At 69.6% G+C, this 114854-nt stretch carries 102 protein-coding genes, 1 tRNA gene, 3 pseudogenes and 1 riboswitch (2 of these 107 running past the window's edge); of the genes and pseudogenes, 68 read left to right on the forward strand and 38 right to left on the reverse strand.

Going from position 1 to position 114854, the window contains the following annotated elements; genetic code table 11:
- Positions 1-735: the 5' portion of a LuxR C-terminal-related transcriptional regulator gene (locus tag FOJ82_RS13860; protein WP_143939087.1), read on the reverse strand. The gene continues 1977 nt to the left of window position 1, outside the view; 735 of the gene's 2712 nt are visible here — the first part of the coding sequence; it begins with the start codon at positions 733-735; its stop codon lies beyond the left edge, outside the window.
- Positions 736-913: 178 nt separating this feature from the next.
- On the opposite strand from FOJ82_RS13860, the gene FOJ82_RS13865 reads away from it, so the two are divergent.
- Entirely contained in the window at positions 914-1363 is a 450-nt protein-coding gene (locus FOJ82_RS13865) for an Hsp20/alpha crystallin family protein (protein ID WP_143939088.1), read from the forward strand.
- Between the two features lie 66 nt (positions 1364-1429).
- Here the strand turns inward: FOJ82_RS13865 and FOJ82_RS13870 are convergent, their stop codons facing one another.
- Positions 1430-2881 carry a TIGR01777 family oxidoreductase gene (locus tag FOJ82_RS13870; protein ID WP_143939089.1) on the reverse strand — a complete coding sequence of 484 codons (1452 nt, stop codon included), beginning with the start codon at positions 2879-2881 and terminating at the stop codon, positions 1430-1432.
- A gap of 23 nt (positions 2882-2904) precedes the next feature.
- The gene (locus FOJ82_RS13875) at positions 2905-4632 is read right to left on the reverse strand and encodes a glycerol-3-phosphate dehydrogenase/oxidase (protein ID WP_143939090.1); all 1728 of its coding nucleotides are present in this window, start codon (positions 4630-4632) and stop codon (positions 2905-2907) included.
- Positions 4633-4758: 126 nt separating this feature from the next.
- Between FOJ82_RS13875 and FOJ82_RS13880 the strand changes: the two genes are divergently transcribed.
- The 13 genes from FOJ82_RS13880 to FOJ82_RS13940 all read left to right on the forward strand — a co-directional run bounded on the left by FOJ82_RS13880 (position 4759) and on the right by FOJ82_RS13940 (position 17183).
- Positions 4759-5730 carry a sugar-binding transcriptional regulator gene (locus FOJ82_RS13880; RefSeq protein ID WP_143939091.1) on the forward strand — a complete coding sequence of 324 codons (972 nt, stop codon included), beginning with the start codon at positions 4759-4761 and terminating at the stop codon, positions 5728-5730.
- Between the two features lie 68 nt (positions 5731-5798).
- Entirely contained in the window at positions 5799-6749 is a 951-nt protein-coding gene (locus FOJ82_RS13885) for an enoyl-CoA hydratase/isomerase family protein (protein ID WP_143939092.1), read from the forward strand.
- 119 nt (positions 6750-6868) lie between these two features.
- On the forward strand, positions 6869-7807 hold the full coding sequence (gene trxB, locus FOJ82_RS13890; RefSeq protein ID WP_143939093.1) for a thioredoxin-disulfide reductase: 939 nt from the start codon (positions 6869-6871) through the stop codon (positions 7805-7807).
- Positions 7808-7876: 69 nt separating this feature from the next.
- Positions 7877-8197 carry a thioredoxin gene (trxA, locus tag FOJ82_RS13895; RefSeq protein ID WP_143939094.1) on the forward strand — a complete coding sequence of 107 codons (321 nt, stop codon included), beginning with the start codon at positions 7877-7879 and terminating at the stop codon, positions 8195-8197.
- Positions 8198-8199: 2 nt separating this feature from the next.
- Positions 8200-8970: a hypothetical protein gene (locus tag FOJ82_RS13900; protein ID WP_143939095.1), complete on the forward strand. Its 771-nt coding sequence runs from the start codon at positions 8200-8202 to the stop codon at positions 8968-8970.
- A gap of 60 nt (positions 8971-9030) precedes the next feature.
- Complete coding sequence (locus tag FOJ82_RS13905) at positions 9031-10338, forward strand: aminotransferase-like domain-containing protein (protein WP_143939096.1); 1308 nt, start codon at positions 9031-9033, stop codon at positions 10336-10338.
- Positions 10339-10355: 17 nt separating this feature from the next.
- On the forward strand, positions 10356-11291 hold the full coding sequence (locus FOJ82_RS13910; protein ID WP_143939097.1) for a D-alanine--D-alanine ligase family protein: 936 nt from the start codon (positions 10356-10358) through the stop codon (positions 11289-11291).
- A gap of 1 nt (position 11292) precedes the next feature.
- Positions 11293-12075, forward strand: a complete 783-nt coding sequence (locus FOJ82_RS13915) for an SURF1 family cytochrome oxidase biogenesis protein (protein ID WP_143939098.1) — start codon at positions 11293-11295, stop codon at positions 12073-12075.
- 41 nt (positions 12076-12116) lie between these two features.
- Positions 12117-12641: a UDP-N-acetylmuramate dehydrogenase gene (locus FOJ82_RS13920; RefSeq protein WP_143939099.1), complete on the forward strand. Its 525-nt coding sequence runs from the start codon at positions 12117-12119 to the stop codon at positions 12639-12641.
- Positions 12642-12705: 64 nt separating this feature from the next.
- Positions 12706-12804: riboswitch (TPP riboswitch) on the forward strand.
- Complete coding sequence (locus FOJ82_RS13925; RefSeq protein ID WP_221933173.1) at positions 12795-14429, forward strand: bifunctional hydroxymethylpyrimidine kinase/phosphomethylpyrimidine kinase; 1635 nt, start codon at positions 12795-12797, stop codon at positions 14427-14429. It overlaps the preceding riboswitch by 10 nt.
- Positions 14426-15781: an MFS transporter gene (locus FOJ82_RS13930; protein WP_246099897.1), complete on the forward strand. Its 1356-nt coding sequence runs from the start codon at positions 14426-14428 to the stop codon at positions 15779-15781. Before FOJ82_RS13925 ends, FOJ82_RS13930 begins: the two co-directional genes overlap by 4 nt.
- Positions 15781-16545 carry a hydroxyethylthiazole kinase gene (gene thiM, locus FOJ82_RS13935; RefSeq protein ID WP_143939100.1) on the forward strand — a complete coding sequence of 255 codons (765 nt, stop codon included), beginning with the start codon at positions 15781-15783 and terminating at the stop codon, positions 16543-16545. The genes FOJ82_RS13930 and thiM overlap by 1 nt, the downstream gene beginning before the upstream one ends.
- Positions 16542-17183: a thiamine phosphate synthase gene (locus FOJ82_RS13940; protein WP_185975809.1), complete on the forward strand. Its 642-nt coding sequence runs from the start codon at positions 16542-16544 to the stop codon at positions 17181-17183. The genes thiM and FOJ82_RS13940 overlap by 4 nt, the downstream gene beginning before the upstream one ends.
- On the opposite strand, the pseudogene FOJ82_RS13945 reads toward FOJ82_RS13940, so the two are convergent.
- The 10 genes and pseudogenes from FOJ82_RS13945 to rpmH all read right to left on the reverse strand — a co-directional run.
- A pseudogene (locus tag FOJ82_RS13945) lies at positions 17180-17560 on the reverse strand (DUF3817 domain-containing protein); the annotation flags it as partial. The gene FOJ82_RS13940 and the pseudogene FOJ82_RS13945 sit on opposite strands and share 4 nt — an antisense overlap.
- Positions 17561-17646: 86 nt before the next feature.
- Positions 17647-18549 (reverse strand): ParB/RepB/Spo0J family partition protein, encoded by a 903-nt coding sequence (locus tag FOJ82_RS13950; protein ID WP_425472506.1) that lies wholly within the window; start codon positions 18547-18549, stop codon positions 17647-17649.
- Positions 18546-19553, reverse strand: a complete 1008-nt coding sequence (locus tag FOJ82_RS13955) for a ParA family protein (protein WP_143939103.1) — start codon at positions 19551-19553, stop codon at positions 18546-18548. The genes FOJ82_RS13950 and FOJ82_RS13955 overlap by 4 nt, the downstream gene beginning before the upstream one ends.
- A 360-nt stretch (positions 19554-19913) precedes the next feature.
- Complete coding sequence (locus FOJ82_RS13960; RefSeq protein ID WP_143939104.1) at positions 19914-21941, reverse strand: glycoside hydrolase family 3 protein; 2028 nt, start codon at positions 21939-21941, stop codon at positions 19914-19916.
- Positions 21942-22141: 200 nt separating this feature from the next.
- Entirely contained in the window at positions 22142-22795 is a 654-nt protein-coding gene (rsmG, locus tag FOJ82_RS13965; RefSeq protein ID WP_143939105.1) for a 16S rRNA (guanine(527)-N(7))-methyltransferase RsmG, read from the reverse strand.
- On the reverse strand, positions 22792-23283 hold the full coding sequence (locus FOJ82_RS13970; RefSeq protein WP_143939106.1) for a Jag family protein: 492 nt from the start codon (positions 23281-23283) through the stop codon (positions 22792-22794). Before FOJ82_RS13970 ends, rsmG begins: the two co-directional genes overlap by 4 nt.
- Positions 23284-23321: 38 nt before the next feature.
- Positions 23322-24464 (reverse strand): membrane protein insertase YidC, encoded by a 1143-nt coding sequence (yidC, locus tag FOJ82_RS13975; protein WP_143939107.1) that lies wholly within the window; start codon positions 24462-24464, stop codon positions 23322-23324.
- Complete coding sequence (gene yidD / locus FOJ82_RS13980) at positions 24461-24760, reverse strand: membrane protein insertion efficiency factor YidD (RefSeq protein ID WP_143939108.1); 300 nt, start codon at positions 24758-24760, stop codon at positions 24461-24463. The genes yidC and yidD overlap by 4 nt, the downstream gene beginning before the upstream one ends.
- Positions 24761-25102 carry a ribonuclease P protein component gene (gene rnpA, locus FOJ82_RS13985; RefSeq protein ID WP_143939109.1) on the reverse strand — a complete coding sequence of 114 codons (342 nt, stop codon included), beginning with the start codon at positions 25100-25102 and terminating at the stop codon, positions 24761-24763. It abuts the gene before it with no gap.
- A gap of 9 nt (positions 25103-25111) precedes the next feature.
- Entirely contained in the window at positions 25112-25249 is a 138-nt protein-coding gene (rpmH, locus tag FOJ82_RS13990; RefSeq protein ID WP_143939110.1) for a 50S ribosomal protein L34, read from the reverse strand.
- A 427-nt stretch (positions 25250-25676) separates the two neighbouring features.
- Between rpmH and dnaA the strand changes: the two genes are divergently transcribed.
- From dnaA to FOJ82_RS14030, 8 genes and pseudogenes are all read left to right on the forward strand, one after another.
- Positions 25677-26990 (forward strand): chromosomal replication initiator protein DnaA, encoded by a 1314-nt coding sequence (gene dnaA, locus FOJ82_RS13995; RefSeq protein ID WP_143939282.1) that lies wholly within the window; start codon positions 25677-25679, stop codon positions 26988-26990.
- Positions 26991-27463: 473 nt separating this feature from the next.
- A pseudogene (locus FOJ82_RS14000) lies at positions 27464-28198 on the forward strand (ABC transporter ATP-binding protein); the annotation flags it as partial.
- Between the two features lie 282 nt (positions 28199-28480).
- Positions 28481-31009 carry an ABC transporter permease gene (locus FOJ82_RS14005; RefSeq protein ID WP_143939112.1) on the forward strand — a complete coding sequence of 843 codons (2529 nt, stop codon included), beginning with the start codon at positions 28481-28483 and terminating at the stop codon, positions 31007-31009.
- Between the two features lie 110 nt (positions 31010-31119).
- Positions 31120-32280, forward strand: a complete 1161-nt coding sequence (gene dnaN / locus FOJ82_RS14010; protein ID WP_143939113.1) for a DNA polymerase III subunit beta — start codon at positions 31120-31122, stop codon at positions 32278-32280.
- Positions 32281-32323: 43 nt separating this feature from the next.
- Complete coding sequence (locus tag FOJ82_RS14015; protein ID WP_143939114.1) at positions 32324-35488, forward strand: DEAD/DEAH box helicase; 3165 nt, start codon at positions 32324-32326, stop codon at positions 35486-35488.
- A gap of 234 nt (positions 35489-35722) precedes the next feature.
- Positions 35723-36871, forward strand: a pseudogene (gene recF / locus FOJ82_RS14020) (DNA replication/repair protein RecF); the annotation flags it as partial.
- 175 nt (positions 36872-37046) lie between these two features.
- Entirely contained in the window at positions 37047-37595 is a 549-nt protein-coding gene (locus FOJ82_RS14025; protein WP_143939116.1) for a DciA family protein, read from the forward strand.
- Between the two features lie 106 nt (positions 37596-37701).
- Complete coding sequence (locus FOJ82_RS14030; protein ID WP_143939117.1) at positions 37702-40173, forward strand: phosphoketolase family protein; 2472 nt, start codon at positions 37702-37704, stop codon at positions 40171-40173.
- A gap of 70 nt (positions 40174-40243) precedes the next feature.
- Here FOJ82_RS14030 and FOJ82_RS14035 read toward each other — a convergent pair whose 3' ends face one another.
- The 3 genes from FOJ82_RS14035 to FOJ82_RS14045 all read right to left on the reverse strand — a co-directional run bounded on the left by FOJ82_RS14035 (position 40244) and on the right by FOJ82_RS14045 (position 41931).
- The gene (locus FOJ82_RS14035) at positions 40244-40951 is read right to left on the reverse strand and encodes an SDR family NAD(P)-dependent oxidoreductase (RefSeq protein WP_221933174.1); all 708 of its coding nucleotides are present in this window, start codon (positions 40949-40951) and stop codon (positions 40244-40246) included.
- Positions 40952-41038: 87 nt separating this feature from the next.
- Positions 41039-41440, reverse strand: coding sequence for a VOC family protein (locus tag FOJ82_RS14040; RefSeq protein ID WP_143939118.1), 402 nt, complete (start codon positions 41438-41440; stop codon positions 41039-41041).
- Positions 41441-41520: 80 nt separating this feature from the next.
- Positions 41521-41931, reverse strand: a complete 411-nt coding sequence (locus FOJ82_RS14045) for a helix-turn-helix transcriptional regulator (protein ID WP_342780594.1) — start codon at positions 41929-41931, stop codon at positions 41521-41523.
- 67 nt (positions 41932-41998) lie between these two features.
- Here FOJ82_RS14045 and FOJ82_RS14050 point away from each other — a divergent pair, with 67 nt between their 5' ends.
- Positions 41999-43330: a serine hydrolase domain-containing protein gene (locus FOJ82_RS14050; RefSeq protein WP_143939119.1), complete on the forward strand. Its 1332-nt coding sequence runs from the start codon at positions 41999-42001 to the stop codon at positions 43328-43330.
- 17 nt (positions 43331-43347) lie between these two features.
- Here FOJ82_RS14050 and FOJ82_RS14055 read toward each other — a convergent pair whose 3' ends face one another.
- From FOJ82_RS14055 to FOJ82_RS14070, 4 genes are read right to left on the reverse strand one after another with little or no spacing between them, the layout of a single operon-like run.
- On the reverse strand, positions 43348-44058 hold the full coding sequence (locus tag FOJ82_RS14055; protein ID WP_143939120.1) for an anti-sigma factor: 711 nt from the start codon (positions 44056-44058) through the stop codon (positions 43348-43350).
- Entirely contained in the window at positions 44042-44605 is a 564-nt protein-coding gene (locus tag FOJ82_RS14060; protein ID WP_143939121.1) for an RNA polymerase sigma factor, read from the reverse strand. The genes FOJ82_RS14055 and FOJ82_RS14060 overlap by 17 nt, the downstream gene beginning before the upstream one ends.
- A 15-nt stretch (positions 44606-44620) precedes the next feature.
- Positions 44621-45346, reverse strand: coding sequence for a class F sortase (locus FOJ82_RS14065; RefSeq protein WP_143939122.1), 726 nt, complete (start codon positions 45344-45346; stop codon positions 44621-44623).
- 5 nt (positions 45347-45351) lie between these two features.
- Entirely contained in the window at positions 45352-46170 is an 819-nt protein-coding gene (locus FOJ82_RS14070; protein WP_143939123.1) for a DUF4397 domain-containing protein, read from the reverse strand.
- 478 nt (positions 46171-46648) lie between these two features.
- Here FOJ82_RS14070 and gyrB point away from each other — a divergent pair, with 478 nt between their 5' ends.
- From gyrB to FOJ82_RS16920, 6 genes are all read left to right on the forward strand, one after another.
- Entirely contained in the window at positions 46649-48655 is a 2007-nt protein-coding gene (gene gyrB, locus FOJ82_RS14075; RefSeq protein ID WP_185975832.1) for a DNA topoisomerase (ATP-hydrolyzing) subunit B, read from the forward strand.
- Between the two features lie 58 nt (positions 48656-48713).
- A complete protein-coding gene (gene gyrA / locus FOJ82_RS14080; RefSeq protein WP_143939125.1) occupies positions 48714-51356 on the forward strand; it encodes a DNA gyrase subunit A in 2643 nt (880 codons plus the stop codon).
- The gene (locus FOJ82_RS16915; protein WP_143939126.1) at positions 51349-52461 is read left to right on the forward strand and encodes a DUF3566 domain-containing protein; all 1113 of its coding nucleotides are present in this window, start codon (positions 51349-51351) and stop codon (positions 52459-52461) included. Before gyrA ends, FOJ82_RS16915 begins: the two co-directional genes overlap by 8 nt.
- Before the next feature lie 215 nt (positions 52462-52676).
- Positions 52677-53591: a hypothetical protein gene (locus tag FOJ82_RS14090; protein WP_143939127.1), complete on the forward strand. Its 915-nt coding sequence runs from the start codon at positions 52677-52679 to the stop codon at positions 53589-53591.
- On the forward strand, positions 53588-55240 hold the full coding sequence (locus FOJ82_RS16315; RefSeq protein ID WP_185975810.1) for a hypothetical protein: 1653 nt from the start codon (positions 53588-53590) through the stop codon (positions 55238-55240). The genes FOJ82_RS14090 and FOJ82_RS16315 overlap by 4 nt, the downstream gene beginning before the upstream one ends.
- A gap of 293 nt (positions 55241-55533) precedes the next feature.
- On the forward strand, positions 55534-58848 hold the full coding sequence (locus FOJ82_RS16920; protein WP_143939128.1) for a family 43 glycosylhydrolase: 3315 nt from the start codon (positions 55534-55536) through the stop codon (positions 58846-58848).
- Positions 58849-58944: 96 nt separating this feature from the next.
- Here FOJ82_RS16920 and FOJ82_RS14105 read toward each other — a convergent pair whose 3' ends face one another.
- The 3 genes from FOJ82_RS14105 to FOJ82_RS14115 all read right to left on the reverse strand — a co-directional run bounded on the left by FOJ82_RS14105 (position 58945) and on the right by FOJ82_RS14115 (position 62041).
- Complete coding sequence (locus FOJ82_RS14105) at positions 58945-59967, reverse strand: LacI family DNA-binding transcriptional regulator (RefSeq protein ID WP_246099899.1); 1023 nt, start codon at positions 59965-59967, stop codon at positions 58945-58947.
- 50 nt (positions 59968-60017) lie between these two features.
- Positions 60018-61037, reverse strand: a complete 1020-nt coding sequence (locus FOJ82_RS14110; protein WP_143939130.1) for a LacI family DNA-binding transcriptional regulator — start codon at positions 61035-61037, stop codon at positions 60018-60020.
- A gap of 116 nt (positions 61038-61153) precedes the next feature.
- Positions 61154-62041: an alpha/beta hydrolase family protein gene (locus tag FOJ82_RS14115; RefSeq protein ID WP_143939131.1), complete on the reverse strand. Its 888-nt coding sequence runs from the start codon at positions 62039-62041 to the stop codon at positions 61154-61156.
- 106 nt (positions 62042-62147) lie between these two features.
- On the opposite strand from FOJ82_RS14115, the gene FOJ82_RS14120 reads away from it, so the two are divergent.
- The 5 genes from FOJ82_RS14120 to FOJ82_RS14140 all read left to right on the forward strand — a co-directional run bounded on the left by FOJ82_RS14120 (position 62148) and on the right by FOJ82_RS14140 (position 65084).
- Complete coding sequence (locus FOJ82_RS14120; RefSeq protein ID WP_143939132.1) at positions 62148-62747, forward strand: TetR/AcrR family transcriptional regulator; 600 nt, start codon at positions 62148-62150, stop codon at positions 62745-62747.
- A 20-nt stretch (positions 62748-62767) separates the two neighbouring features.
- A tRNA-Ile gene (locus tag FOJ82_RS14125) sits at positions 62768-62841 on the forward strand.
- 116 nt (positions 62842-62957) lie between these two features.
- On the forward strand, positions 62958-63299 hold the full coding sequence (locus tag FOJ82_RS14130; RefSeq protein WP_143939133.1) for a hypothetical protein: 342 nt from the start codon (positions 62958-62960) through the stop codon (positions 63297-63299).
- Complete coding sequence (locus FOJ82_RS14135; protein ID WP_143939134.1) at positions 63296-63685, forward strand: MerR family transcriptional regulator; 390 nt, start codon at positions 63296-63298, stop codon at positions 63683-63685. The genes FOJ82_RS14130 and FOJ82_RS14135 overlap by 4 nt, the downstream gene beginning before the upstream one ends.
- An 82-nt stretch (positions 63686-63767) precedes the next feature.
- Positions 63768-65084 (forward strand): CAP domain-containing protein, encoded by a 1317-nt coding sequence (locus FOJ82_RS14140; RefSeq protein ID WP_185975811.1) that lies wholly within the window; start codon positions 63768-63770, stop codon positions 65082-65084.
- 159 nt (positions 65085-65243) lie between these two features.
- Here FOJ82_RS14140 and FOJ82_RS14145 read toward each other — a convergent pair whose 3' ends face one another.
- Positions 65244-66011, reverse strand: coding sequence for a GNAT family N-acetyltransferase (locus FOJ82_RS14145; protein WP_143939136.1), 768 nt, complete (start codon positions 66009-66011; stop codon positions 65244-65246).
- Between the two features lie 81 nt (positions 66012-66092).
- Here FOJ82_RS14145 and FOJ82_RS14150 point away from each other — a divergent pair, with 81 nt between their 5' ends.
- Positions 66093-66623, forward strand: a complete 531-nt coding sequence (locus tag FOJ82_RS14150) for a GNAT family N-acetyltransferase (protein ID WP_143939137.1) — start codon at positions 66093-66095, stop codon at positions 66621-66623.
- 191 nt (positions 66624-66814) lie between these two features.
- Here the strand turns inward: FOJ82_RS14150 and FOJ82_RS14155 are convergent, their stop codons facing one another.
- Positions 66815-67414 carry a hypothetical protein gene (locus tag FOJ82_RS14155; RefSeq protein WP_143939138.1) on the reverse strand — a complete coding sequence of 200 codons (600 nt, stop codon included), beginning with the start codon at positions 67412-67414 and terminating at the stop codon, positions 66815-66817.
- Positions 67415-67641: 227 nt separating this feature from the next.
- On the opposite strand from FOJ82_RS14155, the gene FOJ82_RS14160 reads away from it, so the two are divergent.
- The 10 genes from FOJ82_RS14160 to FOJ82_RS14205 all read left to right on the forward strand — a co-directional run bounded on the left by FOJ82_RS14160 (position 67642) and on the right by FOJ82_RS14205 (position 79344).
- Complete coding sequence (locus FOJ82_RS14160; protein ID WP_143939139.1) at positions 67642-69009, forward strand: ABC transporter substrate-binding protein; 1368 nt, start codon at positions 67642-67644, stop codon at positions 69007-69009.
- Positions 68984-69913: a carbohydrate ABC transporter permease gene (locus tag FOJ82_RS14165; protein ID WP_143939140.1), complete on the forward strand. Its 930-nt coding sequence runs from the start codon at positions 68984-68986 to the stop codon at positions 69911-69913. Before FOJ82_RS14160 ends, FOJ82_RS14165 begins: the two co-directional genes overlap by 26 nt.
- Positions 69910-70719 carry a carbohydrate ABC transporter permease gene (locus FOJ82_RS14170; RefSeq protein ID WP_143939141.1) on the forward strand — a complete coding sequence of 270 codons (810 nt, stop codon included), beginning with the start codon at positions 69910-69912 and terminating at the stop codon, positions 70717-70719. Before FOJ82_RS14165 ends, FOJ82_RS14170 begins: the two co-directional genes overlap by 4 nt.
- A 76-nt stretch (positions 70720-70795) precedes the next feature.
- On the forward strand, positions 70796-71722 hold the full coding sequence (locus tag FOJ82_RS14175) for a CAP domain-containing protein (RefSeq protein WP_143939142.1): 927 nt from the start codon (positions 70796-70798) through the stop codon (positions 71720-71722).
- Between the two features lie 29 nt (positions 71723-71751).
- Complete coding sequence (locus FOJ82_RS14180; protein WP_143939143.1) at positions 71752-72510, forward strand: metallophosphoesterase family protein; 759 nt, start codon at positions 71752-71754, stop codon at positions 72508-72510.
- Positions 72511-72636: 126 nt separating this feature from the next.
- Positions 72637-74010, forward strand: coding sequence for a hypothetical protein (locus FOJ82_RS16320; protein ID WP_185975812.1), 1374 nt, complete (start codon positions 72637-72639; stop codon positions 74008-74010).
- Between the two features lie 329 nt (positions 74011-74339).
- Positions 74340-75641: an ABC transporter substrate-binding protein gene (locus FOJ82_RS14190; RefSeq protein ID WP_143939144.1), complete on the forward strand. Its 1302-nt coding sequence runs from the start codon at positions 74340-74342 to the stop codon at positions 75639-75641.
- A 76-nt stretch (positions 75642-75717) separates the two neighbouring features.
- Positions 75718-76644, forward strand: coding sequence for a carbohydrate ABC transporter permease (locus FOJ82_RS14195; protein ID WP_143939145.1), 927 nt, complete (start codon positions 75718-75720; stop codon positions 76642-76644).
- Positions 76641-77459, forward strand: a complete 819-nt coding sequence (locus FOJ82_RS14200) for a carbohydrate ABC transporter permease (RefSeq protein WP_143939146.1) — start codon at positions 76641-76643, stop codon at positions 77457-77459. The genes FOJ82_RS14195 and FOJ82_RS14200 overlap by 4 nt, the downstream gene beginning before the upstream one ends.
- 25 nt (positions 77460-77484) lie before the next feature.
- Positions 77485-79344, forward strand: a complete 1860-nt coding sequence (locus tag FOJ82_RS14205; RefSeq protein WP_143939147.1) for a glycoside hydrolase family 127 protein — start codon at positions 77485-77487, stop codon at positions 79342-79344.
- 156 nt (positions 79345-79500) lie between these two features.
- Here the strand turns inward: FOJ82_RS14205 and FOJ82_RS14210 are convergent, their stop codons facing one another.
- A complete protein-coding gene (locus FOJ82_RS14210; RefSeq protein ID WP_143939148.1) occupies positions 79501-79872 on the reverse strand; it encodes a DUF5997 family protein in 372 nt (123 codons plus the stop codon).
- A 35-nt stretch (positions 79873-79907) separates the two neighbouring features.
- Between FOJ82_RS14210 and FOJ82_RS14215 the strand changes: the two genes are divergently transcribed.
- On the forward strand, positions 79908-80567 hold the full coding sequence (locus tag FOJ82_RS14215; RefSeq protein ID WP_246099900.1) for a LysR substrate-binding domain-containing protein: 660 nt from the start codon (positions 79908-79910) through the stop codon (positions 80565-80567).
- Between the two features lie 6 nt (positions 80568-80573).
- Here FOJ82_RS14215 and FOJ82_RS14220 read toward each other — a convergent pair whose 3' ends face one another.
- Both FOJ82_RS14220 and FOJ82_RS14225 read right to left on the reverse strand, forming a co-directional pair.
- The gene (locus FOJ82_RS14220; RefSeq protein ID WP_143939149.1) at positions 80574-80801 is read right to left on the reverse strand and encodes a hypothetical protein; all 228 of its coding nucleotides are present in this window, start codon (positions 80799-80801) and stop codon (positions 80574-80576) included.
- 162 nt (positions 80802-80963) lie between these two features.
- On the reverse strand, positions 80964-81869 hold the full coding sequence (locus tag FOJ82_RS14225; RefSeq protein ID WP_143939150.1) for a LysR family transcriptional regulator: 906 nt from the start codon (positions 81867-81869) through the stop codon (positions 80964-80966).
- 110 nt (positions 81870-81979) lie between these two features.
- Here FOJ82_RS14225 and FOJ82_RS16325 point away from each other — a divergent pair, with 110 nt between their 5' ends.
- A complete protein-coding gene (locus tag FOJ82_RS16325) occupies positions 81980-82126 on the forward strand; it encodes a hypothetical protein (protein WP_185975813.1) in 147 nt (48 codons plus the stop codon).
- Between the two features lie 169 nt (positions 82127-82295).
- Here FOJ82_RS16325 and FOJ82_RS14230 read toward each other — a convergent pair whose 3' ends face one another.
- The 4 genes from FOJ82_RS14230 to FOJ82_RS16780 form a co-directional block, all read right to left on the reverse strand.
- The gene (locus FOJ82_RS14230; RefSeq protein WP_143939151.1) at positions 82296-82652 is read right to left on the reverse strand and encodes a hypothetical protein; all 357 of its coding nucleotides are present in this window, start codon (positions 82650-82652) and stop codon (positions 82296-82298) included.
- Complete coding sequence (locus FOJ82_RS14235; protein ID WP_143939152.1) at positions 82595-84511, reverse strand: ADP-ribosylglycohydrolase family protein; 1917 nt, start codon at positions 84509-84511, stop codon at positions 82595-82597. Before FOJ82_RS14235 ends, FOJ82_RS14230 begins: the two co-directional genes overlap by 58 nt.
- Positions 84512-84580: 69 nt before the next feature.
- Positions 84581-85201: a GTP cyclohydrolase I FolE gene (gene folE / locus FOJ82_RS14240; RefSeq protein ID WP_221933176.1), complete on the reverse strand. Its 621-nt coding sequence runs from the start codon at positions 85199-85201 to the stop codon at positions 84581-84583.
- Positions 85198-85416, reverse strand: a complete 219-nt coding sequence (locus FOJ82_RS16780) for a hypothetical protein (RefSeq protein WP_246099901.1) — start codon at positions 85414-85416, stop codon at positions 85198-85200. The genes folE and FOJ82_RS16780 overlap by 4 nt, the downstream gene beginning before the upstream one ends.
- Before the next feature lie 278 nt (positions 85417-85694).
- On the opposite strand from FOJ82_RS16780, the gene FOJ82_RS14250 reads away from it, so the two are divergent.
- The 5 genes from FOJ82_RS14250 (at position 85695) to FOJ82_RS14270 (ending at position 90953) form a co-directional block, all read left to right on the forward strand.
- Entirely contained in the window at positions 85695-86378 is a 684-nt protein-coding gene (locus FOJ82_RS14250; RefSeq protein ID WP_143939153.1) for a helix-turn-helix transcriptional regulator, read from the forward strand.
- 28 nt (positions 86379-86406) lie between these two features.
- Positions 86407-87120 carry an NUDIX hydrolase gene (locus FOJ82_RS14255; RefSeq protein WP_143939154.1) on the forward strand — a complete coding sequence of 238 codons (714 nt, stop codon included), beginning with the start codon at positions 86407-86409 and terminating at the stop codon, positions 87118-87120.
- Positions 87121-87232: 112 nt separating this feature from the next.
- Positions 87233-89455, forward strand: coding sequence for a catalase (locus FOJ82_RS14260; RefSeq protein WP_143939155.1), 2223 nt, complete (start codon positions 87233-87235; stop codon positions 89453-89455).
- 78 nt (positions 89456-89533) lie between these two features.
- The gene (locus FOJ82_RS14265) at positions 89534-90391 is read left to right on the forward strand and encodes an SDR family oxidoreductase (RefSeq protein ID WP_143939156.1); all 858 of its coding nucleotides are present in this window, start codon (positions 89534-89536) and stop codon (positions 90389-90391) included.
- 52 nt (positions 90392-90443) lie between these two features.
- The gene (locus FOJ82_RS14270; protein WP_143939157.1) at positions 90444-90953 is read left to right on the forward strand and encodes a flavin reductase family protein; all 510 of its coding nucleotides are present in this window, start codon (positions 90444-90446) and stop codon (positions 90951-90953) included.
- Between the two features lie 40 nt (positions 90954-90993).
- On the opposite strand, the gene FOJ82_RS14275 is transcribed toward FOJ82_RS14270, so the two are convergent.
- Together FOJ82_RS14275 and FOJ82_RS14280 are read right to left on the reverse strand one after the other, a co-directional pair.
- Positions 90994-92688 (reverse strand): alpha-amylase family protein, encoded by a 1695-nt coding sequence (locus FOJ82_RS14275; protein ID WP_143939158.1) that lies wholly within the window; start codon positions 92686-92688, stop codon positions 90994-90996.
- Positions 92689-92705: 17 nt separating this feature from the next.
- Positions 92706-93662, reverse strand: coding sequence for a TIGR03885 family FMN-dependent LLM class oxidoreductase (locus FOJ82_RS14280; protein WP_143939159.1), 957 nt, complete (start codon positions 93660-93662; stop codon positions 92706-92708).
- Between the two features lie 98 nt (positions 93663-93760).
- Between FOJ82_RS14280 and FOJ82_RS14285 the strand changes: the two genes are divergently transcribed.
- Positions 93761-94918, forward strand: coding sequence for an NAD(P)/FAD-dependent oxidoreductase (locus FOJ82_RS14285; protein WP_143939160.1), 1158 nt, complete (start codon positions 93761-93763; stop codon positions 94916-94918).
- A gap of 2 nt (positions 94919-94920) precedes the next feature.
- Here FOJ82_RS14285 and FOJ82_RS14290 read toward each other — a convergent pair whose 3' ends face one another.
- Together FOJ82_RS14290 and FOJ82_RS14295 are read right to left on the reverse strand one after the other, a co-directional pair.
- A complete protein-coding gene (locus FOJ82_RS14290; RefSeq protein WP_221933177.1) occupies positions 94921-95313 on the reverse strand; it encodes a four-helix bundle copper-binding protein in 393 nt (130 codons plus the stop codon).
- Positions 95314-95432: 119 nt separating this feature from the next.
- The gene (locus tag FOJ82_RS14295) at positions 95433-97100 is read right to left on the reverse strand and encodes an NERD domain-containing protein (RefSeq protein WP_143939161.1); all 1668 of its coding nucleotides are present in this window, start codon (positions 97098-97100) and stop codon (positions 95433-95435) included.
- A 131-nt stretch (positions 97101-97231) separates the two neighbouring features.
- Here FOJ82_RS14295 and FOJ82_RS14300 point away from each other — a divergent pair, with 131 nt between their 5' ends.
- The 4 genes from FOJ82_RS14300 to panB all read left to right on the forward strand — a co-directional run bounded on the left by FOJ82_RS14300 (position 97232) and on the right by panB (position 100357).
- A complete protein-coding gene (locus FOJ82_RS14300; RefSeq protein ID WP_143939162.1) occupies positions 97232-98140 on the forward strand; it encodes a DUF4349 domain-containing protein in 909 nt (302 codons plus the stop codon).
- An 89-nt stretch (positions 98141-98229) separates the two neighbouring features.
- Positions 98230-99078: a pantoate--beta-alanine ligase gene (gene panC / locus FOJ82_RS14305; RefSeq protein ID WP_143939163.1), complete on the forward strand. Its 849-nt coding sequence runs from the start codon at positions 98230-98232 to the stop codon at positions 99076-99078.
- Entirely contained in the window at positions 99078-99467 is a 390-nt protein-coding gene (gene panD / locus FOJ82_RS14310; protein WP_143939164.1) for an aspartate 1-decarboxylase, read from the forward strand. Before panC ends, panD begins: the two co-directional genes overlap by 1 nt.
- A gap of 5 nt (positions 99468-99472) precedes the next feature.
- The gene (panB, locus tag FOJ82_RS14315; protein ID WP_143939165.1) at positions 99473-100357 is read left to right on the forward strand and encodes a 3-methyl-2-oxobutanoate hydroxymethyltransferase; all 885 of its coding nucleotides are present in this window, start codon (positions 99473-99475) and stop codon (positions 100355-100357) included.
- A 139-nt stretch (positions 100358-100496) separates the two neighbouring features.
- On the opposite strand, the gene FOJ82_RS14320 is transcribed toward panB, so the two are convergent.
- Positions 100497-101417 carry a C40 family peptidase gene (locus tag FOJ82_RS14320; protein ID WP_221933178.1) on the reverse strand — a complete coding sequence of 307 codons (921 nt, stop codon included), beginning with the start codon at positions 101415-101417 and terminating at the stop codon, positions 100497-100499.
- Between the two features lie 242 nt (positions 101418-101659).
- Here FOJ82_RS14320 and FOJ82_RS14325 point away from each other — a divergent pair, with 242 nt between their 5' ends.
- The 5 genes from FOJ82_RS14325 (at position 101660) to FOJ82_RS14345 (ending at position 104753) form a co-directional block, all read left to right on the forward strand.
- Positions 101660-101926, forward strand: a complete 267-nt coding sequence (locus FOJ82_RS14325) for a PqqD family protein (RefSeq protein ID WP_143939166.1) — start codon at positions 101660-101662, stop codon at positions 101924-101926.
- 66 nt (positions 101927-101992) lie between these two features.
- Complete coding sequence (locus FOJ82_RS14330) at positions 101993-102118, forward strand: lasso RiPP family leader peptide-containing protein (protein ID WP_143939167.1); 126 nt, start codon at positions 101993-101995, stop codon at positions 102116-102118.
- Positions 102119-102199: 81 nt separating this feature from the next.
- A complete protein-coding gene (locus tag FOJ82_RS14335) occupies positions 102200-103369 on the forward strand; it encodes an asparagine synthase-related protein (RefSeq protein ID WP_185975814.1) in 1170 nt (389 codons plus the stop codon).
- A complete protein-coding gene (locus FOJ82_RS14340; protein ID WP_143939169.1) occupies positions 103366-103818 on the forward strand; it encodes a lasso peptide biosynthesis B2 protein in 453 nt (150 codons plus the stop codon). Before FOJ82_RS14335 ends, FOJ82_RS14340 begins: the two co-directional genes overlap by 4 nt.
- Positions 103815-104753, forward strand: a complete 939-nt coding sequence (locus tag FOJ82_RS14345) for a phosphoenolpyruvate carboxykinase (ATP) (RefSeq protein WP_143939170.1) — start codon at positions 103815-103817, stop codon at positions 104751-104753. The genes FOJ82_RS14340 and FOJ82_RS14345 overlap by 4 nt, the downstream gene beginning before the upstream one ends.
- A 13-nt stretch (positions 104754-104766) precedes the next feature.
- On the opposite strand, the gene FOJ82_RS14350 is transcribed toward FOJ82_RS14345, so the two are convergent.
- Positions 104767-105882, reverse strand: coding sequence for a nucleotidyltransferase family protein (locus FOJ82_RS14350; RefSeq protein ID WP_143939171.1), 1116 nt, complete (start codon positions 105880-105882; stop codon positions 104767-104769).
- A gap of 151 nt (positions 105883-106033) precedes the next feature.
- Here FOJ82_RS14350 and FOJ82_RS14355 point away from each other — a divergent pair, with 151 nt between their 5' ends.
- From FOJ82_RS14355 to FOJ82_RS14380, 6 genes are all read left to right on the forward strand, one after another.
- A complete protein-coding gene (locus FOJ82_RS14355; protein WP_143939172.1) occupies positions 106034-107896 on the forward strand; it encodes an ABC transporter ATP-binding protein in 1863 nt (620 codons plus the stop codon).
- Between the two features lie 423 nt (positions 107897-108319).
- The gene (locus tag FOJ82_RS14360) at positions 108320-109321 is read left to right on the forward strand and encodes an ABC transporter permease (protein WP_143939173.1); all 1002 of its coding nucleotides are present in this window, start codon (positions 108320-108322) and stop codon (positions 109319-109321) included.
- Entirely contained in the window at positions 109318-110259 is a 942-nt protein-coding gene (locus FOJ82_RS14365) for a carbohydrate ABC transporter permease (protein ID WP_221933179.1), read from the forward strand. Before FOJ82_RS14360 ends, FOJ82_RS14365 begins: the two co-directional genes overlap by 4 nt.
- Before the next feature lie 32 nt (positions 110260-110291).
- Positions 110292-111995, forward strand: a complete 1704-nt coding sequence (locus tag FOJ82_RS14370; RefSeq protein WP_143939174.1) for an ABC transporter substrate-binding protein — start codon at positions 110292-110294, stop codon at positions 111993-111995.
- A gap of 121 nt (positions 111996-112116) precedes the next feature.
- Positions 112117-113712, forward strand: a complete 1596-nt coding sequence (locus tag FOJ82_RS14375; RefSeq protein ID WP_143939175.1) for a GH39 family glycosyl hydrolase — start codon at positions 112117-112119, stop codon at positions 113710-113712.
- Positions 113709-114854, forward strand: the 5' portion of a protein-coding gene (locus FOJ82_RS14380; RefSeq protein ID WP_143939176.1) for a beta-galactosidase. Its footprint extends 903 nt past the window's final position; the window shows 1146 of its 2049 coding nt (coding positions 1-1146); its start codon is at positions 113709-113711; its stop codon lies off the right edge, out of view. The genes FOJ82_RS14375 and FOJ82_RS14380 overlap by 4 nt, the downstream gene beginning before the upstream one ends.

Raw genomic sequence — 114854 nt, forward strand, 5'->3', positions numbered from 1 at the left:
CACCCCGTCACGATTGGTGAGCGAGCCGGACTCGACGGCGGCCAGGATGAACTCCCTGATGTGCAGCGGGCTCCCGCCGGTCACGTCGTAGAGCCGGTGCAGCAGTGGTTCGGAGATCATGCCGCCGAGTGCGGAGCGCACCATGGCGGCGGCGTCGCTGTGGCCGAGGGGTTTCATGTCCAGGCGGTGGGTGAGTCCGTCGCGCCAGAGCGCGGAGATCGGATCCGGGACCGGCTCGCCGGCTCGCACGGTGGCCACCACCACGGCTGCCCGCGTGAGTGCGATCCGCAGCAGCAGGGACGCACTGCCGGCATCCAGGTGCTGGGCGTCGTCCACGACGAGCAGCGGCAGCGAACGGTCCTCGGGGGCGAGGGAGGTGATGAAGGCGGAGTGGAACGAGACGGCGTCGGCATAGTTGCTGGGGGACACCCGCGGCGCGAGGTGGGCCAGGGCACCGTACGGGATCAACGAGGCGGAACTGGTGCCGACGGCCCAGTGGGTGGTCAGCCCGAACCCCCCGGCCACCTTGCTGGCCTCGCGTGCCAGCCGGGTCTTGCCCGTCCCTGCAGGCGCAACCACCACGGCGCCCAGGGGACCCTCGCCCGCGGGCGCCGACGGCGTGATCGCCTCCGTCAGCATGGCCAACTCCCGCTCCCGACCGACCAACGGCCAGGAGGAGAGCAGGCGCGCCGGCAGGCGACCCTCCCTGCGGGACCCGCGGTCGACCAGCGACATATCGAGATCCTATGAGCTTGCGGACCTTTCGAGGGAGGAACCGGAGAACCAGCCACTTTCGCCCACAGCGAACTTGAGCGACATCGACTCAACTCCGACTTGAGATTGACGAGGACCCTTCCTAGACTTGAGTCAAGCAAGCTCAACCACTGCTACAGCTACCAGAGAGGAATCAGAAATGGCACGCAGCTTCGATCCGTTCCGCGACATGGAGCGCCTCTTCGGTGAGGCCACCCGCACCAGCCAGCCGGGCCTGGCAATGGACCTGTACCGCACCGGCGACCACTTCGTCGCCGCGTTCGACCTGCCCGGCGTGGACCCGCAGTCGATCGACATCGACATCGACGACCGCACGCTCACCGTCCGCGCCGAGCGCAAGAACGGAAGCCTCGGTGAGGACGGCAAGTGGCTCGTCCGCGAGCGCCCCTCCGGCACCGTCGCTCGCCAGCTCTCGCTGGGCCGAGGGATCGACTCCGCCGGCATCAGCGCGGACTACCGCGACGGCGTCCTTGAGCTCACCATTCCGGTGGCCGAGGAGTCCAAGCCGCGCAAGATCGCGGTCCAGCACTCCGGGGGCAACCGGGAGATCGCTCCCGAGGTGATCGAGGGCGAGTCCGAGGAGGGCTGACCCCGCACCCGTGTCGCAGACCGAGGCCCCGACTCAGCACGAGTCGGGGCCGCGGTGCGTCCGGGATCAATCCTCCCGTCCCAGCACGTGGCGCAACTGGTCCTCCAGGCGGGCGTGGCGGAACCGGTACCCGCCCTGCTGCAACGCCGTCGGCGCCACCCGCTGGTCCGCCTCGGCCAGCTCCTTGGCCCCCTGGGAGCCGAGCAGCAGCCGCGGCCCGAATCCGGGCACGGCCAGGAGCGAGGGCCGGTGCAGCACGCGGCCCAGCACGGAGGCGTACTCGCGCGCGGTGACCGGTTCCGGGGCGACGGCGTTGACCGCGCCCTCGTAGCTCGCGTCGAGCACCGCGGTGGCATGGATGCCGGCCATGTCGTCGATGCCGACCCAGCTCTGCCACGCCTCGCCGCCCAGCGGTCCGCCGACACCCATGAGGTAGAGCGGTAGGAACCTCGCCAGCACGCCAGAGTCAGGGGTTTGCACCAGTCCGGTGCGCACGTTGACCACCCGCACCCCCGCCTCGCGGGCAGGGCGGCAGGCAGCCTCCCAGGCAGTGCAGACGTCGGCGAGGAAGTCGTCGCCGGGAGGTGCGTCCTCGGACAGCGGCCGCGGCTCCTCCCCCCGCGCACGCTCGCCGGAGTGCGGCTGGGCCCCGTAGAACCCGATCGCCGATGCGGAAACCAGCGTCCGGGCCACACCGTCGCCTGCGAGCTGCGCTAGCGCCCTGGCGATGGTCCCGGTGCCGGAGGTGCGGCTGGCCAGGATCCGCCTCCTGTTCGCGGCGGTGAACCGGCCGCCGATCGGGTGGCCCGCGAGGTGCACGACTGCGTCGCAGCCAGCCAGCCGGTCCAGGTCCACCAGACCTGCGGGGTCCCACGAAATCTCGTCGTCGCCCCTTGCCGGTCGGCGGACCAGGGTCAGCACGCGGTGTCCACCGCCCTCGAGCAGCGCGGTCACCTGGCGGCCGATGGTGCCGTTGGCCCCGCTGAGCGCCACCGTGCTGGGCGGGGCGCCGAGGGACTGGTGGAACGAGAGGTCAGCCAGCAGTTGGCGCTCGCGGTAGGCGAAGATGCGGTGCAGCTCGGCCAGGATGCGTCGCTCGGTGAACTCGTTGGCGAGCAGGCGCGGGAGCTCGAACGAGACGTGGTCGGTCATGGTGGTGCCGGCGCCGTCGTCGTCGAAGGTGCGTTCGTGCACCCATGACCGCATCGGGCCGGACTCCATCACGTCGGCGAACGCCCGGCCCGGGATGTTCTCGACGTGACGGGCCACCCACCGCAGTTCGGCGCGGGGCAGTCGGCTCGACAGCGACGCCAGCGCGGCCGCCATCAGCCCGAGCGAGCCCGGCGCTCCGATCCCCAGTTCGGCCGTGGCGCCCGGTTGGATGCCGTTCGACGACTCCCGCCGCACGCTGCCGCCGAACGGCGGTGACAACCGGACGAGCGCGCCCGGGCGGGTGAACCACTCGAAGACGCGCTCGCGGTCGAAGGGCAGGGGCGTCCGGTACTCGAAATCAGCCATGCCCCATCCTCACAGAGGATGGCTCAGTACAGGGCGCCCCCCTCGAGGATCTCCGGTGCGGCCAGCCGCGCGGCGGCGGCGTCGGCGTCGGTGGACTTCTCCTCCGCGGCCAGCTCGGCGTCGATCCGCGCGAGGTACTTGGCCTTCTCGTCGGCGAGGGTGGCCTCGTCCCAGCCCAGTACGTCGGCGGCGATCGCGGCCACCTCGTCGACGGCGGAGCGGCCCCTGTCCCGGGACTCGGAGTTGAGGCGGACGCGCGCCACCAGGATGTCCTCGAGGTGCATGGCACCCTCGACGGCGCAGGCCCGGTGGACCTCGGCCCGCAGGAAGCGGGGCGCGGCCGCAAGGGGCTCGCCCAGGGACGGGTCGGCGTCGATGTCGGCCAGCAGGTCGGTCACCTCGGAGCCGTAGCGGGACAAGAGGTGCTGCATCCGGTCGGAGTCGAAACCGTACCTGGCCCCGAGGTGCTCGGACTGGTTCCGCACGGCGTCGAGACCGGCGGCACCGAGCAGCGGGAGGCTCTTGGTGATGGAGGGCTGCCGCTTTGCTGCGTTCTTGCCGAGGGCGAAGTCGACGGCGTCCTCGGCCATCACGCGGTAGGTGGTGAGCTTGCCCCCGGCGATGGCGACCATGCCGGGCGCCACCTCGGTCACGGTGTGCTCGCGCGAGACCTTCGTGGACTTCGACTCGTCCAGGACGGCGGGCTGCAGCAGCGGCCGCAGGCCGGCGTAGGTGCCGATGATGTCGTCGCGGGTGATGGGTTCGGCCAACACCTCGTTGGCGTGGTCCAGGAGGTAGTCGATGTCCGCGCTGGTGGGTACGGGGTGCTGGAGTTCCTCGTGCCAGGCCGTGTCGGTGGTGCCGATCACCCAGTAGTACTGCCACGGGATGATGAACAGGACGGACTTCTCGGTGCGCAGGAACATTCCGGAGCTGGCCTTGATCCGCTCGCGCGGCAGGACGATGTGGATGCCCTTCGAGGCCAGCACGCGCAGGCCGCCCGAACCGCCGGCGAGCGCCTGCGTCTTCTCGGTCCACACCCCGGTGGCGTTGATGACGTGCTTGGCGCGGATCTCGACCTCGCGGCCCGTCTCGAGGTCGGTCACCTTGGCGCCGGTGACGCGACCGTCGGCGTCGCGCGGGACGGCGGTGACGCGGGTGCGGCTGGCCGCGACGGCGCCGAGCGACACGGCGGTGCGGATGAGGGTGATCACCAGGCGGGCGTCGTCGACGCGCGCGTCGTAGAACTCGATGGCGCCGATGAGGGCCTTCGGGCTGATGTCGGGGAACCGCTTGAGCGCTCCGGCCTTGCTGAGGTGGCGCTGGAACGGCACCGTCTTCTTGCCGGCGCCGAGCACGGCCAGGGCGTCGTAGAGGCCGACGCCGAGGGCGGAGTAGGCGCGCTCGATGACGCGCTGTTTCAGCGGCCACAGGAACGGCTGGGCCTCCACCAGGTGGGGGGCGATGGTGGTGAGCAGGGCACCCCGCTCGGTGAGCGCCTCGGCGACGAGCTTGAAGTCGAGGTTGTAGAGGTAGCGCAGGCCGCCGTGCACCAGCCGGGAGGATCGCGATGACGTGCCGGAGGCCCAGTCCTGGGCCTCGACGACGGCGGTGCGCAGCCCTCGGGCGGCCGCGTCTAGTGCAATTCCGGCGCCGGTGACTCCGCCTCCGATCACGAGGACGTCGAACTCCTCGTTACCGAGGGCTTCGACGGCCTCGGCGCGTTGCTGGGGGGACAACTGCTGGGACATGGTTCTCCTTCGAATCGGCCTGTCCCCACATTCCCCTGTGCTGCACGTAGTTGCAAGGTGGCTGCACGTTCGTGCAGTTGACCGCTAGACTGGCGCAACAAACCGGCGTCGCCAACGGAGGCTCCCTTGCGTCGAAACAATGACACGCTGCTCAAGGTGGCGCGGATGTACCACGTCCAGGCGGAGACGATGGAGGCCATCGCCAACCAGCTCGGTGTCTCCCGCTCCACCGTTTCCCGCCTGCTCAAGGATGCCCGCGACCGGGGCCTGGTGCGCGTCAGCATCGTCGACCCGGACCGCCCTGCGACCCGCATCTCCGAGCTGTTCGAACGGTTCTTCCACGTCCAGGCGCACCTGGTGAACGTGCGCAACGGCGCCAGCAGCGTGTTCCGGCTCGAGCAGGTGGCCCGCGTGGCGGCCCGGCTGCTGGACGAGATCGTCCGCAACGACGACACCGTCGGCATCGCCTGGGGCACGACGACGGCGGCGATGGCGGCACAGCTGCGCCCGCGGGACCTCAGCGGGGTGACCATCGTCGGCCTCAACGGCGGGGCCAACCAGAGCACCACCGGCCTGCCCTACGTCGGCAGCATCCTGCAGCGGTTCGCCACCGCCTTCAACGCCGACGAGCAGCTGTTCCCGCTGCCGGCGTTCTTCGACGACCCGTCCACCCGACAGGCGATGTGGGCCGAGCGCAGCACCCAGCACATGCTCGCGGTCCGGGCCCGCACCCGCGTGGCGGTGTTCGGGGTCGGCGGCCTCGGTTCGGAACTGCAGTCCCACGTCTACGCGGCCAACTACCTGAGCGCAGGGGACCTGGGCGAGCTGAAGTCCAGCAACGTCGTCGGTGACGTCTGCACCGTGATGCTGCGCGAGGACGGCTCCTGGCGCGACGTCGCCTTCAACGAGCGCGCCACCGGGATGACCCCCGACGAACTGCGACGCATCCCGAAGCGGATCTGCGTGGTCAGCGGTGCCAGCAAGGCACCTGCAGTCCTCGGCGCCCTGCGCGCCGGTGTGGCGACGGACCTGGTGATCGACGACGAGACCGCGCGAGTGGTCCTGCGCCGGATGCGGCCGGGGCTGCGTCTGGAGTGAGGCGCCGGAAGAACCTTCTGACTGGGACAGCAACCGTTTGCAGCCGCCGCGGGCCTAGGCTGTGCCCCATGTCTGAACTGATCCGGACGTCCGTCACCGACGGGCTGGCCCGCCTCACGCTGAATCGGCCGCGCGCCATCAACGCCCTCAACCTCGAGATGCTGCAGTCCATGGTGGCCGCGCTCACGGGCTGGACCCAGCGCCAGCACCACGTCGGCGAGGCCGAACCCCCCGAGGTGTCGGCCGTCGAGTTCACCGGCGAGGGCGAACGCGGCTTCAGCGCCGGCGCCGACGTCCGGGAACTGCTGTCCCTCCTCCAGTCCGACGGCGGCTGGCTCCAGTTCCTTGAACTCGAGTACGCACTGGACGGACTGGTGCACAGCTACCCCAAGCCCACCCGGTCCGTGATGACCGGGATCACGATGGGCGGCGGACTGGGCTTCGCCTCCAAGGCCACCACCCGCGTCGTCGACAACAGCACGCTGATGGCCATGCCGGAGACCAAGATCGGCTTCTACCCCGACGCCGGGGTGATGTACCACCTGTCCCGCGCGGGCGGCGTCGGCACCCACGTGGCCCTGACGTCGGCACAGTTCAACGGCGGCGACGCCATCCGGCTCGGGCTGGCCGACGAGTCCCTCGACCCCGACCTGCCCACTCCACTGTTCGACGCGGCCGGCGAGTGGATCGACGAGTGCTACGCCGGCGACGACGTGGTGGCCATCGCCGAGCGTCTGGAGAACCACGAGCACCCCGACGCGAGGCAGGCGGCCCGCGACCTGCGGGCGCGCAGTCCCTTCGCGGTCACCGTCGCGCTGCGGGCACTGCGCCGCGCCCAGACGCTGGACATCCCCGAGGTGCTGACCCAGGACCTTCGGCTCGCCGAGGGCGTCCTGCCCGTCGACTTCGCCGAGGGCGTGGAGTCCGTGATCGTCCGCAAGGACAACGCACCGAAGTGGCGGCACGCCAGCCTCGAGGACGTCCCCGCCGGACTGGTGGACGAGGTCTTCTCCTACTGATCCCCAGACAGGTCCGGCCACGACTACGCCCTGCGCGAAGCCACCGGGCCAGTGTCGGAGCACGTGGGACTGGCGCATAGGATGGGTGCCATCCGACCTCTACCCCATCAGGAGCATGCATGTCCGACGAGATCCACGACCTCATCATCATCGGATCCGGACCGGCCGGCTACACCGCAGCCATCTATGCAGCCCGCGCCGCGCTGAAGCCCGTCGTCTTCGAGGGCTCCTTCGACGCCGGCGGTGCCCTGATGAACACCACCGAGGTCGAGAACTTCCCCGGTTTCGCCGAGGGCATCATGGGTCCGGCGCTGATGGATGAGATGCGCAAGCAGGCGCTCCGCTTCGGCGCCGAGATCATCACCGACGACGCCACCGCGCTGGACCTCACCGGTGACGTGAAGCTCGTCACGGACTCCGACGACAAGGTCTGGCGGGCCCACGCAGTCATCCTGGCAATGGGGTCGGGCTACCGGAAGCTGGGCATCCCCGACGAGGATCGCCTCTCCGGTCGGGGCGTGTCCTGGTGCGCCACCTGCGACGGCGCGTTCTTCCGCGACAAGCCGATCGCTGTCGTCGGGGGCGGTGACTCCGCGATGGAGGAGGCCACCTTCCTCAGCCGCTTCGGGTCCAGCGTCGCGGTGATCCACCGTCGTGACGAACTGCGCGCCTCCGCAATCATGGCCGCGCGCGCGGAGAAGGATCCCAAGATCAGCTTCGAGTGGAACTCGGCCGTCTCCGCCATCAACGGCGAGAAGTCGGTGGAGTCGCTCACCCTGACCGACACCATCACCGGCGAGGAGCGGGAGTTTCCCGTGAACGGCCTGTTCATCGCCATCGGACACGAGCCGCGCTCCGAGCTGGTCGCCGGACAGGTGGACCTCGACGGCGAGGGCTACGTCCTCACCAAGCAGGGCTCCACCGCGACCAACCTGCGCGGCGTGTTCGCCTGCGGCGACCTCGTGGACCACACCTACCGGCAGGCCATCACGGCCGCCGGCAGCGGCTGTTCCGCGGCGCTGGACGCCGAGAAGTTCCTCGCGGCGCTGGGCGACTGATTCCAACCACCGGACTAGAATGGTCCCTCACGCCCCCTTGCGGGGGATGACCCAAGGAAGGCCGAAAACATGGCAGTGACCGACGTGACCACCTCCACGTTCCCCGCCGAGGTACTCGAAGCGGACAAGCTCGTGGTCGTCGACTACTGGGCGGACTGGTGCGGGCCGTGCAAGCAGCTGTCGCCCATCGTCGAGGAACTCTCCAACACCTACGCCGGCCAGGTGAAGTTCGTGAAGGTCGACACCTCGGCCGAGACCACACTGGCGGCCGACCGCGGCATCCTCAGCCTGCCCACCCTCGAGTTCATCAAGGGCGGCGAGATCGTCCAGTCGATCTCCGGCGGCAAGTCGAAGAATGCGCTCAAGAAGGTCATCGAAGAGCACCTCTGATCGTGTCCACTCCCCGCGACCCCTTCGGGAGCGACCACTACGAACCCCAGCCGGTTCCGCGTCGCTCGGCGGAATCGGCCCCTTCGGCCGCCTCCACCAGTTCCGCGCCCACGGCGACCTCGGCAGCCTCCGCCGTCGAGCCCATCGAGGTGAGTGGCACGCCCGAGGGGACCCCTGAGCCCAGCGGCTCCTGGCGCAAGGTGACGAAGGCCCCGGCGGCCGTCAGCGACACCGCCCCCGTCGAGGACGCCGGCCTGCCCGACGCACCGCCCCCGATCCCCACCTGGGTGAAGTGGACCGGCCTCGGAGCCGTGGCAATCCTGCTCCTGCTCGCGCTCTGGCTCGGGCTCTCTCTCGGGGGGACGCCGCCGTCGGTGTCCGAGTCCCCCTCACCGACCGTCTCCGAGGCCGGGTGGCCCGTGGAGGCACCCCAGGTGGTGGGAGATCTGGTGCGCGGGGAGGACAACCGCTCCGAGGACCCCGCCATCCCGGAGCGCGTCATCGCCACGGCCGATTACTCGGACGGGACCAACCGGGTGGCCCTGGTGCTCTCCAGGCCCGAGGACGACCTGCGAACCTACCTGGCGGACGCCGGGATCTCGGGCGTCAGTGAGGTCGGCTCCTCGAGTTGCGGGACCTCGTCGGACACGGACTCCCCCGTGTGCGTGCGCATCGTGGACCGCACGGCGATCATGGTGGTGGGCCTGACCGAACAGTCGATCGAACAGCTCGCGGCAACCGTCGAGGAGTTCCGCGAGGTGCTCACTTCCTGACACGTTCCCGGCGGCCGCGGCGTCTGCGACGGCTAGCCCCCATGCGGCAGAGTGGAAACCATGACATCCGACGGACCAAGATTCGACACCCGGCTCGACCGGTTCGTCGACAACTACGCGAACCGGACCCGCGGCATGCGGGTGTCCGCCGTCAGGGCCCTGTTCGCCGTCGCGAACCGTCCGGAGATCGTCTCCCTCGCCGGCGGAATGCCAAACATCAAGGACCTCCCCCTCCCCGACATCGCCGACGACCTGGCGCAACTGGTCCGCGACAACGGGACGCAGATCATGCAGTACGGCTCGGGTCAGGGCGAGCCACGGATCCGGGAACAGATCCTTGACGTGATGGCCCTCGAGGGCATCGAGGCCAACGCGGACGACGTGCTGATCACGGCCGGCTCCCAGCAGGCACTCGACCTGGTCTCGCGCATCTTCCTGGATCCCGGCGACGTGGTGCTGGCCGAATCCCCCTCCTACGTGGGGGCGCTGGGCACGTTCCTCAGCTACGAGGCCGACGTCGTCCATGTCCCGAGCGACGAGTCCGGCCTGGACCCGCAGGCGCTGCACGAGACCGCGACCCGGCTGGAGGCCGACGACCGCCGCATCAAGTTCCTGTACACGATCCCCAACTACAACAACCCCTCCGGGCTCACCCAGCCGTGGGAGCGTCGGATCGAGGTGCTACGGGTGTGCGAGCAGCACGGGATCCTGGTGGTCGAGGACAACCCGTACGGCCTGCTCAGCCTCGACGCCGAGCCGATCCCCGCGATGCGCTCGGCAGGCGCCGACGTCATCTACCTCGGGTCGTTCTCGAAGACCTTCGCCCCCGGGTTCCGGGTGGGCTGGGCGCTCGCCCCCCACGCCATCCGCGAGAAGCTCGTGCTGGCGCAGGAGTCGGCCACGCTGTGCCCACCGGTGTTCAGCCAGTTCGCGATCAGCAACTACCTGGACAAGCAGGACTGGAAGGGCCAGATCGGCGTCTACCGCGACATGTACCGGGAGCGGCGCGACGCCATGCTGGCGGCCCTCGAGGACTTCATGCCACCCGGCTCCACCTGGACCCACCCCAAGGGCGGTTTCTTCGTGTGGGTGAGCATGCCAGAGGGTGTGGACTCGCAGTCGATGATGGCCCGCGGCGTCGACGCCCGGGTGGCGTTCGTCCCGGGCGGCGCCTTCTACGCCGACGGCCAGGGCGCGCGCAACGTCCGGCTCTCCTACTGCTTCCCCACCGTCGAGAACATCCGGATCGGGGTCGAGCGCTTCGCCGACGTCCTCGAGGGTGAACTCGACGTCCTGCGGACCTTCGGGGTCCACTCCCCCACCCCCCACCCGGGCCGCGTCGCCGGCCCCGGCCCGGATCTCTCCTGACAAGGACTGGTGCAACCATGACCATCATCGTGATCTCCGGCGGGCTGAGCCACGAGCGGGACGTCTCCATCCGGTCGGGTCGGCGCGTCTCGCAGGCGCTGCGGGACAAGGGCCACGACGTCGTAGAGAGCGACGTGAACGCGGACCTGGTGGCGCTGCTCGGATCCGTCGAGGATCCCGTCGTCATCCCCATGCTGCACGGCGGCCTCGGCGAGGACGGTGCGTTCAGCGAGGTCCTGGGGGTCCTCGGGGTGCCCTTCGTCGGCTCCCGTTCGGGGCCTGCACGCGCCACCTTCGACAAGTCGATCGCCACCACCGCCGTGCACGCCGCCGGCCTCGCCGCGCCCCGGCAGTTGGCGCTCCCCCACGACATCTTCCGGGAGCTCGGTGCGCAGTCGATCATGACCGCCATCGGCGAGCAGCTCGGCTACCCGCTGATGGTGAAGCCGTCGCGCTCCGGGTCCGCGCTGGGCGCGACCAAGGTCTCGTCGGCCGACGAACTTCCCGGCGCCCTCGTCGGCGCCTACGCCTACGGCCCGATGGCCGTCATCGAGCAGTTCATCACCGGCACCGAGGTGGCCGTCACCGTGCTGGAGGACGCCGACGGCCTGCGCGCGCTCCCCCCCGTGGAGATCCGCCCCAGTTCCGGCGTCTACGACTACGAGGCCCGCTACACCGCCGGTGCCACCCGGTTCGTCACCCCCGCGGAGCTCCCGACCGCTCAGCTGGAGGCGGCGAAGAACCTCGCTCTGGCCGCACACCGGGTCCTCGGGCTGCGCCACCTCTCCCGGACAGACATCATCGTCGACGGCGACGGCACGCCCTGGTTCATCGAGGGGAACGTGGCCCCGGGCATGACCGAGACCTCGCTGGCGCCCCTGGCGTTCGAGGCTGCAGGGCTGGACCTCGGCGACGTCTTCGCCGGGCTCGTCGCGCTCGCCGGGCGGGGTTGACGTGGGACTTCGCACGAAGCAGGCGATCGCCATCGTCGTCGGGGTGGTGGTTGCCATCGGCATGCTGCTCCTCGGCCTGTGGCAGATGTCCCGCTTCCAGTTGTCGATGGAGGATGTCGCCGCCGAGCGCGGGGCGATGCCGCCGGTCTCACTGTCCGAGAATGTCGCCGAGGACGGCACCATCGCCGACATCTACGGCCGGATCGTCACCCTCGAGGGCGGGTTCCGTCCCGACCACAACTTGCTGGTCGGTACCGAGTGGCCGATGCGATCGGTCGTGGCCTTCGAGATGACCGACGGCAGGACCGTCGCGGTCGTGGTGGGCACTGCCGACCGCGGTGCCACGCTGCCGGAGGAGTTGCTGGAGGTGTCGAGGCTCGAGGGCGTTTTCCTGGGGGGTGACGCCTCCGGGGACGGCGAGACGGTCCCGTCGGACGCCCCCGAGGGCTCGCTGCCCACGCTCCGGTTGCAGTCGATGGTCCAGACCTGGCCCCAGCCGATGATCCAGGGCTACGTCACCGTCGCCGAGTCCTTCTCCGCCGAGTACGGCCTCGGCCGGGCCGACGCGCTCCTGCCGGAGGGCCAGGGGACGGCCATGCACCAGGGCTATGCGATGCAGTGGTGGGTGTTCGCAGGCGCGGCCATCGCGTTCAGCATCTTCGTCGCCCGCGGCTTCGCGAAGGACGAGGAGAAGAAGAGGGCCCGTGCCGAGCGGCGCCTCGCCGCGCAGGCCGCTGCCACCGACGTCGATGCCGAGAGCGCAAGCGAGTTCACCGGTCAGTGAAACGGCTTGACTCCACGCACGCCCGGGCGTGGAATGGCGGCATGGCCATCCCCCAGTTCAAGAACGTGATCACCGGAATCGACGTGGACTTCACCGGATGCTCGGTGGACGACCTGGCCGTGACCTGCGGCGTCGGCATCACCGCCGCCGGCCAGGAGGCCTGGGACGACGTCGTTGCCCGGGCCGTGGCGGAGGACCTCGTAGGGATCGAGGCCCTCTCCGGCATCCCGGGAACCGTCGCGGACGCCACACGGGACAACGCCTCGGCCCACGGCCAGTCGGTTTCCGACTCCGTCGCCTCCGTGCGCACCTGGGACCACCTCGGCGACCAGCAGAAGACCTTCCCCGCCGTCGACTGCGAGTTCGGGGACGGCACCTCCCGCTTCCAGGAGAGGCTGCCGGACGGGCGGCCGCGCTACGAGGTCCTGGAGGTGAAGCTGCTGGTCAGGCAGGGTGACCTGACGCAGCCACTCATCGACGGTGCACTGGCAGAGGGCCTGGGGGCGCAGCCGGGTGCCCGGGTTCCCCTGGCACGGGTCCGGGAGCACCTGCTCGACCCGTCCTGACCCACCGGTCCTGGCCCACATGTTGGGCAGTCACCCCAGCACGGTTGGCCCTGGGCAATACTGGCACCTGGACACGGGGTGCGTCGCTTCTCATGACGCTGAGATCAAACCCGTGGAACCTGATCTAGCTCGTACTAGCGAAGGGATGTCCCAGTGGCTTCGCCCTACCCTGCCCTCCTGCCCCGTGTGCTCTCGATCGCCGGCACCGACCCCTCCGGGGGCGCCGGCACCGCGGCAGACATGAAATCGATCATCGCCGCCGGCGGCTACGCCATGACAGCCGTCACGGCGATCGTCGCCCAGAACACCCACGGCGTGCGCGAGATCCACAGCCCGCCGGCGTCGTTCCTCGCCGCCCAGCTGCGCGCCGTCAGCGACGACGTGGAGGTGGACGCCGTCAAGACGGGGATGCTCGGCACCCTGCCCGCCATCGAGGCGGTCAGCGCCTGGCTCGACGCGAACCCGCCGTCGATCCTGGTGGTGGACCCCGTCATGGTCTCGACCAGCGGCCACCGCCTCCTCGCCCCCGAGGCCGAGGCGGCCATGGTGGAGTTCTGCCGCCGCGCGACCGTCGTCACCCCGAACATCCCGGAGCTGGCACGCCTGTGTGACCGGCCCCCCGCGACCACGCGGAGACAGGCGGTCGAGCAGGCCACCGTCTGGGCCCGGCAGTCGGGCGTCGCCGTGGTGGTCAAGACCGGTCACCTCACCGGATCCAGCGTCACCAACACCTGGGTGGGCCCAGACGGCCCCCTGTTCTCCACCGCCGGCAGCCGCGTTGAGACCACCAACACCCATGGCACCGGCTGCTCCCTCGCGGCCGCGCTGGCGACCCGGCTCGCTCGCGGCGACTCGCCGGCGGCAGCGCTGGTCTGGACGACGACGTGGCTGCACGAGGCCGTCGCGCATGGGCACCGCCTGGCCGTCGGTTCCGGCAACGGACCAGTCGACCACTCGCGCCGCTCACGCCGCCTCCAGGCGGCCGGAGCCGCCGACCCCTGGCTAGATGCCGAGTCCGCGGTACCGGCGCTCGAATCAGCGGAGGAGCTCCTGCGGATGGTGCCCGCCGAGGACCCCGCCGCCGCGACGCCGGGCGCCGCCGTGCCGCCCGCCGGACCCTGGACCCGAGCGCTGTGGCGGGCCGGGCGGGCCAGCACGGCCGCCATCGCGGACTGCGACTTCGTCCGGGCGCTGCACGCCGGGAGCCTGCCGAGGGAGGCGTTCGAGTTCTACCTCGCACAGGACGCGCGCTACCTCGGCCGCTACTCCCGGGCACTGGCCGCGCTCGACACCGACTCGGCGCCCGCAGGTGCTCGCACGTTCTGGGCGGGGAGCGCGCGTCGCGCGCTCGCCGTCGAGGCCGAGATGCACCGCACCCTGCTCGGGGGCCGGGTGGCGGCATCGATGAGCCCGGTCACGCGCAGCTACACCGACTTCCTACTGGCGGCGAGCTTCGCGGAGCCCTACGCAGTGGGCGCCGCCGCGGTGCTGCCGTGTTTCTGGCTGTACGCGCAGACCGGCTCCGGGGCGCCGGAGGTCGCCACCGACCACCCATACGCAGAATGGTTGGCCACCTACCGGGACCCGGCCTTCCGGGGATCGGTCCGCGAAGCGGTCGGCCACGTCGAGGACGCGATGGCCGCGGCCACGCCGTCGGTACGGGCAGAGGCCGCCCGCGCCTACCTGCTCGCGTGCAGGCACGAGCTGGAGTTCTTCGAGCAGGCGCTGCGGCTGGAACAGGTCGGACCCGCACCGGAGCTGACCACGGCGATCGCGGTGGCATCGTGAGCGCCCCGGTCACGGAGGTCACCCCGGCCGGCACCATTCCACCTGAGGGACGCTCTGCCCTGAGGGCGGGGGTGGTGGGCAACTGGATCGACAACATCCACGTCTTCCTGCCCCTGACTGCGCTCGCCCCCGCGATGTTCGTGCTCGCCGGACCAGCGGCCGCAGCGTCGACGGGCGCACTCATCGTGGTCGCCATGCTGCTCGGGCGCCCCATCGGAGGCATCGTCTTCGGGCGGATCTCCGATCGCCTCGGGCGCACCAGGACCACCCGGATCGCGATCGCCGGAACCGCCGCGTGCGCACTCCTGATCGCGGCCGTCCCCACCCACGACGTGTTGGGTCCCGCGAGCATCGGCCTCATCCTCGCACTGCGCTTCCTCGGCGGGATCTTCGTCGCCGGCGAGTACTCGGCCGCCATCCCGCTGGCGATGGAGTGGTCCGAGCCGCGGCGTCGGGGCCTGATGAGCGGGCTCATCCTCTCGATGGCACCGTGGGCGCAGGCGACCATCGCGTTCGGTGTGGCGGTGCTGCTGCTGGCCCTCGGGCCCGACGCCTACGCGGCCTGGGGCTGGCGCCTGCTGTTCGTCGTCGGCGCTCTGCTGTCGCTGGGCATGCTGGTCTACTACCGGCGGCAGGTGGCCGACGCCCCGGTTTTCCACCGCCGCGCCCGCCACGTCGCGGCCGGGCCACGCGAAGGCCTGCGGGCCCTCATGGCCGGCCGGTGGAGCGGCGCCTTCTGGCAGGTGTTCCTGTTGATGACGGGACTGTGGCTGCTGACCAACAGCACCGTGCTGTTGCTCACGGCCAGGCTGGCCACCGATGCAGGCCTGCCTGCAACGGAGGTCTCGCTCGTGATGGGGGCCGCCTCCGTCGCGCAGGCCGTGGTGATGGCGGTGGCGGGGCACCTCTCCTCGCTGATCGGTCGCCGTCGGGTGTTCGTGATCTGGGGCCTGGCCGCCGCGCTGCTGGGTCCCGTCGTCTGCTGGCAGGCGATCTCGTCGACCACCCTGCTGCGGGCAGCGGTGCTGGCGGCCCTGCTGCAGGTGATCACGGTGTGCGCCTACGGCCCCGTCTCCGCGTACCTCTCGGAGCGGTTCCCGACGGAGGTCCGCTCCACCGGATACGGCACCGCCTACTCCCTGTCCCTCGTGCTGCCTGCCCTCTACCCCTTCTACCTGCCGTGGGTCGAGACGCTGGTTGGGCGGACCTGGGACGTGATGCTGATGGTTGCCGTCGGGGGAATCCTCCTCACCCTGGGTGCGGCGATCGGCCCGCGCCTGTCCCGCGACGAGGTCGACGCTGACATCGACGAGGTGGCCGAGGCCGTCTCGGGCTCGCGCAGGGAGGGCTGATGACCAACACCGACGTGCTGGCCGTGGTGTCAGCGGTGCGCAGTCGGCAACCACTGGTGCACTGCATCACGGCAACGGTTTCCATGGGAATCGTCGCTGACGGGCTGCTCGCCGCCGGGGCCCGGCCGATGATGACGGAGACGGTGCACGAGGCGCCCGCCGTCACCGGGTTGGCCGACGCGCTCCTGGTGAACCTGGGCACGTTGAGCACGGATGCCATGGAGGGGATCCCCGCCACCGTGGCCGCGGCGGTGCGCGATGCCAGGCCGTGGGTGCTGGACCCGACGGCCATCGGAACCGCCCCGGTTCGCACTCCACTGGCGCGCAGCCTGCTGAGGTCCCGCCCGAGCGTCGTGAGGGGCAACGCCTCCGAGGTCCTCGCCCTGGCCGGCACCGGCACCGGGGGTCGCGGCGCGGACTCCACCGCCGGGTCGTTGGCCGCGGAGGATGCCGCAATTCAGGTGGCACAGGAGACCGGCGGCGTCGTCGCGGTCTCCGGGGAGGTCGACCTCGTGGTGGACACCGAGGGCCGCGCCATGGTTTCGCACGGCACTCCCCTGCTCACACGGGTGACGGGCACCGGATGCCTGCTCGGGGCCCTGACCGCAGCGTGCGCGTCAGTGGTGATCGGACGGCCCCGGCTGGCGGCCGTGGCGGCGTCGACATGGCTCGGCGTCGCCGGAGAGTTGGCCGCGGCCCGAGCCCACGGACCGGGGACGTTCCGGGTGCAACTGCTCGACGCCCTGGACGAGGTGCTCCGGTGAGACCGGACCTGCGCTGCTACCTGGTCACCTCAGGCACCGACCGAGCCACCGTCGAAACCGCTGCAGCGGCGGCTCGGGCGGGCGCAGGGATCGTCCAGGTGCGCGCCAAGGACGCAACGACCGCCCAGCTCCTGGAACTGGTGGTGGCCATCGCCGACGCGGTGCGGGCGGCGGCACCGTCGGCGCGGGTCGTGGTGAACGACCGGGCCGACGTGGCATTCGCGGCGAGGTCGCTCGGGGCCGCCGTGCACGGGGTGCACCTCGGCCAGGACGACCTCCCGGTGCCGCAGGCGCGGGCACTGCTGGGTCCGGACGCGCTGATCGGCCTCACCACCGGCACGCTCGACCTGGTTGTCTCAGCCCAACGATGGGCGCCGATGGTCGACTACCTGGGAGCCGGCCCGTTCAGGCCGACGCCGACCAAGGACTCGGGCCGGGCTCCACTGGGCGTGGCCGGCTACCGGGTACTCACCGCCGCCAGCGCGCTACCGGTGGTGGCCATCGGGGGGATCACTCCCCCGGACGTGGAGGCGCTGGCCGGCACCGGCGTGGCCGGGGTTGCGGTGGTCCGGGCGATCATGGACTCGGGCGATCCCGGCCAGGTGGTGCGCGGCGTGCTGCGCGCGTTCGCCCGCTAGTCCTGCGGCAACTCCGCCAGTCTGCGGCGCACGTCCTTGGTGGCGTGGTGCTCGGCGACGAACGACAGGAACGGGACGGTCCCGGCCGCCATGATGGCGAGCACCCACTTGATGGACCAGCCCACGCGTCGGCTCAGGTCGTAGGCGGTGATCAGCAGGATCATGTAGAGCCAACCGTGAGGGACACCCGTCCAGGTGACCACCGCGCCGTTGTCCCAGATGTACTTCAGCGGCAGCCCGACGCACACCAGCACAACGAGCAGCACTCCTACGACGTAGGCCATCACCCGATAGCGCAGCAGCGCTCCCTTGATGCCCGGGACGTCCTCGGGCTCGATTCCAGGGTCGAGGTCCATGGGTTCGGTATCCGCGTCAGCCACGTAACCATCCTATCTGCGCGCAACGGGCGCTGCCGTTTTACCTCTTTGTCGACATACCGCTACAGCGCTATATCGTTTGGCCGTTAGATCGTTCGATTGTCGATCACGGCGAGGATCCTGTCCAGGTCCTCGCCTGAGGCGAACTCGATGGTGATCTTCCCCTTGTTGCGGCCGATGTTGACCTTGACGCGGGTGTCGAAGTGGTCGGAGAGATTCCGCGAGATGTTGGCCTCCCGCTCAGAGGGTTGCCTGAGTCCACGACGAACGGGGGTCTTCGGCCCCTGTCCCCCACCCATGGCCACGATCTCCTCGGTGCTGCGCACCGACAGCCCTTCGGCGATGATCCTATCGGCGAGGAGCTCCTGGGAGCGTGCGTCCCCCAGCCCGAGCAGTGCTCTGGCGTGTCCGGCGGACAGCACTCCTGCCGCCACCTTGGACTGGACCTTCGCAGGCAGGTTCAGCAGGCGCAGGGTGTTGGACACCTGCGGACGACTGCGATGGATGCGCCTGGCGAGCTCCTCCTTGGTGCAGTCGAAGTCCTCGAGCAGCTGCTTGTAGGCGTGGGCCTCTTCCAGTGGGTTCAGGTTGGCCCGGTGGAGATTCTCCAGCAGCGCGTCGCGCAGGAGGTCTTGGTCGTCGGTTCCACGCACGATTGCAGGGATCCTATCCCGCTCCGCCAGTTGGCTGGCCCTGAAGCGACGCTCCCCCATCACCAGTTCGAAGGCGTTACGGCCGACTTCACGTAGAACGACGGGTTGTAGCACGCCGAACTCGCGCACGGAGGCCGCCAGTTCTGCGAGGTCGTCCTCGTCGAAGTTGGTTCGTGGCTGCCGCGGGTTCGGGACGATCTGTCCGAGCGGTACCTCTGCGAAGTACGACCCGTCCTCCAACGGCTTGGACGGCTTGCCTGTCGCCACCTCCTCGTCAGTGCGAGCGAAGAGGTCTCCCAGACCCTTGCCCAGTCCTGAGTGCTTGGCTGCCATCATCGCGCTCCTTCGGTTCGTGCTGCATTTGCGATCTCCTGCGCGGCCAGGGTGTACGCGACGGAGCCGGGGGACTTGGGCTGGTACGTCAGTACAGTCTGTCCGAAGCTCGGTGCCTCCGCGACTCGGACCGAACGGGGGATTGGCGCGTCCAGGGTTTGCTCGGGGAAGTGGTTACGGACTTCACGTGCAACCTCCTGCGACAAGTTGTTGCGACCGTCATACATGGTGAGGATGACGGTGGAGAGCTCAAGTTCGTCGTTCAGGTTTCCCTTGACCTTGTTGATGGTTCGCATCAGTTGGGACACCCCTTCGAGGGCGTAGTACTCGCACTGGATCGGGATCAGGATCTCCGTGGCCGCGACCAGCGCGTTGAGGGTCAGCAGGCCGAGGGAGGGCGGGCAGTCGAAGAAGACATAGTCCACGTCCGAGGCCTCGATGTACTTGGCGAGCGCGCGCTTCATGCGGGACTCGCGCCCATGTTCGGTCACCAGCTCCAACTCAGCAGAGGCGAGGTCGATGGTCGCCGGGAGCACGTGCAGGTTTGGTGTGTGGGGGGAGCGCTGCACGAGATCGATGATGCTCGCCCCGTCGAGGAGGACTTCGTAGGTTCCCTCGACCCCTTGCGAATGCTCGACGCCGAGCGCGGTGGCCGCGTTTCCCTGTGGGTCGGTGTCCACCACGAGCACATTGAGTCCGCCGAAGGCCAAGGCTGTCGCGATGTTCACCGTGGTAGTCGTCTTGCCGACCCCGCCCTTTTGATTGGCCACCACGAAGACCCGAGGCTCGGCCGGGCGGGGGAGGGTGAGTTCCGGCGCCTCCGGCTCGTACTCCATGCCGTACTCGTCGTCGGTGTCCCAGTCGTCGTCCGCCCTGTCGAAGGCGGCGCGCTTGGGTCCCTGGGGGAGTTTGATCGCCGTTCCACGTGAAACGTTCTCGTGCTTCTTCCAGATCTCAGCAGGTTGGGTCTTTGGCGTCTTCGCCTTCTTGCGGAAGAACAGGGCCATAGGGGAGTCTCCTCTCGAGCGCTGCGCCAACTCTAGTGTGAGGCAATGAGACACACCCAATCGGAGGACGATTTAGGGGCTTCTGCCCGCCAACGAATACAAGGACCGACCAGGGCGACGCGTTTCACGTGAAACGCGGTCATCGACCACGGCCAGCACAGACCAAGGACAGCACCCTTGGGCAGGCGTGCGGGCCACCGACCTGCGGAAGCGCCGGCCGGCCACCCACCCGTGGCAGCAGCTTGTGCGGAACACCCCGCACGCGAGGGCAAGAAACTGGGGCCGCCCCGAAGGAGCGGCCCCAGCAGCCAATTGTCGATATAGCTCTTAGTAGCTAGATCGCTCTACGGTTTTGTGTCTTCATCGTCGTCCCGGCTTCTCAAAGGTATGGTTCCATTCTGTCTCGGACCCATCGACCACGTAGTAGCCGTCCGCCGCGGTGGCGGTGATGGTGACGGTTCCCTTCGCCGGGTACCGCTTCGCCTTGGCCAGCTTGCCGTCGACCCAGTACTCGACACCCGTCACGGACGGAATCGTGTAGAAATCGTTGGAACGGTTCAGCTGGTCGTCGAACACCGGTTCCTCGGGGACCACCGGGGTCTCGTACGAGAGCCCGAAGCCCAGCTCGAGCAGCGTGCCCGACCCATCGGCAGTGGGCACGTCCACAGGCAGGCGACCACTCGGGTTCACGAGGCCAGCAATAGCGCGCGCGCCTGCCAGGTGGTTCGGAACTCCCCACCCGTAGATGTTGAGCACCGCGTCGGCGTCGGGCATCACGTTGATGTCGTACGGGTTCCTGGTTGCCACCACGATGACGGGGGTGCCCGTCGCCGCCAGTTCCGCCACCATCTGCTGCTGCGCCGCGTTGCCCGACGCATTGTAAGACGCGAATACAACGGCATCGTGGGAGTACGCCTTGCCCACGGCACGGGTCCGGTACGCGGCGCTCGGGGAACCACCGTTCTCGTAGTCCTCGGTGACGCTGAATCCGAGGTTGGCGAGCATCGGGCCCATCCGCTCGGGCCAGGCACTGCCTGCACCGACCATGAGGACGCTGTCCTCGGCCGGGTCCAGTGGGAGAACCCGACCCTCGTTGCGAAGCAGGGTCACCGAACGGTCGGCGATCTCTGCCGCAGTGGCGAGGTGCTCATCGTTGCCGACCACGTCCAGCACGGAGTCCACGGGAACGGACGGGTCGTCCTCCGCCACTCCACGCTCGAGCTTCCACTCGAGAATTCTGGTGACCGACTCCTCGAGCCGATCCCGCGTGATGTCGCCGTCGGCCACGGCGTCGAGGACACCGTCCAGTGACGCCTGCACGTTCGGCGAGTTCAGCAGGATGTCGGAGCCGGCCTGGATGGCGAGGACCGCGATCTGGCCGTCATCGAGCGGATTGTCGGGCAGCTGCTTCAGGGCCGCCATGTCAAGCGCGTCGGTGGTGATCACCCCGTCGAAGCCCAATTCCTCCCGAAGGAGGTCGGTGAGCACGGCGTGGGAGAGCGTTCCGGGCATTTCCGGATCGATGGCCTCCACGATCACGTGCGCGGTCATGACCATGTCCACGCCCGCGTCGATCGCGTCCTGGAACGGCGCGAGGTGCCGGTCCAGCGTCTCGCGCGGGTAGGTGACGATCGGGAGCCCTGTGTGCGAGTCCGTGACCGTGTCACCGTGCCCGGGGAAGTGCTTGGCCGCGGCGCCGACGTTCTGGCTCTGCAGTCCCAGTATCTGTGCCACACCGAGCTCTCCGACAGCGTCAGGGTCGGAACCCATGGACCGCACGCCGATCACGGGATTGGCAGGATTGGTGTTGATGTCAACCACGGGAGCGAAGTCGACGTTGACGCCCACGGCGGCCAGCTCGGATCCGAGCACCTCGCCCTGGGCGCGGGCCAGGTCAGCGTCGAAGGTGGCCCCGAGCGCCATGTTCCCCGGCAGGACCGTTGCCGGCGCGCCCATCCGCGCGACGATGCCACCCTCCTGGTCGATGGTCACGGCCAACGGGATGCCGGAGCCGTCGTCACCGGTCGAGGCTGCCTGCAGCCCGTTCGAGAGCGCTGCCGTCCCCTCCGGGTTGCTGGTCACCACGGGATTCGACCAGGCGAAGTACAGCACGCCGCCGAGGTCGAACTTCTCCACCACCTGCGCGGGGGTGTCGACGCCGTAGCGTGCCTGGTTGCTGGCGGCCATGGACGTGTCGTCCGCCGAGTTGCCGTAGACGTGGGTCCAGGTCATCTGACCCACCAACTGCTCCACGGACATCGCGTCGACCACTTCCGCGATCCCGTCCGGGGACGAGGGGGGCGGAGTGTCCGCGACGGCGGGCGAGATCCCCGCGAACACGAGTCCTGCTGCCAATACGTGTGCGGCGCCCAGTCTGGCGCCCGTCATCTTCCGGAGCAAAGTCTTCCTCCTAGTTCGGGGGCGCAGCCCTGCGCCCCGCCTTGACGTTCCGGTGGCACGGAAGCGGACCCTGTGGGCCCCGGACCGGCCACCTCGCTCACACTACGTCGTGGAGAGGGCTTGCGCAGGAGGGTGGAGCAACGAGAGTTGTTTCACTCCGAAACGGTCCGACGCCGGCTTGTCGGGACTCAGGCGCGGGTGACGCGGATGGCCCTGGTGCCCTCCACGTCGGCCGCCGCGCGTATCTCGAGGACCTCGGCGCGCAGCTTCGCGTGCTTCATCCAGTTGGCCGCCTCCGAAACCTCGCGCTCCGCGCTCTGGCCCTTCAGCGCGAGCAGTTCGCCGTTGGGGAGGAACAGGGGAGTGGTCCAGCGCAGCAGCTTGTCCAGCGAGGCCACGGCGCGGCAGACCACCACGTCGAACACGTCGTCGGAGTCCTCGGCGCGGATCCGGTCGACCCGGACGCGGTCCTCGAGGCCGAGCTCCTCGATGGTCTCGTTCAGGAAGGTCGCTCGGCGCAGCAACGGTTCCACGAGTGTGAACCTGAGGTCAGGCCGGGTGATCGCGAGCGGGATGCCGGGCAGACCGGCGCCGGAGCCGACGTCCGCGACGTCGGACCCGAGCGGCAGCACGTCCACCAGCGCCAGGGAGTTCGAGACGTGGCGGCTCCACAACTTGTCGCCCTCGCGGGGACCGAGCAGGCCCCACTCGATACCCTTCGTGGCCAGGACGGCCACGTAGGCGTCGAGTTGGTCCGCCGCCTCCGGGAACCGCTCGACGAGGGCGCTGCGGGCAGCGGCCTCGTCGGGGTTCTGTTCGGTGACGGGTACGGAATCGTTCACTTGGAGACGATGACGCGACGGGCCGGGGGCTCGCCCTCGGACTCACTGACGAGCCCGGCGGCGGCGACCTCGTCGTGGACGATCTTGCGCTCATAGGCGTTCAGCGGGGCCATCCGGACCGGCTCGCCCGACTCCAGGACCTCCGCGATGGCGTCCTTGGCGATGGCGACCAGCTCGACGCGGCGCTTCTCGCGGTACCCGGCGACGTCGAGGGTCAGCCGCGAACGGTTGCCGGTCTCGGTCATGACGACGAGGCGGCTCAGTTCCTGCAGCGCCTCGAGCACCTCGCCGTTGGCGCCGACGAGGCGGTCGTCGTCGGTGTCGATGGCCACGTGGGCGCGGCCGCCGGCGACGGAGTTCTCGATGTCACCGTCGAGATCGGCGATGTCCAGCAGTTCCTCGAGGTAGTCGGCGACGAGGTCACCCTCGCTCAACAGCACGTCCTGCGCGGACGGCTTCTTCTCCTCGGTGGAGGTGTTCTCAGTCATCGGTTCCCAGTTCTCTAGATTCCGCGTGGTTCGCGGGTTCACTTCTTCTTGCGGGTGGAGCGCGCCTGCGCCTTGGGCTGGCGCCGGACGACGGCCTTGCCGTCCTCCCCGGTGCGCACAGTCTGCCGCGTAACCTGCTGGCGAACCACCTTGGGGGTGGCTCCAGCGGTGTCGGTCTCCGTGGGGGAGTCCGCCGACGTGGCGGAGGTGGCCGACGTCGCCGACGCGGCGGACGCGCCACCGACGACCCGACCCGTGGGTGCGGACTTGGTGCGACGACGCTTCGCGGCACGCTCCTCGAGGATGGCGGCCGGGTCCTTGCCCTTGGCCTTCATCCGCTCCTCCCAGTCGATGAACGCAGGCGTGTTCGGGGCGGGGTTGTTGCGGATCAGGATGCCCTGCTGGCCCATGGTCCAGATGTTGGAGGTCAGCCAGTAGATCAGCACGCCGATCGGGATGACGGCCGAAGACACCGCGTAGATCACGGGGAAGAGGTAGAGCATCATCTTCTGCTGCTGGGCCATCGGGCCGTTGAGGGCCTCGGGCGGCATGTTCTTGCGCATCAGCTGCAGCTGGGTGAAGAACAGGCTGGCAACCATCAGGATGACCAGGAAGACACCCAGGATCTGGGTGGACCCGAACGGGGTCAGCGGGAAGATGCGGTCCGAGAGGCCGGCGCCGAACAGGGTGGCGTTCTGCAGCGACTCCACCACGTCCGGGTTGTCCTTGAAGAACTGGCCGCGGATGGTGTTGTCGGCGACGCCCTGGAGCACGCGGAACAGCGACAGGAAGATCGGCATCTGCAGCAGCAGCGGCAGGCAGGAGGCCATCGGGGAGATGCCCTCCTCCTTGTACAGCTTCATCGTCTCCTCGCCGAGACGCTGCCGGTCGGAGCCGTACTTCTTCTGCAGGGCCTGGACCTTGGGCTGCACCAGCTGCATGTTGCGTGCGCTGTTGATCTGCTTGACGAACAGCGGGATCAGCAGGGTCCGGATGAAGACCGTCAGTGTCACGATGGACAGCACCCAGGTGGCGCCCGAGTCCGGGTCGAGGATCTGGGACCAGAGCCAGTGGAACAACACGAGCAGTCCGGACACCGCCCAGTAGATGGGCTGGATCATCGTCGACATCGCGCCGTAGATGGAGTCCCAGATGCTCAGGGGGATCAACAGTTCAATCACTTGGCCACCTCAGTCGTGGTCTTGTCGGGCTCGCCCGAACTTCTTGGATTCTCTTGCGCGGCCCAATCCCGCGCCTCGGGGGTGCCCGGTACGTAGTCGACCCCGCCGTCGGACCACGGGTGGCACCGGACGACCCGGGCGATCGTCAGGCCACTGCCCTTGATCGCTCCGTGGAACTCCAGTGCACGCAGGCCGTAGGCCGAGCACGTCGGGTGGAACTTGCACACGTCGCCGTAGAGGGGGGAGACGAACTTTCGCCACCCCTTCACGAACCAGATGAGCGGGTACTTCAACATCTAGTGTGCCTTGCTCTGTGCGCGGTGCCAGGCCGACTCGAAGTCAGCGGCGAGCCGCTCCGGCTCGGAGGCTGCCGGTGGCAGCGCCCGGACCACGACGTCGGCCGGGAAGGGAGTGGTCATGGCGGCCGCCATGTGGCGCAAACGCCGCTTCACCCTGTTCCGGACGACTGCGTTGCCGACCTTCTTGGACACAACAAAACCCACCCGAGTCAGCTCGGGTGGATCGTTGTCGAGTCTGTGCATGTGCACGACGACACTGGGTGTCCCCGCGCGGGATGCGGACTTGAACGCGCCGGTGAATTCACCGGGTCTGGTCAGTCTGCGATCCCTGGGAAGCACTTGGCCGGGTCAGCCGGCCAGTTCGGTGCGACCCTTGCGACGCCGTGCGCTCAGGATGGCGCGGCCGGCGCGGGTGCGCATGCGGAGACGGAAGCCGTGGGTGCGGCTGCGACGACGGTTGCTCGGCTGGAACGTGCGCTTGCTCATGGGGCAAACTCCCTGGTCTGTCTGTGTCGGAAATACTGCCCTCGCGGGCAGGGGAAGTGGCCACCGCGCGAAGACGGCGACTGGTCAACGATACGCTCAGAGTCCCTGTTTCCACAAACCAGAGGGGCAGGGTCGGAAAGCTAAGCAAATCACACGCATGTAAGTCCAATCGACACGCTGTGAAATCTCCGGAATTGTTGCGGAGTAGCGCCGAGACGGCTAGTTTCGTGAGCCTATGCACTGACTTATCCACAACGGGAGGGTCCCCGGCATCGCGAACGGGTGAGTTGTACCCTACTGTGGACAAGTGTGTGGAAAGAGTCGTCATTGGGTCCATGACCCCAAGTCAGAGAGGGGTTAGGTGAGTCAACCCACGCCGGCCCCGGACCTGACGGATCTGTGGAACGAAGTAGTCACCGCCGCGGACATGCCCACACGGGCCTGGCTGCGCCGCACGAAACCACTGGCCATGCACGGCAGCACACTGATGCTCGCAGTCGCCGACGAAACCACCCGCGAGCGCGTCGAGACGAAACTCCGTACCGAGATCGAGCACAAGCTCAGCGACCACGCGGGCCAGGTCACTCACCTGGCGGTGATGATCGACCCGTCGCTGGTGATCGAGACCGAACCCGCCGTGGAGGAGCAGCCCGCGGAGGCAGCCCCGGCCGCACCCTCGCCGATCGCCAACGGCGGCACCCGCACGGCCAAGGGCGACGACAAGCTGAACCCGCGCTACACGTTCGAGTCCTTCGTCGCCGGATCGTCCAACCGGTTCGCCCACGCCGCCGCGGCCGCCGTCGCCGAACAGCCCGGCAAGTCGTACAACCCGCTGATGATCTACGGACCCTCCGGGCTGGGCAAGACCCACCTGCTGCACGCCATCGGGCACTACGTCCGCAGCTACTACGAGAACCTCCGGGTGCGCTACGTCTCCACCGAGGAACTCACCAACGACTTCATCAACGCAATCTCCGACAACCGGACCGCCGAGTTCCGCCGCGCCTACCGCGACGTCGACATCCTGCTCGTCGACGACATCCAGTTCCTGGAGTCGAAGATCCAGACGCAGGAGGAGTTCTTCCACACGTTCAACACGCTTCACAACTCGCAGAAGCAGATCGTGATGACCTCTGACCGGCCACCGAAGCTCCTCGAGGCGCTGGAGCCGAGGCTGCGCTCGCGCTTCGAGTGGGGTCTGATGACCGACATCCAGCCACCCGACCTCGAGACCCGCATCGCCATCCTGCGCAAGAAGGCGGCCTCGCAGCGACTGACCGCCGGCACGCAGGTGTTGGAATTCATCGCGTCGAAGATCACCACCAACATCCGCGAGCTCGAGGGTGCACTCACCCGGGTCGCCGCCCTGGCGAGCCTGAACCAGCAGGAGATCGACCTCACCCTTACCGAGGACGTGCTGCGCGACCTCATGCCGGACGGGGGAGAGGTCCGGGTGGACGCGGAGACGATCATGAACATGACCTCGCGCTACTTCAGCATCTCCATGGACGACCTCACCGGCGCCAGCCGCGTCGCCACCATCGCCTCGGCCCGCCAGATCGCGATGTACCTGTGCCGCGAGCTGACGGACCTGTCCCTGCCGAAGATCGGCGCCAAGTTCGGCGGCCGCGACCACACCACGGTGCTCCACTCCGTCCGGAAGATCGACGGCAAGATGGGCGAGGACCGGGACCTGTTCAACCAGGTCACCGAACTCACCAACCGCATCAAGCACGCCTGACGGGCCCCAGCAGCCCGCTGGTCGAGTAGCGCGCGACGAAGGAGCCGGCGCGTGTCGAGACCAACCCCAGACGCACGGGGTCTCGACACGGTCGCTTCGCTCCCCACTCGACCAACGGTGTTCCCGCAGGTCGCGTGTCGAGACCAAAGCGCAGCAACCAGGGGGTCGGACTTGTGCACAACTGCTGGGGACAGCTGGGTACATCCATGTGGACGGATCCGGGGCCGAAGTTGTCCCCACAAATCCTCCCCGTGTAGTTCTGGGTTGTCCAGAGCCCGCTCCACACCCCAAAACTTGCAACTACAAGGGCTTATGGCGGTTGTCCACAGATTCCACAGCTGTTATGACTACAGCTGGAAATTACAAGTCTTCATCCCTTAAAAGTCAGACTCGCTCGAAACTGTGGATTCGGCGTTCCGCACCTCGCAGCACAAGCATCCCAGCAGCCTGGACGCACAGCGGCCGCTGGTACCGTGACTGTCGTGACGATTGCTGCCCGGGCGACGGGGCTCACGAAGACCTACGGACAGGGGACCGCGAAGGTGGTCGCCCTGGATGCCGTCGACTTCGAGGTGGTCCAGGGCGAGTTCACCGCCATCATGGGTCCGTCCGGTTCGGGCAAGTCCACGCTCATGCACCTGCTCGCAGCACTGGACACACCGACGGGCGGCACGGTCCACATCGGCGACACCGACGTCGCATCGCTCAAGGACACGCCGCTCACCGAGCTGCGCCGAGACCGCATCGGATTCATCTTCCAGGCTTTCAACCTCGTCCCCACGCTGACCGCCCGCGAGAACATCGTCCTTCCGCTGGCCATCGCCGGCAGGAAGGTGGACCAGGACTGGTTCGACCGCATCGTCGACGTCCTGGGCCTCGCCGACCGGCTGACCCACAAGCCGTCGGAGCTCTCCGGCGGCCAGCAGCAGCGCGTCGCCTGCGCCAGGGCGCTGATGAACCGGCCGGACATCGTCTTCGGCGACGAGCCCACCGGAAACCTCGACTCCACGTCGGCCTCCGAGGTCTTGTCATTCCTGCGCCGCAGCGTCGACGAGTTCGGCCAGACCGTGGTGATGGTCACCCATGACGCCCACGCCGCCAGCTACGCGGACCGTGCGGTCTTCCTCTCCGACGGTCGCATCGTCGACGAGATGCGCGGGGCCTCCCAGGAGGACCTGCTGCTGGCAATGTCGCGCATCTACCCGCGCCACGACGCCCAGGCGAGCAATGTCCAGGAGCCCCCAGAGGCACCGACTGCGACGGCGCAACCCGGGGAAACCGCCACGACCGCCGCGTCGGAAGCGGGGGAGACCGGTGGCGACGTGGACGAGCAGCCGGAACCCCGCGGCCGGTTCGCCGCGGAGCTCTACCGCGAGGGTGGCCCCGACCCGGAGTCCGACCCGGACCTTGAAGAGCCCACGATCGAGCAGAGCATGCCGCGTCGTGCCCTGATGGACTGACACGTGTTCACGGCCGCCTGGAAGTCCCTCATGGGACGCAAGATCCGACTGCTGATGAGTGCGTTCTCCATCGTGCTCGGGATCGCCTTCGTGTCCGGGTCCCTGATCTTCACCAACCTGCTGGGCAACAGCTTCGACCAGATCTTCAGCGGCTCGATCGCCGACGTGAACGTGTCCGCCAGCAGCGACGACGAGGCCGGCGGACCGGCGCAACCCGCGACGCCGACGACGGTGGACCCGGCGCTGGTCGAGGAGGTCTCCGGCGTCGACGGGGTGGCCGAGGCCACAGGAACCATCTCTTCGTACGCGGTGTATGCGCTGGACCGGGACGGCAAGGTACTCGCGTTCGGGGGCGCACCGGGCATCGGCCAGAACTTCTTCACCACCCCGGCGGCCGGCGGAGAGCCCGGGATGACGGTGCTCGAGGGGGAGGCGCCGCAGGCCGACGACGAGCTCGCGATCGACCCGACCACCCTCGGCCGCGGCGGCTACGCCGTCGGTGACGAGCTCGATGTCGCAACCCCGTTCGACGGTGTGCGCACGTACACGATCTCGGGTACCGCCACCTTCGGCGGCGGGGGCAGCGCGGGTGCCAGCTACCTGTTCTTCACCACCGCCGAGTCCCAGGAACTGTTCACCGACGGCGCCGACGTCTTCACCGGAGTCTGGGTGGCCGCGGAGCCGGGCGCCGACGTCGATGCGGTCAACGCGGAGATCGCCGAGCTGCTGCCCAGCGGACTGCAGGCGGTCACCGGCGAGGACATGGCCGCGGACCTGGAGGAGCAGCTCGGCGTCGGCCTGTCGTTCGTCAACACGTTCCTGCTCGTGTTCGCCGCCATCGCGCTGCTGGTGGCCTCGCTGCTGATCCTCAACACGTTCTCGATCCTCGTGGCCCAGCGCAGCCGGGAGCTCGCACTCTTCCGGGCACTCGGCGCGAGGCGCACGCAGGTGCGCAACTCAGTGCTGTTCGAGGCCGGGGTGATCGGCCTGATCGGCGCCACGCTGGGGATCCTCGCCGGATGGCTGCTGTGCTGGGGGATCGCCGCCGGCATGGGCGCCATCGGCATCGACCTGGGATCCGGCCCCCCGGAACTCACCCTCACCGCCGTCGTCGCGTCGTACTCCGTCGCACTCGTCATCACCCTGGTAGCCGCATGGATGCCGGCGCGGAAGGCTTCGGCCACCCGCCCGGTGGAGGCCATGACTGCCGCCGCCTCCAGCGGTCCCGAGACCATCGGCGTCTCGATCATGGCCGGCTTCGGCGCGCTCCAGCTGGGCGTGGCCGCCATCGTCTGCGGCGTCTGGCTGGCGGTGCCGCAGCCGCTGGTCTGGGTCGGCATCGGCTGCGCCCTGGTCCTGATCGGGCTGGTGCTGGCCGCCGCCGTGGTCGGGCGTCCCGCGATCTGGCTGTTCGGCAGGCTCTACCGCGCCGTGTTCGGTGAGGTCGGCAAGATGGCCGAGCTCAACTCCCTGCGCCAGCCGCGCCGCACCGCGGCCACTGCAGCCACCCTGATGATCGGGCTGGCGCTGGTCAGCACCGTCGCCATCCTCGCCAGCTCCACCACCAGTTCACTGCGCGCCGGCCTGACCGAGCAACAACGCGGCGACTTCCTGGTCAACCCGGTGAACTTCATGCCGTTCGACGCCGCGGTCGCCGACGACGCCGCCGAGATCGACGGCGTCGCCGCGGTCTGGAGCTTCTCCCGGACCGCCTCGCAGCTCGACGGCGAGCGGATCCTCGTCGTCGGCACCAGCCCCGAGGGCCTCACCGACGGCACCGCCACCGAGGTCCTCGCCGGACACCTCAATGCCGAAGACAACTCGGTGCTGCTGAGCCACGAGGCCTCCCAGGAGTTCGACCTCCCGATGGGCAAGACCTTTACCCTGCCCACGATCACCGGCGACACGGTGGAGCTGCTGGTCGCCGGCATCTACGACGGCGACACCACCGGCGCCCTGTTCTCCCACCTGATCGTCAACCCGGACACCTACGCACAGCTCGGCGACGCCCGCACCGTGGACCAGATCAAGGTCGCCCTCGAGGACGACGCCGACGCCGAGGCCGTGCGTCGGGCGCTCGAGGACGCCACGTCGGAGCTGCCCACCGTCGTGGTCACCGACAACGAGGAGTACGCCGACACCCTGGTCGGCCAGTTCGACCAGGCCATCGGCGTCATCTACGCCCTCCTCGCCCTGGCCATCGTCATCTCCGTGCTGGGGATCGTGAACACCCTGGGCCTGTCCATCCACGAGCGGACCCGGGAGATCGGGTTGTTGCGCGCGGTCGGCATGACCCGGCCGCAGCTGCGTCGCCTGGTCACGCTGGAGAGCGTCATCGTCGCGGTCCTCGGCTCGGTCCTGGGACTGGTGCTGGGGATCATCTTCGGTGCCGTGCTCGTGGAGCTCCTGAAGGACTCGGGCATCACCCGACTCGTCATCCCGTGGGGCCAGTTGGCGGTGTTCCTCGTACTGTCGGGCGTGTTCGGCGTCATCGCCGCCATCGGTCCGGCCCGCCGCGCCACCCGGATGAACGTGCTCGAGGCGATCGCCGAGGAGTGAGCTTCCACCCGGACAGCGGGCACGACCGGTCAGCCGGTATGCTGGCCGCGAACCGGCCCGACACAGGTGTCGGCAGACCGACCCAGATCGAGACCAACTAGGGGTTTGACGTGAAGATCCGAGTGGAGCGCGACGCGCTGGCAGATGCAGTTGCATGGGTGGCCCGGAGCCTCCCCAACCGCCCCACCGCACCGATCCTCGCGGGACTCCTGATCGAGGCCGAGGGTGACAACGTCACCCTTTCCAGCTTCGACTCCACCACCTCGGCCAAGGTCACCATGCCCGGTGACGTCAGTGACGAGGGTACTTCCCTGGTCTCCGGCCGACTGCTCGCCGAGATCGCCCGCTCGCTTCCGAACAAGCCCGTCGAGATGGTTGCCGACCACTCCAAGGTGGAACTGACCTGCGGCTCCGCCCGCTTCACCCTCCAGACACTCCCCGTCGAGGAGTACCCGAGCCTGCCCGAGATGCCCACGCAGACCGGCGTGGTCGACGCCGGCGTCTTCGAGAAGGCCGTCTCCCAGGTGGTCGTCGCCGCCGGCCGCGACGAGCTGCTGAACGTCTTCACCGGCGTCCGCGTCGAGATCGACGGGGACCAGCTGTCGCTGCTGGCCACCGACCGCTACCGGATGGCGCTCAAGGAGCTGACCTGGAAGCCGTCGTCGCCCTCGGTCGAGGGTGCCGTCCTGGTGCCCGGCCGCGTGCTCGCCGACACCGCCAAGTCCCTCACCTCCGGCGAGACCGTCACCGTCTCGCTGTCCACCACCGAGTCCGAGGGCGAGGGCCTGGCCGGGTTCATCGGAGAGGGCGCCAAGGGCAGCCGCGAGGCAACCACCCGACTGCTGAACCAGGCCTTCCCGAAGGTCCGCCACCTGATGGACGTCGACGCCACCGTCACCGTCCGCATCTCCACCGCAGACCTGCTGTCCGCGGTCAAGCGCGTCTCCCTGGTTGCCGAGCGCAACACCCCGCTGCGGATGATCATCAACGAGGACAACGTCGCGCTCGAGGCCGCCACCGGAGACCAGGCGCAGGCCTCCGAGGCGATCAGCGCCGAGGTCGAGGTCACCACCGACGAGCAGAGCATCACCGCCGCCGGCTTCAACCCCCAGTACCTGCTGGACGCCCTGAACTCGATCGACGCACCGTTCGCGCACTTCTCGTTCACCGCGCCCGGCAAGCCGTGCCTGATCACCGGACTGGCGAGCATCGACGGCGACCAGCTGCTCGACTACCGCCACGTCATCATGCTGATGCGACTGCCCAACTGATCCCGGTCCAGCACTTGCGCCCCCCACTACGATCGTGGGGAGGATGACCAACTTTCCGGACTGGGTGCTCACACCCACTGAGGCTGAACTCACCCGATACTTCGGGGGGCCCACGCTCGCGCGTGGTGAGGCGTATGCGCGCGAGTCCCGCGTCGGCAGCGTCCAGGCGTCCGCGAAGATGGTCACGGCGCAGGTCAGGGGATCCGGCTACCACGTCTACCGCACGACGCTGGTGACCAGCGGCCCTCGCATCACGACCGTGTGCAGCTGCCCGGTGAAGCAGGCCTGCAAGCACGGCGCAGCTCTGGTCACCCACGCCCGCAACACCCTCAGGGCCGGCCAGACCCCGTTCTGGCAGCGCGCCTTCGACCTGGTGCTCACCGGCACCGGCGCCCTGGGGGGCGGCGTGAAACTCGCGCTGCAGATCGACGACGACGCCCACGGCCCGGGACTGACGCCGCTGCGCTGGGGCAAGACCGAACGCTGGGTCAAGAGCGGAGCGGGCTGGTACGAGATCCGCCACGCGCCCGAGTTCGACCCGGCGCAGGCCGAGGTCTTCAACAACCTCGCGGCCGCGCACCCCCGAGAGTGGTTCACCGGCAACCGCCTCCGCCTCCACGACTTCAACTCCGACGTCTGGCGAGTGCTGCGCAGCGCCGTCGCCGCCGGCATCCCACTGCTGCCCTCGCAGGAGCGCAACGAACCGGGCCCCACCCCACGCATCCTGGAGGAGGCCGCCCACGCCGCGATGACCATCGGGAAGGGACCGGAGGGACTGGTGGCCTCGCCGACGGTGCTGGTGGAGGGCGAGAAGGTCCCGGTCACCGCACGCGAACTGGTCGGCATGCCCACCCACGGCATCTGTCTGCGCACCGGCGACGAACTCGTCCTCGGCCCGCTCAGCCGGCCGCTGTCCGACGTCGAGCAGAGCCTCTTCATGGCCGGCCGCGTCACCATCCCCGCCAAAGACACCGCGCTGTTCGCCGGCGGCTACCTGCCGCGGCTCAGGAACCGGTTCGACGTCGACGTCGAACCCGGGGTGGTGCTGCCCGAGGTGGAGCCGCCGGTCCTCGTCCTCGTGGTCACCTTCGACGGCCACCGAGCCCAGCTCGAGTGGGGCTTCCGCTACCGCTTCGGGGACCAGGTCCACGACGTCGCCGTCCAGCCCGCCCCGGCGGACCCACCCGTGCGCAACCCCGAGGCGGAGCGCGCGCTCGTCGAGTCCCTGCCCGCCGGACCGTGGCGACGCACCCACCACACCGGCCGCTCGATCCTCACCGACGCCCACCTGCACGGCATCTGGATGATCCGCTTCACCACCGACGTGCTCCCCGAGCTCCAGGCCCGCGACGACGTCGAGGTGGTGCTCAACGAGGAGGCACCCGAGTTCCGGCGCGCCGACGAGGCACCCACCATCCAGCTCGACGTGGAGGAGTCCCGCCAGGGCGACTGGTTCGACCTCGAGGTGGAGATCACCGTCGGTGAGGAGAAGGTCCCGTTCGCGCCCCTGCTCAGCGCCCTCGCCGCCGGTCAGGACCACATCATCCTCGACAGCGGCACCTGGTTCCCGCTCGACGTGCCGGAGCTGGAGCAGCTCCGCAGGCTGGTGGAGGAGGCCCGGGTCCTCGTCGACCACGACGGCAACACCTTCCACCTGCGTCCCGAGCACGCCGGCCTCTGGCAGGAGCTGGTGGAGCTCGGGGTGGTGCGGCAGCAGTCCGACGCGTGGCGCGACGTCGTCGGCACCCTCCTGGACCACACCGACCTTGCCGATGAGGAACCACCTGCTGGCCTGCGTGCGACGCTGCGGCCCTACCAGCAGGAGGGCTACGCGTGGCTGCGGTTCCTGTGGCGCACCCGGTTGGGTGGCATCCTCGCCGACGAGATGGGTCTCGGCAAGACCATCCAGTCCCTGGCCATGGCGCAGGCGGCGCACGAGGCCGGTGAGTTGGAGCGGCCGATGTTGGTGGTGGCTCCGACGTCGGTGATCGGAACCTGGCAGTCGGAGGCGGCGAAGTTCGCGCCCGACCTGCGGGTGGTGGCCATCTCCGAGACCGGGAAGCGCCGCGGCCACGGTCTGGCCGACGCCGTGGCGCAGGCCGACATCGTGCTCACCTCCTACACGCTGCTGCGGCTGGAGGCCGACGAGTACACCGACATCGCCTGGTCCGCCGTCCTCCTCGACGAGGCCCAGTTCGTCAAGAATCCTTCGGCGAAGGTCTACCAGGCCGTCCGCAAGCTGAAGGCGCGGGTGAAGGTGGCGCTGACGGGCACACCGCTGGAGAACAACCTGATGGACCTGTGGTCGCTGCTGTCCATCACCGCCCCCGGACTCTTCCCGGACCCCAAGGCGTTCACCGAGCTCTACCGCAAGCCCATCGAGGCGGGCGACGCCGACGCCCTGGCCGCGCTGCACCGTCGCATCCGACCCCTGATCCTGCGTCGCACGAAGGCCGCCGTGGCCAAGGAGCTGCCGGAGAAGCAGGAGCAGGTGGTCTCGGTGCCCCTGTCCCCGGCACACCGCAAGCTCTACGACCGACACCTCACCCGCGAGCGGCAGAAGGTCCTCGGCCTGGTGGGCGACCTGAACAAGAACCGCATCACCATCCTGCGGTCGCTGACGCTCCTGCGGCAGCTGAGCCTCGCGCCGTCGCTGGTGGACGACACCTACCCGGACTCCTCGGCCAAGATCGACGCGCTCCTCGAGCACCTCGAGGAGCTGACCGCAGCCGGGCACCGCGCGCTGGTGTTCAGCCAGTTCACCGGCTTCCTCGCGATCGTCAAGGACCGACTCACCGCCGCCGGGATCCGGTTCGAGTACCTGGACGGCCGCACCCGGGACCGCGCCCAGCGGATCGAGGACTTCCGCACCGGCGACGCACCCGTGTTCCTCATCAGTCTGAAGGCCGGCGGCTTCGGGCTGACCCTCACGGAGGCCGACTACGTGTTCATTCTCGATCCCTGGTGGAACCCCGCCGCCGAGAGCCAGGCCATCGACCGCACGCACCGCATCGGCCAGGACAAGCACGTCAACGTCTACCGGCTCGTCAGCGCCGACACCATCGAGGAGAAGGTCGTCGCGCTGCAGGAGCAGAAGCGGGACCTGTTCGACGCCGTGGTGGCCCGCACGCAGGACCTGACCGCGCCGTTGTCGGCCGACGACATCCGTGGCCTGCTCGAGGTGGACGCGGAACCCGCCTCGGCCTGAGCGACCCTGTGGCGGGTTTGTCTCGACACGTGCTGCTCGTTGCTCGCAGCACGACTCGACCAGCGGGTCCGCCCATCCCCCGTCGATCGAGTAGTTGCTCGCGAGGGACGAGCGCGCGACGTGTCGAGATCACTACGCCGGCGGACCCCCCCGTCGATCGAGTAGTTGCTCGCGAGGGACGAGCGCGCGACGTGTCGAGATCACTACGCCCGCTCGCCTAGGATCGAAGTCACCATGTTCGTGACTGAGCTGTCCCTGACGGACTTCCGCAACTACACCGAGGCCAAGCTTGAGCTCTCGGCGGGAGTCAACGTCTTCGTCGGCTCGAACGGACAGGGCAAGACCAACCTGGTGGAGGCCGTCGAGTACCTCTCGACGATGACCTCGCACCGGGTCGCGGCCACTGCGCCGCTGATCCGGGCGGGCTGCGACTCGGCGATCGCCCGCGCCCGGGTGCAGCGCGGCCTGGACGACGACCGGGTGATCTCGATCGAACTGGAAATCGCCAGCGGCAAGTCCAACGTCGCCCGCCTGAACCGGGCACCGGTGCCACGCAGCCGGGACATCGTGGGGGCCCTGCGGACCGTCGTGTTCTCCCCGATGGACCTGGTCATCGTCCGCGGAGACCCGTCGGACCGTCGCGCCTGGCTCGATTCCCTCGTGGTGACCCGCTGGCCGCGGATGGCGGGGGTGAAACAGGACCACGACAAGGTCCTCAAGCAGCGCAACGCCCTGCTGAAGTCCATGTCCGGGCGCTCCATGCGGCCCGCGCGAGGCGACGAGGAGTCCACGCTGGAGGTGTGGAACGAGCAGCTCGCGATGATCGGCGCCGAACTGCTGCACGCCCGCCTCGACACCCTGGCCGACGTCCTGCCGCACGCCCGCGCCGCCTACGAGGGCATCGCGCCCGTCAACAACCGCATCGACGCCCGCTACAAGGCGTCGCTGGACCTCGACGGCGTCGCCTCCGAGCCAGACGTCCGGACCGCCCTCACCGAACGCCTGATCACTGCCTTCCAGGAGCGCCGCCACGAGGAGATCCAGCGCGGCGTGACGCTCGTGGGGCCACACCGCGACGACGTCGAACTGTTCATCGGCGACCTCCCCGCCAAGGGCTACGCCTCACACGGGGAGTCCTGGTCGCTGGCACTGGCGCTTCGCCTCGGCGGTTTCCAGCTGGTGCGGGAGGAGGGCACCGAGCCGGTGCTGGTGCTCGACGACGTGTTCGCCGAACTCGACACCCTGCGCCGCGACCGCCTGGCCGGTGCCGTGGCGGACGCCGAACAGGTGCTGATCACTGCGGCCGTGGGCGCCGACGTCCCCGACTTCCCGTCGCAGCGCCGCTTCCGCGTAGCCGCCGGCACCGTCTCGCTGGAGGACGGCCGCGCCCTTCGAGACGGTCGCGGGGCGACCTCCTCAGGGCAACTGGATACTGGTTTCCCTGAAGGGGAGGAAGGCGCCTCTCCCAGTTCCCCTGAAGGCGAGGCAGGCGCCTCTCCCAGTTTCCCTGAGGTGCGAGCGGCAGCGAGCCTCGAAGGGCCCCCGCAAGGCATGAGCGATGACTGAGACACCGTCAGAGTTCGAGGAACCCATCGAGCACGACCCCACCGGCCTGGACCTCGCCGCTCAGATCGCACGGCAGACCGCCGAGACGGAGGCGCTGCCGCCGGTCCCGGTGAAGAGGCGACCGCCGCGCAGGATCAGGTCCCGCATGTTCGAGGAGCAGCGCTCCGGGGCCCGACCCGACGACCGCGACCCGCAGGCACTCGGCGACGTCCTCGGGCAGGTCAGCACCAGGCGGGGCTGGCAGAAGCGGATCTCGCTGTCGACCGTGCTGCAGGGCTGGGCCAACCTGGTGGGCGAGGACAATGCCCAGCACAGCAAGCCGGTGCTCTTCGAGGACGGCGTCCTCACCGTCGTGTGCGACTCCACCGCTTGGGCCACCGGCATGCGCTACGCGGCTTCCAAGCTCGTGGCGAGACTCAACGCCGAGCTCGGCGACCAGACGGTCAAGCGGGTCGACGTCCGTGGCCCTAACGCGCCCAGCTGGAAGCGCGGTCCGCGCTCTGTCCGCGACGGCCGCGGCCCGCGCGACACGTACGGCTGACCGACCCGACCGCTCCTCACCCGAGCCCGCGGGCCTCGGCGTACCTGCCTCGCGAACCGCTGCGCGGTGCTTGGATGGAGGTGTCCGGGACTCGGAAGGAGCCGCAATGACCAACACCTGGCAGAACCGCGCCCAGTGTGGCGCACCCGAACTCACCGATGACCACCTGCGTGGCATCCATGCATGGTGGCGGGCGGCGAACTACCTCTCGGTCGGGCAGATCTACCTGCTCGACAACCCGCTGCTGCGCCGACCCCTCGAACGCGACGACGTCAAACCCCGACTCCTCGGACACTGGGGCACCACGCCGGGTCTGAACTTTCTGTACGCGCACCTGAACCGGATCATCTCCGAGCGCCGGCAACCGGCGCTCTACGTCACCGGCCCCGGCCACGGCGGCCCCGGGCTGGTTGCCAACACCTACCTCGAGGGCACCTACACCGACTTCTACCCGGAGGTCTCGCGTGACGAGAGCGGCCTGCAGCGCCTCTTCAAGCGGTTCTCGTTCCCGGGCGGCATCCCGTCCCACGTCGCGCCCGAGACCCCGGGGTCCATCCATGAGGGCGGCGAGCTGGGCTACTCCCTGTCCCACGCCTACGGGGCCGCCTTCGACAACCCGGACCTGCTGGTGTTCGCGGTGGTCGGCGACGGCGAGGCGGAGACCGGACCCCTGGCCACCTCGTGGCACTCCAACAAGTTCCTCAACCCGGTCACCGACGGCGTGGTGCTGCCGGTGCTCCACCTCAACGGGTTCAAGATCGCCAACCCGACGGTGCTGGCGCGGATCCCGGAGCCCGAACTGGTGGACCTGATGAGCGGCTACGGACACAAGGCGCACCTGTTCACCGCCGGCTTCGACGACGAGGAGCCCGTCAGCTACCACCGTCGCTTCGCCGAGCTCATGGACACGGTGATGGACGAGGTCGCGGCCATCCGAAGCACCGCCGCCGAGCAGGGCGCCGGCGCCGCCGAGCGCCCCAGCTGGCCCATGATCGTGTTCCGCACTCCCAAGGGCTGGACGGGACCCGAGCAGATCGACGGGAACAAGACTGAGGGCAGTTGGCGCTCCCACCAGGTCCCGCTCGCCAGCGCGCGCGACACCGACGAGCACCTCCGCGACCTGGACGCCTGGCTGCGGTCCTACCGTGCCGAGGAACTCTTCGACGAGCACGGCGCGCTCGTCGCCGACGTCGCCTCCCTCACCCCGCCCGTCGGACTGCGGATGGGGGAGCGTCCCGAGGCCAACGGCGGCCTGCTCCGCGAGAGCCTCCGCCTGCCCGACTTCCGCGAGTACGGCGTCGAGGTGCCCGAACCGGGTGGCTCCGACTCGGAGGCGACGAAGGTGCTTGGCGGCTGGCTGCGCGACGTCGTGGCCGCCAACCGGCGCAACTTCCGCATCTTCGGGCCTGACGAGACCGCCTCCAACCGGTTGCAGGCGGTCTACGAGGAGACGGCCAAGCAATGGGTCGCCGACTACGATTCACCCGAGGTGGACCAGCACCTCGAGCGCGTCGGCCAGGTGGTCGAGATGCTCAGCGAGCACCAGTGCCAGGGCTGGCTCGAGGGCTACCTGCTCACCGGTCGCCACGGGCTGATGTCCTCCTACGAGGCGTTCATCCACATCGTCGACTCGATGGTCAACCAGCACGCCAAGTGGCTGAAGGTGACCAACCAGCTGGAGTGGCGCCGTCCCATCGCGAGCCTCAACTACCTGCTGAGCTCGCACGTGTGGCGCCAGGACCACAATGGCTTCTCCCACCAGGACCCGGGCTTCATCGACCACATGGTCAACAAGAAGGCCGACATCGTGCGGGTCTACCTGCCGCCGGACGCCAACACGCTGCTGTCCACCTTCGACCACTGCCTGCGCAGCACCCAGTACGTGAACGTCGTCGTGGCCGGCAAGCAGCCGAACCCGAACTGGCTGACGATGGACGAGGCGATCAAGCACTGCACCCGCGGGCTGGGGATCTGGGACTGGGCAGGGACGGAGGAGGCCGGGACCGAACCCGACGTCGTCCTCGCGTGCGCCGGCGACATCCCCACGATCGAGGTGCTCGCCGCCGCACACATCCTGCGCGAGCGCGTCCCGGAGCTGAAGGTGCGAGTGGTCAACGTCGTGGACCTGATGCGCCTCCAGGACGAGGACGAGCACCCGCACGGTCTCTCGCACCGGGCATTCGACACCTACTTCACCGCCACCCGACCGATCATCTTCGCCTACCACGGCTACCCGTGGCTGATCCACCGGCTCACCTACCGCCGCAACGGCCACGACAACCTGCACGTGCGCGGCTACAAGGAGGAGGGCACCACGACGACGCCGTTCGACATGGTGATGCTCAACGACCTCGACCGCTTCCACCTGGTGATGGACGTCATCGACCGGGTCGAGGGCCTCGGCACCCGCTACGCAGGGCTCAGGCAGGAGATGGAGGACCGCCGCTTCGACGCCCGCGCCCATGCGCGTGCCAGCGGCGAGGACCTGCCCGAGGTGAGCCAGTGGGTGTGGCCGGACTCCGGCAACACGGCCAGCGAGCGCCAGGCGGCGGCCGCCACGGGCGGCGACAACGAGTAGCACCCGCCTCCATCACCGCAGGTCGAGTAGCACCCGCGAGGTACGAGCGGGTGCGTGTCGAGACCTCCGTTCAGCCCCGCTCCACCAGTGGGACGCGGGACAACAGCACGTCGGCGACGTCCCACATCCGACGGGCGGCGACGGGGTCGGTGATGCTCCGCGGTGGCCGCACCAGCCTCGGTGGGCCACCGAACTGCAGCGCACCGGCGGGGGCGAAGTACGAGCCCGCGGGGACGTCGGCGGTCAGCGCCGCCAGCGCTGTGCGGGCCGCCTGCGCGGGCGAGTTCCCGAGCCGACGCGCCAGGCTGCCGCGGCCGGTGTCCGAGGCCCGTTCCCGCACGGCGGCGGCGATCCCGGTGTCGGGCACCACACCCGGATGGCACTGGACCACCCGCAGCCGTCGCCCGCGGCCGGCGCTGCGGCGCGCCAGTTCGGTGCCGAACAGCCCGAGTGCCACCTTCGACCTGGCGTAGGCGGTCAACGGCCGGTAGCGGCGCTCGAGCTGCAGGTCGCCCCATGCCGGACGTGCCATCCGGGTGGCCAGGTCGCGCAGGCTCAACTGCGCTCCCGGCACCGCTTCCCGGATCCGCGCTGCGGCCCGCTCGCCCTTGTCACGGTTGCGCACGGGCATCAAGACGTGCGCGCCAGCCCCGGCCAGGGCCAGCGCGACGTGCAGGCCGACGCCGTCGCTGGCACCCGTGACCAAGGCGGTGCGGCCGCTGAGGTCGGGTAACGCTTCGTTGCAGGTTTCCATGTCTCCGCCGGGGGTCGAGTCCATCGTCCACACCCACAGGAGTCAACGGGGCAAACCCTGATACATCGGGTCGTCCGCAGACCCACGGGGGGATGACATGAGATGCAGTGGTCAGGCCTGGTTGATGCGCACCATGTTCCCGGAGGGGTCGCGGAAGGCCGCGTCGCGGGGCCCCCACGGCTGGTCCATCGGCTCCTGCAGCACCTCCGCGCCGGCCGCGCTCAGGGTCTCGAAGGTGGCCTGGAGGTCGCCCACCTCGAGGATCAGTCCCCCCATGGCGCCCTTTGCGACGAGCCGCTCAAGGGCGGCCGCGTCCTCCTCGGAGCGCCCGGCTCCGGGCGCGGAGAGGACCAGGCTCAGGCCCTGGCCGGGCACCGCGAGCGAGACCCAGCGGAAGCCGGCGTTCGAGACGTCCTGCACCACCTCGAGGCCTAGTGCGTCGCGGTAGAACTCGAGGGCTTCGTCGATGTCGAGGACGGTCACGGGTACGTACTTCACTGTGGTTCGTGTCATGCCACGAACGCTACGCAGGCCGACCGGGCACGCGCTTCTCCGAAACTGCTCTGTCGCCGTCGATGGGAACTGCCGGAGCGTCAGCCGAACCGCGGCGGCCGCATCAGGATCTTGGCCATGCACGCCGGGATCGGTTCCGTCTCGCTGTGCTCGCGGGCGGCGTAGGCGGTGGGGGTCTCGCCGACCACCTCGGTGAACCGGGAGCTGAACGAGCCGAGGGAGGTCCAACCCACCTCCATGCAGGCGTCGGTCACGGACCAGCCGGCACGCAGCAGTTGCATCGCCCGCTCGATGCGGCGCGTCAGCAGGTAGGAGTGGGGCGTCTCACCGTAGGCCCGCTTGAACTCCCGCGAGAAGTGCGCCGGCGACATCAGTGCGCGCTGGGCCATGGTGGGCACGTCGAGGGGGCTCGCGTAGTCCCTGTCCATCAGGTCGCGCGCCCGTCGCAGGTGTGCCAGCACCTCCGGCTGCTGGGGTTCCGAGGTGGCCACGAACCAGAGGCTACAACGCGCGCGGGGCGCGATGTTCGTCACGGACAATCACCGCTATCGTCGGCGCATGGTCGAACGACGTCGTGGTCATCTCTGGTGGAAAGTCCTGCTGGCACTGCTGCTCGTGGTGGTGATGGCGGCGGTGGCGGGCTACTGGTACATGCGGCCCCTGTTGCTCACCGGCACCGGGTACGCGGCCCACAACGCCTGCGCCGTGGCGAACATCTCCGAGCGCACGGACCCGGCCGAGGACCTGCCGCCCAACCCGCTCGTGCCGTACCTGCGAACCAGCACTGGTGATGGATCCGTCACCGCCTCGGTGCTGGGGTTCCTCGCCGGACAGACCGCCTGGTACACCGAAGGATTCGGTTGCACCCTTTCCGAAGAGCGCCCTGACCTGCCGGCAGCTGCGGCCGTCACGGACACCAACCCGCTGGTGGTCGCCTCCGAGCCGACCGACCCGCCCGCCGGGGTGGAGGACGCCGTGGACGCGGCGTTCGCCGATGGCCTGGGGACGCGCGGCGTCGTCGTCGTGGCCGACGGCGAACTCGTCGCCGAGCGCTACGCCGACGGTTTCTCCGCCGCGACGCCGCAGCTGGGCTGGTCCATGTCCAAGAGCGTCACAAACCTCCTGGTGGGACGCCTGGTGCAGATCGCCGGCTTCGACATCCACGCCACGGACCTCCGACCCGAGTGGGCGGGGGACGAACGCTCGCAGATCACCGCCGACCACCTGATGCGCATGACCAGCGGGTTGGCGTGGGACGAGACCTATGACCTCGGGACGCCGATCACCGAGATGCTCTACATCGCCGACGACATGGGAGAGTTCGTGGCCGCCCAGGAACTCGAGTTCCCCGTGGGCGAGGTGTTGGAGTACTCAACCGGCTCGACGAACCTGCTGTGCAGCGTCGCACTGGACGCGGTGGACGGCGACGCGGACCTGCCCCGCGAGCTCGTCCTCGAGCCGCTCGGGTTGCCCCACGCGCAGTGGGAGCCGGATGCTGCGGGGGTTCCGGTGTGCGGCTCGTACCTGTGGGCCACCCCACGCGAGTGGGCCGCGCTCGGCCAGTTCGCGCTGGCCGACGGCGTCGTCGACGGCGAGCGGCTGCTGCCGGAGGGCTGGATGGCAGAGGCCACCACCGCTACCGGGGAGTTCCCCGACGTCGATCCCTACGGCGCAAGTTGGTGGCTGAACGAGGGCACCGACGGCAGCCTCCGGTTCCCGGACCTGCCAGCTGACGCCTACTGGATGTCCGGGCACGACGGGCAGTGGGTGTTCGTCATCCCGTCCCAGGAGACCGTCGTCGTGCGGATGGGATTCAGCCCCAACCGTGGCATCGACGAACTCGGCGTGCCCGACCTGGTGGCCGGGGTGCTGGAGGCCCTCCAGGACTGACGGCCGGGCGGCCGGGATCAGGTCGCCAGCTCGCCGCGCACCAGGGAGTCGCCGGAGTGGGTCGAGTCGTCGTCGAACTGTTCGCGTGAGATGTCGACGATCCGGTACCCCTCGTCGAGCATCCGCTGGGTGATCGGGAACTGCTGGCTACCGTCGGTGTCGAGCACCCCCACGGAGACCATGCGCTCCAGGTCCTCGTTGATGAGCCAGACCTCGAGGTAGTCGGAGGGCACCTGGAAGCGCGGTGCCTCGACCACCAGGGCCAGCCCCGCGCCGCTCTCTACGATACGTGCGCTGCTGGACTCGGCGTCCTCGGCCAGTGGCTCCAGCGCTGCCTGCGCCACGACGGTCTCCGAGGGTGCCCTGGTGCCCTGGTTGATCAGCAGGCCCGAGACCAGCCCCACCAGGACCAGGACAGCGGCCAGGCCGTAGAACCACGGGGTCAGGTACGCGGGACGTCTTGCCCCGGAGCCCTGCTCGAGCGTCGCGTCAGTGGCGTCGGTCTCGTCGAGGGAGGCCTGGACGGCCTCCCAGACGCGGGGTGGCGGGGCGACGGCGCCGGAGGGCATGCCCTTCGCGGCGCGCAGCAGCTGGCTGCCCAGACGCAGGTCGTCGTAGGTGGAGGTGCACTTCGGGCAGGAGGCCAGGTGGGCGGCAGCGTCGCCGACGGGATCGGTTTCGGCGAGCGCGAGGTCCAGGAGTTGGTCCTCGTCAAGATGGCTGCTCATCGCCGGCCTCCTTCCATGCGTCCTTGACGGTCTGGAGCCCTCTTCGGATGTGGCTCTTCACGGTTCCCAGCGGCAGGCCAAGGCGCTCGGCGATCTGGGTGTGCGTCAGGTCCTCGTAGAAGGCCATCCGCAGGATCCGGGCCCTCGGATCGCTCATGGCCTCCAGCACCGCCGAGACCAGCAGGCGATCCTCCTGGCTCGTGTCGCCCGACGGCTCGACCGACTCGGTGGGACTGGTCCTTCGGACCTCCCGCATCCGGCGGTCGTGGCGCTGCCTCGTCGCGAAGTGGTCGGCCACTCGTCGCCTTGCGATCAGCAACAGCCACGCCGGCAGGGCGGTCGGCCCCGGCACGAGTGTGTTGCGGCTCGCCCACGCAGAGACGAACACCTGCTGCGTGACGTCCTCCGCGTCCGCGTCCGGCGGGGCCACCTTCCGGCGGACGAAGCCGTGCACCAAGGGGGACCAGCGGTCGTACATCTGGGCGAAGGCGTCACGCGACCCGGAGGAGACCTCCTCGCTGATCAGAACCACCTCGTCCACGCTCACAGGGGGAACTCTAGATCAGGTGATGGGGACTGCGACGACAACGACGTTCTCCTGGTAGCCACCGAGTTCCGGGAGGTAGGGGCCGCCGCAGGTGACCACGTGCAGGCGGTGGGGGCCCGTCCGGTCGAACAGGGAGGGCAGGTCCAGGTCCTCCAGGGGGATGCTGGTGACGGACTCGATGCCGTAGCGGTGCTCGCCGCCCGCGTCGTCGGTGATCGTCACCACGGTCCCGGGCCGGGCCCCGGACAGGGCGGCGAAGGGTCCGATGCCCAGTTCGGCGGAGTCCACGTGGGCGGCCACCACGCTGGCGCCGGAGTCAGCCCCCGGCACGGGTCCGTACCGGTACCACGCGGCCACCGCAGGGTCCGGGTGGAGGGCCATCATTCCGCCCTCGTCCACGCCGAGGGGGACCAACGGCATGTCGATCCCGAGGTCGGCGACCACCAGCCGGTTCGGCTGCACCGACGTCGGTTCCGCCTCGCCCAGCACGGCCGGCCTGGCCGGGACGGGGCTCGACGTGCGGGTGGGGGTCGGGGCCGACGAAACGGGTGCCGCCGACCCCGACGGCTCGCCGGCCGCGGGTGGGGTGGCCCGCGGCGGCGGTGGAGTCTCCACCGCCACCGGGGCCGGCTGGTCTCCCTGGTCGGGCCTGGGTGTTGCCTCCCCGCAGCCGGTCAGCGCTGTTGCGGCGAAGACGGCCGAGGCGAGGACACAACGGCCCAACCAGTGGAGACGCTTCATCTGGATCACTCAGCCAGTTCAGCCCTGCGGCGGCTGGCAACGACGACCAGTCCGGCCGCGAGGAGGCCTGCTGCGACGACGGCGAGCGCAGTGCTCGTGTTGCCTGCCACGGCAGCCTGTCCACCGGTGCCGCCGGGGACGCCGTGCGGGGCGCTGTGGAGACCGTCGATGACCTGCACGGCGAGCGCCAGGTTCCCGTCGGCGGCGCTGCCCCACGCGTAGACGATCGTGTTGGCGCCCTCCGCGACGTTCACGTCGGCGGGGCCGATCGCCACGTCGCTGGTACCGGTGAGCACCACGTCAGCGGACACGGTGCCTGCCGCAAGGTCGGCCTTGGCCTCGTTCGGGTTGCTGAGGTTGCTGAACGCGACGGTTTCGTTGGCACGGACGTCGACGGCGGGTGCAGCGGCGGTGTGACGGACGGTGAGTCGGCCCTGCCCGGCCGCGGTTGCGGCGACGTCGTTGACGAAGGGCGTCAGGGTTGGGTTGCCGTCGGCGTCGAGGTGGGCCACGACCGTGATGTTGGCGCCGCCGGGGACGGTGACGTCGTTGGCTTCGATGGCGGCGTCGCCATCAGGCCCTGCGTCGACCGCGGTCACCTTCAGGTCGTAGCTTCCGGCCGGGAGCATCACCGGGTCGGTGAGGGTCCCCGGAGCGAAGTCGGTGAGGAGCTCTTCACCGTTGGCGTAGACGTCGACCGTGAGACCCGGGACCGCGTGCAGGACCTGGACGGTCGCTTCGTGCTCGTCGGCCATGGCGGCCTGAGGTGCCACCGCACCGACCAGCGCCAGCGGCAGCAGTGCCGCGATGATTCTTGCCTTCATGGTTGGTCCTTCCATCTCGGCCTTTTGGGGCCGGTGCAGCGCGCGGATCGCGCTGCTGACCTGTGAGTCCGACTGGGGTGGCCATTCGGATGCAGTCGGACGCGAACTTTTTTCGGCGACCCCCGACCCGCCCAGGAGTTCGCGCCCGTCCTGTCCGTTCGCGCCCGCGCTACAGGACGGGCGAGAACGAATGGGACAGGCGCGAACTGACGACGTGGTTGCGACCGTTTCCGGTCCCGGCCGGAATCAGCGATTCTGCCGCCTCCGGGGGCCGGGGGGTGTATCGGGAGTAGGCCCGACCCCCCGAAACCGCTACGAACCGGCCTCCCCGCCCTTTGGCGGGCAACGGCACGCCGCGCACGGGCTCCGATTTGGGACCGTTTCGCGGTAGAGTGGAGCCGAAGTCCCGGCCGTCGGTTTCCGACGGCTGTTTCGTGAACAAGGAGATTCGGTGTCGGAAGAGTACGCAGAGGAACTCGTGACCGAGCGGTTGGAGGGCCTCACAGACAAGGGTGACACCTCCTCGATCGGCGACTACGACGCAGACCAGATCTCCGTGCTCGAGGGTCTGGAGGCGGTCCGCAAGCGCCCGGGCATGTACATCGGGTCCACCGGCGAGCGCGGCCTGCACCACCTGGTCTCCGAGATCGTCGACAACTCCGTGGACGAGGCACTCGCCGGCCACTGCGACCTGATCGAGGTCACCCTCCTGGACGACGGTGGTGTGCGCGTCGCCGACAACGGCCGTGGCATCCCGGTCAAGGAGCACCCGATCGAGAAGATCCCCACGGTCACGCTCGTGCTGACCGTGCTGCACGCCGGCGGCAAGTTCGGCGACGGCGGCTACAAGGTCTCCGGCGGCCTGCACGGCGTCGGCTCATCGGTGGTCAACGCGCTCAGCGAGCGGTTCACCGTCGAGGTCAGGCGCGACGGCCACCGCTACGAGCAGTCGTTCGAGCTCGGCGTACCCACCGGTGAACTGCAGGAGCTGGAGGAGACCGACGAGACCGGTACCACCATCACCTTCTACGCCTCGAAGGACATCTTCGAGACCACCGAGTTCAACTACGAGACGCTGTCCAACCGCTTCCGCGAGATGGCGTTCCTGAACAAGGGCCTGCGCATCAGCATCGCCGACGAGCGCACCGTCCCCAACGCGGGTGAGGACGACGTGGAGGAGGAGCAGCGCTCCGACTCCTTCATGTTCTCCGACGGCCTCATCGACTACGTGAAGTACCTCTCCGGCAGCAAGGAGCCGATCCACCCGAGCGTCATCGACGTCGAGGCCCACTCCGCCGAGCTGCAGCTCGGCCTCGAGATCGCCATGCAGTGGAACACGAGCTACACCAGCAACGTCCACACCTTCGCAAACACCATCAACACCCACGAGGGCGGCACCCACGAAGAGGGCTTCCGCACCGCGCTCACCACCAACGTGAACAAGTGGGGTGAGACCTGGGGCCTGATCAAGAAGAAGGAGGACAGGGTCTCCGGCGACGACTGCCGCGAGGGCCTGACCGCCATCGTCTCCATCAAGCTCGGCGAGCCGCAGTTCGAGGGCCAGACGAAGACGAAGCTCGGAAACACCGAGGCCAAGACCTTCGTGCAGCGCGTCATGAACGACCGCCTGGGCGACTGGTTCGAGCGCAACCCCGCCGAGGGCAGGGACATCGTCCGCAAGGCCCAGGCCGCTGCCGCCGCCCGCATCGCCGCCCGCAAGGCGCGCGACATGGCCCGCAACCGCAAGGGCCTGCTCGGCTCCGGCGGCCTGCCCGGCAAGCTGGTCGACTGCCAGTCCACCAACCCCGCCGAGTGCGAGGTCTTCATCGTCGAGGGTGACTCGGCCGGCGGCTCCGCCCGCGGTGGCCGCGACCCCCGCACCCAGGCCATCCTGCCCATCCGCGGCAAGATCCTGAACGTCGAGAAGGCCCGCATGGACCGGATCCTGGCCAACAAGGAGGTCGAGGCCATCATCAATGCCCTCGGCACCGGCATCCAGGAGGACTTCGACGTCGACAAGCTGCGCTACCACAAGATCGTCCTGATGGCCGACGCCGACGTCGACGGCGCCCACATCCGCACCCTCCTGCTGACGCTGCTGTTCCGCTTCATGAAGCCCCTGATCGACGGTGGCTTCGTCTACCTGGCGCAGCCGCCGCTGTTCCGCCTCCGGTGGACCAACGCGCCACACGAGCTGGCCTACAACGACGCCGAGCGCGACGGCCTGCGCAACAAGGGGCTGGCCGAGGGCAAGAAGCTGCCGAACGTCAACCCGATCCAGCGCTACAAGGGCCTGGGTGAGATGAACGCCGACGACCTCTGGGACACCACGATGGACCCGGACAAGCGCATCCTGCTGCAGGTCACCCTCGAGGACGCCGCCCTCGCGGACCAGATGTTCAACATCCTCATGGGCGAAGAGGTCGAGCCCCGCCGCAACTTCATCCAGCACAACGCACGCGACGTGCGCTTCCTGGACATCTGATCCCACCTCTCCACCTGATCCAGCCCTGAACGGCACAGGAAAGCCAAGAAGGTAACCGATGACTGACACCCCCCAAGGCCCCGAGGACAACCAGGACGGAACCGTCGACACGGGCATCGTCCCGCCGCAGCTCGGAACCGTCACGCCCGTGGACCTGCAGGACGAGATCCAGAAGTCCTACCTCGACTACGCGATGAGCGTCATCGTCGGGCGTGCGCTGCCCGACGTGCGCGACGGCCTCAAGCCCGTGCACCGTCGCGTCCTGTACGCGATGTGGGACGGCGGCTACCGGCCGGACCGCGGTTGGAACAAGTGCTCGCGCATCGTGGGTGAGGTGATGGGCCTGTACCACCCGCACGGCGACTCGGCCATCTACGACACCCTCGTGCGCCTGGCGCAGCCGTGGGCGATGCGGCTGCCGATGATCACCGGCCAGGGCAACTTCGGCTCGCAGGGCGACGACAAGGCCGCCGCCATGCGTTACACGGAGTGCAAGCTGGCTCCGCCGGCCGCCGAGATGGTGCGCGACATCGAGCAGAACACCGTCGACTTCAAGCCGAACTACGACAACCGCGAGCACGAGCCGGTCGTGCTGCCCGCCCGGTTCCCGAACCTGCTCGTCAACGGCTCCACCGGCATCGCCGTCGGCATGGCCACGAACATCCCGAGCCACAACCTGCGCGAGGTGGGCGCCGCCGTCAACTGGGCGCTCGAGCACCCGGACGCGACGCAGGAGGAGATCCTCGAGGCGGCCATGGAGCACATCCAGGGCCCCGACTTCCCGGGCGGCGGCCTCATCGTCGGCCGCCAGGGCATCGAGGACGCCTACCGAACCGGCCGCGGCTCCGTGGTCATGCGCGCCGTGATGGACCTCGAGGAGGACCGCAACGGTCGGCAGATGATCGTCATCACCGAGCTGCCCTACATGTGCAACCCGGACTCGCTGGCCGCCCGCATCGCGGAGCTCGTCAACAGCGGCAAGCTCACCGGCATCGCCGACGTCCGCGACGACACCTCCGCCCGTACCGGCCTGCGCCTGGTGATCGTGCTCAAGCGCGACGCCCAGCCGCGCGTGGTGATGAACAACCTCTACAAGCACACCTCACTGCAGGACACCTTCGGCTGCAACATGCTGGCGCTCGTCGACGACGTGCCCCGCACGCTGCGCCTGGACCAGTTCATCTCGCAGTGGATCAAGCACCAGCTCGACGTCATCCGTCGCCGCACCCAGTTCCAGCTGGACGAGGCGGAGAAGCAGGCGCACATCTACCGCGGCCTGGTGAAGGCCCTCGACATGCTCGACGAGGTCATCGCGCTGATCCGCCGCTCGCCCAGCACCGAGGAGGCGCGCGAGGGGCTGATGCAGTTGCTCGGCATCGACCAGGTGCAGGCCACCGCCATCCTGGACATGCAGCTGCGCCGCCTGGCCGCCCTCGAGCGCCAGAAGATCATCGACCACCTCGAGGCCCTCGAGGTCAAGATCGAGGACCTCAAGGACATCATCGCCCGCGAGGAGCGCCAGCGCCAGATCGTCACCGACGAGCTCGCCGAGATCGTGGAGCGCTATGGCGACGAGCGCCGCACCCGCATCGTCGCCGCCGACGGCGACTTCTCCGACGAGGACTTCATCCCTGACGAGGAGATGGTGGTCACGATCACCCACGGCGGCTACGTCAAGCGCACCCGGGGCGACCAGTACCGCGTCCAGAAGCGCGGCGGCAAGGGCGTCCGCGGCGCCACCCTGCGCGCGGAGGACGAGGTCCAGCACCTGTTCACCGCCAGCAACCACGAGTGGATCCTGTTCTTCACCAACATGGGCCGCGTCTACCGCGAGAAGGTCTGGCACCTGCCGGAGTCCGGCCGCGACGCCAAGGGCGGCCACATCGCGGGCATCATGAGCTTCCTCCCGGACGAGACCATCGCCCAGGTGCTCACGCTGCGCACCTACGAGGACTCCGAGTACCTGCTGCTGGCCACGAAGAACGGGCTGGTGAAGAAGACCGCGCTGTCGGCCTACGACTCGGCCCGCACGGCCGGCGTCATCGCAATCAACTTCCGCGAGGACGACGACCGCCTGATCGGGGCCGCGCTCTGCTCGTCGGAGGACGACGTGCTGCTGATCTCCCGCAAGGGCCAGGCCATCAGGTTCCAGGCCAGCGACGAGCAGCTGCGACCCATGGGCCGGGCCACCTCCGGCGTGACCGGCATGAAGTTCCGCGACGGCGACGAGCTGCTGTCGATGGCAGTGCTCGGCGGCGACGTCGACCACTCGGACCGGTTCGTGTTCACCGTCACCGACGGCGGGTTCGCCAAGCGCTCCCTCGTCGACGACTACCGCCAGCAGGGCCGCGGCGGCCTGGGCATCAAGGCCATGAAGCTCGCAGAGGGCCGCGGCCAACTCGTCGGCGGCCTGATCGTCGGTGAGAACGACGAGGTCATCGCCATCAAGGACTCCGGCCAGATCACCCGCAGCGCGGTGGCCGACGTGCCCGTCAAGGGACGCGACACCATGGGCGTGAAGTTCGTCGGGGTCAAGGGCAAGGACGCGGTGGCAGCCATCGCCCTCTACCCGGAGAGTGAAGTCGCGGAGGAGGGTGAGCCGACCGACGTCGAGGGTGAAACCGAACCCGGAGCGGGTACCGTAGACGAACACGTGGCCGAAGAAGCGGCCGCGGTGATCGAGGAGGATGGCGATGAGTGATAGTTCGCCACGCTGGCCGGGGTCCAACGGATCCCCCGGTCTGGACTTCTCCCCGCGACGTCCCGAATCGCGCGGGGGAGCGGGGTCTGACGGCCTCGCCGCCCGCCTGAACGGCACGCAGGGTGGGACTCAGGGCGACTCGGCCGATTCCCGACCATCAGACCCCGGTGCCTCCGCCCGTCCCAGCGGCAGCAGGCCCACCCCACCGCCGGCCGGGAACGTGTCGCAGCCCGCCCCGTCGCAGGCCGACGCGGCGTCGGTCCAGACCCCACCCCACACCGGCGACGCCGAGCCCACCCGGGAGCCCGCGTCAGGACCCGCCGCCACCGAGCCGAAGGCCGACTCGCCCGCCGCCGGTTCCGCTGACTCCAAGCCGTCGGCCCCCGAGGCTGCCGCACCTGCCGCGTCCACGCCCAAGGGGACCGGCCAGGACCCGAAGCTGCAGGAGTCCGCCGCGTCCTGGGCATGGCAGCCGCTCGGCGCCGAACCCGACGCCGCGCCGTCGGCCCGTTCCGCGTCGTCGGCCGCATCGTCTGCGTCCGCCGCCGACGGTGCCACCACCATCCGTCCCGCCGGTGGCGCCCCCGTGGTGTCCGCCGCCGCGGCCGGGGGAGCCATCTCCGGCGCCGCCGCGAGGGCCGCCGACCAGGGCAAGCAGGCCGCCAGCACCCGCCGCACCACCCCGTCGCCCGCCACCTCGACGCCCAGCACCGCGGCCACCCGCCGCACCGGCACGCGTCGCACGCGCAAGGCCCGGCTGCGCCTGGCGCGTCTGGACCCGTGGTCCGTGATGAAGACGACGTTCCTGTTCTCCATCGCCTTCGGCATCATCCTGATGGTGGTGGCCTGGGTGCTGTGGACCGTGCTCGCCGGCTCCGGTGCGCTGGAGTCCCTGAACCAGTTCATGACCACGCTGATCGGGCAGGAGGGTGAGCAGTTCAACGTGGAGAACTACGTGAACGGCCCCCGTGTGCTCGGTGCCGCGGCGGTGCTCGCCGCAATCGACATCGTGATCCTGACCGCCGTCGCCACGTTGTTCGCGTTCCTGTACAACCTCGCCGCCACCGTCATCGGTGGCCTCGAGGTCACCCTCGCCGAGGACTGAGCCGCCTCCCGGTCTGCCGGAACACCGCCCGGGCCGCCCGCGACCCGACACGCCGACGAAAATCGCCGGAAGGGTGGCGGGCAACCTCGCGGCTGAATTCTGTCGGCGAGTCGGGTCGGTGGGGTCCCGGCCGACGTCGCACGCCCCACCCCCGCTGACCCCGCGCCCAAGTATCTTCGGAACTGGACTGCAATCCTTCCAAGGGGGCTATTCGGGTGGACGTTTATGGCGAGAGCGGCAGGCGGGCGCACCGCACCGGCGTCGTCGGCGTGGACGCCGAGACCGAGGACACCGTCGACAACCTGGAGGTCTACGAAGCGCTCGTGAACCCCAAGGAGGCCGGCTCCGGAGGCAACAAGGGCAGGGGCGGCATGATGCCGCCGATGATGATGGGCGGCGTGGGTGCAGGCGGCGGTTCGTCCGCGGCGGCCTCGGCCGGCGCGTCCCAGGCAGCAGCAGCCTCGACGGCGGGCGCCACGGCCCGCGCGGTCCCCGGCCCGATGGCCGCGGGCACGACGACCGCCGCCCCCGTCGCCTCACCCGGGGTGGGCGCGGGCACTGCCGGAGCCGCCACCACGCCGTCGTTCGGTGGAGCCGGCCTCCCCAGTGGCGGTGGTGGAGGAATCCCCACGGCCGGACTGGGGGCAGGAGTGGTGGCCGCGCAGTCCGACGACGCGGCCGCGGCCGACGCTGACCCGGGGGCCGGTACGGACGCCCCCCAGACGGACCCCGACCCGGCCACCGACGACGAGTCCGGCGACGGGGGACCGGTGGACGGCATCGGCAGAATCAACCCCGTCCCACCCAACAACACCGACCTCCCCGAGAACGACGTGGTGGAGGTGAACCCCGCGGAGATCGAGCGGCTCGCGAAGCAGTGGTCCTCCCTGTCCGACTCGATGACGGGGCTGAGCACCAACATCAGCAACCTGCAGGCCGACGCCGGGGCCTTCGGCATGGTTCGGGATCCGGAACCCGTCTACGGGAAGATGACCGACGGCCTGAGCCGCAGGTCGGGCGGCGCGGCGGCGGAGTTCGAGCAGATCTCGGCGGGTCTGGCCGCCAGCGCGGCGGCGTTCCGCGACACCGAGGACGATGCCACGGCGAGCCTGGGAGGCCTGAGTCAATGAGCACCGAGCGGATGGACGAACTGCTCACCATCGCGGACCGCGAACAGGTCGAGTCGGTGGTGCGCGCCCACGCGATGCTGCGGGACCGCGCCAACACGGCCATCATGCTGGACACCCGTGAGCAGCAGATCCTGTTCCAGCACCTCGGCGGCACCATCGAGCCCGCCGTAGCGGCGGTCGAGCTGGAGGCGCGGGGCTGGATCGACAGGGCGCAGAAGATGCTGATGGAGGTGGACACCCAGCTCGAGCACCTGATGCGCGTCATCTCCACGCCGCCGCGGACCGCCCACCTCGGACGCTCCTGGATCCAGGAGATCTCGCACATCGACGAGATGATCGAGACCGCCCAGACGCTGCTCGAGGCGCCCGAGTGGAAGGGGACCGCAGCCGAGGCACACCTCAGCGCCATCCCCGCCCAGATCGAGGCCCTGCGCAGCCTCCGCAGCCAAGCCGTCACCGCAGGGGAGTCGGTGATCGCGGTCGGCGCGCTGCAGAACACCATCTTCGAAGCGTCTGCACTGTTGATGGTGGCCGCGGCCGTGCAGGTGGACGTGCGCCCTCCCGGCGACGTCGTGCCCGCCGTCCTCTACCGCCGCACCGTCGCCCTCGTCAGCATCCTGGACGCCCTCCTGAAGGCCCTTGACCAGCAGTTCTCGGGCGAGGGCACCTGGAAGCAGTCGGCGCAGGACCTCAGCGAGGGCCTCGAGGAGGCCACCTCCGGAATCGGGTTCGAGTGGCCGAAGGCCACGCGCGAGGAGGACCCCGGCGAGCGGAAGAAGCGCGGCGAGGACGAACACGACGGCGAGGGCGGCCCCGGTTGGCCTGGCGGCCCCGGCGGCGGCCCCGGCGGTCCGCGTCCCGGCGACGACGACAACGGCACCGGCGACGAACCGGACGAGGGCGATGACAGCGCCGACGACGATGCTGGCGATGATGAGGACAGCACCGGCGACGGCGAGGACTCGGCCGACGACACCGAACCCGGCGAGGAGTCCGAGCAGGGAGACGCCGAGGGATCCGACGCCGAGGGATCCGACGCGGAGGGGGCCGACGCCGAAGGTGGCGCGAATGTAGAGGGCACCGACGGCGAGGAGACCCCGGGGGAAGAGGACTCCGGACCTGAGGGGGAGTCCGATCCCGAGGGGGAGGGTTCACCGGATCCGGACGAGGCACCCGCTGAGCCCGACCCGACCGACGCCGAACCGGAGCCCGACCCCGCACCCGACACCGAGCAGGAGCCCGATCCCGCCTCCGAGCCCGAGCCCGCACCGGAACCCGAGCCGGTGCCCGAGCCCGAGCCCGAGCCGGACCCTGCGCCCGAGCCCGAGCCGCAGCCGGATCCCGCACCGGAACCAGACCCGGCACCCGAGCCGCTGCCAGATCCCGCACCCGCACCCGATCCTGTGCCGGAGCCGCAGCCCGAGCCCGCGCAGTCGCAGCCGGTGCCCGAACCCGAGCCCGTCCCCATGACTCCGGCACAGCCGGGTGGGGGGACCGTGGACCCGGTACCGCCGCCCGAGCCAGTGGACCCGCAGCAGGCCGCCTGGGAGGAAGAGCAGATCATCGCCAACGGTGAGGCTTGGGAGCGGATCTACAAGGACCGCGAGTTGGCCAAGGAGTCGCTCGGGGAGCGCACGCTGATGCCCTGATCCCCACCAGCAACGACGCCCGCCCGGTGGTTTCCGGGCGGGCGTCGTCGCGTCGCGAGCGCCAACACCTGCGTTATGCACGAACACCTCCCTCCCGCACCGTCACCTGCCTTGCAACGCAGGTGACGGGGTAGGAGGCAGGTGACAAGGACAGGCACCGTTCCCGAAAGGTTTCGAAAAGGGTTGCGAAGCGAGGGTCTCCCTGTCTAGTCTCGCTGTCGAGGGCGCTGCAGGCGCCGGGCCGGGACCGTCGCAGTCACCCGGCCAGGACTGGACACGAGGGAGTGGCTCGCATGACAATTCCAACCCGCCGACGCGCCTGGGCGGCGCCCGCACTGGCGGTGGCCATGGTGGCCGCGTTCGCGGCGCCGTCGTTACCGGCAGCCGCGGCAGACCCGGTGCCGTTCCACTCCGACGGCAACCCGATCATCGCCGACGGCTCGTACTACACCGCCGACGCGGCCCCGCTGGTGGCCGACGGCAAGCTGTACATCTACGCCGGTCATGACGAGGCGGACCCGCAGCAGGGCACCTTCAACATGCACGACTACAGCGTCCTCGAGACCGCCGACGTGGCCTCGGGTGACTGGGTGCACCACCCGCAGAACCTCGTCCCCGGCGACGTCTTCGCCTGGGCCACCGGCGACGGCGCCTACGCCGGCCACACCGTCCAGGGCGACGACGGCCGCTTCTACTGGTACGCCCCGGTCCAGACGGTCGACGCGTCGCAGCCCAATCGCATGGCCATCGGCGTCGCGGTCTCCGACACCCCTGTGGGCCCCTGGACCGACGCCCTGGGTGAGCCGCTGCTGGACTGGGCCGACGTGTTCGGCACCTCCACCAACGGCCAGGAGATCATCGACCCGCACGTCTTTCGGGACGACGACGGCACCTGGTACCTCTACTGGGGCTCCTGGTACGTCGCCCGCGCCGTCGAACTGGCGCCCAGCATGACCGAGCTCGTCGGCGAGATCCACACCCTCGACGGCCTCGACAGCTTCTTCGAGGCGCCGTGGGTGTTCAAGCGCGGCGACCTCTACTACCTGGCCTACGACTGGAAGGACGCCGGAAGCGACTGCACGCCGTCGAACTACCAGGCCTGTATCGCCTACGCCACCGCTGACAACCCGCTCGGCCCGTGGGACTACCAGGGCATCATCCTGGGCGGCACCTCGTCGACGACGGTGCACCCCTCGATCATCGAGTTCGACGGCTCCTGGTACGTGACCTACCACACCAAGGACGCCGACGGCGGCGGCCACTTCCGCCGCTCCGTCGCCATCGACGAGGTGTTCTGGGACGGCGAGACCATCCTCCCGGTCACCCAGACCTGGGCCGATGACCCGGCGCTGGAGCTGACCGAGAACGTCGCCCTCGAAGCCACCCCCGTCGCCTCCTTCACCGAGACCCCGCCGATGCGCATCGGCGCCCTCAACGACGGCCGCCAGCTCACCGCGCTGCTGCCGCCGGACCAGTGGGGCAACTACCGCGGCACGGACAACACCCGCGAGTCGGACTGGGTGGCCTACACATGGGAGGCACCCGTCCGGGTCGACGGCGCCGGCATCCAGTTCCACCGCGACAGCAACTGGATCCAACCGCCCGCCAGCTGGGCGCTGGAGTACCTCGACGCCGACGGCGCCTGGCAGCCGGTTGAGGCCGACACCTACCCGACGGCCGTGAACACCTGGAACGAGGTCAACTTCACCCCCGTCACCACCACCGCCCTGCGCGCCACGTTCAACGGCGCCCCCGAGGGCCCCTACTTCCACTCGGTCTCCGTCTCCGAGCTGGAGGTCTACGGGGTGGCGGCCGACGCCGTCGCGCCGGTCGAGGTGACCACCCGCCCGGGCGTCGCTCCCGAGCTGCCCGAGGCCGTCCGCCTGGACTTCGGCGACGCCGGCGCCACCTGGGCGCCCGTGACCTGGTTCCCGGTCGACGAGGCCGACTACGCCACCGAGGGCAGCTTCACCGTCCAGGGCCGAGCGCTCGGACACGCCGTCGAGTACGTCACGGCCACCGTCGTCGTCGACGACGAGGCCGGGCCCACGCCGTCGAGCGACGAGCAGGCCCCCGTGGTGGGGATCGCGCTGCTGGGCGACGAGGGTGCCGAGGGCTGGTTCTCCTCCGAGGTCACCGCCCGCGTCACGGCCGACGACGCCGTCGACTACCGCACCGACATCGAGGTCCGCCTGGACGAGGGGGCCTGGGAGGCCAACGCCGACGCCCGCTTCGTCGAGGTGGTGCTCGACGCCTCCGGCACCATCAGCGCCCGCGCCACGGACGCCGCCGGGAACACCTCCGAAGAGGTGACGCGCGAGGTCCTCATCGACACCGACGCCCCCGAGGTCACGGCCGTCGTGGACCCCGAGACCCGGGCCACCACCGTCACCGCCACCGATGCGCTCTCCGGCCTGGCGTCGCTGCGCTACAGCCTCGACGGCGGCGAGTGGAGCGACGTCGCATCCGGCGACGAGATCCCGGCACCCGACGCACTCCCGCACGAGCTCGCCTACCGGGCCACCGACGTCGCAGGGAACGTGACCGCCGGCAGCGTCTCCATCCCGATCGCGGACGCCTCGCAGCTGAGCGGCAACATCGCGCCCTACGCCGCGGCGACCGCCACCTACACGGCGCCGTGGAACACCGTCGACGGCGTCAACGACGGCACCGCCGCACCGCTGGAGGACGCCCCCGGCAAGCTCGGCGTCCCGTGGGGCACCTGGCCCGAGGTGGGCGAGCAGGTTGCCACCCTCGAGTGGGGCTACGAGGTCACCGTCGATGGTTCCGCCATCTGGTGGTTCCAGGACTCCGACGACGCCGCCAACGCCGGCATGATCGCCCCGGCAAGCTGGGTGCTGCAGTACCTCGGCGAGGACTCCGAGTGGCACGACGTCGTCCTCACCGACGACGCCACCTACGACCGGGCCCGCGACCAGTGGAACCCCGTCACGTTCGAGCCCGTCACCACCACCTCGCTGCGTGCCGTCATGCAGAGCTGGGGCGAGGAGGAGGGCGGCGGCTCCGCCGGCATCACCGAGTGGCAGGTCTTCGCCGCAGACACCGACCCGGGCGAGGAGCCGTCCGAGGAGCCGAGCGAGGAGCCGAGCGAGGAGCCGAGCGAGGAACCGTCCGAGGAGCCTTCCCAGGAGCCGAGCCAGGAGCCCAGTGAGGAGCCCACGGCTCCCGCGCAGGTGGACGTGTACTCGGTGCCCGGGTTCCACAACGTGAACGGCCGCTGGTGGTTCACCGAGTGCGAGGCCTACTCCCAGACGGCCCGCTGCGAGACCCAGATCTGGGCCAGCACCGTGGGCGAGCGGAACGGCGAGTTCGTCCAGACCAACGGCTGGACGTTCAACAACCTCACCTACCTGCCCTGGATGACCCGCGCGCAGTGGGGCGAGAACCCACTTGCCAACGCCGGGGAGTTCACCAGCGACGGCCGCCAGTGGCGCACCGAGTGCGACACCGCCCTGACGGGGACCAACGGTTGCCGCACCTGGGTGATGGCCGACTACGTCGCCGGCACGCGTGCCGCCGACGGCACCTGGACCTACGGCTGGACCAAGGACTGGGTGTTCAACAACATGGTGCGCTTCGGCAACTGACCCCGGTGACAGATGTGAACGACACGCCGTGGACAGGTCCTTCAGGGCCTGACTGCGGCGTGTCGCTCACGCTGGTCACCAGCGCGGCCGGGGGCGTCAGCTCTCGCGGATGGTGGAGCCGCGGATGACCAGCCGCACGGGCAGGTGGTGGGTGCCGGGGTTGGTGAGTTCGTCGTCGCCCATGGCCTGGAACAGGCAGCGGGCCGCCTCGCGTCCGAGTTGCTGCAGGTTGGCGTCGACGCTGGTGAGTTCGGGCCGGGAGTTGGTGGCGAGGATCTCCCAGTTGTCGTAGCCGATGACGGCGACGTCGTCGGGCACCTTGCGGCCGAGGCCGCGCAGGGTGTCCAGCACTCCGCGGGCGATCTGGTCGGAGCCGGCGACGATGCCGTCGATCTCGGGGTGGCGCTCCAGCAACACGTGGGTGGCGTCGCGGCCCCAGCGCTCGGACCACTGGGAGAACATCGTCTTGCCCTGCAGTTCCAGCCCGTGCTCCTCGAGTGCCTGCCGGATCCCGAGCGTGCGGTCCTGGGCGGCGGCGTAGGTGGGATCTCCGCTGATGTGGGCGATGCGCGTGCGGCCGCAGCTGATGAGGTGTTCGGCCGCCAACTTGCCGCCGGCGACGTTGTCCGGGGTGAGGGAGATGTCCGAGGGGTCGTCGGAGGGGCCGTAGGCGTAGACGACGGGGACGGGCAGGTTGCCGATGGAGGGGCGCTGGTCCGTGGAGGCGCCGACGACGATGATGCCGTCCACGCGCCGGTTGAGGAGGGCCTTGAGGTGGTACTGCTCGCGAATGGCGTCGCCGCGGGCGTCGCACAGGAACACGCTGACCTTGCCGGCACCGAACGCATCCTCCGCGCCCATCACGATGGGCAGCACGAAGCGGCCCTCCAAGTCGCTGGTGAGCACCCCGACCGTGCCGGTGCTGCCGTTCAGGAGGGAGCGGGCCACCTCGTTGGGTGTGAACCCGATGTTCTCGGCCGCCTCGAGGACGCGGGCGCGCGTGGCCTCGGCCACGTCGTCGCGTCCGTTTATGGCCTTGGACGCCGTCGCGATCGACACCCCGGCGAGCTCGGCCACCTGGCTGAGCGTCGGGGCGCTGCTGCGCTTGTTCTTGTTCACTTCACTCCCCACGTGCATCTTCCCGAGTATCAAAGCACACGGGGGAGCGGTCAGCGCTGGGGAATGGTGGAGCCGCGGATCACCAGGCTGACGGGGAGCTGGTGGACACCCGGTTCAAGCTTGCGCTCGCCCATGGCGGTGAGCAGGTAGCGGGCCGCGGTCTTGCCGAGGTTCTCGAGGTTGAAGTCGACGGTGGTGAGCTCGGGGCGTGCGTTGGTGGCCAGCACCTGCCAGTTGTCGAAGCTGATGACGGCGACGTCGTCGGGGACGGTGCGGCCGGCGTCGCGCAGGGTGTCGATGACGCCGCGGGCGATCTGGTCCGAGCCGCAGATGACTGCGTCGACGTCCGGGTGCTGCTGCAGCAGGACGGCGGTGGCGTTGCGGCCCCAGCGTTCGGTCCACTCGGAGTACATCGACGGCCCGACGAGGCCGAGGCCCGCCTCGGACAGGGCGTCCTCGATCCCCACCACGCGGTCCCTGGCGGCGGCGTAGGAGCGGTCGCCGGTGATGTGGGCGATGCGGGAGCGGCCGCACGCCAGCAGGTGTTCGACGACGATGCGGCCGCCGGCCTCGTTGTCAGGGGTGAGCGAGGTGTCGGCGGGGTTCACCGACGGGGCGTAGGCGTAGACCACGGGGATGGGAAAGTCGCGCCCGATCGAGGGGCGGGGGTCCGTCTGGCGGCCGACCACGATGATGCCGTCCACCCGTCGGCTCAGCAGCGCCTTGAGGTGGTGCTGCTCGCGGATGGCGTCGCCGCGGGCGTCACACAGGAAGACGCTGACCTTGCCGGCGCCGAACGCGTCCTCGGCGCCCATCAGGATGGGCAGCACGAAGCGGCCCTCCAGGTCGCTGGTGAGGATGCCGACGGTGCTGGTGCGGTTGGTCAGGAGCCCGCGGGCCATGGGGTTGGGGGTGAAGTTGAGCTCCTCCGCCACCTCGAGGATGCGACGGCGGGTGCGTTCGGCCACATCGGCCCGGCCGTTGATGGCCTTGGACGCCGTCGCCAGCGAGACGCCGGCCACGCGCGCGACCTCGCTGAGGGTGGTGGCACGGTCATTGCCTGCGGCCATCGCAACTCCTTTCGATCCCCGAAACTTTTCAGCTCGCGCCGTCCGGAGCGGCGTCGCCACCAGCACTCTAGCGGATCTCGAAAGGGTTTTCGAGTCATTTCGTCTGTTGGCGGAAATCAGGCCTCGTCGATCCGGGAGCCGACGGGCGGGGCGGCCACCGCGGCGGCCCACGCGTCGGCGTCCTGTCCGAGGGTGGTGCGGAGGAACGCCGTCGAGGTGAGCCGGACCGCCTCCACGCGCTGGGGGCTCTCGTCGGTGGTGTCGGTGCGGTTGTAGCCGTGGATGCCGCCGAGGTAGTGCTCTCCGCCCAGCACCGTGACCAAGGCCCGGGACCCGGGGCTGAGGCGGTGGGCGTCGGTGAACCAGTCGGGACCACGGGTGGACAGTGGCGAGTCGTCGCTCTCGCCGGCGACCACCAATGTGGGGGTGGTGAGCTGTCCGAAGTCGGGGCTCATGAAAGGGAAGTGCTCGCGCGCGAAGGGCGCCAGGTCCTCGCCGCCGGTCCCGGTGGTTGCAAGTAGCACGCCGGCTCGCACGCGGGGATCCGTGTGGCTTGCCCCGACCGTCCGGTCGTCAGCGATCACCCGCGCGCCCAGCAGCATGCCGACAGTTTGGCCGCCCCAGGAGTGGCCGACGACGGCGAGGTTGCGCACATCGACCCGCTCGGGAAGTCCGGGGATGGCGGCCAGGAGTCGGTCGAGCGAGTCGATCACCTGCGTCACGTCGCGCACCCGGAAGCGCCAGATCTCGCCGTGGCGCGGGTCGTCTGGGGTGATGGCCAGGGTGGCGGAGTCGAGGAACGTGGGCTGGACGACGACGAAGCCGGCTGCGGCCCAGTGGTCGACGAGGGGGTCGTAGGAGGTCATCGACCCGCCGAAGCCGTGGGCCATGAGGATCACGGGCAGGCCGGAGCCGGTGGCGGGTGCGGTGACGCGGACCTCGAGGTCGGTGCCGCGCTCGGGTGCGGGGAGGCGGACGGGCTTGACGGAGATGGTCTGGGGCATGATGTTTCCTCTCGAAACGGAACGGAGTTCCACTCACGATACGGAACGCCGTTCCGGTTGACAAGTGGAATCGGAACGATGGTCCGTTTCGGGTAGGGTCAACTGCATGACAGCCAGTGGTGAGGCGCCGAGGGCCAGGCGGGCCGACGTCGAGCGCAACGAGCGCGCCATCGTCGACGCAGCGGCTCGGGTGTTCGGGACCTCCGGGGTGGACGCGCCCGTCCGGGAGGTCGCGGCGGCTGCGGGTGTGGGCACCGGCACGCTGTACCGACACTTCCCCACGCGCTCGGACCTGGTGGTGGCCGTCTACCGGCAACAGGTCGAGGACTGTGCTGAGGCCGGACCGGAGCTGCTGGCGTCCGAGTCCTCGCCGTTCCGGGCGGTGGTGGCGTGGGTGCACGGCTTCGTCGCCTTCCTCGGCACCAAGCACGGCCTCAACCACGTCTGGCGGGGCGACGCCGCCGGCATCTCGGCGCTGCACCAACTCTTCATCGACAGACTCGTGCCGGTCCTCGGTGTCCTGCTCGCCGCCGCCAGGGAATCCGGCGAGGTGGTGGCCGACGTCGAGGCCTACGAGCTGCTGCGCGCCGTCGGTGACCTGGTGGCCTGGGCGGGACCCGATCCGGACTACGACGCACACCGGATGGTGGACCTCCTGCTGGGTGGCCTGCGCTCCGTTTTGCCCCGAACCGAGGCGGTGCGTTAGAGTTTGTCGTCGGTTGACTCGGGCCTATAGCTCAGACGGTTAGAGCGCTGCCCTGATAAGGCAGAGGTCACTGGTTCAAGTCCAGTTAGGCCCACCGAAGAACCCGCACCCGCCCCGGCCGGTGCGGGTTTCGTCAATCCGGGACCCCACCGACGGGGTTCCGGACGCACGCTTGACCTGGAGCGCACTCCAGCACCTGGACTGGGGTGCATGTTCACACTCGCGTTGGTCCTCACCGGCCTTGCCGCCCTGCTCAACCTCGTCGCCGTCATCGGGGCGCCCTCCCAGGCCGCGGCGGATGGCCACGGCGAACACTCCCTCGTCTTTCCACAGCTCCTCTATGCGACGGCGGCCCTGACCTTCGCCGCCGCGGCCGTCCTGCGCACCTTCGAAGTCACGGATTGGGGACGCACCGCCGTCATCGTGGCGGGGGTCCCCACAGTGGTGGCACCGCTGGTCTACGGAAGGTTGGTGGGGGAGTTCACGCCCTCCCACCATGTGATCCGGCTCGCCATCGTGGCCGCGGTCGTTGTGGTTTTCTGGCTGTCGTGAAGAGGCTCATGATCGGCGACGTGGCACGCGCGGCGGGCGTCTCAGTGGACACCGTGCGCTACTACGAACGCGAGTCCCTGATCCCGCCGGCGGAGCGGGATTCCGGCGGACGCAGGATCTACGACGAGTCGGTGCTGGACGCGTTCGTGCTCATCAACGCGCTGCGCGGGGCCGGGTTCGGCATCAGTGAGGTGCGGCGGCTTACCTCGCTCAAGCAGACCCCCGACGTCGGGGAGCGCCTGCGCGGCGTCCTGGCGAACTGCGACGAACTGGAAGCCGGACTGGACGTCGCCGAGCAGCGCATCGTGGCCGCCCGCGCCGTCGTGACCCAACTGCGCTCGGAGGCGACGGCCGGCCTGGCCGACGCCGTCGCCGGATGTGACTGAGCCCGGATCACACCGTCGGCCGGAATCCGTGCTTTCATCTTCCATGGGGGAAAAACTTGGGGGAATTGCGCGCACGCTCCTGGTGAGTCTTGCGCTCGTGCTGGGCTCGTCGGTGCTGGTGCCGATCGACGCCCACGCGGCACCCACCGTCGACGCCACGAAGGCCGACGCGGTGCGGGCCGCCTACCGTGAATACACGAAACTGGCGCAGACACCTGTGGGATGGACCGGCTCGGTGGCGAGCTGTACCACCGGGACCGTGTCGGCCGCCTACCAGTCCGCGATCCTGCGGCGCGTGAACCTGGTGCGCGGACTGGCGGGTCTGGAACCGGTCCAGTTCTCGACGTCGTACAGCGCCTCCGCGCAGGCCGCGGCCCTGATCATGGCCGCCAACGACAGGCTGGACCACTATCCACAGGCTGAAGCGCGCTGCTACTCGGAGGAAGGTGCGACTGCCGCCGGCAAGTCGAACCTCGCCATCAGCTGGGGCCTCGAGGCGCTGGACGTGGTGCCGGACCCGATCTGGCTCTACATGGACGACTACGGCTACAACAACACCGCCGTCGGGCACCGCTGGTGGATCCTGCGTCCGGAGACCACCACCATGGGCTCCGGCAGCACCAACAACACCAACGCGTTGTGGGTCATCGACGAGTCGCCGCGCGCCACGGCACCGCAGCTCACCACGTGGCCGGTTGCGGGCTACTTCCCGAGCGAGTGGGTGCCCACCAGCAGGCGCTGGTCCATCCACGCCACTGGCAGCGCCCGGCTCAGCGCGGCCACCGTGAAGGTGACGGGTCCGACGGGGGAGTTGGCGACGCGGGTGATCTACGGCGCCGCCGACCGGCTCGTGTGGGAGATGCCGGACCTGCCGGAGGTGGAGGGGCAGGGCTCGGTTCGCTACTCCGTCACCGTCAGCGGCATCACGGGCGAGGGCGCGCCGTCGACGCACGCGTACAGCGTCGACGTCATCGACGGCAGCTGGGTGGACGTGTACACCACGCCCGGCGAGCACCGCGTCAACGGCCGCGACTGGCGCACCACCTGCGAGCCCTACTCCAGCACGCAGCGCTGCCGCACCGAGATCCTGGCCACGCAGATCGCGCTGGTGAACGGCCGCTACGTGCAGCAGACCGGGTGGGTGTTCAACAACCTCACCTACCTGCCCAGCCCGCGCTCCATCTGGAAGGACAACCCGCTGGGCGGCTACGCGCAGGCGGGCTACGACAAGCAGTGGACCAGCGACGGACGCGCCTGGCGCACCGAGTGCGACACCGCGACGTCGGGCCGCAACGGCTGCCGCGCCTACATCCGCGCCACCGTGATCGAGGTGAACCCGGCCGGCGGCTACCGCAGCGTCACCAAGTGGCTGTTCAACAACATCGTGCGCTTCGGCTGAGCCTGTTCACGCTCACTGCGGCACGGATGCCATCCGGGGTGGCGTCCGTGCCGCAGTTAGCGGTTACAGCCGGGGGCGACGGCGCACTCGGGCTGAGGCAGGCCCAGGGAGACCCTTCGAGGCTCGCTGGCGCTCGCACCTCAGGGCGACTGGCGGATGTCAGGCCGGAGGCAGCGGGTAGTGCACCTCGTTGCCGTACACCTCGAACCCGGCGCGGCGCAGGATGGGGCTTGAGGTGCCCTTGCGGGCCTTCACCAGCGCGTAGCGGGCACCGCGCTCGAAGGCCTCGGTGAAGCGGGCGGCCATCACGGCCCGGTAGGCGCCGCGGTGCCGGTACTGCTCCACCACGCCACCGGCCCAGAGCTTGGCGACGCCGTCGTCGAGCGTGAGTCCGGCGTGGGCCGCGGGGACGCCATCGACGAGGCCGAGGTAGCGGAAGATGGTGCGATCCTTCCCTGCGGCCACCTGACGGGCGACGTCGGCGACGTCCCCCTCGCGGAACGCGGCGTTCGCGAGGGGCGTGCCGAACGCGGCGGCGGTGACGGGGTAGATCAGGTCCAGCACCTCGGGCCCGTCCGCCCGGCGCACCTCGACGTCGTCGGGAACGGCCAGGTCTGGGACGCCGTCGGTGAGGTCGAGCGCCAGGACGTCGAAGTCCTCCTTCACGCTTGCGCCCAGCCTGAGGAGGGTCTCTGCCAGGTCCGCGGGTACTGACAGGTCGTGGACCGCCCACAGCGTCGGCACCGACGGCGTGAGCCCGCGCACGTGCGCCACCAGTTCCGGCCCCGGCAGGCCCTCGGCGCGGTGGACAGAGCCCTTGCCGTCCTTGACCACCACCTTGGCGTGCTCGGTCTCGTGGACCTCGGCGTCGTAGGGGATCCACAGCCAGGCGGCTGCGGTGTTGAGGACGTCTTCGCGGGTGGGCACGGGGGAACTCTAGGGCGCAGGACAAGCGCGACGCCAAGCGTGCGGTTGCGGTCCGGAGCGGGGATCTGGTTCGCTCACCCGATGACCATCCGACTCACCCCTCCCACCGTCGCGCTGTTCCCCAGCTGGGCCGAGGCCGTGGCGGAGTTCGCAGGCGTCCACATCGACGGTTCGGGGCTGAGGGCGCCGGTGGCGGGGGAGCCGTCGGTGCTGGACCTGCTCGTGGAGAAGGCCCGCACCATGGCCGACACCTCCGTCGCGCCGCCCGAGGGGCTGGTCCACAACGACCTGTTCTGGATCACCGACGCCGACGAGGTGGTGGGGTTCGTCTCCATCCGGCACGAACTGAACGACTGGCTGCGGCGCTTCGGCGGCCACATCGGGTACTCGGTCCGCCCCTCACGGCGACGGCGCGGTTACGCCCGTGCGGGCCTGGCGCTCGCACTGGATCGCTGCCGCGAGTTGGGGCTGGAGCGTGTCCTGGTGACCTGCGACGACGACAACGTCGCCTCCTACCGCACCATCGAGGGAGCCGGCGGGGTGCTGGAGGACGTGGTCGACGGCGAGGAGCCGGGGGAGACGCCCAAGCGGCGCTACTGGATCGAGCTGTAGCCAAAGTCCCGGCTGGGCCCAGGGACCGGGTCGCGCCCAGGGGTGCCCAGAGGCAGTGGTGACCAGAGCCGGTGACACGCCGAGGGATTGGCCTCCAGAGCAGACCCCGTGGCGTGTCGGCGGAGCTGGTCACCAAGGGCTTCCGGTCTCCTTCACTTCCCACCCCGGAACTGGCGAACCGCGTCCCTGTCCTATTCCGCCGCCTTGGCGAAGACGACGGCGCCCGCCGTCATCACGGCGAACCCCAGGGCGGCCACCACGGCCCACAGGAGCGTCCTGCCGGGCTCGACGGGGGAGTGGAACAGCACGAACCCCTGCCAGAGTCCGAGGCCGAGCACCACCAGGAACAGCACGCCGGAGAGCAACCCCAGCACCATCCTCCCGCTCGCGAAACAGAACATGGGAGTCATCGACCAGGCCATCGTGCCCAGCAGGAACAGCGCCACCTGGACGACTGCAATGGGCTCGGAGTGCAGTTGCGTGACCAGGCTCCCATAGGGCCCGTCGATCACGAAGGGCCACAGCATCACGCCGGCGAGCTGGATGACTGCGGAGACGGGCACGCCCAGGGCGAGCAAGCTCGGCAGCCCGTCGGTGCGCAGCCCGCCGCCGGGGCGCTGGAGGTCCACCTGCAGGAACCCCCAGATCCCCGCCATCAGGCCACCGACGATGCCGGCCCACACGGCGGTGGGCTCGATGACGTCCCCGTTGGGTTGGCGCAGGAGTCCGGTGGCGGAGATGAACACCGCGCCGGTCCAGAACACTGCTCCCAGCACGGACTTGAGGAGCATGCTGCGGAGGTCCTCCCCCCAACTCCGGGTGCGTCGCTGCTTGCGACGGCGGGCGGTTCGGGGGTCTGTTCCGGTTCCACTCATACTCATCGATTGTGCCGGGCAACCCGGTCACTACGACGGGGCATCGCCGTGCACCACCTCCCCGCCCTCGGCGAACAAGTGGATCTCCCACGGCGCCACTCTGGCACGATGGACCCACCGGTTCTGTACCCAGGAGGATCCCGATGAAGTCTCGACCAACCAGCTCGCTGCGCGCACTCGGCGGCGCACTGCTAGTCAGTGCCCTGGCCCTCACGGCCTGCGCGCCGGGCAGCGGCACCCCGTCGGAGGAACCCACCAGCGGGGAGACCATCACCGACGTCACCACCGATATCGAATCGCTCGGCGACGTCGAACTCGTGGTCTGGGACCAGGAGGTCCGCGGCTCCCAGAACGACGCCCTCGAGGCGCTGAACGCCGCGTTCGAGGACAAGTACCCCAACGTCACCATCAACCGCACCAGCCAGGCCAACGAGGACCTGCAGCAGCAGATCGCGCTCGCGCTCGGCGGCGACGACGTCCCCGACGTGGTGCAGGTCAACAACGCCCGCGGTGACATGGGCCAGTACGTCGCGGCCGGCCAGCTCGCGGACCTCACCCCCTACGCCGACGCCTACGGCTGGACCGACCGGTTCCCGGACTCCGTGCTCGGGAAGGTGCGCTACTCCGCCGACGGCACCACCTTCGGCGAGGGCAACCTCTACGGCCTGCCGCAGACCGGCGAGATCGTCGGCATCTTCTACTCCCAGTCCAAGCTGGACGAGCTGGGCCTCGAGGCGCCGACGACGTGGGACGAGTACCACGCCGCCCTGGACGCCGCGCTGGAGGCCGGTGAGCTGCCGATGGTACTGGGCAACATCGACCAGTGGCCCGCCCTGCACGTCTTCGGCCCGCTGCAGGCCAACCACGTCCCCGCCGACGACATCGTCGCCCTCGGTATGGGCAACGCCGGCGCGTCCTGGCTGGACGAGGGCAACGTCGCCGCCATGGAGCAGTTCGCCACCTGGGGCGCCGAGGGCTACTTCGGCTCCTCCCCGAACGGCACCGACTACGACGCCGCCTGGGCCGACTTCACCACAGGAACCGGCGTCTTCCTGCCCGCCGGCAACTGGCTGGGTGCCGACATGGAGGCCGTGATGGGCGAGGACCTGCGCTTCATGGCACCGCCGCCGGGACTCGACGGCCAGGTGGCCACCACCGGCGGCACCGGCATCCCGTTCTCCGTCCCCGCCAACGCGGACAACGTCGCCGTCGCCGCCGCCTACATCGACTTCATCACCACGGAGGAGGCGATGGAGATCATCGCCGAGAACGGTGGCATGCCGGTGTTGAACACGGCCGACCTCGCTCCCGAGAGCGGCGTCCAGAACGACATCTACACCGCCTTCAGCACGGTCTCCGAGGAGGGCACGCTGCTGCCATACCTGGACTACGCCACCCCGACCTTCGCCGACACCGCCGGCCAGGGCCTGCAGGAGGCGCTCGACGGGCAGCGCACGCCCGAAGAGGTGCTGCAGGCGTTCGAGGATGACTACGCCGCCTTCACGGGCTGAGGTCCGGGCGCCCCGGCGCTGGGGGCGGCCGTCGGCCGTCGCCGGCTCCCGGGCCGCGCCCTACCTCTACCTGCTGCCGGCCCTGGTGGTCTACGGCGCCTTCATGCTGTACCCGCTGGGTCGGACCATCAGCTACTCGTTCTACGAGTGGTCCGGCTTCGGCGCGGCCACGTTCGTCGGCCTCGACAACTACACCTCGCTGCTGGGCGACCGCGCCTTCCTGGCCGCCATCTGGCACGCCCTGGTGCTGATCGTGTTCTACTCCCTGCTGCCGCTGGCGGTGGGTCTGGTGCTGGCGGCGGTGCTGCGCCGCGGGCAGGTGCGCGGACTGGGCATCTACCGGGCGCTGATCTTCCTGCCGCAGGTGATCGCCCTGGTGGTGGTGGCCGTCGCGTGGCGCCAGATCTACGCCCCGACCGGCGGTCTGAACAGCCTCCTCGGCCTGTTCGGCATCGACTCCGACATCGGCTGGCTCGGCAGCGCGGACTTCGCGCTGTCCGCCGTCGGCGTCATCGGTTTCTGGCTGGAGACCGGCCTGGTCATGCTCCTGCTGCTGGCCGGCATGACGCGCATCCCCGGCGAGCTCTACGAGGCGGCCCGGCTCGACGGCGCGGGCCCCGTCCGTGAGTTCTTCGCCGTCACCCTGCCGAGTGTCCGCGGCGAGATCGCGACGGCGCTGGTGCTGACCATCATCGCCGCCCTGAAGACCTTCGACCTCGTCTACATGACCACCCGAGGCGGCCCCGGGACCGCGACGACGGTGCCCGCCTTCGAGGTGTTCAACCGTGCGTTCAACCACAAGCAGATCGGCTCGGCCGCGGCCGTGGCGGTGGTGCTGACCGTGCTGGTGTTCATCATCAATGTGTTCGTCAGCCGCGTCGGTGAGGAACGGAGGCCGCGATGAGGGTCTCCAGCACCGAGCGGATGCTCAACTACGTCGTCCTGACCCTGTTCGCGCTGTTCGCGGTCGCCCCGGTGGCCACGATCTTCGTGACCGCGCTGGGGCCGCAGCTCGGCATCGCCACCGGCGGGCTGCACTGGGGCAACTTCGCCGAAGCCTGGGCGCAGGGCGACTTCGGCCGTGCGCTCGGCCGGTCCCTCGCCGTCGCCGCGCTCGTGGTCACGTCGGCGCTGGCGCTGTCCGTGCTCGCCGGCTACGCGTTCGGCACCATGCGCTTCCCCGGTTCGACGCTGCTGTTCTACCTGTTCCTCCTGGGATTGATGATCCCGGCCGAGGCCATCGTCATCCCGCTGTTCTTCGACTTCCAGGCCATCGGGCTCACCGACACCATCTGGGGTGTGGCGCTGCCGCAGATCGCGCAGTCGACGGCGTTCGGCGCGTTCTGGATGCGCGCACAGTTCCGGGCGCTGCCCGAGAACCTGCTCGAGGCCGCCGCCATCGACGGCAGCACCAGCTGGAGCGCCCTGTGGCGGATCTGCGTGCCGCCGCTGCTGCCCTCGATCGTCACCGTCGCGGTGTTGATGTTCATGTGGACGTGGAACGAGTTCCTGATCCCGCTGGTGATGTCGCCCTACAAGACGTGGGCGACGGCGCCCCTCGCGCTGAACGTGTTCCAGGGCCAGTACACCGCCGACACCGCACTGATGGCCTCGGCCGGTGTCATCATCGCCGCGCCCATCGTCGTCGCGTTCGTCTTCGGCCAGCGCTACTTCATCAACGGCATGCTCGAGGGCGCCACGCGCGGCTGAGACTCGGCGCAGGGTGACCCCCGTCGGGGTTACGCTGGCCCGCCCGGGGGAACTCTGACCGATTCGAGGAGCCCCGATGAACAAGACCCGGAATGCCTGGTTCACCCGCCTGGCAGCGCTGCTGGTGCTGTTGGGGACGGCCTTCGTCGTGCCACAGGGCGCGCAGGCCGCCACGAACGTCAACGAGACCGCGAAGGTCCAGCAGTTGCTTGCCGGCCTCAACTCCTACCGCGCCCAGAAGGGCGCCCCGGCCGTCACGCTCAGCACCGCGCTGACCCCCGTCGCACGCGACTGGACGGTGCGGATGGCCGACACCGGCAACTTCAACCACAACCCGCACTACCACGACGACTCCCGCGTGCCTGACGGCTGGAGCGGGGCGGGCGAGATCATCGCCCTGAACTCGTCGGGCAGCGCCCAGCAGTTCATCAACCAGTGGATCAACTCGCCCCCTCACGAGAAGATCATGCGCGACGCGAAGTACACCCACGTCGGCATCGGCATCGCCAGGGCCTCCAACGGCCTCTGGTACTCCACCATCAACTTCTTCGCCTACTCCGGCAACCCGGACGGGAACACGCCTGACGTCGATGTCTACACCACGCCGGGCGAGCACTACGTCAACGGTCGCCACTGGCGCACCGTGTGCTCGAACTACAGCTCCACAGTGAAGCGCTGCCAGGCCGACATCCACGCAACACAGATCAAGCTGGTGAACGGGCGCTACCAGCAGGTCAACGCCTACGTGTTCAACAACCTGACCTACCTGCCCTCGCCCCGGGCGCAGTGGAAGGGCAACCCGCTCGCGGTCGACGGCACCTGGCGCGCTGACGACGGGCGGCAGTGGAAGACCAGCTGCGGCGACTCCTGGACCGGACCCAACGGGTGCCGCAGCTTCTCGCGGGTCACCTTCTACGAGGGCTACCTCGACGGCAACGGCCAGCGCCAGTTCCGCCAGAAGACCGACTGGGTGTTCAACAACGTCGTCCGCTTCACTTCCTGACCTGGTGGGGACCTCAATAGGATGGCTAGGTGACCCCGGACCGAATCGCCCTCATCTCCGACGTCCACGGCAACCTCGGCGCGCTCGAGGCGGTCCTCGCCGACATCGCCGCCCGCGGGATCACCCGGATCCTCAACCTCGGCGACACCGCCGGCAAGGGCCCGCGCGGCGAGGCGTCCGTGCGTCGCTGCCGGGAGGTTTGCGAGGTGAACGTGCGCGGCAACTGGGACGACTTCCTGCCGGCCATCCCCGACGACGGCCCCACCGAGATGGTGTGGTGGCGCGACGAACTCTCCCCCGAGAGCCGCACCTGGCTGGCCGGACTGCCGCTCTCGCACGACCTCACACTGAGCGGTCGACGGATCCGGCTCTTCCACGCCTCCGCCGAGAGCCCCCACGTCCGCGTCCACTTCCACCACACGCCCGAGCAGTTCGCCGGCATGTTCGACAACACCACCATGACCGGGGACGGACCCACGCCCGACGTCGTCGGATACGCCGACATCCACGACGCCTACGTCGAGACCTACCGCGGGCGGACCCTGTTCAACGTCGGCAGCGTCGGGAACCCCCTCGACGAACCCACGCCGTCGTACGTGATCCTGGAGGGCGTCGTCGGCGGCGACCGCACCGCCCCCTTCGGCATCCAGTTCGTGCGGGTCCCCTACGACGTGGAGGCCGAGATCGCAGTCGCCGAGCAACTGGCGATGCCGACCCTCGACGTCTGGTCGGTCGAACTGCGGACGGCCGTCTACCGCGGCCGCCAGCACCCACCCCAGTCGCCCTGAGGTGCGAACGGCAGCGAGCCTCGAAGGGCAGGGTGAGGTCCAAGCGGGCGCACCCACTGCCGTTTGAGCCCGTCCGCGACCATCGAGCCGGGGCGGCGAACCCTCCACGGCCTAGGATTGTCGCCCGTGAGCCAGTACCCGCACCCCCAGCCCCGTCGATCCGGCACTCGCACGGTGTGGTGGGTGGTCGTCGGAGTACTGGCCTGTGTGCTCGGCGGGCTCGTCGCATACGGGATGCTCGCCTCCGACGGGGAGCCCACCCCCGCAGGACCCGCGTCGCCGTCACCCAGCCCGTCGGTGGGCCCGTCGCCGAGCCCTTCGGACAGCCCGTCTCCGGTGTGCTGCGCCCCATCCCCGTCGCCCTCACCGACGCCCGATGACCTGTACCCGCGCGGGCTGACGGGGAGCTGGCTGGATGAGGGCTATGCCACCGGTGCCACGGAGGTCTCCTTCGAAGGCATGAACGCGCTGCCCGTCGGCTTGAGCGCGGACGGTGCCGTGTACGCGTTCATGCTCGACGACGTGCTGCACGGGATCTCCACGGCCACGGGCGAGCTGGTCTGGGACTTCCCCAGCTACCTGTGCTCCGTTGGGACCCGCGACGGCGTGGCGCTGTGCTCGAGCATCGACGTCCCGCAGGACTACTTCCCAAGCAAGACCACGGCTCCGCTGGTCGGGGTGGACATCGCCACCGGCAGCGTCGCCTACGAGGTGGCTGCCCAGTTCCTGCCGACGGACATCCAGCTGGTCGGGTTCCACGGTGATCTGGGGATCTACCTGGTGGCGGACCACACGGCTCGAGGCTCGCTCTTCGGGGCGATCGAGGTGCTCGCGATCGGCCCCGCCGGCGGGGTGGCGTGGCGCCACAGCACCGGCATTGACGACGTCCTCGGGCAGGCCACGCTGGTGGAGGGCGGCAGGCTGGCGCTCCTGGCCGACGGTGTGCTGCAGCTCATCGACCTGGCGGATGGATCGGTGGTGTTCGAGCAGGAGAGCGACGACGTCTCGACAGACGTGTACTGGGACGGTTTCGGGGTCTACTCCGACGGGGTGGGAACCGCGTTCTTCGACTGGGACGGCAAGCAGTTGTCCGACCCGGAGGACGGGTACGCGGTGACGCCCTTCCCGTACGTGTTCCAGGGTGTCACCCCGGTCTACCCGTTGGAGATGTTGGACATCGGCGTGGAGCAGTTCGCAAGGCCTGTGATGTTCTCCCCCGAGGGTGAGGCGCTCCTGCGTGACGTCGGGCTCCAGTTCGACAACCCGGGGGAGCCGATCTCCACCAGCAACCCGCTGTCCATCAGCCCGGACGGGTCCGTGGTGGCCGTGATGGACAACTACGACCGGCCGACGCTTCACCGCGTCTCGGACGGAGCTGCGATAGCCCATTTCAGCACGAGCAACTACGCAGACACCCTCGTGGTCGACGGATACGTGAGCATCCAGGAGTACGACAGTGCGGGCGACGTAGGCATCCGCGTCCTGCTGCCTGGGTCCTAACCGTCCCGCCGCATGGCGGCCGTCGCGGTGGGGCGTGACAGGCATCCGCGAGAAGCTCGTTCCGGGCTCTCCAGGGCCTCGACGCGGCGTTTCGCGGACGCTGGTCACGCCGTCGGCGACGTGCCGTCCCCCGTCGCCCGAGCCCGCATTCCCCCAGGGCTGGCCCAGACAAACCCGAAAGCTTTCGAAAACTCCTAAAGAACCGACGTATTTTGGGGCCCTTGACTTGCCGGATCACGCGTGGAATGATTCACGCAACCGTTTACGAAGGTTTCGAAAGCCGGGGGTAGTCACCGGCAGCACAACACCTCAAAGAAGAGAGGATCAAAATGAAGACTCGCTCGATCCTGGCCGCTGCCGCGGCCCTGAGCCTCGCTCTCACCGCCTGCGGCGGCGAAACCCCGGCGGAGGACCCCACCGAAGGGGCCACCAACGGAGCTGAAGTTTCACCGGAGGGCATCGACGACGGCACCGAACTGACCATGTGGACGCGCGCCCCGCTGGAGCGCCAGGCCAAGAACGCCGTCGAGGCCTACAACGCCACCCACGAGAACCAGGTGATCCTGGAGATCCTCCCCAACGACGACGTCGAGGGGAAGGTTGGCGGCGCCATCCAGACCGACACGCTCCCCGACATCCTCGCGGGCGACGTCGTTCGCATCCCGTACTGGGTGGAGCAGGGCGTCTTCACCGACATCACGGACCACATCTCCACCCTCGACGTTGACAACCTCCAGCAGGGCCACATCGACGCCGGCACCATCGACGGCCGCATGCACACGCTGCCGTTCGTCACCGACATCTCCGTGATGGTCTGGAACAAGGACCTCTACGAGGAGGCCGGTCTCGATCCCGAGCAGGGCCCCACCACCGTCGGTGAGTTCCTCGAGCAGGCCAAGGCTGTCGCGGACCTCGGCAAGGACGGCGTCGCGGGCAGCTACCTCGCCGGCCAGTCCGGCGGTGCCCTCGTGTTCACGCTGTTCCCGATGATGTGGGCCAGCGGTGAGGAGCCCCTCGGCGCCGGCGGCACCGAGGCCAACGTGGCCTCCGAGAACGCCAAGGCCATCTACGCGGCCTACAACGAGCTCGCCAACACCTCCAACGGCCTCGGCGCCGGCTCCAAGGAGGAGACCGGAGCCACCTGGACCGCCCCGTTCCAGGAGGGCAACATCGGCGTCATGCAGTACCCCTACACCGCGGTGACGGGCCTGTTCGACACGGTCGACTTCGAGATCGGCGTCGCCGGCATCCCCGGCGTCGACGGCAACCAGTCCACCTTCCTCGGCGGTGACGCCCTGGGCATCTCCCGCAGCTCCGAGAACGTGGAGCAGGCCTGGAACTTCATGTCCTGGCTGATGTCCGACGAGGCCCAGCAGACGGTCTTCGCCGACAACGACGACACGGCCTCCAGCCTGAGCGTCCTCGAGAACGGCTACGCCGACGCCGACGAGCGCACGCTCATCGCCAACGCCACCATCAAGGACGGCCGCACCCCCGTGGCCATCTACTTCAACGAGGCGTTCAACGCCGCCGGCTCCAACTGGCAGCTCCTGATCCAGGACGCTGTCTGGGGCGACGGCTCGCAGGTCGACACCCTCAACGAGGAGATCAGCGCCACTCTGGGCGGCTAGTCCGCGGCAAGGCACCAGTGGGGGTGGGGCGGCACCGCCCCACCCCCACACCATCCCGGAGACTGAGGAACTTTCCATGACAGCACCGAGCATCATCGCGGGCAGGACCCGCAGCGCTCACATGAGACGTGAGGCGGCCACAGGCTGGGCATTCGCCACGCCGGTGACGGTCGTACTGGCCCTGCTCTTCTTCGCCCCGATCGTCCTCGTGGTGATCATGTCGGGCTCCAAGTGGACCCTCCTGGGCGGCAACCAGGGCCTCAACGGCGTCGACAACTTCAGCAAGGTCCTCGCGGACCCGATGCTGTTGGACTCCGTCTGGTTCACGCTGAAGTACACCCTCCTGACCACGGTCATCCTGATGCCCATCGCGCTGGGCCTGGCGCTGCTGGTGCAGGAGGCGAGGCGCTGGAACAACATCCTGCGCACCGCCATCCTCGTGCCCTCCGCGCTCGGCATCGCGTCGGCGTCGGTGCTGTTCTACGCCCTCTACTCGCCGCAGGTCGGCCCCATCAACAAGGTGCTCGCGGACCTCGGCCTGATGGACCAGGACTCGTCGCTGCTGGGCACCCCCAACGGCGCGCTGTGGGCCACGGTGTTCCTGGTGGTGTGGCGCTTCGCCGGCTTCTACATGCTGCTCACCATGGTGGGCCTGCAGGGCATCCCGCAGGACGTCTACGAGGCGGCCCGCATCGACGGCGCCAGCCGCTGGCGCACCTTCACCCAGGTGACTCTGCCGCTGCTGAAGCCCACCATCGCCATGACGATGATCATGTCCATCACGGGCTCGCTGCTCGCCTTCGACCAGTTCTACGTCCTCACCAAGGGCGGCCCGAACAACTCGACGATGACCGTCGTCCTGCTCATCTACCGCTACGCGTTCGAGACCAAGCGCGATCTCGGCATGGCCGCGGCCCTGTCCGTGCTGGTGCTCCTGGCCCTGGTGGTCATCAACGCCATCCAGCTCAAGGCCATGGGCGTGTCCGACAAGGAGGACAAGTGAAGTCCACACCGCTGTCCAAGGGTCTGTTCTACTTCCTGACCTCCTGCATCGCCATCACCTTCCTCGCGCCGCTGGTGTGGGCCGTGATCAGCTCCGTCTCGCCCGCCCCCGGCACGTCGCAGACGTCGGGCTTCGGTTTCGGCAACTACGTCGCACTCTTCGAGTACGGCCGGGGTCTGCCCGTCTACCTGCTGAACTCGCTGGTCATCTCCCTGGTGGCCATCGTCGTCACCCTGGTGTGCGCGGCAACCGGCGGCTACGCGTTCGCCCGCTTCCGCTTCCGGGGCAAGAACGTCCTGTTCATCCTGGTGCTGTCGGTGATGATGGTCCCGGTGGCCGCCCTGCTGATCCCGCTCATCGTGTGGATGCAGAAGATCGGCCTGCAGAACTCGCTGCCCGGCGTCGGCCTGGTGCTGACGCTGTTCCAGCTGCCGATGGGCGTTTTCATGATGCGCAACTCGTTCGCCTCCGTCCCGGCGGAGCTGGAGGAGGCGGCCAAGCTCGACGGCTGCTCCGCATTGAGCGCGTTCTTCCGGGTCATGCTCCCCACCGCCACCCCGGCGCTGATCACCGTCGGCCTGTTCGCCTACCTGGCGGCGTGGAACGACTTCATGGTGGCGCTCTACCTGCTCAGCATGGACAACGCGCCGCTGCCGCTGGCGCTGGTGAACATGCGCCAGCAGGTGATGGGTGTCATCGACTACGGCATCACCACGGCGGGCGTCGTCGTCCTCACGCTGCCCGCGCTCGTCCTCTTCCTCGCCCTGCAGAAGTACTACGTCAAGGGCTTCACCTCAGGCGCAGTCAAGGGCTGAGCCACCCCCTCCAAGGAGAATTCCAATGCACACCTCACCAGTACCTGTCGCGCCCTCCAACGGTGTGCTGCAGCCGATCGCGATCGACAGGATCGTCATCGACGGGGGCTTCTGGGGCGAGCGCCAGCAGCTCAACGCCGACGCCATCATCCCCCACTGCCTGAAGTGGGAGACGAAGGCCGGCTGGGTCGAGAACTTCGTCCACACCCTCGAGGGGACCATCCATGAGCACCGGCAGGGCAGGGAGTTCGCAGACTCCGACGTGTACAAGCTGATCGAGGCGATGGCCTGGGAGGCCGGCCGCAGCGACGACGCCGAACTGGATGCGGAGATCGAACGGCTCGGGGCCATGATCAAGGCGGTCCAGAGGGAGGACGGCTACCTCAACACGAACTTCGACAACCCCGGCCAGCAGCCCCGCTACACCGATTTCGAGTGGGGCCACGAGCTCTACAACTACGGCCACCTGATCCAGGCCGCCGTCGCCCGGATCCGCACCGGCCGCGCCGACTCGGTGATCGTCGACGTCGCCACCCGCGTGGCCGACCACGTCGTCGCCGAGTTCGGGGCGGGCGCCAACGAGAAGATCTGCGGCCACCCCGAGATCGAGGTGGCCCTGGCCGAGTTCGCCCGCGCCACCGGTGACGAGCGCTACCTGGAGCAGGCGTCGCTGTTCATCGAGCGCCGCGGCCACGACCTGCTGGCCGACATCGAGTGGGGCCGCTCCTACTATCAGGACGACCAGCCCTACCGCGACGCCGAGGTGCTCGTCGGCCACTCCGTGCGGGCGCTGTACCTGACGTCGGCGGCCATCGACGTCGCCGTCGAGAAGGGCGACGTCGAACTCCTCGAGATCGCGAAGCGGCAGTACGACAACGCGCTCGCCCGCCGCACCTACATCACCGGCGGCATGGGCTCCCACCACCAGGACGAGGCCTTCGGGGACGACTTCGAGCTGCCGCCGGACCGCTCCTACTGCGAGACCTGCGCCGGCATCGGCTCGGTCATGGTGGCCTGGCGCCTCCTGCTGGCCACCGGCGACATCACCTACGGCGACGCCATCGAACGCGCCCTGTACAACATCGTCGCCACTTCGACCGCCGAGGACGGCCAGGGGTTCTTCTACTCCAACACGCTCCACCGTCGCACCCCCGCCGAGGTGGCGCTGCCCGACGTGCAGGTGCCGCGCGCCAACTCGTCGCTGCGCGCACCTTGGTTCGACGTGTCCTGCTGCCCCACCAACGTGGCCCGCACCTTCGCCACGCTGGCCGGCTACCTCGCCGCCCGAACCGACGACGGCGTCGCCCTGGTGCAGTACGCCCCCACTACGCTGGACGTGGACGGCATCGGCCTGAAGGTGGAGACCGCCTACCCGTACGAGGGCGAGGTCAACATCCGGGTCACCGCAGCTGCCGAGCCGTTCGTGCTCACCCTCCGCATCCCCGCCTGGGCCGCCGGCGCCACCGTCAACGGCGAGTCCGCCGAGCCTGGTGTGTTCCGACTCGAGGGCGTCACCGCCGGCGACGAGGTGCAGCTGGTGCTGCCGCTGCAGCCGCGCCTGGTGCGTCCCGACGCCCGCATCGACGCCATCCGTGGCACCGTCGCCGTCGAGCGCGGCCCCCTGGTGCTGTGCGCCGAGTCCGTGGACCTGCCCGAGGGCATGACCGTCAACGAGCTCGTCGTCGATCCCTCCGGTGAACTGCGCGCCCACGGTGCGGGTGCAGTGCTCCCCGGCGCGCGGATCGCAGTGGCCGAGGACGATTGGCCCTACGCGGCCGCGCCGTCGGCAGAGGTGGGGGAGACGTTCGACGTCCCCCTCGTGCCGTACCACTCGTGGGCCAACCGCGGTCCTGCGACGATGCGCGTCTGGTTGCCGGTCGCCTGACGGGGTCGGCCCGCCGTCTGCTCGAGTTAGCCACCGCTCGGTCAGTTCGCCACCCCTGTAGCGGAAGCAAACTGACCCAGCGGTGGCGAACTTGCTTGGGGGGGCTCCCTGTAACCGAGGGCTTGGTTGTTGGAGCTTTCGGTTGCAGCGACGTCGTCAGCGGCGGCCGCCGCCACCTCCGCCGGTGCCCTGGCGCGTCTTCTCGGCAAGCACCTTGCGCTGGGTCTCGCGCTCCTCGACCAGCCACGCGGGCGGCTCGGCGATCAGTTCGCCGATCTGGTCCGCGGTGAGGGCCTCGGTCACGCCGGCGCGCTGGAGGCCGGAGCGGGACACGCCCAGCTTCTGGGCCACGACGTCGCGGGGGAACGGTCCGTTGCGGAGCAGCTCCTGGAGCCAGGCCGGCGGGTTGGCGCGCAACTCGTCCACCTCGTCGCGGGTGATAGGCGAGTTGCGGAACTCCTCCGGCGCTGCCGGCAGATAGATGCCGAGCTTGGCGGCTGCTGTGATCGGCTTCATCGTCTGGCTCATCCCCTCAGCCTATCGGCCTGCGTTACCCTGCGTGGGTGACCACTCCCGCCCAGCCAGAGCGCACGGGCCTGCGCATCGGATTCGTGCCGGGTGTGACACTCACCAAGTGGCGCCGGATCTGGGAGGAACGCTTCCGCAAGGTGCGCCTCGAGGTCACCGAGGTCCTCGAGGCCGACCAGCGCCGCGCACTCGGCAGCGGCCAGGTGGACATGTGCTTCGTCAGGCTCCCCGTCGACACAGCCGGCCTGCACACCATCGCCCTCTACGAGGAGCAGCCGGTGGTGTGGATGGCCAAGGAGTTCCTGCTGGCCGCGCTGGACGAGGTGACGGCCGAGGACATGGCCGAGTTCCGCATCGTCGAGGACTACTGCCCCGAGAGCATCGACCTGGCCGTCTACTCCGCCGCCGCCCTGCGCGTCCCCCTGTCCGTGGCGCGCACCCAGTCCCGCAAGGACATGGTCCACCGCCCCGTCGTCGACGCGGAGCCGACGACGATCGCCCTGGCCTGGCGGGTCGACAATGACAACGAGTGGATCGACGAGTTCATCGGCGTGGTGCGCGGCCGCACGGCCAACAGCTCCCGCACCGCCAAGGAGCGCGAGAAGAGCGGGAAGCCTGCGAAGCCGCAGGCCAGGAAGCCGAGTTCGGGCAGTCGGCCGGCCGGCCAGAAGGGACGACGTCCCCGCCGACGGTAGTGCGCCTCAGTGCTGTCCCGGCGGACCGTTGGGGTCACGCCAGGACTTTCCGCGGGTGCTGAGAAACAGCAGCACCGCCCCCGCCACCAGCAGCGCCAGCCCGATCACCAGCCACGTCGGGTCATCGGTCATGGAACTGCCGCCGATGAACCCGATGCCCTGCCCGCCCCACACGAGACCGAGCAGGATGGCGACGGCGCCGATCCCGGCGAGGAGTGGTTTCCTGATCAGCATCTTTGCCTAACGGCTCGGGGACGGCCGAGGACCGGCCGAACCCAATTCTGCCCCACCCGGACGCGGGTCAGGACCAGTCGTCGTCGGGGGTACGAGCCCCAGCGGCCGCGGTGCGGGCACCGCCGCGCGGGGGCGAAGGCACCGAGCCGACCGACGCCGTGCTCAGCCGAGGTCGATCCCGGCGGCGACCTCGCCGACGGCCTCGAGGAAGGCCGCGACAGCGGGCCCCGGCTCGTGCCGCGACTGCCGGTGACGCGCGACGATCCGTCGGGTGCCGAGCCCCGGCATCGTCACGACCTCGACGCCGTCGGGAATGCCGGAGCCCAACGCCAGCGCAGGGAGCAGCGCGACCCCCTCCCCCGCCGCGACGAGCGCGAGCGCGACCCCGAAGTCGTAGAACGAGTGCCGCACCGACAGCTCGGCACCGATCTCGGCCCCGAGGCGGCCGAGGGCCCGGGCCGCCGCCGTGCTCGGGTCGGGACCGACCCAGCGCGCCCCTGCGAGCTCGTGCAACGACCCCGGCGTCGGCATCGACGTCGGGACCGCGAGCCGCCACGGCTCGTCGAGCACCGGAACATCACGGTGGCCGCGACCCGCGTTGGGCCTGGTGTGCTCATCACGCTCGTGGAGCACGACGTCCACCTCGCCCGCGCGGAGCGCGCGTACTCCGTCGGCATACTCCATATCCGTGAGGACGACCTCGACACCGGGGTGATCCTCCTTGAGCGCGACGAGCGCGGGGACGAGCACCGCGACGGTGACGGTCGAGAACGACGCCACGGTCACGGTGCCCGCGACGTCGTCACCGAGCGCCGCAAGCTCCTTGCGGGCCGAGACGAGCTCGCCCTCGATGCGCTCGGCGGCCTCCGCGAGCACCCGCCCCGCCGGCGTGAGCGTCACGCCGCGGGGACCGCGGTCGAGGACCGTGACGCCCTCCTCCCTCTCGAGCCGCTGGATCTGCTGCGACACGGCGGATGGCGTGACGTGCAGCAGGTCAGCGGCTGCGAGGACTCCCCCAGCCCTGTGGACGGCCAAGAGAAAGGAAAGCCTGCGTGCATCCGTTGCCATGTAGCAACTGTAAACCCTGGGTCCACAGTAATTCGATTGTGCTAAAGCAAGATCCGCACCATCATTGAGGTGTCAGCACGACCCCCCGAACCCCAGGAAGGTGAGAGACGATGTCCTCCGTCCAGCAGCCCGTCGCCAAGGTCGTCCGGTGGCTCAAGCGTCACGCGGTCCCCGCGGTCCCGACGCCCCAGCGCGAGCTCCGGATGAAGATGGACCTCCACCGGGTGCCCGACCAGTCCCCGCTCTTCCTCCGCTGAGACCCAGGCGACCCGTCAGCAGCCACTGATCGGCCGTCCGCCGCGACGCATCCTCCCGCGTCGTCACCAAGAGCCGCGATCCATGCCGGATCGCGGCTCTTCGGCTTGTCCGGACCTTCCCCTCGTACCCACGCACCCCCTATGCTCGGACAGGCCCTGCACCCAGGGTTCACTCGACCCCGGAGGCACCATGACGACGCTTGACGCCCGTGCACGCTTCGACGCCTGGACCGACGCGCTCGTCGCGCGGATCGCGCAGCGGCCAGAGGTCGTCGGGCTCGTCCTCCTCGGTTCGGGGGCCGAGCGCGCCCGCCTCGACGAGTGGTCCGACCACGACTTCTACCTCGTCGTCGAGCCTGACGTCGCCGAGCGGTACCGCCAGGACCTCTCGTGGCTCCCGGAGGGACCCGACATCGTGCTCTGCCCGCGCGAGACCGGCCACGGGCTCAAGGTCGTCCTCGCCGACGGTCACGTCTTGGAGTTCGCCGTCGCGTCGCTCGAGGACGTCGCGACCTTCGCCGCGCACCACTGGCGCGTCGTCCACGACACCGGGCCGCTCACCGGGGTCATCGAGGCCTGTGCCGCGCGCACCGCCCGCGCGATCGCCGAACGACCGGCACCCGACCTTCTGCGCGCCGCGGGGCTTTTCTGCTCGCTTCTGCTCATCGGCATCGGCCGCGCTCGCCGCGGCGAGCTCGTCGCGGCGAGCGCGCACGTGCGGATGTACGCGCTCAGCGAGCTGCTCGACCTCGTCGGCGCGCTCGTGCCCGCCGCCCCGGCTGCGCTGCGCGACGGCCTCGACCCGCGTCGCCGCGTCGAGGACACCTTCGGTCCCCTCGGCGCGCGGATCGGCGCGGCTCTCGAGCGGCCCGTAGAGGACTGTGCGCGCGAGCTCCTCGACATCGCCGAGACCGCGATCGCACCGCTGCTGCCCGGGTGGCCCGTCGAGGGCGCGGCCGTCGTCCGTCGCACCCTCGACAGCTGAGGGTCACTCGATCCCGAGCAGTTCCTTGAGCAAGGGACGAGGCGCCGGGCGACGCGCCACACGTCGGCGGCTGCGTAGCCGTAGACCTCGCACAAGGCCCTGGCCAGCGCGGAGGCCGCGGCGTTGATCGCATCAGCGGCACCGTCGTCGACGCCGATCCACCAGTTGGGGAAGCCGTCGTCCGGGGCGGTGAAGCCGAGGTCACGCAGGGCCTGCTCGCCCTGCGTCGTGAGGCGACGATCCTCCGGCAGGAACCGGTTGGAGGTCACTTCGCACATGACCGCGGAGGCGTCGTAGGAGGCGAACTGGACGTAGACATCCGCGTCCAGGTCCATGGTGGCGGAGTCCTGGGTGCCGCGCAGGCGCAGCATCGCCCGGGTGAACTCGCCCGCGATCCGGGCTACGGTCCGATCATCCGACCCGACGGCGCCCGAGCCGGCAGCCGGACCACCGGTGGCGGTGTCGAGGGCCAGCCGGACCAGGTCCTTGCCGTTCATCCAGTACGGCCAGCCCTGCACCTGCTCGGCCAGGTCGGCCGGCAGCCCGGAGACCCCGTACCGCGCGCCCAGCAGGGCCCCGGCGATGGCGGCGACGGTGTCGGTGTCATGCCCGATCTCGATGGCGGCCTGCAGTGCGGCGAGGACGTGTTCGGTGCCGGTGAGGTGGCGCGTCGAGTGGATCGCCGCCCACGCAGCCTGCAGGGCGGTGACGGTGTACCCGTTGGCGGTGAACGCGGCGGGCCCCTGGGCCTCGGCGTCGGCCAGGTACTGCTCCCACTCGGCCCGGCGGTCCTCGGGTAGGAGGGGGAGCCCGGCCCGCACGTCGAGCCGACCCTCCACCACCGCCACCCGCACGGCCTCGGACCAGATGATGCAGGAGTCGACGCAGCGCGGGTCGGCGTGGGTCAGGGCTGCGAAGCGCTCGGCGGCCCGCGCCGTCGTCACCGGATCGGCCAGCGCCACCAGGCCGACGATGCCCGTGCGCATCAGCGCACCGTTGCCGGCCCGACCGGCCCGAGACTCCTGCTGCGAGATCCCGGTCATGAGCCGCCCCATCGGGCCCCGCTGCTCGCCCGCGTGGGAGAGGACGGTCCGCGTCTGGTTGCCGATGTCGGCCGGCCCGCTGGAGTACCAGCCCAGGAAGCCGTGCGCGACGGCGTCGAGGGCCTCGTCGCCGAGCGGGTCCTCGCCGGTGGCGGTGACGCGGGCGATGCAGGCGGCCATCTGGGTGTCGTCGGACCACTCCCCGGGCCGGTAGTTGCCAAGGCCGCCGCCCAGCATCCGCGCGGGTCCGTCGAGCGGCGCGGAGCCGAACTCGTACGGCACGCCCAGCGCGTCCCCGATCGCCTGTCCGAGCAGCACCCCTGCTGCCCGGTCCGCCTGCTGTGTGGTGAGTTCCATGGCATCCCCTTACATGTCCGAATGACATAAAGGTAAGGGGCGGGGGCGCCACTGTCAACCAGGGGCGCCTCAGGCCCCGCGCGTGAGTGCGAGGAACTCCGAGCGGGTGCGCGGGTCGTCGCGCAGCAGCCCGAACAGGGCCGACGTCGTGGTCCGGGCGCCCACTGCCAAGGCTCCGCGGATGCTCATGCAGGTGTGCTCGGCGTGGATCACCACGCCCACGCCGCGCGGGTGGAGGGCTGAGGCGAGGTGGTCCGCGATGCGCTTGGTCAGGCGTTCCTGCGTCTGGGGTCGGCGGGCGTGGAACTCCACCATCCGCGCGAACTTGGACAGCCCGAGGATCCGTTCCCCCGGCAGGTAGCCGACGTGCGCCACCCCCACGAACGGCAGCACGTGGTGCTCGCAGACGGACCGCACCGGGATGTCTCGCACCATCACCAGTTCGTCGTAGCCCTCGTCGTTGGGGAACGTGGTCAGCTCGAACGGCGGACTGCTGGTCATCTCGAGGAGGGTCGCGGCCATCCGCCCGGGCGTCTCGACGAGGCCCTCGTCGGTGAGGTCGAGCCCGAGGGCGGTCAACAGCGCGGCGGCGGCATCGGTGGCGGCAGCCAGGTCGGCCGTCGGCCGCTCGGCGACGACGCGTGGTCGCCAGTTGTGCAGCGGCTCCGGCTCGAGTGCCCGCTCGCTCACTTCTCGGACCTGCCGGGTGCCGGGGCGAGCAGGAACAGCGCGAGCGCACCCGCCATCAGGCCGAAGTCCCGCAGCGCCACGTCGAAGAACTGCCCCATGGACACGAGGTTGACGATGATGCCGGCCAGCCAGGCGGCCACCACGAGGGCGCCGTAGCGGGGGACGACGGCGACGGCGATGCCCGCGACCATCTCCGTGACGCCGACGGCGAGCATGGCCTGGTGGGCGGTGCCGGGGACGATGGCGCCGATCCAGGGGCCAGGTAGCGGTCCCAGTCGGTCAGCAGGCCGAGGAACTTGTCCAGCCCGAAGGCGATGGGTGCGATCGTGAAGACGGTGCGCAGGAGCAGGTAGGCGTGGTGGGTGCCCGTGCTGACGCCGGTTGCGGCGCCCGTGGGTGTGAACATGATGGGACCTTTCTAAAAAGTGGTCGGATCTTCATTAGACTCCCGCCCGGGGATTGTGTCAAGACTTTTATGTTTTAGAATTGGGGCATGAGTCTCGAATCCCAGGCCGCAGGCATCGGAGCCCTGGCTGACGACACCCGACGTGCGCTGTACGAGTACGTCGTGGCGCAGGCCGAGCCGGTGGGCCGCGAGCGGGCGGCCAAGGCCCTCGGTATCGCCCAGCACAACGTGAACTTCCACCTCGACCGGCTGGTCGACGAGGGACTCCTCGTGGTGGAGTTCAAGCGCCTCAGCGGCCGCACCGGCCCCGGTGCCGGCCGGCCCAGCAAGCTCTACCGGCGCTCGGACCGGGAGTTCTCGGTGACCCTGCCGCCCCGTCGCTACGACCTGGTGGGGGACATCCTCGCCGCCGCCGTCACCCGCGCGACCGCCGGAGAACCCCTCGACGACGTGCTCGGCGACGTCGCCCGCACCGAGGGGCTGGCGCTGGGCGAGGCGGGCCGGAGCCTCGGCGACCCGAACACGCCCGAGGGCCTGGCACGTGTCCTCGGCACCCAGGGCTACGAGCCGCAGGTCCGCGACGGCGTCGTCGAGCTGGACAACTGCCCGTTCGACTCGCTGGCGCGCAAGCACACCGGACTGGTCTGCACCCTCAACAAGTCCTTCGTCCAGGGCGTCGCCGACGGGCTGGGGTGCGACGGCCTGACCGCCTGTCTCGAGCCGGACCCCGGGCGGTGTTGCGTGAAGGCGCGCCCCACCGCCGACCAATAGCGTCACCCGGACATGTACTGTGACCTGCATGGCCAGGTACTCCTCCGACTTCCCCATCTTCGCCGTCGCCGCTGACATCGTCGTGCTGACCATCCGGGCTGACGCGTTGTGCGTCCTGCTGATCCGCCGCTCGGGCTCGGTGGCGCACGGGGAGTGGGCGCTCCCGGGAGGCTTCGTCCGCGCCGACGAGGACCTCGAGGCCGCCGCCTACCGGGAACTGTCCGAGGAGGCCGGAATCTCTCGCGACGACGTCGTGCTCGAGCAACTGCGGACCTACGGCACCCCCGGTCGGGACCCGCGGCCCGAGCGCGTGGTCTCCGTCGCCTGGGTGGCGCTGGGGGCCTCGCTCCCCGACCCGCGGCCGGACACTGATGCCGACCGCGCCGAGTGGGTCCCCGTCGAGGAGGCACTCGGGCGGTCACTGGCATTCGACCACACCCAGATCCTGGCGGACGGGGTCGAGCGGGCCCGGTCCAAACTCGAGTACACGACGCTGGCGACGGCCTTCTGCGGCCCCACCTTCACCCTGCCCGAGCTGCGGCGCGTCTACGTAGCGGTGTGGGGCGGGGAGGAGGGCCTCGACCCCCGCAACTTCCAGCGCAAGGTATTGGGCGCCGAGGGGTTCGTCGCCGAGACGGGCGAGATCGTGCGGGGCAGGGGCCGTCCGGCGAAGGTCTACCGCGCCGGCGGTGAGCGGGGTCTGCACCCGCCGATCATGCGCCGGGGACTGGACCCGAACTGAGCCGCGGAACAGGCCGGAACTGATCCTCTCGGATGATTGAGTTGGAGGCAGTCATCGGCGTCGCGGGACGACGCGCCCCGGGGTCGACCCGATGGGTTAGGAGCAGTGCGAAATGTCTCCAGATCAGGAGAACAACCCGGCAAAGGCGCCGCTCGCGCCACCTCCCGGACCGGGCGTGGCCTCGCCTCCCGTGGACGAGCCGACGTCCCCCGTCGCGCCACCGCCGCCCAAGCCGTCCCAGCAGGGACCCGCGGCAGTGACTCCCACGGGCGCCCCTACCGGGGCACCCCCCGAGGCAATGGCGCAACAGGGTGAGTACCTCACCACCTCGCAGGGTGCCCGCCTCCGGGACACCGACCACTCGCTGAGGGCCGGCCCGCGGGGACCCGTCCTGCTGCAGGACCACCACCTGCGCGAGAAGATCACCCACTTCGACCACGAGCGCATCCCTGAGCGTGTGGTCCACGCCCGCGGCACCGGCGCACACGGCGTCTTCGTGGCCAACGGCAAGGCGTCGAAGATCTGCCGGGCGGCGTTCCTCGGAAAGGGCGTCGAGACGCCTGTGTTCGTGCGGTTCTCCACGGTGGTCGGCTTCAGGGGATCATCGGACACCGTCCGCGACACCCGAGGGTTCGCGACCAAGTTCTACACCTCGGAGGGAAACTACGACCTGGTGGCGAACAACATCCCGGTTTTCTTCATCCAGGACGGCATCAAGTTCCCGGACATCGTCCATGCCGCCAAGCCGCACCCGGACACGGAGATCCCCCAGGCGCAGAGCGCACACGACACCTTCTGGGACTTCGTCTCCCTGCACACCGAGGCGCAGGCCCACGTCGCATGGCAGATGTCCGACCGGGCGATCCCGCTGTCGTTCAGGATGATGGAGGGCTTCGGGATCCACACCTTCCGCATGATCAACGACGCAGGCGAGACCTCGCTCGTGAAGATCCACTGGAAGCCGCACCAGGGCGTCCACTCGCAGGTCTGGGAGGAGACCCAGATGACGGCGGGCGCAGATCCCGACTACCACCGCCGCGACCTCTACGACGCGCTCGACGCCGGCGCGTACCCGTCCTGGGACCTGGGACTCCAGGTGATGCCGGACTCGCCGGACGAGACTTTCGAGGGGATCGACCTGCTGGACCCCACGAAGATCGTCCCGGAGGAGCTGTGCCCGGTGCAGGTGGTGGGCACCATGGTGCTGACCCACCGCCCGACCAACTTCTTCGCCGAGACCGAACAGGTGATGTTCAACCCCGGCCACCTGGTCCCGGGCATCGACGTGACCAACGACCCCCTGCTGCAGGTTCGCCTGTTCTCCTACATCGACACGCAGCTGACCCGGCTCGGCGGTCCGAACTTCAGCCAGCTGCCGATCAACCGGGCGCACTGCCCCGTCAACGACATGTTCCGCGACGGTTTCCACCAGCACGCCGTGCACGGTGGGGTGGCCCCCTACCGCCCGAACTCGCTCGACGGCGGCAACCCGGCCGAGGCGGACGACGACTCGGGCGCCTTCATCGACGTCCCGACCCGCGTCGAGGGCGCCAAGGTGCGTGAGCTGTCGGCCAGCTTCGACGACCACTTCAGCCAAGTCACGCTCTTCGTGCGCTCGTTGAGCCCGGTGGAGCGCCAGCACCTGGCGCGCGGGTACACCTTCGAGTTGGGCAAGTGCTACGAGGAGTCGATCAGGACGAGGCAGCTGCAGTGCCTCGCCAACATCGACGCCGACCTGTGTGCCGAGGTGGCACGTGGTCTGGGGTTGCCGGTCCCGGAGCCGACGATCCCTCCCAGGGCCGACGTCGAGCCCAGCCCGGCGCTCTCCCAGGTCGGCGAGAGGTGGCCGGTGATCGGCCGCAAGGTCGCCATCGTCGTGGACGCGACCAGTTCGCCCGCCGACGTGGAGGGCATCAGGCAGGCGGTCATCGACGCTGGAATGGTGCCGTTCGTGACCGCTCCCTCCGGCGGGCGGCTGGGCGAGGTGGTGGTGGACCGGACGTTCCTGACGGCCGCCTCGGTGGAGTTCGACGCGGCCCTCCTCGTAACCTCCCCCGAGCCGGCGCCCGACGCCGTACCCACGTTCGACGCGAAGGCCGGTCAGTCGACGACCGGGCTGCCCGTCGATCCCCGGGTCGTGAAGCTGGTGGCGGAGATGTTCCGGCACTGCAAGGCGATCGGGGCTGCCTCGGACGCAGCCCCCGTCCTGGCGGCCGCGGGTGTCCCGGAGGATGCGCCCGGCGTGGTCTCGGGCGAGCCCGCTGCGCTGGTTGCCGAACTGGTTGAGTTGCTCGCCGGTCACCGCGTCTGGGAGAGGTTCCCGGCCACGGCCTGAGGCGCACCGATCGGCCGGCCCGGCATCCGGGCCGGCCGAACCGGTGCCTTGTGACCCCGACCGGGGGGAGGATGGAACATGGCATACGACGAACTCAGCAGGATTCCCAAGCAGCAGCAGGAGTGGCCCGGCCGGACGTCGGAACTCGACCCGCAGCCGGACCACGGCGAGACGTCCTGGGTGGCCCGCGGCCGACTCGAGGGCAAGCGCGCACTCATCACCGGGGGTGACTCGGGCATCGGACGGGCCGTGGCGGTCACCTTCGCGAAGGAGGGCGCCGACGTGGTCATCGCCCACCTCCCGGAAGAGGAGGAGGACGCCCGCGCCACGCTCGAACTCGTCCGCGCGGAGGGACGTCGCGGCGAGTCAGTCCCCGGCGACCTGCGCACCGCACAGGCCAACCGCGACCTCGCGGCGAAGGCCGTCGAGCTGCTCGGCGGCGTCGACGTCCTGGTCTGCAACGCGGCCTACCAGATGACCCACCAGGAACTCGGCGAGTTCCCCGACGACCAGATCACGCGAACCTTCGAGACCAACATCATGGGTCCCCTGTGGCTGACCAAGGCGCTGGAGGACGAGCTGCGAGGCGGCAGCGTCATCATCACCAGCTCCGTCCAGGCCTACAGCCCGTCGGACCACCTGCTCGACTACGCCGCCACCAAGGCAGGCCTCAGCAACCTTGCGGTGAACCTGGCCGCCGAGATGGGTGGTCAGGGAACGCGTGTGAACGCCGTCGCGCCCGGTCCGATCTGGACCCCGCTCATCCCGGCGACGATGCCCTTGGAGAAGGTCGAGGGCTTCGGTGCCGACACGCCGCTGGGAAGGGCCGGCCAACCGGTGGAGGTCGCGGCGGCGTTCGTGTTCCTCGCCTCGGACGAGGCCAGCTACGTCTCGGGCACGATCCTCGGCGTGACCGGCGGCAAGCCCGTCTTCTGACCCGGCGACGGTGGCTGGCCGCGCGCCACCACCACTGGGGGACACTGGGAGCATGACGATCCACGAGGGCCATCCGTTCATGCTCCCACCCGAGCAGCGGGATCCGGTGCGACGCCTCCGCGGCCGGATGCCCGCACCAGTGACCATCTGGACCAGCCAGGACGACCGGCGACGGGACGGGTGGACGATCTCATCCGTGCTCGTCGCCGACGGCGAACCGGCCGAGTTGATCGCCCTGGTCGACGAGGACTGCGACTGGTGGGAGGTGTTCCGCAGCACCGGCCGGGCCTGCGTCAACGTCCTCGGCCCCGGCCAGGGCGGGATCGCCGACGTCTTCGCGCGCGTCGCTCCGTCGCCCGGTGGGGTGTTCCGCACCGGCGCCTGGGAGGACGGCAGCCACGGCCCCAGACTCGTCGGTGCCTCCGGCTGGGCCGACGTCGAACTGCTGGACGCCGAGCCCGGCCACTCCGGCTGGGGCCTGCTGGTGCGGGCCACGCTGGGTCCGATCGAACTGGCTGACGGCGTAGGCGCGCTGGAGCACCGCAACGGCCGCTACGCCTGAGCCCCGCCGCGGCCGTGGAGCGCGCGGCCGGTGCGTCGCCTCAGGGCAGCCTCGTGTCACCCGGCCGGTGGAGCCGCCACCACTGGTGCCCGTAGCCGTCCACGGGGATGGTCAGCCGGCCGTCGTCGACGACCAGGTGTTCGGTGGAGAACAGCTCGTTCGCGACGGTGCCCTCCTCGAGGTCGGCAACCTCGACGGTGATCTCCGTCGCCTCCGGACCGAGGTTGTGCACCAGCAGCGTGCTCGTCCCGGGGTCTCCCGGCTGCGCCCACGTGCAGCGGTGCGCCAGGACGGAGGGTGCCTCGTGCTGCAGCACCTCGAACGTGCCCATCCCCACCTCCGGGGACTCCCGGTAGCGGCCGGCCAGGTTCGATATGAACGACAGCAGTGACCCGGGATCCTTGCGCTGCTCCGAGACGTTGACGTGCTGGGGTCCGAAGGCGCCCTCGGTGATGGGGGACGGCAGCCGCGAGGGCCGGGCACGGGAGAACCCAGCGTTCTTCCCGGAGGTCCACTGCATCGGGGTCCGGACGGCCAGGCGGCCCTCGACGTCGAGGTTCTCGCCCATCCCGATCTCCTCGCCGTAGAACAGCACCGGCGTCCCGGGGAGGGCGAACAGCAGCGAGTAGACCATCCGGATCCGGCGGGGGTCGCCGTCGAGCATGGGAGGCAGCCGCCTGCGCAGTCCGCGGCCGAACAGCTGCATGTCCGGTTCTGGGCCGAAGGCGTCGAAGACCTCCTGGCGCTCCTTGTCGGAGAGCTTGTCGAGGGTCAACTCGTCGTGGTTGCGCACGAAGCAGGCGAACTGGTTGTGTCGCGGCAGGTCAGGCCGGCGGGCGAGGGTCTTCGCGATGGGCGCGGCCTCCTGGCGGGCCAGGGCGAGGTACATGCGCTGCATCAGCTCGAAGTCGAACTGCATCGTGAGCTCGTCGCCCGAGTTCTGGCCGCCGAAGAAGTCCACCTGCTTCTCGTAGGGGATGTTGACCTCGCCCAACAGGATCGCGTCGCCGCGCCGTCGGCCCATGAACGCCTTGATCCGGCGCAGGTAGTCGTGCGGGTCGCCGTACTCGGCCGACGCCGCCGCGGAAGTGCCGCGGCCCTCGATCAGGTTGGGCACGGCGTCCACCCGGAACCCGTCCAGGCCGAGCTGCATCCAGAAACCGATGACCTTGCTGATCTCGTCGCGCACCTGCGGGTTGGTGACGTTCAGGTCTGGCTGGTGCTTGTAGAAGTTGTGCAGGTACCACTGCCCGGTCTTCTCGTCGAGCTCCCACAGCGAGTCCTCCTGATCGGGGAAGACCACCTGCCCGGAGGTGTCGGGCGGCTCGGTGTCCCGCCAGACGTAGAAGTCGCGGTAGGGGTTGTCGGTGGACTTGCGGGCCTCGCGGAACCAAGGGTGCTTGTCAGAGGTGTGGTTGACCACCAGGTCCGCGATCACGCGCATGCCGCGGTCCTTCGCGGTTCGGATCAGTTCGACGAGGTCGCCGAAGTTGCCCAGCTTGGGGTCCACGGCGAGGAAGTCCGTGATGTCGTAGCCATCGTCCCGCTCCGCCGTGGGGTAGAAGGGCATCAGCCACAGGCAGGTGACGCCCAGTTCGGCGAGGTGGTCGATGCGGGCGGAGACGCCGTCGAAGTCCCCCGTGCCGTCGTCGTCACTGTCGAAGAACGTCTCCACGTCGAGGCAGTACACGACCGCGTTCTTCCACCACAGGTCCGAGCTCTCAGTCTTGCGCATGGGCGATGTTCCTCTCGTCAGGTCAACTGGGGGAGGACCCGCTCGCCGAAGGCCTCCAGGAAGGGGGTCTGATGCTGGCCGACGTGGTGCAGGTAGACGGTGTCGAAGCCGAGGTCGGCGAGACCATGGATCCTCTCCACCATGAGGCCGAGGTCGCTGGAGACCAGCACGCTGGCGCGCACCTGCTCCTCCGTGACGCCCTGGCGGCTGACCTCGTCGAACGAGGCCCGGGTCAGGTCCCAGCACGCGGGAGCCGCGAACACGTTGGAACGCCACTGGTCGTGCGCGATCGCGTACGCCTCCGCCTCGGTCGGGGCCCAGGACAGGTGCAACTGCAGCACCTTGTGGCCCGCCCCGCCCGCCTCGTCCCACGCGTCCAGGATCGCCCGCACGGTCTCGGGTGCCGCGTTGATGGTGGCCACGCCGTCGGCCCAACGGGCGTTGCGGGCCGCCGATGCGGCCGTGACCACCGGCGCGATCAGCTTGGGGCGCGGGTCCGCCACCTCCCACAGCCTGGCCTCGTGCACCCTGACCAGCCCGTCGTGGTTGACGGTCTCGCCGTCGAGTAGGCGACGGATGATGTCGACGCACTCCTCGAGGCGACGGTGCCGGGTCTCCTTGTCCGGCCAGGCATCCCCGGTGACGTGCTCGTTGGCGTTCTCGCCCGAGCCCAGCGCGGTCCAGAAGCGTCCCGGGAACATCTGCCCGAGTGTCGCCATGGCGTGTGCCACCACGACGGGGTGGTAGCGCTGGCCCGGTGCGGTCACCGTGCCGAAGGAGAGGTTGGTCGTGGCGAGCGCCGCGCCGAGCCAGGGCCAGGCCATGCCGGAGTGGCCCTGCCTCTCCGACCACGGCTCGAGGTGGTCCGAGCACATGGCGGCGGTGAATCCCACCTCCTCGGCGCGCTGGACGTCGGCGAGCAGTTGCCGGGGCGAGATCTGCTCGTGCGATGCGTGGAACCCGTAGGTGGCCATGGCCCATGTCTACCGTCACGACGTGTCACACGCAGCCGAACCGGCAGGATCTCCGCCTACCACTGGTGCCCGGCCACGGCGCGTGTGACCATTGCTCCATGAGCTCACGGCATCCGAGTGTTCTGGTCCTGGGCGCTGGTTTCGGCGGCCTCGAGGTCGCCACCGCGCTCTCGCGAGAGTTCGGGGACGGGGCGGAGGTCACGCTGGTGGACCGCGCCGACAGCTTCGTCTTCGGGTTCTCCAAGCTCGACTTCATGTTCGGCCACACTGGGGCCGATCGCGTCCGGCTGCCCTACGCCGACGTCGTCCATCCCGGGGTGCGGATGATCCACGCCGAGGTGCGGGCGATCGACCCTGTGGCCAGGACCGTGACCACCGACGCGGGGGAACTGTCGGCGGACATCCTCGTCGTCGCGCTCGGGGCAGACGTCGCCCCCGCCGCCACCCCCGGGCTCGTGGAGGCGGGCCACGAGTTCTACTCCGTGCCCGGCGCGGAGGCGGCCCGCGAGGCGCTCGACGCCTTCGAGGGCGGCCGCGTGGTCATCGCCGTCACCTCCACGCCATTCAAGTGCCCACCGGCACCCAGTGAGGCGGCCCTGCTGACCCATGACTTCCTGACCCGGCGCGGACTGCGGCAGGCGTCGTCCATCGATCTGGTGATGCCGCTGCCCAAGCCGATCCCGCCCTCGCCGCAGGCGTCCCAGGCGATCCTGGCCGCCTTCTCGCAGCTCGACATCGGATGGCACCCGAACCAGACAGTGCGGTCGGTGAACCCCGAGCGCCGCGTCCTCGTGCTGCAGGACGGGCTGGAACTCGGGTTCGACCTCCTGCTGGCCGTGCCGAAGCACCACGCACCGGCGGTGGTGGTGGAGTCGGGACTCACCGAGGAGGGCTGGATCCCGGTGGACCCGCTGACGCTGCGCACCAAGTTCCCCGACGTCTTCGCCATCGGCGACGTCACCAGCGTCGGCACCCCGAAGGCCGGCGTGTTCTCGGAGGGCCAGGCGAAGGTGGTGGCACGCCAGATCATCGACGGCGGCGCCACGGACGAGAGCTACGACGGACGCGGGATTTGCTACATGGAGTTCGGCGACGACGAGGTGGCGCGCATCGACGTCACGTTCCAGGCGGGCCAGGCGCCGCACGGCAGCATGGACGGACCCAGCCGCGCCAACGCCGACGTCAAGCAGGCCTTCGGTGAGGAGCGCGCCCGGCGCTGGTTCAACCGGGACTGGCGACCGCTCGAGTCCCGCTGACCTCAGAGCTGTCCGGCCAGCAGCTCCAGGCAGGCCTGCTCGCACCGGCGGCAGGCCTCGGCACAGATCCGGCAGTGCTCGTGCATCTCGGCGTGCTGCTCGCACTCCGTAGCGCAAGCCGCGCACGCCTCCGCGCAGCTGCGCAGCAGGGCGTTGATGACGGCCACCTCGCGACCGTTCTGGCGCGCCAGCACCCTTGAGGTGGCGGCGCAGACGTCCGCGCAGTCGAGGTTGAGGCGGATGCAGGCGCGCAGGTCCGCCACCATTTCCTCGGCCAGGCAGGCGTCGGCGCAGATGGTGCAGGTCTCGGCGCACTCACCCAGCAGGCGGATGACCTCGCCGAGGGCTTCGTTGGGGGTGTCGATGGGATGCGTGACGAGCATCTGGTTGGGCATGTCCTTCTCCTTCTCGGGGCGGACGGCCCGGACGAGCCGCCCGTGGTTTGCCGGCGCAACTTCCAACGTCTCCACCCTGTCACCGCAGCGCCCCGGAGTCAGCCGTTCGACCCAATTCGTCAGCTCCGTGCGCGCAGCGCCTTCACGACGTCGGGCTCTGCCCGGGCGATGGCCGCCAGGTCCCCGACGATGACCAGTCGGTCGGTGGCCCTGGAAAGCCCGACGTAGATCCGCTCGCGGAAGCGTTCCCGGGTGCCGTCCTCGTTCACGCACAGCACCACGGCGCGACGCTCCAACCCCTTGAAGCCCAGGACGTGGCCGTAGAAGACGAGCTCTGAGTCCCAGAACGAGTCCCAGTAGCCGTCCTGTCCGTCCATCTCCTGCCGGTTGCGCTGCTCCGGGTGGCGTCGGCCGGTCGTCAGCAGCGCCACGTGCCCCGCCTCCCAGCCCTCGTCGAGGAGGGCCTCCACCTGGTCGTCGGCCACGCCGTCGGCCTCGTCGGGCGTCGTCTGGACGTGCAGCACCTCGGGCCCGTCGCCGCCCTCGAGGCGCATCCGGAGGGGCGCGAGCGGGCGGAACACCTCGGCGATCTGCCTGGTGTTGCGCAGGTTGTGGTCCAGCACGAGCGGGACCAGCGGCACCGGCGGGCGGCCGAACCGCTGGAACAGGCGCTGGTTCTCGTCGGAGTAGAGGAACAGGCCTCCCTCCTGCTCGTCACGCAGCGCGGCAAGCAGGGGGCGCCACCACGACTCGGCGAAGTCCTGGGCCTCGTCCACGACGAAGGAGTCGAACCGCTGCCCTGGCGGCAGTTCGGCGGCCCGCTCCGCCATCAGGAGGGGCAGCTCCTGCTCCCAGAAGTCCGGGTCGTCCCGGGAGCCGGACTCGATCCCCCACAGGTTCGCGAGTTCCTCGAACGTACCGACGAACGCGGGCCGCTCCTTGTAGTGCCACGACGCCACTTCCCGCTGGAAGTAACTCGCGAGCCCGATGGAGTAGCACAGCAGCGCCACCCGCTCCGACGGCCGGCCGGCGCGTCCCTTGGTGAGCTGCCGCGCCTGCGTGAGCGCCAACACCGTCTTCCCGCTGCCCGCGCCGCCCCGGATCTCGACGCGCCGCAGCAGCCGCGTCACCCCCAGTATCAGGCCCTGGTCCTGCGTGAGCCGGTCCGCGCGGAACTGGCGCTCGTCGGCGTCATCCATCACAGTGGCGACGGCGTTCGTGCCGCGGGCCGTGAGGATGTCGACGATCACCTCGCAGTCCTCCTGGCTGGGTGGCCGACGGTGGTTCTCGAAGGACAGCGGGATGTGCGCCAGCCGCTCGGCCAGCACGGCCAGGTCGGCCTTGTCGTGGATCATCCACCGCGGGCAGTCGGGCAGGTCGAAGTCCAGCCCCAGCGATGTGAACGGCGTCACCACGGCATGCGCGAACCGCACCGGGCTGCGCGACGACTCGGCCCAGCGCGCGTCGGTCTCGACGTAGTTGCGGATCGCGTAGCGGGTGTCGCGCACCTGCCCCACTGGGTCCACCGGTTCCGGGCGCCCCTGCCGCTGCATCGTCCACCGACCGTCGGTATAGGCGATGCCTGCGCCCTTGACCTCGACGACCACCACCCCCACCCCCGGCATCACCAGCACGAGGTCCGCCTCGTGGTCCTTCGAGGTGTCGGTGAGGCGCAGGTTGGAGATCAGAGCGTCCTCCGGCCGCAGTGCCGAGCGCAACTTCTCCCACACCACGCGCTCGGAGTCCGTGGCGAAGCTGGGATCGGCCGGCAGCAACAGTGGTGGCATGGCGACACGCTAGCGGGAGGGGCAGACGGTGTGTGGGCGTGGCTCCGGACTCGATTGGGTAACGGTTCTGCGGCCGGCTCAACCACCCGTGCCCACGAAGGCGTGGGTATGGGTGACGAAGGAGGCAGATCATGGTCCGAGACAACATTCTGATCCGCGCGCTGGTGGTGCCCGTGGTGGCGGTGGTCGCCCTGCTGGGCGGCTGTAGCTCGTCGGTCGAATCCGCCGGGGACGGTTCCTACGCGGAGCACGAACCCGCGCCCGGCAAGCCGATGGATGGAGGCCAGGAGGGCTACCCGGCGGAGGACGGCGACACCGGGGAGCAGGAACCGATGGTCATCCGCACCAAGACCCTTCGATTGGAGGTGGCGGGCACCGAGGACGCGGTCGAGGAGATTCGTGAACTCACCAGATCGGTGTCGGGAACGGTCAGCGACATGCAGGTGGCCACCGACGATGGGTGGGTGCACAGGCGCGACGGGGACGGCGAGGCAATGCGCGGCTGGGTCACGGTGAGGGTGCCGTCCGAGTCGTATGAGGACTTCCTCGACTCGGTACTGGGTCTCGGCACGCTCGAGTACCAGTCCGAGGCCACCGAGGACGTCACCCAGCAGCACGTCGACCTCTCGGCCCGGCTCGAGAACCTGCGCGCCCAGGAGGCACGCCTGCGGGAGTTCTTCGACGCCGCCCAGAACGTCGAGGAGATGCTCGCCATCGAGAAGGAGCTGGGGCGCGTGCGCGGCGAGATCGAGTCCCTCGACGCCCAGGTCACCTACCTCGAGCGGCAGGCCGCCATGGCAACGGTGACGGTCGAGCTCACCGAGCCACGTGCGGTCGTCACCCCGCAGGGGCCGTCCTGGGGGTTCGTCGAAGCCGTCACCAACGGGTTCCGCGGCGCTGCCGAACTGCTCACCGGCGCGCTCACCGTGGCCATCGCGACCTCGCCGCTGTGGCTCACCGGCCTGGTGCTGTTCCTGCCGATCAGGGCCATGGTCCGCCGCCGCCGGGCGAGGGCCGCGGCCGGCGCGGAGGAGGGCTGACGACGTCGGCGGACGCGTTTCGCCCTCCCCGCGGGCCCTGACGTAAAATCGAGGTAATCGCCTCATGGTCGACAACCCGGGGAGGGCAGATGAGGACCGTGCGCACCGTCGCCGAACTCCGCGAGGCCGTGGCATCGACGCGCGCCGGTGGGGGCCGGGTCGGCTTCGTGCCCACCATGGGCGCCCTCCACGAGGGACACCTCTCGCTGGTGCGCGCCGCCCGGGCGGCCACCGACCTCGTCGTCGTCTCGGTGTTCGTGAACCCCACCCAGTTCAACGAGGCCTCGGACCTGGCCGCGTACCCGCGCGACGAGGCCCGCGACGCGGAACTCGCCGCAGGCGCCGGAGCGGACCTGCTGTTCGCGCCGGAGGCCGAAGAGGTATACCCGCCCGGCCACTCCACCACGGTCTCTGTCTCGGGGGTGAGCGAACCCCTCGAGGGTGCCCATCGCGGTGCCGTCCACTTCGACGGGGTGGCGACGGTGGTGGCCAAGCTGCTGGTGGCCGTCGCCCCGGACGTGGTCTGGTTCGGGCAGAAGGACGCCCAGCAGGTCGCAGTGGTGCGCCGCCTGGTTGCCGACCTCGGCCTGCCGGTGGCCATCGAGGTCGGCCCCACCGTCCGCGAGGACGACGGCTTGGCGATGTCCAGCCGCAACACCCGCCTGAACCCTGCCGACCGGCAACGGGCGCTGGCGCTCAAGGCCGGCCTCGACGCCGTCGCCGCAGCCGCCGCCTCCGGTGCCGCACCGCGCGAGGCGGAGCTCGCCGGGCGGCACACGATGGAACGCCGGGGCATCACGCCCGAGTACCTCGTGCTGGTGGACCCCGACACCTTCGGCCACGCCGACCGGCTGCCGGCGCTCGCCGTCGTCGCCGCCACCGTCGGGCCCGTGCGTCTCATCGACAACCTGCCCGTCCCCGCCAAGGAGCACCCCTGATGCAGCGCACCATGCTGAAGTCGAAGATCCACCGCGCCACCGTCACCGACGCCGACCTCCACTACGTCGGGTCGATCACCATCGACCCCGACCTCCTCGAGGCCGCAGACATCCACGAGTACGAGCAGGTGGCCGTGGTCAACATCGACAACGGCCAGCGCTTCGAGACCTACACCATCGCCGGGACCCGCGGCTCCGGGGAGGTCAAGGTCAACGGCGCCGCCGCCCGGCTCGTGCACCGCGGGGACCTGGTGATCGTCATCTCCTACGCCCAGTACGACGCGGCAGAGCTCGCCGGGCACGAGCCCGTCGTCGTGCACGTGGCCCGGGGCAGCAACGCGGTGCTCGAGGTCGATGCCGAGGTTGCCACCCTCCGGACGGGGAACTGACGACGATGTCGGCCACGCCCCCGGCCCGCCGGGCCACCACGCTGCCGGGTCTCGCCGCGATGAAGGCCGCCGACGAGAAGATCGTGATGGTCACCGCCTACGACTACCCGAGCGCCCTCGCCGCCGAGGCGGCGGGAGTCGACGTCGTCCTGGTCGGCGACTCCGGTGCGATGACCGTGCTGGGCCATTCGAGCACCGTCGGCGTCACCGTCGCGGAGATGCTCGTCCTGGCCGGTGCCGTGCGACGTGGCCTGAGCACCCCGCTGCTGGTGGTCGACCTGCCGTTCGGGTCCTACGAGACCAGCGACGAGCAGGCGGTCGCCACAGCCGTGCGCTTCGTCAAGGAGGCGGGCGCCGACGCCGTCAAGCTCGAGGGGGGCGGGGCGATGTCGGTGTCCCGCGTCCGGGCGATCATCGCCGCCGGCATCCCCGTGATGGGACACGTCGGCCTCACCCCGCAGACCGCGACCGCCCTCGGCGGGTACCGGGCCCAGGGCCGCACCGCCGTGGCGGCCCGGCGGATCGCGCAGGAGGCCCGCGCCCTCGAGGAGGCGGGTTGCTTCAGCATCGTGTTGGAGGCGGTGCCCTCCGAGGTGGCCGACGCGATCATGCCGTGGTTGGGGGCGGTCGTGATCGGGATCGGGGCCGGACCCGGAACGGACGGGCAGGTGCTGGTCTTCCACGACCTGCTGGGCATGTCCTCCGGCGGTTCGGCCCGCTTCGTGAAGACCTACGCGGACCTCGGCGCCCAGATGGCCGACGGCGTGCGCCGCTACGCCGACGACGTCCGCGCCGGCACCTACCCCGGCCCTGAGCACTGCTACCCGATCGAGCCGGCCGAACTGGCCGCCTTCCTGGCCGATCCCACTCGCGACGCCCCGGCGGAGTAGCCACCTGCTCCATCCAGCGCAACACTGTTGCGCAAGGCGCTGTGGTCGGCCCCCACCGCAACACTGTCGCGCGGGTGAAAAGGAGCAGCGCCCGCACCACGGGGGATTGGTGCAGGCGCTGCGGATCTGGGGGGGAGGGTCAGCTGACGACGCGGACCGCTCCGGAGAAGGGCATCGAGTTGACACCGGCGACGCGGACACCGGTGCGCGGGTTGGCGGCGTCGACGATCTTGCCGTCGCCGATGTAGATGCCCACGTGGCTGATGGGGGAGTAGTAGAACACCAGGTCACCGGGCTGCAGGTTGGACTTGGAGACGCGGGTCCCGGCCGAGTACTGGGCGCCGGAGCTGCGCGGCAGGGTGATGCCCACCTGGCGGTAGGCCCAGCTGGTCAGGCCGGAGCAGTCGAAGGAGTTCGGGCCGGAGCTGGCGTAGCTGTAGCTGCTGCCCACCTTGGACAGGGCCGCGTCGACGATGGTGTCGCCCAGCGACAGGGAGATCGGCTGCTCGACGGGGACGCCGCTGATGGCGGGGGCCGCGGCCGGGATGCTGGTCACGGCGGGCTTGGTGGAGCTGGAGAACTGGACGATGTTGTTGATGACCCAGTCCGTGGCGGAGGTGAAGGTGCCGTTGTCCGTCTCGATGGTCTTGGTCACGGCCCAGGAGCGGCAACCACCCCTGCCGGTCTGCGCCGTGTCGCACTCGGTGCGCCAGCGCCGGCCGTCCTCGCCCACCCAGTCACCGTTGGCGGCCAGTGGGTTGCCGGCCCACGCGGAACGGTCCGAGGGGAGGTAGGTCAGGTTGTTGAAGACCCAGCCGTCGTGGGCGACGTAGCGGCCCTTGTACAGGACGACGGTGCTGGCCCAGATGTCCGTGGAGCAGCGAACGACGGTGGAGGAGTACATCTCGCAGTCGGTGCGCCAGTAGCGGCCGTTGACGAGGTGGTCCCCCGGCTGGGTGTAGACCGTCGTGGTGGCGGCCTGCGCGTTGCCGGGGTTCGCGATCCCCAGGACCAGCCCGAAGAGGGCGGCCGTGGTGGCGATCAGGAGCTTCTTGAACATGCTTGGGTGGGCCTTCCGTGTTGCGACCTCGGAAGCATAGGCAGACGTACCTGAGAAATCCAAATGGAATCCTCAGGATCGTGGGCCTGGTCAGCGTGGCAGGGCCTCTAGAACCCGTAGTGAAACTGAGAAAACTCAGACGAAACACGGGTTGAAATCAACCCTTCCCAAGCGTGGGGATTCTCCCCTAGACTCAAGCCCATCGGTACTACGACGGGCCGATGTGTAATCGGGGGATGCACATGAAACTTCGCGCGAACGACATCACGTGGCGAGAGATCGACGGCGATCTGGTCATTCTCGACCTGCGCTCATCCACGTACCTCACCACCAACGCCAGCGGCGCTGTGCTGATGAAGGAACTCACCGACGAACGTACCGACGACGAACTCGTCGGTGCCCTCGTCGGCGCCTACGACATCAGCGAGACCCAGGCCGAGAGCGACGTGCGCAGTTTCGTCCAGGCCCTTCGTGACGGTGGCCTGCTCGAGGAGCAGCCCGTCCATTGAGACGCGACGCGGTCCGTGGCGACCGTGACGTGAAGAGTAACGACCACCTTGGGGGAGGTGAAAACTATGCAGACCTACGAGGCTCCGCAGCTGACCACCGTCGGCTCACTGAAGGACCTGACGCTCGGTGAAGGTTGGGCGGGTAACGACGACGTCCTTCTGTGGTTCATCCGTTACGGCGAACTGTCCTGACATGCAGTACCAAACGCTCGGGGGTTGCCGCCAAACGGTGACCCCCGAGCAATGTCCCGGCCGAGCGGAGAGGAGATCCCGTTGCACAAGCCGATGACCACTGGTGACTTCGTCCGGAGCTCACCGCTCGAGGTTGCCACCGGATTCGTCTACGGACTGCTCCCGCGCACGCCGCTGCCGCGGACGGGCTCGACTCCGCGCCAGGCGCTCGACGACGCCATCCGCCCCGCCCTGCTCGACGGCCCGTGCTTCGTGACCTTCTCGGGCGGCAGGGACTCCTCGGCCGTCCTGGCCGCCGCCGCCGCGCTCGCGCGCCGCGAGGGGCACGACCTGCCGATCCCGGTCACGCGCCGCTACCCGGACCTGCCTGACACGGACGAGTCCGAGTGGCAGCGCCTGGTCATCGACCACCTCGGACTCGAGGACTGGGTCCGCTTCGAGTTCACCGCGGGGGAGACCGACCTGCTCGGCGAGACCGCCCGTTCGGCAGTGCTGCGTCGCGGCGTGGTCTGGCCGGCCGCCGTCCACACGCAGGGCACGATGTACTCGCAGCTGGGATCCGGATCGCTGATGACCGGCGAGGGTGGCGACGCCGTGCTGGGGCTGCGGCGTGTGACGCCACTGACCGTCCTGCGGCGGGGGAGACGGCCCAGCCCGAACCTGGTGCGTCGCGCCGTCGACTCACTCCTGCCCCGCCCGCTGCGGAGGCGCCGAGCGGCGAGCGCCGGACGCCGGAGCACGCACGCCCGCTGGCTGCGACCGGCCGCCCTCGAGGAGCACGTCGCAACCCTTTCGGCTGAGGAGGCCCAGGAACCACTGCGCTACGACGAGGCCACCTGGTTCCTCTCGCGCCGCCGCTTCCTCGACGTCCTCGCCCACAACCAGGCTGCCGAGGCCGCCACCTACGGCATCCGGACCCTGGACCCGCTCATCGACCACGGCTTCCTCGCGGCACTCGCCCGCTCGGGCGCCGGCTGGGGCTACAACGGCCGCACCGCGACGATGCGCGCGCTCTTCAGTGACGTGCTCCCCGAGGCGGTCATCGCACGATCCACCAAGGCCCGCTTCAACCACGCCTACAGCGGCGAGAGCACCCGGGAGTTCGCACGAAGTTGGGACGGCTCCGGCGTGGACCCGGAACTCGTGGACGTCGAGGCCCTCCGCGAGGTCTGGCTCTCCGAGGAGCCGACGATGGCCACCGGGTTGCTGTTGCACAGCGCCTGGCTCGCCGCCCAGGAGGACGGGGCATGAGGATCAACAGGCTGGTTGCCGAACTTCCCGCCACGCTGGTGGCCGCCGGGGTGGCGCTCGTGGTCGAGGTGGGGCTGAGGACGACGTCGCTGCCCAGGCTGGCCCGGCTCCTCGGGACGCCGCTGGCCGTCGGGACCGACGCGGCCGGTCCGGAGGCGATGACCGCTCCCGCCGCCCTGCGCCTCGAGCCGTGGGCGCGCAGGCGGGTGCGTGCCACGCGCCGCGTCCTGCGGCGCTGGCCCCTCGGTGACACCTGCCTGCGCCAGGCCTTGGTCAGCGGCCAGCGGCTGCGGCGGCTGGGGCCGTCGCTCCATGTGGGGGTGGCGAAGATCGACGGCGAGATCCGGGCCCACGCCTGGCTCGTGATCCGGGGCGGGGTACTCGACCCGATGGCGGCCGCCGCCAGCTATCTCGATCTCGCCCAGACCGACCCAGGACGGCACAAGTGACCCCAGTGACCAAGCTCTACGGACTCGCGGTCCGCTCCGAGCTGCCCCTGCACCAGAGCCGCTTCCTGCCCGAGCAGACGCCGGTGGACCTCGAGATCGTGATGGGGCCGCAGGCTCCCCGCACCGACCAGGAGCCGCCCGGCCGGGTGTTGCTGCACCTGCAGGTCGACCGCCAGTACTACACGGCAACGGAGACCGACGACGACTACCTCCTGCGCTTCTACAGCACCTGTGACGTCCACATCTCCAAGGACCTGCGGCGCGCCGTGGTCCGCCTCTACCCCGACGCCGACCCGGACATCGCCGCGGTCCTCGCCGGCGGGACGGTGCTGGCCTTCGTCCTGTCCATGCGGGGTGAGGCGGTGCTGCATGCCAGCGCCGTCCAGGTCGGGGACGCCGCCGTCGCCTTCGTCGGGGCCTCCGGGATGGGCAAGTCCACCTCGGCGACGCTCATGTGCGCCGACGGCGCGAAGCTGATCACCGACGACCTGCTCGTCCTGGACCTCGCCGCGACGCCGCCCACGTGCGCGCTCGGCGCCACCGAGCTGCGGCTGCGCAAGTCCGCCGGGGAGCTCTCGGACCGGTTCGAGGACGCGCCGGGGCGCCGCGTGACCGGGGACGCACGTGACGCCATCGCCGCACAGTCCGCCACCACGGAGGACCTCCCGTTGCGCGCCATCATCGTGCCGGCGCCGGACCGGTCGGGACGCACCGACGCAGTGATCGAGCAGCGCGACGCCATGACCTCGTTCCTGCTGCTGTCCCGGTTCCCGCGCCTGCTGGGCTGGGAGGACGAGTCGATCCTCGAGCGGCACTTCCAGCAGCTGGGCGACCTGATCGAGAAGGTGCCGGTCTACATCGCGAGGCTGCCCTGGGGCCCGCCGTTCCCGGACGACGTCGCCGCCTCGATCCGTGGCGCGGTCGGCGTCGGCTGACGCGACGCGTGGCTCAGGCCAGCTGGGTGGCCTCGACCTTGGTCAGGTAGGCATCGATGACCTCGGGGGAGGCGGGCACCCGCGGTCCGGACTCCTCGGTGGGACGCAGCCGGTCCACGACACCCCTGGCGGCGCGTCCGGCGATGCTGGCGCCCGTCCCGAAGAGCCCAGGCCGCAGCCCCCGCGTGACCAGTCGGACCCAGGAAGCGTCCTTGCGGAGGCCTTGGACCGGCCAGCGCGCGTCCACGGCCGCCAGCACCGCCCGCATGCCCGGGCCGAGGCCGAGCCGCGCCTCGAGGTCCTCCGGGATCGGTGTGCCGAGCAGCCGGTGGCCCCGGCCGAGGACGGCCGCCACCTGCACCCCCGCCCCCCAGGTCTCGGCCCGGGCGACGACGTCGTCCCAGTCGGGCACCTGCCGCGCGAGCTGGTCCGCGTCGAGGACGTGGCCGAGCTTGGTGGCGCCGATGAGGGCTGCGTGCTGGCAGACGTGGACGAGCGCGTCGGCCGGGGACAATGCCCACAGCTTCGCCGGGCCGATCATCACCGGAACCCGGCGCGCGAGCAGCGCCTCGGCTGTGACGTCGAAGCGGCGGCGCACGCTGCCCATCACCACCATCGACCAGTGGAGGTCCATCACCACGCCGGCCTCGTTGACCAGGGCCACCTCGCCGGGCAGCTCCTCGCTCAGGAGGGACTCGTCGCTCAGGATGATCCGCCACCCCGCGTCGATGAGCCGGTTGCAGGTCTCGCGGAACTGGTCCGGACCCACGAGCAGGTCCAGGTCCTTGTAGAAGCGGAGCCCGGGGATGGGATGAGCGAACTCGGACAGCAGGGGACCCTTGAACGCCAACCAGTCCACCCCGGTCAGCACTCCTGCCACCCCGCCCAGGAGCGCAGAGGTGCGCAGGTGGTTCACCAGGGCTCGGGCGCGGTCCTCCCGCAGCGCCCCGGCGACGTCAGGGTACGAATCGCGCAGCGCGACATGGGTCAGAGGTGCGATGCGGTGGTAGCGCGCCCCGGCGACCACCTCGTCGACGAGTCCCGGCTCCTCCGGGAGGTGCGGCTGCGCGCCGCGACAGACGTCGACAAGTGCCCGGTCAACCCCCTGCTGCAGCGCGGTTCGGCGCATGGCTCCCACTCCTCCCCCAAGGTCACGCGTGGGTCACAGCCCACACGGTACTGGCATTGGCCCCACGGCGTCCGGATCAGCGGTTAAATGGACCCCACGGGTTCTGGCAAGGAGTGCCGCGCCCCGTGGTCTTTGGTGAATCGGGGGGTTCATGGACGAGGAACGGGTGGATTCCGTCTCACTGCGGGTGGCCGCGCGCTCGGAGAAGAAGTCGCTCGGGAGGCTCTCGAGCCTCGTGCGGATGAGTCTCTCGCTGGTGTGGTCGTCGGGCCGCTCGCTGTTCATCGCACTGGTGGTGCTCCAACTCGTGGCCGCCGGCGCCCTCGCCGGCCAGGTGCTGGCGGTCCAGGCGGTGCTGGACGCCATCCTCGGTGCGGGCGGGGTGGACGCCGTGGTCCGGCCGGCCCTGCTGCTCGCGGGACTCACTGCGGTCTCGATGATCGCTGCCGGCGCCCAGGGCCAGGTGCAGCGGCTGCTGGCGGAACTGGTCTCCCGCGCGATGTGGCACCGCGTGCTGGGCGTGGCCACCGGCGTCGGACTCCGGCACTTCGAGAGCCCCGAGTTCTACAACCGGCTCAACCGGGTGCAGACCAGCGCGTTGTCGCGGCCGTACCAGGTCACGCAGGGCCTGCTCGGGATGGTCGGCGCGCTGGCGGCGTCGATCGGTGTGGGCATCGCCCTGGTCAGCGTCTCGCCGCTGCTCCTGCCCCTGGTGGTCATCGGTGGGGTGCCGATCCTGCTCACCAGCCGGCGCGAGTCCCGGTTGGAGTTCGAGTTCTCGGTGCGCCAGACCGTCTCGATGCGCTGGCGACAGTACTTCACCGTCCTCCAGACCGGCCGGGACGAGGCGAAGGAGGTCCGGGCGTTCGGGCTGGCGCCCTGGCTGCTGCGTCGCTTCGACGAGCACTACGGGAGCTACCTCGACGACCTGGGCCGCCACGTGAGACGCCGCACCGTGCTGATGGTGCTGGGGCAGGTCGGTTCCGCGCTCGTGCTCGTCGCCACGCTGCTGGTGCTCGTCTGGCTGATCGCCCGAGGTGACATCGGCGTGGCAGGCGCCGGCGCGGCCATCGTGGCCATCCGCATGCTCGCCACCCAGGTCCAGAGCCTGTTCCGCGGCGTCCAGACCATCTTCGAGTCCGGCTTGTTCCTCGACGACCTGAACGGCTTCCTCGCCCTCGGCGAGGCGGCGCGGGAGGAGGACAGTGGCGACGAGGCGCCGTCGGGCTTCCTCGAGATCGAGGCCAGCGGGGTCCACTTCCGCTACCCGGGATCGGAGACGGAGGCGCTCAGGGGCGTCAACATCCGGCTGGGCGCAGGCGAGGTGGTGGCGCTGGTGGGCGAGAACGGCTCCGGCAAGACCACGCTTGCCAAGCTGCTGGCAGGCCTCTACGAACCCGACGCCGGCGCCATCCGGTGGGACGGCAGGGAGATCCGGGAGTTCCGGCCCAGCAGCCTGCGCGAGCGCATCACGGTGGTCTTCCAGGACTTCGTCCGCTACGCGCTGCCGGCGCGGGAGAACATCAGCGTCGGCCGCGTGGACGAGCCCACCGACGAGCTGCGCGTGCGGCAGGCCGCCGCGGCCGCGGGTGCGACGTCGGCCCTGGAGTCGCTGCCGCAGGGCTACGACACCATCCTGAGCCGCCTGTTCAGCGGCGGCCGGGAGCTCTCCGGTGGCCAGTGGCAGCGGGTGGCGCTGGCGCGGTCGTTCTACCGCGACGCGCCGCTGGTGATCCTCGACGAGCCGAGCGCGGCCCTGGATCCCCGGGCCGAGCACGAGCTCTTCTCCACCCTCCGGGACGCCCTGCACGGCCGGACGGCGCTGTTCATCTCGCACCGCTTCTCCACCGTCCGCGGCGCGGACCGGATCTACGTGCTCAACGAGGGCGAGGTGGTGGAGGAGGGCAGCCACGAGGCCCTGCTCGCTGCCGACGGCCGTTATGCAGAGCTGTTCCGGCTGCAGTCGGACGCGTACGTCGCCCGCGGGGGCAAGGCCGGTGAGAGCGCCAAGTAACTCGTGTCTGGTTCGAGACAGCAGTAGTGCGAGACGTACTGACGCGGAGGACGCGCGAGCTTGGAGCGGACGGCACTAAACACGGAGCCGTCCGCTCACCCGACAAGGAGGACGCGCGAGCCGGAGCGGACGGCACCGGAGACGGAGCTGTCCGCTCGGTCCGAGGCACCCAGATCCCGGTCGCGGCAAGAGCCGCCCGGCCGGGTTCCTGGCCGTGTGAACCGCGGAATCCAGCTTCGAAACGCTCCGAAACGATCAACCCGACTCTGACCACGCCCTGAACGTCCACCATTTGGACTTGAAGATAACAATTTGGCCTCAGGCGTTGACAGTGGACCCGGAGCACGGGTTACGGTCGAAACCGCACAGCCGAGCATCGAAACGGTTTCGGGGGTGGGAAGAGCTACTGACGCAAGGGAGCGTATGAGCATCAAGGAATCCGCTGTTGACGTGGCGACGGCGCCGGTCGAGGCGCTGCCCGACGCGTCGCCGTCCGACCGCAGACGACGGCCCAGAAGGGCTCGCAGCACGTGGCGCCGGTCATTCGCCAGGGACTGGCGCCTCTACACGCTGCTGGTCCTGCCCGTGGTGTTCCTGGTCGTCTTCAGGTACGTCCCGATGGCCGGCAACGTGATCGCCTTCCGCCGCTACCGCCCGGGCGGCAGCATGTTCGGCGACGAGTGGGTCGGCATGCACTACATCGAGCTGTTCATCAACGACCCGACGTTCTGGCGCGTGTTCGCCAACACCCTCATCCTGGGTGCGCTGAGCCTCGTGATCGTATTCCCGCTGCCCATCATCCTGGCGCTGATGCTGAATGAGCTCCGCTCCCAACGGTTCAAGCGCGTGGCGCAGTCCATCTCGTACCTGCCGCACTTCATGAGTGTCGTCATCGTGGCCGGCGTCGTGCTCCAGCTCACCTCGGCGCGCGGCTCGATCAACCAGCTCCTGGACGTCGTCGGCATCGAGTCCGTCCCGTTCATGCAGTTGTCCGAGTGGTTCCGCACCATCTACGTCGGCTCCGAGATCTGGCAGACCGTCGGCTGGGGCACCATCCTCTACCTCGCCGCGCTGTCCACCATCGACCCGCAGCTCTACGAGGCTGCCCGGATCGACGGCGCCGGCCGCTGGCGCCAGACCTGGCACGTCACGCTGCCCGGCATCCGTCCCACCATGATCGTGCTCCTGATCCTGAACATCGGCACCTTCATGGCGGTCGGATTCGAGAAGATCCTCCTGCTCTACAACCCGTTGCTGTACCCGACGGCGGACGTCATCGCGACCTACCTGTTCCGCGTCGGCATCTTTTCCAGCCAGTTCTCCTACGCCGCCGCGATCGGCCTGTTCGAGGCACTCATCGGCCTGACGCTGATCCTCTCGGCGAACTGGATCTCCAAGAAGACCGTCGGAACGAGCCTGTGGTGACCAACAACACGATCCTGGACCCGCGCAAGCGCGCGGCGCGCATCTTCGGCCCGTCGGTGGTGGGCGGCATCAGGGACTCCCGCAGCTACACCGCATTCCGATGGCTGAACGCCGCCCTGCTGGTGGTGATCTGCTTCCTGACGCTGTACCCGTTCCTCAACATCGTCGCGCAGGCGTTCAGCTCTGAGGCCTTCATCAACTCCGGCCAGGTGAACCTCGTGCCGCGCGGCTTCAACATCTCCACGTTCAGCTACGTGCTGGGCGACCCGATGTTCTGGCGCAACTACGGCAACACCGTGCTCTACACCGTCGTGGCGACGGCGATCGCGATGTTCCTCACCACCACGTTCGCCTACGCCCTGTCCAAGCACCACCTGAAGGGCCGCACCTTCTTCATCGGGCTCGCGGTGTTCACCATGTTCTTCAACGGCGGCCTGATCCCCAACTACATCCTGATCTCGACGCTCGGGATGAAGAACACCATCTGGGCCATCGTGCTGCCCAACGCCATCAGCGTGTTCAACCTGCTGGTGATGAAGTCCTTCTTCGAGAACTTCCCGACGGACCTCGAGGAGGCCGCCGCCATCGACGGCCTCAACACCTACGGCATCCTGGCGCGGGTGGTGCTGCCGCTGAGCAAGGCGGTGATCGCGACGATGGTGCTGTTCTACGCCGTGTCGTTCTGGAACTCCTGGTTCACGGCATTCCTGTACCTGGACCGCTCCGAGCTCTACCCGGTCACCGTCTACCTGCGGAACCTGATCGCAGGCGCGACGGCCGCGGACCCGTCGGCGCAGCAGGCGGGCGAGGCGACCCAGGTGGCCTCCAACGTCAAGGCCGTGACCATGCTCCTGATCATGGCGCCCATCATCAGCGTCTACCCGTTCATCCAGAAGTACTTCGTGTCGGGCGTGATGCTCGGCTCGGTCAAGCAGTGACTCCACCACAACCCCCACGGAAGGAAACAACCATGTACAACGCGATCCCGGCAGCGAGGCCGGCGCGACGACGAGGCGCGCGTGCGCTGGTGGCCGGACTGACGGCCGCCGGGCTCCTGCTCACCGCCTGCGGCTCCGACGAACCCGGCGATGAGGGCGGCAACGACGAGCCCACCGCCGCCGACTTCGAGGGGCACGACACCGGTGCCATGGCCGACTACGGCATCGGCACCACCTTCAAGGCCACCGAACCGGTCGAGTTCTCCCTGTTCTACCGTGACCACCCCAACTACCCGCTGCAGGACGACTGGCTGATCCTCGAGGCGCTCGAGGAGAACCAGAACGTCAGCTTCGACATCGTCTCGGCGCCGTTGAGTGACTGGGACCAGCGCAAGGCCACCGTCATCGGTGCCGGCACCGACGTGCCCGAGATCATCTCGGTCACCTACCCCGGCCAGGAGGTTTCCTTCATCGCCGGCGGAGCCATCCTGCCCGTCAGCGACTACCTCGAGTACCTGCCCAACTTCACCGACAAGATGGAGAAGTGGGGCCTCACCGAGGTCATCGACAACCGGCTGCGCCAGGAGGACGGCAAGTTCTACCTCCTGCCCGGCCTGCGAGAGACCATCCGTGCCCAGTACACCTACACCGTCCGCGCCGACATCTGGGAGGAGCTCGGACTCACCCTGGAGCCAGAGACCTTCGAGGAGTTCGCCGAGCAGCTGCGCACCGTCAAGGAGGCCTACCCCGACGCGTGGCCGCTGTCCGACCGTTGGTCGGCGAACGGCCCGCTCGAGGCGACCCTGAACTTCGCCGCGCCCAGCTTCGGCACGCACGCAGGCTGGGGCTACGGCGAGGGCGTCACCTGGGATCCGGAGGCGGAGGAGTACGTCTACACCGGCGCCACCGACGAGTACAAGGCGCTGGTCGAGTACTACGCGGGTCTGGTTGCCGACGGCCTGATGGATCCCGAGTCCCTCATTCAGGACGACGACCAGGCCATCCAGAAGTTCGGCTCGGGACAGTCCATGGCCATCGCCGGCAATGACCAGGAGGTGCTGCGCTACCGCACCACCTTCGAGGAGCTGGGCACCGACGCCGAGGTGGCGATGATCCGCGTCCCCGCCGGCCCCGCCGGAGACCTGTACGCCGCCGGCACTCGCATCCAGAGCGGCCTGATGATCTCCGCCGACGCCGCCGAGTCCGATCACTTCCTCACCCTGCTGCAGTTCATCGACTGGCTGTACTACTCCGACGAGGGTCTCGAGTTCTCCAAGTGGGGGATCGAGGGCGAGACCTACACCAAGGCCGAGGACGGCACCCGGACCCTGGCCGAGGACATCGACATCAACGGCCTCAACGAGGGTGCGCCCAAGGTTCTGAACGTCGACTTCGGCTTCCACAATGGCGTCTGGATGCTCGAGCACGGCTCCACCACCGAGCTGGACCTGTCCATGCTCCGCCCCGAGGTGGTGGACTTCGTCGAGTCCATGAGCACCAAGGAGGAGATGCCGCTGCCGCCGGCGGCACCGCTCACCGAGCTGGAGCGCGAGCAGGCCTCGCTGTGGCAGACCGCGCTGCGTGACCACGTCTGGCAGAACACCTCGCAGTTCATCCTCGGGCAGCGCCCGATGAGCGAGTGGGACGCCTACGTCGCCGAACTGGAGGGCATGAGCCTGCAGCAGTACGTCGACATGTTCAACGAAGCGCAGAAGCGCTTCGCCGGCGAGGGGTAGCCCTCCCGGTCGGTCCGGCTGGGCGCCCGCGCCCGTCCGGACCCACCGGACCCGAGCGTGGCGATCCGGATGCTTCACCATCCGGATCGCCACGCCCCTGCCCACCAGATGAGAGGAACCAATGCCAACCGTCGTCCCCGCGCAACCGATCGGCGAGCTGGGTGAGGCATGGCGCTCCTGCGTGGGCACCGGTCGGCTCAACCTGGCGCTGCGCCACGACCACCTCGAGTCCCTGGCGATGGTGCAGCGCGACATCGGGTTCCGGTACCTGCGCGGCCACGGGCTCCTCTCCGACGACATGGGCATCCACCGCCCCTACGACGGAGGGGTGCGGCACGCGTTCACCCACGTGGACCTGGTCTTCGACTCGTGGCTCGCGCTCGGCATCCGCCCGTTCCTGGAGCTGGGCTTCATGCCGTCGGGCCTGGCCTCGGGCCAGGAGACAGTGTTCTGGTGGAAGGGCAACGTCACCCCACCCAACGACGAGGACGAGTGGGTGCGCCTCGTGCAGGCCACGCTCAGGCACCTCGTGGCCCGCTACGGCATCGACGAGGTGCGGACCTGGCCCATCGAGGTCTGGAACGAGCCGAACCTGACCAACTTCTGGAAGGACGCCGACCAGGCCGCGTACCTGCGCCTCTACGAGATCACGTCGCGGGCGGTCAAGGAGGTCGACTCCGACCTGCAGGTGGGCGGGCCCGCGATCTCTCCCGGATCCGATGATTGGTGGGAGCCGTTCGCCGAGTTCGTCACCGCACGCGACCTGCCCGTCGACTTCGTCAGCCGCCACGCCTACAGCAGCGGGCCCGGGCAGCCGGTGCCGTTCGGTCGGTACCAGACCCAGCAGCCGCCCTCGTCGCTGCTGGAGCAGTTCGACTCGCCGCGGCGCCACCTGGCGGGCACCCGGCTGGCCGGGCTGCCGGTGCACATCACCGAGTTCAACACCTCCTACCGCCCGGACAACCCCATCCACGACACGCCCTACAACGCCGCCTACCTCGCGCCCGTGCTGGCCGCCGGTGGCGACCTGGTGGACTCGTTCTCCTACTGGACGTTCTGCGACGTCTTCGAGGAGGAGAACATCCCCACCTCCCTCTTCCACGGCGGGTTCGGGCTGCTGACCCACCGCCAGCTCCCCAAGCCCACCTACCACCTCTACTCGTTCATGGCCCGCCTCGGGAACGAGGTGCTGGCCCGCGGCGACGACCACCTGGTCACGCGCCACCCGGACGGTCGGCTGGCGATCCTCGCCTGGCAGCCCGTCGACGGCGCGGGCCCCGGCGCCGAGCGCAACACCGTGGAGCTTTCGCTGCCCTTCGAGGCGGCGACTGCGTCCCCGCACCCCAGGGAAACTGGAAAGGGCAGTCGCACTGAGGTGCGAGCGGCAGCGAGCCTCGAAGGGCAAGGTGTCACGACCGTCTACGCCCACCGGCGGCGGGTCTCGGAGTCCGACGGCAACGCGTGGGACGCGTGGCGCCAGCTCGGCCGGCCGCACCATCCCGGCGAGCGGACGCTGGAGCTGCTCCGTGAGGCCGCACGGCCGTCGCTGGAGCGCAGCACCCATGAGCTCCACGACGGCAGGGTGCGGCTCACGCTGCACCTCAGCCGCCACGAGGCGACCCTTGTCGAGCTGGAGGCCGTGGCCGACGAGACCGAACCCTGGATCGATGACAGCCGCATCCCCGGCTACGGACCGCACAAGGAGCAGAACCGGTGACCCTCCCCAAGATCCCTCGCATCGCCTACGGCGGCGACTACAACCCGGAGCAGTGGGACGAGGAGGTGTGGCGCCAGGACCACGCCGCCTTCGAACTGGCAAACATCGACCTGCTGACCGTCGGGGCGTTCTCGTGGTCGCTCACGCAGCCGGCGGAGGACCGCTACGACTTCTCGGTCCTTGACGCCGTCCTGGACCTCGCCGCGGAGGAGGGCCGCCGGATCTGCCTGGCCACAGGCACGGCAGGAGTCCCGCCCTGGCTCGCCCGCAAGTACCCGGACGTTTGCCGCACGGACTTCGAGGGTCGGCGCCACGTCTTCGGCCAGCGTCACAATGCCTGCCCCAGCTCCCCGAACTTCCGGCGGCTCGCGGTCGCCCTGGCCGGCGCCCTCGCCGAGCGCTACGCCGAGCACCCCGCCGTCGTGGCCTGGCACATCGGCAACGAGTACGGCGGCGCCTGCTACTGCGAACTGTGCGCCGAGGAGTTCCGCACGTGGCTGAGGGCCAGGTACGGCACGCTCGACGAGTTGAACCGAGCCTGGTACGCCACCTTCTGGTCCCACCGCTTCACCGAATGGGCCGAGATCGTCCCGCCGAACGCGCTGTCCGAGCACTGGCGCGGACCCGACCACACTGCGTTCCAGGGCATCACCGTCGACTACCTCCGGTTCAATTCCGACAACCTGCTGCGCACCTACCGCGAGGAGAAGGACGCCATCCGAGCCCACTCGCAGCTGCCGGCCACCAGCAACTTCATGGGCGCCTACAAGCCCGTCGACTACCACCGGTGGGCGCCGCACCTGGACTTCGCCTCCTGGGACAACTACCCGCCCGACGAGCACTCGGCGCCGCGGATGGCCTTCCAACACGCCCTCCTGCGCGGGTTGAAGGACGGGCAGCCGTTCTGGCTGATGGAGCAGGCGCCCTCGGCCACCGCCACCAGGGACGTGAACCCCGTAAAGCGGCCCGGCGTGATGCGGCTGTGGTCCTGGCAGGCGGTGGCCCACGGCGCCGAGTTCGTCGGCTTCTTCCAGATGCGACGCTCCCGCGGTGCCTGCGAGAAGGAGTTCGGCTCCGTGCTCGACCACGCCGGGCGCACCGACACCCGCACCTTCCGCGAGGTGGCCGCGCTGGGCGCCGAG

It is taken from the genome of Tessaracoccus rhinocerotis, from assembly GCF_007197885.1.
Taxonomy (GTDB): Bacteria; Actinomycetota; Actinomycetes; order Propionibacteriales; family Propionibacteriaceae; genus Arachnia; species Arachnia rhinocerotis.

What these genes read in the sequence shown, in the direction of transcription:
- panC (WP_143939163.1), top strand. Translation starts at nt 98,230, where the DNA reads ATGAGGACCGTGCGCACCGTCGCCGAACTCCGCGAGGCCGTGGCATCG.
- FOJ82_RS16325 (WP_185975813.1), top strand. Translation starts at nt 81,980, where the DNA reads ATGTCCTCCGTCCAGCAGCCCGTCGCCAAGGTCGTCCGGTGGCTCAAG.
- FOJ82_RS14300 (WP_143939162.1), top strand. Translation starts at nt 97,232, where the DNA reads ATGGTCCGAGACAACATTCTGATCCGCGCGCTGGTGGTGCCCGTGGTG.
- panB (WP_143939165.1), top strand. Translation starts at nt 99,473, where the DNA reads ATGTCGGCCACGCCCCCGGCCCGCCGGGCCACCACGCTGCCGGGTCTC.
- FOJ82_RS14170 (WP_143939141.1), top strand. Translation starts at nt 69,910, where the DNA reads ATGAGGGTCTCCAGCACCGAGCGGATGCTCAACTACGTCGTCCTGACC.
- FOJ82_RS13950 (WP_425472506.1), bottom strand. Translation starts at nt 18,549, where the DNA reads ATGATGGCAGCCAAGCACTCAGGACTGGGCAAGGGTCTGGGAGACCTC.
- FOJ82_RS14120 (WP_143939132.1), top strand. Translation starts at nt 62,148, where the DNA reads ATGACAGCCAGTGGTGAGGCGCCGAGGGCCAGGCGGGCCGACGTCGAG.
- FOJ82_RS13960 (WP_143939104.1), bottom strand. Translation starts at nt 21,941, where the DNA reads ATGACGGGCGCCAGACTGGGCGCCGCACACGTATTGGCAGCAGGACTC.
- FOJ82_RS13955 (WP_143939103.1), bottom strand. Translation starts at nt 19,553, where the DNA reads ATGGCCCTGTTCTTCCGCAAGAAGGCGAAGACGCCAAAGACCCAACCT.
- FOJ82_RS14275 (WP_143939158.1), bottom strand. Translation starts at nt 92,688, where the DNA reads ATGCGCAAGACTGAGAGCTCGGACCTGTGGTGGAAGAACGCGGTCGTG.
- FOJ82_RS14165 (WP_143939140.1), top strand. Translation starts at nt 68,984, where the DNA reads ATGACTACGCCGCCTTCACGGGCTGAGGTCCGGGCGCCCCGGCGCTGG.
- FOJ82_RS14340 (WP_143939169.1), top strand. Translation starts at nt 103,366, where the DNA reads ATGAGGATCAACAGGCTGGTTGCCGAACTTCCCGCCACGCTGGTGGCC.
- FOJ82_RS14160 (WP_143939139.1), top strand. Translation starts at nt 67,642, where the DNA reads ATGAAGTCTCGACCAACCAGCTCGCTGCGCGCACTCGGCGGCGCACTG.
- dnaA (WP_143939282.1), top strand. Translation starts at nt 25,677, where the DNA reads ATGCCCACACGGGCCTGGCTGCGCCGCACGAAACCACTGGCCATGCAC.
- FOJ82_RS14360 (WP_143939173.1), top strand. Translation starts at nt 108,320, where the DNA reads ATGAGCATCAAGGAATCCGCTGTTGACGTGGCGACGGCGCCGGTCGAG.
- FOJ82_RS14325 (WP_143939166.1), top strand. Translation starts at nt 101,660, where the DNA reads ATGAAACTTCGCGCGAACGACATCACGTGGCGAGAGATCGACGGCGAT.
- FOJ82_RS13920 (WP_143939099.1), top strand. Translation starts at nt 12,117, where the DNA reads ATGGCCATCCCCCAGTTCAAGAACGTGATCACCGGAATCGACGTGGAC.
- FOJ82_RS13865 (WP_143939088.1), top strand. Translation starts at nt 914, where the DNA reads ATGGCACGCAGCTTCGATCCGTTCCGCGACATGGAGCGCCTCTTCGGT.
- FOJ82_RS14320 (WP_221933178.1), bottom strand. Translation starts at nt 101,417, where the DNA reads ATGTTCAAGAAGCTCCTGATCGCCACCACGGCCGCCCTCTTCGGGCTG.
- FOJ82_RS14050 (WP_143939119.1), top strand. Translation starts at nt 41,999, where the DNA reads ATGGTCGAACGACGTCGTGGTCATCTCTGGTGGAAAGTCCTGCTGGCA.
- FOJ82_RS14265 (WP_143939156.1), top strand. Translation starts at nt 89,534, where the DNA reads ATGGCATACGACGAACTCAGCAGGATTCCCAAGCAGCAGCAGGAGTGG.
- FOJ82_RS13905 (WP_143939096.1), top strand. Translation starts at nt 9,031, where the DNA reads ATGACATCCGACGGACCAAGATTCGACACCCGGCTCGACCGGTTCGTC.
- FOJ82_RS14285 (WP_143939160.1), top strand. Translation starts at nt 93,761, where the DNA reads ATGAGCTCACGGCATCCGAGTGTTCTGGTCCTGGGCGCTGGTTTCGGC.
- FOJ82_RS14205 (WP_143939147.1), top strand. Translation starts at nt 77,485, where the DNA reads ATGCACACCTCACCAGTACCTGTCGCGCCCTCCAACGGTGTGCTGCAG.
- FOJ82_RS14025 (WP_143939116.1), top strand. Translation starts at nt 37,047, where the DNA reads ATGACTGAGACACCGTCAGAGTTCGAGGAACCCATCGAGCACGACCCC.
- FOJ82_RS14280 (WP_143939159.1), bottom strand. Translation starts at nt 93,662, where the DNA reads ATGGCCACCTACGGGTTCCACGCATCGCACGAGCAGATCTCGCCCCGG.
- FOJ82_RS13885 (WP_143939092.1), top strand. Translation starts at nt 5,799, where the DNA reads ATGTCTGAACTGATCCGGACGTCCGTCACCGACGGGCTGGCCCGCCTC.
- FOJ82_RS14155 (WP_143939138.1), bottom strand. Translation starts at nt 67,414, where the DNA reads ATGCTCCTCAAGTCCGTGCTGGGAGCAGTGTTCTGGACCGGCGCGGTG.
- rpmH (WP_143939110.1), bottom strand. Translation starts at nt 25,249, where the DNA reads ATGAGCAAGCGCACGTTCCAGCCGAGCAACCGTCGTCGCAGCCGCACC.
- FOJ82_RS14115 (WP_143939131.1), bottom strand. Translation starts at nt 62,041, where the DNA reads ATGCCCCAGACCATCTCCGTCAAGCCCGTCCGCCTCCCCGCACCCGAG.
- trxB (WP_143939093.1), top strand. Translation starts at nt 6,869, where the DNA reads ATGTCCGACGAGATCCACGACCTCATCATCATCGGATCCGGACCGGCC.
- FOJ82_RS14355 (WP_143939172.1), top strand. Translation starts at nt 106,034, where the DNA reads ATGGACGAGGAACGGGTGGATTCCGTCTCACTGCGGGTGGCCGCGCGC.
- FOJ82_RS14290 (WP_221933177.1), bottom strand. Translation starts at nt 95,313, where the DNA reads ATGCCCAACCAGATGCTCGTCACGCATCCCATCGACACCCCCAACGAA.
- FOJ82_RS14220 (WP_143939149.1), bottom strand. Translation starts at nt 80,801, where the DNA reads ATGCTGATCAGGAAACCACTCCTCGCCGGGATCGGCGCCGTCGCCATC.
- FOJ82_RS14005 (WP_143939112.1), top strand. Translation starts at nt 28,481, where the DNA reads ATGGGACGCAAGATCCGACTGCTGATGAGTGCGTTCTCCATCGTGCTC.
- FOJ82_RS14260 (WP_143939155.1), top strand. Translation starts at nt 87,233, where the DNA reads ATGTCTCCAGATCAGGAGAACAACCCGGCAAAGGCGCCGCTCGCGCCA.
- FOJ82_RS14375 (WP_143939175.1), top strand. Translation starts at nt 112,117, where the DNA reads ATGCCAACCGTCGTCCCCGCGCAACCGATCGGCGAGCTGGGTGAGGCA.
- FOJ82_RS13875 (WP_143939090.1), bottom strand. Translation starts at nt 4,632, where the DNA reads ATGTCCCAGCAGTTGTCCCCCCAGCAACGCGCCGAGGCCGTCGAAGCC.
- FOJ82_RS14040 (WP_143939118.1), bottom strand. Translation starts at nt 41,440, where the DNA reads ATGACACGAACCACAGTGAAGTACGTACCCGTGACCGTCCTCGACATC.
- FOJ82_RS14270 (WP_143939157.1), top strand. Translation starts at nt 90,444, where the DNA reads ATGACGATCCACGAGGGCCATCCGTTCATGCTCCCACCCGAGCAGCGG.
- FOJ82_RS14130 (WP_143939133.1), top strand. Translation starts at nt 62,958, where the DNA reads ATGTTCACACTCGCGTTGGTCCTCACCGGCCTTGCCGCCCTGCTCAAC.
- FOJ82_RS14350 (WP_143939171.1), bottom strand. Translation starts at nt 105,882, where the DNA reads ATGCGCCGAACCGCGCTGCAGCAGGGGGTTGACCGGGCACTTGTCGAC.
- FOJ82_RS13970 (WP_143939106.1), bottom strand. Translation starts at nt 23,283, where the DNA reads ATGACTGAGAACACCTCCACCGAGGAGAAGAAGCCGTCCGCGCAGGAC.
- FOJ82_RS14370 (WP_143939174.1), top strand. Translation starts at nt 110,292, where the DNA reads ATGTACAACGCGATCCCGGCAGCGAGGCCGGCGCGACGACGAGGCGCG.
- panD (WP_143939164.1), top strand. Translation starts at nt 99,078, where the DNA reads ATGCAGCGCACCATGCTGAAGTCGAAGATCCACCGCGCCACCGTCACC.
- yidD (WP_143939108.1), bottom strand. Translation starts at nt 24,760, where the DNA reads ATGTTGAAGTACCCGCTCATCTGGTTCGTGAAGGGGTGGCGAAAGTTC.
- FOJ82_RS14110 (WP_143939130.1), bottom strand. Translation starts at nt 61,037, where the DNA reads ATGGCCGCAGGCAATGACCGTGCCACCACCCTCAGCGAGGTCGCGCGC.
- FOJ82_RS14055 (WP_143939120.1), bottom strand. Translation starts at nt 44,058, where the DNA reads ATGAGCAGCCATCTTGACGAGGACCAACTCCTGGACCTCGCGCTCGCC.
- FOJ82_RS14330 (WP_143939167.1), top strand. Translation starts at nt 101,993, where the DNA reads ATGCAGACCTACGAGGCTCCGCAGCTGACCACCGTCGGCTCACTGAAG.
- FOJ82_RS14015 (WP_143939114.1), top strand. Translation starts at nt 32,324, where the DNA reads ATGACCAACTTTCCGGACTGGGTGCTCACACCCACTGAGGCTGAACTC.
- FOJ82_RS14235 (WP_143939152.1), bottom strand. Translation starts at nt 84,511, where the DNA reads ATGGAACTCACCACACAGCAGGCGGACCGGGCAGCAGGGGTGCTGCTC.
- FOJ82_RS14255 (WP_143939154.1), top strand. Translation starts at nt 86,407, where the DNA reads ATGGCCAGGTACTCCTCCGACTTCCCCATCTTCGCCGTCGCCGCTGAC.
- FOJ82_RS14150 (WP_143939137.1), top strand. Translation starts at nt 66,093, where the DNA reads ATGACCATCCGACTCACCCCTCCCACCGTCGCGCTGTTCCCCAGCTGG.
- FOJ82_RS16915 (WP_143939126.1), top strand. Translation starts at nt 51,349, where the DNA reads ATGAGTGATAGTTCGCCACGCTGGCCGGGGTCCAACGGATCCCCCGGT.
- FOJ82_RS14070 (WP_143939123.1), bottom strand. Translation starts at nt 46,170, where the DNA reads ATGAAGGCAAGAATCATCGCGGCACTGCTGCCGCTGGCGCTGGTCGGT.
- FOJ82_RS16920 (WP_143939128.1), top strand. Translation starts at nt 55,534, where the DNA reads ATGACAATTCCAACCCGCCGACGCGCCTGGGCGGCGCCCGCACTGGCG.
- FOJ82_RS13910 (WP_143939097.1), top strand. Translation starts at nt 10,356, where the DNA reads ATGACCATCATCGTGATCTCCGGCGGGCTGAGCCACGAGCGGGACGTC.
- FOJ82_RS14295 (WP_143939161.1), bottom strand. Translation starts at nt 97,100, where the DNA reads ATGCCACCACTGTTGCTGCCGGCCGATCCCAGCTTCGCCACGGACTCC.
- FOJ82_RS14250 (WP_143939153.1), top strand. Translation starts at nt 85,695, where the DNA reads ATGAGTCTCGAATCCCAGGCCGCAGGCATCGGAGCCCTGGCTGACGAC.
- FOJ82_RS13870 (WP_143939089.1), bottom strand. Translation starts at nt 2,881, where the DNA reads ATGGCTGATTTCGAGTACCGGACGCCCCTGCCCTTCGACCGCGAGCGC.
- FOJ82_RS14175 (WP_143939142.1), top strand. Translation starts at nt 70,796, where the DNA reads ATGAACAAGACCCGGAATGCCTGGTTCACCCGCCTGGCAGCGCTGCTG.
- gyrA (WP_143939125.1), top strand. Translation starts at nt 48,714, where the DNA reads ATGACTGACACCCCCCAAGGCCCCGAGGACAACCAGGACGGAACCGTC.
- FOJ82_RS14195 (WP_143939145.1), top strand. Translation starts at nt 75,718, where the DNA reads ATGACAGCACCGAGCATCATCGCGGGCAGGACCCGCAGCGCTCACATG.
- FOJ82_RS16780 (WP_246099901.1), bottom strand. Translation starts at nt 85,416, where the DNA reads ATGCTCGCCGTCGGCGTCACGGAGATGGTCGCGGGCATCGCCGTCGCC.
- trxA (WP_143939094.1), top strand. Translation starts at nt 7,877, where the DNA reads ATGGCAGTGACCGACGTGACCACCTCCACGTTCCCCGCCGAGGTACTC.
- FOJ82_RS16315 (WP_185975810.1), top strand. Translation starts at nt 53,588, where the DNA reads ATGAGCACCGAGCGGATGGACGAACTGCTCACCATCGCGGACCGCGAA.
- FOJ82_RS14225 (WP_143939150.1), bottom strand. Translation starts at nt 81,869, where the DNA reads ATGGCAACGGATGCACGCAGGCTTTCCTTTCTCTTGGCCGTCCACAGG.
- FOJ82_RS14210 (WP_143939148.1), bottom strand. Translation starts at nt 79,872, where the DNA reads ATGAGCCAGACGATGAAGCCGATCACAGCAGCCGCCAAGCTCGGCATC.
- FOJ82_RS14035 (WP_221933174.1), bottom strand. Translation starts at nt 40,951, where the DNA reads ATGGACTCGACCCCCGGCGGAGACATGGAAACCTGCAACGAAGCGTTA.
- FOJ82_RS14190 (WP_143939144.1), top strand. Translation starts at nt 74,340, where the DNA reads ATGAAGACTCGCTCGATCCTGGCCGCTGCCGCGGCCCTGAGCCTCGCT.
- FOJ82_RS14065 (WP_143939122.1), bottom strand. Translation starts at nt 45,346, where the DNA reads ATGAAGCGTCTCCACTGGTTGGGCCGTTGTGTCCTCGCCTCGGCCGTC.
- thiM (WP_143939100.1), top strand. Translation starts at nt 15,781, where the DNA reads ATGACCAACACCGACGTGCTGGCCGTGGTGTCAGCGGTGCGCAGTCGG.
- FOJ82_RS14030 (WP_143939117.1), top strand. Translation starts at nt 37,702, where the DNA reads ATGACCAACACCTGGCAGAACCGCGCCCAGTGTGGCGCACCCGAACTC.